91 protein-coding genes and 1 tRNA gene (1 of these 92 running past the window's edge) are annotated in these 115,343 nt (G+C 68.3%); 52 read left to right on the top strand and 40 right to left on the bottom strand.

What is annotated here, in order from left to right:
• The 6 genes in view from EV278_RS10535 to EV278_RS10510 are tightly spaced (at most 48 nt apart) and all read left to right on the top strand, a layout consistent with a single transcriptional unit that may run on beyond the window.
• A protein-coding gene (locus tag EV278_RS10535) for a baseplate J/gp47 family protein (protein ID WP_132090479.1) crosses the window boundary here: on the top strand, nucleotides 1-21 show its 3' portion. Its footprint begins 2,511 nt before the window's first position; 21 of the gene's 2,532 nt are visible here — the last part of the coding sequence; the start codon falls outside the window, past its left edge; it ends in the stop codon at nucleotides 19-21.
• Between the two features lie 2 nt (nucleotides 22-23).
• Nucleotides 24-602, top strand: a complete 579-nt coding sequence (locus EV278_RS10530; RefSeq protein WP_132090476.1) for a hypothetical protein — start codon at nucleotides 24-26, stop codon at nucleotides 600-602.
• 24 nt (nucleotides 603-626) lie between these two features.
• The gene (locus tag EV278_RS10525; protein ID WP_132090473.1) at nucleotides 627-1,829 is read left to right on the top strand and encodes a PASTA domain-containing protein; all 1,203 of its coding nucleotides are present in this window, start codon (nucleotides 627-629) and stop codon (nucleotides 1,827-1,829) included.
• A gap of 43 nt (nucleotides 1,830-1,872) precedes the next feature.
• A complete protein-coding gene (locus EV278_RS10520; protein WP_132090470.1) occupies nucleotides 1,873-2,943 on the top strand; it encodes a PASTA domain-containing protein in 1,071 nt (356 codons plus the stop codon).
• Between the two features lie 48 nt (nucleotides 2,944-2,991).
• Complete coding sequence (locus EV278_RS10515; protein ID WP_132090467.1) at nucleotides 2,992-3,969, top strand: hypothetical protein; 978 nt, start codon at nucleotides 2,992-2,994, stop codon at nucleotides 3,967-3,969.
• A 9-nt stretch (nucleotides 3,970-3,978) separates the two neighbouring features.
• Complete coding sequence (locus tag EV278_RS10510; RefSeq protein ID WP_132090464.1) at nucleotides 3,979-4,593, top strand: hypothetical protein; 615 nt, start codon at nucleotides 3,979-3,981, stop codon at nucleotides 4,591-4,593.
• On the opposite strand, the gene EV278_RS10505 is transcribed toward EV278_RS10510, so the two are convergent.
• Nucleotides 4,594-5,286 carry a hypothetical protein gene (locus EV278_RS10505; protein ID WP_132090461.1) on the bottom strand — a complete coding sequence of 231 codons (693 nt, stop codon included), beginning with the start codon at nucleotides 5,284-5,286 and terminating at the stop codon, nucleotides 4,594-4,596. It lies immediately after the preceding gene.
• Between the two features lie 360 nt (nucleotides 5,287-5,646).
• Between EV278_RS10505 and EV278_RS10500 the strand changes: the two genes are divergently transcribed.
• The 12 genes from EV278_RS10500 (at nucleotide 5,647) to egtB (ending at nucleotide 25,924) form a co-directional block, all read left to right on the top strand.
• Nucleotides 5,647-6,516 (top strand): VacJ family lipoprotein, encoded by an 870-nt coding sequence (locus EV278_RS10500; protein ID WP_132090458.1) that lies wholly within the window; start codon nucleotides 5,647-5,649, stop codon nucleotides 6,514-6,516.
• 17 nt (nucleotides 6,517-6,533) lie between these two features.
• Nucleotides 6,534-7,181 (top strand): ABC transporter substrate-binding protein, encoded by a 648-nt coding sequence (locus tag EV278_RS10495; protein ID WP_132090455.1) that lies wholly within the window; start codon nucleotides 6,534-6,536, stop codon nucleotides 7,179-7,181.
• A gap of 62 nt (nucleotides 7,182-7,243) precedes the next feature.
• A complete protein-coding gene (mlaD, locus tag EV278_RS10490; protein WP_132090452.1) occupies nucleotides 7,244-7,759 on the top strand; it encodes an outer membrane lipid asymmetry maintenance protein MlaD in 516 nt (171 codons plus the stop codon).
• A gap of 1 nt (nucleotide 7,760) precedes the next feature.
• A complete protein-coding gene (locus EV278_RS10485) occupies nucleotides 7,761-8,567 on the top strand; it encodes an ABC transporter permease (RefSeq protein WP_132090449.1) in 807 nt (268 codons plus the stop codon).
• Complete coding sequence (locus EV278_RS10480; protein ID WP_132090446.1) at nucleotides 8,564-9,328, top strand: ATP-binding cassette domain-containing protein; 765 nt, start codon at nucleotides 8,564-8,566, stop codon at nucleotides 9,326-9,328. Before EV278_RS10485 ends, EV278_RS10480 begins: the two co-directional genes overlap by 4 nt.
• A gap of 2 nt (nucleotides 9,329-9,330) precedes the next feature.
• Nucleotides 9,331-9,789, top strand: coding sequence for a hypothetical protein (locus tag EV278_RS10475; RefSeq protein WP_243692153.1), 459 nt, complete (start codon nucleotides 9,331-9,333; stop codon nucleotides 9,787-9,789).
• A gap of 198 nt (nucleotides 9,790-9,987) precedes the next feature.
• The gene (locus EV278_RS10470) at nucleotides 9,988-15,822 is read left to right on the top strand and encodes a HAMP domain-containing protein (RefSeq protein WP_132090443.1); all 5,835 of its coding nucleotides are present in this window, start codon (nucleotides 9,988-9,990) and stop codon (nucleotides 15,820-15,822) included.
• The gene (locus tag EV278_RS10465) at nucleotides 15,819-17,858 is read left to right on the top strand and encodes a response regulator (protein ID WP_132090440.1); all 2,040 of its coding nucleotides are present in this window, start codon (nucleotides 15,819-15,821) and stop codon (nucleotides 17,856-17,858) included. The genes EV278_RS10470 and EV278_RS10465 overlap by 4 nt, the downstream gene beginning before the upstream one ends.
• A gap of 102 nt (nucleotides 17,859-17,960) precedes the next feature.
• The gene (locus EV278_RS10460; RefSeq protein ID WP_132090437.1) at nucleotides 17,961-18,665 is read left to right on the top strand and encodes a glutathione S-transferase N-terminal domain-containing protein; all 705 of its coding nucleotides are present in this window, start codon (nucleotides 17,961-17,963) and stop codon (nucleotides 18,663-18,665) included.
• Nucleotides 18,666-18,810: 145 nt separating this feature from the next.
• On the top strand, nucleotides 18,811-23,160 hold the full coding sequence (locus tag EV278_RS10455) for a PAS domain S-box protein (RefSeq protein WP_132090434.1): 4,350 nt from the start codon (nucleotides 18,811-18,813) through the stop codon (nucleotides 23,158-23,160).
• A gap of 1 nt (nucleotide 23,161) precedes the next feature.
• Nucleotides 23,162-23,614 (top strand): response regulator, encoded by a 453-nt coding sequence (locus EV278_RS10450; RefSeq protein ID WP_132090431.1) that lies wholly within the window; start codon nucleotides 23,162-23,164, stop codon nucleotides 23,612-23,614.
• A gap of 138 nt (nucleotides 23,615-23,752) precedes the next feature.
• Nucleotides 23,753-25,924 (top strand): ergothioneine biosynthesis protein EgtB, encoded by a 2,172-nt coding sequence (egtB, locus tag EV278_RS10445; RefSeq protein WP_132090428.1) that lies wholly within the window; start codon nucleotides 23,753-23,755, stop codon nucleotides 25,922-25,924.
• Nucleotides 25,925-25,985: 61 nt separating this feature from the next.
• On the opposite strand, the gene EV278_RS10440 is transcribed toward egtB, so the two are convergent.
• Together EV278_RS10440 and EV278_RS10435 are read right to left on the bottom strand one after the other, a co-directional pair.
• Entirely contained in the window at nucleotides 25,986-26,195 is a 210-nt protein-coding gene (locus EV278_RS10440; RefSeq protein ID WP_018062559.1) for a general stress protein, read from the bottom strand.
• Nucleotides 26,196-26,204: 9 nt separating this feature from the next.
• Nucleotides 26,205-26,384: a hypothetical protein gene (locus tag EV278_RS10435; protein ID WP_132090425.1), complete on the bottom strand. Its 180-nt coding sequence runs from the start codon at nucleotides 26,382-26,384 to the stop codon at nucleotides 26,205-26,207.
• 103 nt (nucleotides 26,385-26,487) lie between these two features.
• Here EV278_RS10435 and EV278_RS10430 point away from each other — a divergent pair, with 103 nt between their 5' ends.
• Entirely contained in the window at nucleotides 26,488-27,162 is a 675-nt protein-coding gene (locus EV278_RS10430; protein ID WP_132090422.1) for a DUF1345 domain-containing protein, read from the top strand.
• Here EV278_RS10430 and EV278_RS10425 read toward each other — a convergent pair.
• The 3 genes from EV278_RS10425 to EV278_RS10415 all read right to left on the bottom strand — a co-directional run bounded on the left by EV278_RS10425 (nucleotide 27,159) and on the right by EV278_RS10415 (nucleotide 30,410).
• A complete protein-coding gene (locus EV278_RS10425; RefSeq protein ID WP_132090419.1) occupies nucleotides 27,159-27,929 on the bottom strand; it encodes a hypothetical protein in 771 nt (256 codons plus the stop codon). The genes EV278_RS10430 and EV278_RS10425 overlap by 4 nt on opposite strands.
• A gap of 199 nt (nucleotides 27,930-28,128) precedes the next feature.
• Complete coding sequence (locus tag EV278_RS10420) at nucleotides 28,129-29,616, bottom strand: ATP-binding protein (RefSeq protein ID WP_132090416.1); 1,488 nt, start codon at nucleotides 29,614-29,616, stop codon at nucleotides 28,129-28,131.
• Nucleotides 29,613-30,410, bottom strand: coding sequence for a response regulator (locus tag EV278_RS10415; RefSeq protein ID WP_165916599.1), 798 nt, complete (start codon nucleotides 30,408-30,410; stop codon nucleotides 29,613-29,615). The genes EV278_RS10420 and EV278_RS10415 overlap by 4 nt, the downstream gene beginning before the upstream one ends.
• A gap of 106 nt (nucleotides 30,411-30,516) precedes the next feature.
• Between EV278_RS10415 and EV278_RS10410 the strand changes: the two genes are divergently transcribed.
• Complete coding sequence (locus tag EV278_RS10410) at nucleotides 30,517-30,945, top strand: EF-hand domain-containing protein (protein ID WP_132090413.1); 429 nt, start codon at nucleotides 30,517-30,519, stop codon at nucleotides 30,943-30,945.
• Nucleotides 30,946-30,951: 6 nt separating this feature from the next.
• Here EV278_RS10410 and EV278_RS10405 read toward each other — a convergent pair whose 3' ends face one another.
• Together EV278_RS10405 and EV278_RS10400 are read right to left on the bottom strand one after the other, a co-directional pair.
• On the bottom strand, nucleotides 30,952-31,665 hold the full coding sequence (locus EV278_RS10405; RefSeq protein ID WP_132090410.1) for an MBL fold metallo-hydrolase: 714 nt from the start codon (nucleotides 31,663-31,665) through the stop codon (nucleotides 30,952-30,954).
• Between the two features lie 84 nt (nucleotides 31,666-31,749).
• Nucleotides 31,750-33,333 carry an amino acid permease gene (locus EV278_RS10400; protein WP_132090408.1) on the bottom strand — a complete coding sequence of 528 codons (1,584 nt, stop codon included), beginning with the start codon at nucleotides 33,331-33,333 and terminating at the stop codon, nucleotides 31,750-31,752.
• 273 nt (nucleotides 33,334-33,606) lie between these two features.
• Between EV278_RS10400 and hrpB the strand changes: the two genes are divergently transcribed.
• The gene (gene hrpB / locus EV278_RS10395; RefSeq protein ID WP_132090405.1) at nucleotides 33,607-36,060 is read left to right on the top strand and encodes an ATP-dependent helicase HrpB; all 2,454 of its coding nucleotides are present in this window, start codon (nucleotides 33,607-33,609) and stop codon (nucleotides 36,058-36,060) included.
• A gap of 62 nt (nucleotides 36,061-36,122) precedes the next feature.
• On the opposite strand, the gene EV278_RS10390 is transcribed toward hrpB, so the two are convergent.
• Entirely contained in the window at nucleotides 36,123-37,700 is a 1,578-nt protein-coding gene (locus tag EV278_RS10390) for an aldehyde dehydrogenase (NADP(+)) (RefSeq protein WP_132090402.1), read from the bottom strand.
• A gap of 167 nt (nucleotides 37,701-37,867) precedes the next feature.
• Between EV278_RS10390 and EV278_RS10385 the strand changes: the two genes are divergently transcribed.
• Genes EV278_RS10385 through EV278_RS10365 form a run of 5 tightly spaced genes read left to right on the top strand, consistent with a single transcriptional unit; the run spans nucleotide 37,868 to nucleotide 39,740 of the window.
• Nucleotides 37,868-38,191, top strand: a complete 324-nt coding sequence (locus EV278_RS10385; RefSeq protein ID WP_132090399.1) for a metalloregulator ArsR/SmtB family transcription factor — start codon at nucleotides 37,868-37,870, stop codon at nucleotides 38,189-38,191.
• On the top strand, nucleotides 38,188-38,619 hold the full coding sequence (locus EV278_RS10380) for an SRPBCC domain-containing protein (protein ID WP_132090396.1): 432 nt from the start codon (nucleotides 38,188-38,190) through the stop codon (nucleotides 38,617-38,619). The genes EV278_RS10385 and EV278_RS10380 overlap by 4 nt, the downstream gene beginning before the upstream one ends.
• Before the next feature lie 39 nt (nucleotides 38,620-38,658).
• Nucleotides 38,659-38,874 (top strand): hypothetical protein, encoded by a 216-nt coding sequence (locus tag EV278_RS10375; RefSeq protein ID WP_132090393.1) that lies wholly within the window; start codon nucleotides 38,659-38,661, stop codon nucleotides 38,872-38,874.
• A gap of 11 nt (nucleotides 38,875-38,885) precedes the next feature.
• Nucleotides 38,886-39,305, top strand: coding sequence for a DUF1801 domain-containing protein (locus tag EV278_RS10370; RefSeq protein ID WP_132090391.1), 420 nt, complete (start codon nucleotides 38,886-38,888; stop codon nucleotides 39,303-39,305).
• Between the two features lie 24 nt (nucleotides 39,306-39,329).
• Entirely contained in the window at nucleotides 39,330-39,740 is a 411-nt protein-coding gene (locus EV278_RS10365; RefSeq protein WP_207905474.1) for a DUF1801 domain-containing protein, read from the top strand.
• A gap of 116 nt (nucleotides 39,741-39,856) precedes the next feature.
• On the opposite strand, the gene EV278_RS10360 is transcribed toward EV278_RS10365, so the two are convergent.
• The 11 genes from EV278_RS10360 to araD1 form a co-directional block, all read right to left on the bottom strand.
• Nucleotides 39,857-41,011 carry an aldose epimerase family protein gene (locus tag EV278_RS10360; protein ID WP_132090388.1) on the bottom strand — a complete coding sequence of 385 codons (1,155 nt, stop codon included), beginning with the start codon at nucleotides 41,009-41,011 and terminating at the stop codon, nucleotides 39,857-39,859.
• Between the two features lie 146 nt (nucleotides 41,012-41,157).
• Nucleotides 41,158-42,165 (bottom strand): arabinan endo-1,5-alpha-L-arabinosidase, encoded by a 1,008-nt coding sequence (locus tag EV278_RS10355; protein WP_132090385.1) that lies wholly within the window; start codon nucleotides 42,163-42,165, stop codon nucleotides 41,158-41,160.
• Nucleotides 42,166-42,236: 71 nt separating this feature from the next.
• Entirely contained in the window at nucleotides 42,237-44,960 is a 2,724-nt protein-coding gene (locus EV278_RS10350; protein ID WP_165916598.1) for a TonB-dependent receptor, read from the bottom strand.
• Between the two features lie 398 nt (nucleotides 44,961-45,358).
• On the bottom strand, nucleotides 45,359-46,870 hold the full coding sequence (locus tag EV278_RS24620; protein WP_132090379.1) for an alpha-N-arabinofuranosidase: 1,512 nt from the start codon (nucleotides 46,868-46,870) through the stop codon (nucleotides 45,359-45,361).
• A gap of 15 nt (nucleotides 46,871-46,885) precedes the next feature.
• A complete protein-coding gene (locus tag EV278_RS10340) occupies nucleotides 46,886-48,193 on the bottom strand; it encodes an extracellular solute-binding protein (RefSeq protein WP_132090376.1) in 1,308 nt (435 codons plus the stop codon).
• Nucleotides 48,190-49,038 carry a carbohydrate ABC transporter permease gene (locus EV278_RS10335; RefSeq protein ID WP_132090373.1) on the bottom strand — a complete coding sequence of 283 codons (849 nt, stop codon included), beginning with the start codon at nucleotides 49,036-49,038 and terminating at the stop codon, nucleotides 48,190-48,192. The genes EV278_RS10340 and EV278_RS10335 overlap by 4 nt, the downstream gene beginning before the upstream one ends.
• Nucleotides 49,035-49,916: a sugar ABC transporter permease gene (locus EV278_RS10330; protein WP_132090370.1), complete on the bottom strand. Its 882-nt coding sequence runs from the start codon at nucleotides 49,914-49,916 to the stop codon at nucleotides 49,035-49,037. The genes EV278_RS10335 and EV278_RS10330 overlap by 4 nt, the downstream gene beginning before the upstream one ends.
• Nucleotides 49,913-51,019, bottom strand: coding sequence for a sn-glycerol-3-phosphate ABC transporter ATP-binding protein UgpC (gene ugpC / locus EV278_RS10325; protein WP_132090367.1), 1,107 nt, complete (start codon nucleotides 51,017-51,019; stop codon nucleotides 49,913-49,915). The genes EV278_RS10330 and ugpC overlap by 4 nt, the downstream gene beginning before the upstream one ends.
• A gap of 339 nt (nucleotides 51,020-51,358) precedes the next feature.
• Nucleotides 51,359-52,897, bottom strand: coding sequence for an aldehyde dehydrogenase (NADP(+)) (locus EV278_RS10320; protein ID WP_132090364.1), 1,539 nt, complete (start codon nucleotides 52,895-52,897; stop codon nucleotides 51,359-51,361).
• A gap of 12 nt (nucleotides 52,898-52,909) precedes the next feature.
• The gene (locus EV278_RS10315; RefSeq protein WP_132090361.1) at nucleotides 52,910-53,836 is read right to left on the bottom strand and encodes a Gfo/Idh/MocA family oxidoreductase; all 927 of its coding nucleotides are present in this window, start codon (nucleotides 53,834-53,836) and stop codon (nucleotides 52,910-52,912) included.
• Nucleotides 53,833-54,828, bottom strand: a complete 996-nt coding sequence (araD1, locus tag EV278_RS10310) for an AraD1 family protein (RefSeq protein WP_132090358.1) — start codon at nucleotides 54,826-54,828, stop codon at nucleotides 53,833-53,835. Before araD1 ends, EV278_RS10315 begins: the two co-directional genes overlap by 4 nt.
• Before the next feature lie 317 nt (nucleotides 54,829-55,145).
• On the opposite strand from araD1, the gene EV278_RS10305 reads away from it, so the two are divergent.
• The 5 genes from EV278_RS10305 (at nucleotide 55,146) to EV278_RS10285 (ending at nucleotide 61,792) form a co-directional block, all read left to right on the top strand.
• Nucleotides 55,146-55,898 (top strand): FadR/GntR family transcriptional regulator, encoded by a 753-nt coding sequence (locus tag EV278_RS10305; protein ID WP_132090355.1) that lies wholly within the window; start codon nucleotides 55,146-55,148, stop codon nucleotides 55,896-55,898.
• A 14-nt stretch (nucleotides 55,899-55,912) separates the two neighbouring features.
• Nucleotides 55,913-57,337, top strand: coding sequence for a family 43 glycosylhydrolase (locus tag EV278_RS10300; protein ID WP_243692151.1), 1,425 nt, complete (start codon nucleotides 55,913-55,915; stop codon nucleotides 57,335-57,337).
• Nucleotides 57,338-57,778: 441 nt separating this feature from the next.
• Nucleotides 57,779-59,581 (top strand): IlvD/Edd family dehydratase, encoded by a 1,803-nt coding sequence (locus EV278_RS10295; RefSeq protein WP_132090352.1) that lies wholly within the window; start codon nucleotides 57,779-57,781, stop codon nucleotides 59,579-59,581.
• A 51-nt stretch (nucleotides 59,582-59,632) separates the two neighbouring features.
• Entirely contained in the window at nucleotides 59,633-61,198 is a 1,566-nt protein-coding gene (locus tag EV278_RS10290) for an alpha-L-arabinofuranosidase C-terminal domain-containing protein (protein WP_132090349.1), read from the top strand.
• Between the two features lie 255 nt (nucleotides 61,199-61,453).
• Nucleotides 61,454-61,792 carry a YciI family protein gene (locus EV278_RS10285; protein ID WP_132090347.1) on the top strand — a complete coding sequence of 113 codons (339 nt, stop codon included), beginning with the start codon at nucleotides 61,454-61,456 and terminating at the stop codon, nucleotides 61,790-61,792.
• A 21-nt stretch (nucleotides 61,793-61,813) separates the two neighbouring features.
• Here EV278_RS10285 and EV278_RS10280 read toward each other — a convergent pair whose 3' ends face one another.
• The 8 genes from EV278_RS10280 to rhmD form a co-directional block, all read right to left on the bottom strand.
• Entirely contained in the window at nucleotides 61,814-63,409 is a 1,596-nt protein-coding gene (locus tag EV278_RS10280; RefSeq protein WP_132090344.1) for an MFS transporter, read from the bottom strand.
• 83 nt (nucleotides 63,410-63,492) lie between these two features.
• Complete coding sequence (locus EV278_RS10275; protein WP_132090341.1) at nucleotides 63,493-64,602, bottom strand: glycoside hydrolase family 88 protein; 1,110 nt, start codon at nucleotides 64,600-64,602, stop codon at nucleotides 63,493-63,495.
• 48 nt (nucleotides 64,603-64,650) lie between these two features.
• Nucleotides 64,651-68,448 (bottom strand): beta-galactosidase, encoded by a 3,798-nt coding sequence (locus EV278_RS10270; protein ID WP_132090338.1) that lies wholly within the window; start codon nucleotides 68,446-68,448, stop codon nucleotides 64,651-64,653.
• Nucleotide 68,449: 1 nt separating this feature from the next.
• Nucleotides 68,450-68,782 (bottom strand): L-rhamnose mutarotase, encoded by a 333-nt coding sequence (rhaM, locus tag EV278_RS10265; RefSeq protein WP_132090335.1) that lies wholly within the window; start codon nucleotides 68,780-68,782, stop codon nucleotides 68,450-68,452.
• 32 nt (nucleotides 68,783-68,814) lie between these two features.
• Nucleotides 68,815-69,729, bottom strand: a complete 915-nt coding sequence (locus tag EV278_RS10260; protein ID WP_132090332.1) for an amidohydrolase family protein — start codon at nucleotides 69,727-69,729, stop codon at nucleotides 68,815-68,817.
• Between the two features lie 13 nt (nucleotides 69,730-69,742).
• Nucleotides 69,743-70,507, bottom strand: a complete 765-nt coding sequence (locus tag EV278_RS10255; RefSeq protein WP_132090329.1) for an SDR family NAD(P)-dependent oxidoreductase — start codon at nucleotides 70,505-70,507, stop codon at nucleotides 69,743-69,745.
• Nucleotides 70,504-71,367 (bottom strand): fumarylacetoacetate hydrolase family protein, encoded by an 864-nt coding sequence (locus EV278_RS10250; protein WP_132090326.1) that lies wholly within the window; start codon nucleotides 71,365-71,367, stop codon nucleotides 70,504-70,506. Before EV278_RS10250 ends, EV278_RS10255 begins: the two co-directional genes overlap by 4 nt.
• A 21-nt stretch (nucleotides 71,368-71,388) precedes the next feature.
• Nucleotides 71,389-72,567, bottom strand: coding sequence for an L-rhamnonate dehydratase (rhmD, locus tag EV278_RS10245; protein WP_132090323.1), 1,179 nt, complete (start codon nucleotides 72,565-72,567; stop codon nucleotides 71,389-71,391).
• Between the two features lie 263 nt (nucleotides 72,568-72,830).
• Between rhmD and EV278_RS10240 the strand changes: the two genes are divergently transcribed.
• The 5 genes from EV278_RS10240 to EV278_RS10220 all read left to right on the top strand — a co-directional run bounded on the left by EV278_RS10240 (nucleotide 72,831) and on the right by EV278_RS10220 (nucleotide 79,739).
• Nucleotides 72,831-73,631, top strand: coding sequence for an IclR family transcriptional regulator (locus EV278_RS10240; protein WP_207905473.1), 801 nt, complete (start codon nucleotides 72,831-72,833; stop codon nucleotides 73,629-73,631).
• Between the two features lie 32 nt (nucleotides 73,632-73,663).
• Nucleotides 73,664-74,425 carry an SDR family NAD(P)-dependent oxidoreductase gene (locus EV278_RS10235; RefSeq protein WP_132090317.1) on the top strand — a complete coding sequence of 254 codons (762 nt, stop codon included), beginning with the start codon at nucleotides 73,664-73,666 and terminating at the stop codon, nucleotides 74,423-74,425.
• Nucleotides 74,426-74,443: 18 nt separating this feature from the next.
• Nucleotides 74,444-75,586: an FMN-dependent L-lactate dehydrogenase LldD gene (gene lldD / locus EV278_RS10230; protein ID WP_132090314.1), complete on the top strand. Its 1,143-nt coding sequence runs from the start codon at nucleotides 74,444-74,446 to the stop codon at nucleotides 75,584-75,586.
• Nucleotides 75,583-76,434 (top strand): rhamnogalacturonan acetylesterase, encoded by an 852-nt coding sequence (locus EV278_RS10225; RefSeq protein ID WP_132090311.1) that lies wholly within the window; start codon nucleotides 75,583-75,585, stop codon nucleotides 76,432-76,434. Before lldD ends, EV278_RS10225 begins: the two co-directional genes overlap by 4 nt.
• A gap of 251 nt (nucleotides 76,435-76,685) precedes the next feature.
• A complete protein-coding gene (locus tag EV278_RS10220) occupies nucleotides 76,686-79,739 on the top strand; it encodes a DUF4982 domain-containing protein (protein ID WP_132090308.1) in 3,054 nt (1,017 codons plus the stop codon).
• A 147-nt stretch (nucleotides 79,740-79,886) separates the two neighbouring features.
• On the opposite strand, the gene EV278_RS10215 is transcribed toward EV278_RS10220, so the two are convergent.
• Nucleotides 79,887-81,215 carry an oligogalacturonate lyase family protein gene (locus tag EV278_RS10215; protein WP_132090305.1) on the bottom strand — a complete coding sequence of 443 codons (1,329 nt, stop codon included), beginning with the start codon at nucleotides 81,213-81,215 and terminating at the stop codon, nucleotides 79,887-79,889.
• Between the two features lie 8 nt (nucleotides 81,216-81,223).
• Entirely contained in the window at nucleotides 81,224-83,194 is a 1,971-nt protein-coding gene (locus tag EV278_RS10210; protein ID WP_165916597.1) for a rhamnogalacturonan lyase, read from the bottom strand.
• 291 nt (nucleotides 83,195-83,485) lie between these two features.
• Between EV278_RS10210 and EV278_RS10205 the strand changes: the two genes are divergently transcribed.
• Complete coding sequence (locus EV278_RS10205) at nucleotides 83,486-86,605, top strand: TonB-dependent receptor (protein ID WP_132090302.1); 3,120 nt, start codon at nucleotides 83,486-83,488, stop codon at nucleotides 86,603-86,605.
• 116 nt (nucleotides 86,606-86,721) lie between these two features.
• On the opposite strand, the gene EV278_RS10200 is transcribed toward EV278_RS10205, so the two are convergent.
• The 4 genes from EV278_RS10200 to EV278_RS10185 are packed head-to-tail and all read right to left on the bottom strand — an operon-like array spanning nucleotide 86,722 to nucleotide 91,118.
• Nucleotides 86,722-87,426: a DUF6250 domain-containing protein gene (locus EV278_RS10200; RefSeq protein ID WP_207905472.1), complete on the bottom strand. Its 705-nt coding sequence runs from the start codon at nucleotides 87,424-87,426 to the stop codon at nucleotides 86,722-86,724.
• On the bottom strand, nucleotides 87,426-88,886 hold the full coding sequence (locus EV278_RS10195; RefSeq protein ID WP_132090299.1) for a right-handed parallel beta-helix repeat-containing protein: 1,461 nt from the start codon (nucleotides 88,884-88,886) through the stop codon (nucleotides 87,426-87,428). The genes EV278_RS10200 and EV278_RS10195 overlap by 1 nt, the downstream gene beginning before the upstream one ends.
• Nucleotides 88,883-89,860 carry an alpha/beta hydrolase gene (locus EV278_RS10190; protein ID WP_347812825.1) on the bottom strand — a complete coding sequence of 326 codons (978 nt, stop codon included), beginning with the start codon at nucleotides 89,858-89,860 and terminating at the stop codon, nucleotides 88,883-88,885. The genes EV278_RS10195 and EV278_RS10190 overlap by 4 nt, the downstream gene beginning before the upstream one ends.
• Nucleotides 89,850-91,118 (bottom strand): rhamnogalacturonan acetylesterase, encoded by a 1,269-nt coding sequence (locus EV278_RS10185; protein ID WP_132090296.1) that lies wholly within the window; start codon nucleotides 91,116-91,118, stop codon nucleotides 89,850-89,852. Before EV278_RS10185 ends, EV278_RS10190 begins: the two co-directional genes overlap by 11 nt.
• A gap of 349 nt (nucleotides 91,119-91,467) precedes the next feature.
• On the opposite strand from EV278_RS10185, the gene EV278_RS10180 reads away from it, so the two are divergent.
• Complete coding sequence (locus tag EV278_RS10180; RefSeq protein WP_132090293.1) at nucleotides 91,468-94,371, top strand: TonB-dependent receptor; 2,904 nt, start codon at nucleotides 91,468-91,470, stop codon at nucleotides 94,369-94,371.
• A 46-nt stretch (nucleotides 94,372-94,417) separates the two neighbouring features.
• Here the strand turns inward: EV278_RS10180 and EV278_RS10175 are convergent, their stop codons facing one another.
• The 3 genes from EV278_RS10175 to EV278_RS10160 all read right to left on the bottom strand — a co-directional run bounded on the left by EV278_RS10175 (nucleotide 94,418) and on the right by EV278_RS10160 (nucleotide 97,736).
• A complete protein-coding gene (locus EV278_RS10175) occupies nucleotides 94,418-96,112 on the bottom strand; it encodes a beta-xylosidase (protein WP_132090288.1) in 1,695 nt (564 codons plus the stop codon).
• 137 nt (nucleotides 96,113-96,249) lie between these two features.
• On the bottom strand, nucleotides 96,250-97,347 hold the full coding sequence (locus tag EV278_RS10170; RefSeq protein WP_132090285.1) for a 3-deoxy-7-phosphoheptulonate synthase: 1,098 nt from the start codon (nucleotides 97,345-97,347) through the stop codon (nucleotides 96,250-96,252).
• 314 nt (nucleotides 97,348-97,661) lie between these two features.
• Nucleotides 97,662-97,736, bottom strand: a tRNA-Thr gene (locus EV278_RS10160).
• 54 nt (nucleotides 97,737-97,790) lie between these two features.
• On the opposite strand from EV278_RS10160, the gene EV278_RS23975 reads away from it, so the two are divergent.
• The 4 genes from EV278_RS23975 to EV278_RS10145 all read left to right on the top strand — a co-directional run bounded on the left by EV278_RS23975 (nucleotide 97,791) and on the right by EV278_RS10145 (nucleotide 100,619).
• A complete protein-coding gene (locus EV278_RS23975; RefSeq protein ID WP_165916596.1) occupies nucleotides 97,791-97,982 on the top strand; it encodes a hypothetical protein in 192 nt (63 codons plus the stop codon).
• Nucleotides 97,983-98,102: 120 nt separating this feature from the next.
• On the top strand, nucleotides 98,103-99,398 hold the full coding sequence (gene murA, locus EV278_RS10155) for a UDP-N-acetylglucosamine 1-carboxyvinyltransferase (RefSeq protein ID WP_132090282.1): 1,296 nt from the start codon (nucleotides 98,103-98,105) through the stop codon (nucleotides 99,396-99,398).
• Entirely contained in the window at nucleotides 99,391-99,834 is a 444-nt protein-coding gene (locus EV278_RS10150) for a DUF2948 family protein (RefSeq protein WP_132090279.1), read from the top strand. Before murA ends, EV278_RS10150 begins: the two co-directional genes overlap by 8 nt.
• Before the next feature lie 110 nt (nucleotides 99,835-99,944).
• Complete coding sequence (locus EV278_RS10145; protein WP_132090276.1) at nucleotides 99,945-100,619, top strand: helix-turn-helix domain-containing protein; 675 nt, start codon at nucleotides 99,945-99,947, stop codon at nucleotides 100,617-100,619.
• Nucleotides 100,620-100,661: 42 nt separating this feature from the next.
• Here EV278_RS10145 and EV278_RS10140 read toward each other — a convergent pair whose 3' ends face one another.
• Complete coding sequence (locus EV278_RS10140; RefSeq protein WP_243692150.1) at nucleotides 100,662-101,777, bottom strand: epoxide hydrolase family protein; 1,116 nt, start codon at nucleotides 101,775-101,777, stop codon at nucleotides 100,662-100,664.
• Nucleotides 101,778-102,108: 331 nt separating this feature from the next.
• On the opposite strand from EV278_RS10140, the gene EV278_RS10135 reads away from it, so the two are divergent.
• The gene (locus EV278_RS10135; protein WP_132090270.1) at nucleotides 102,109-102,561 is read left to right on the top strand and encodes a MaoC family dehydratase; all 453 of its coding nucleotides are present in this window, start codon (nucleotides 102,109-102,111) and stop codon (nucleotides 102,559-102,561) included.
• A gap of 10 nt (nucleotides 102,562-102,571) precedes the next feature.
• Here EV278_RS10135 and EV278_RS10130 read toward each other — a convergent pair whose 3' ends face one another.
• Nucleotides 102,572-103,129 (bottom strand): DUF308 domain-containing protein, encoded by a 558-nt coding sequence (locus EV278_RS10130; protein WP_132090267.1) that lies wholly within the window; start codon nucleotides 103,127-103,129, stop codon nucleotides 102,572-102,574.
• Between the two features lie 140 nt (nucleotides 103,130-103,269).
• On the opposite strand from EV278_RS10130, the gene EV278_RS10125 reads away from it, so the two are divergent.
• From EV278_RS10125 to EV278_RS10100, 6 genes are all read left to right on the top strand, one after another.
• Nucleotides 103,270-103,731: a MarR family transcriptional regulator gene (locus tag EV278_RS10125; protein WP_132090264.1), complete on the top strand. Its 462-nt coding sequence runs from the start codon at nucleotides 103,270-103,272 to the stop codon at nucleotides 103,729-103,731.
• Nucleotides 103,732-103,795: 64 nt separating this feature from the next.
• Entirely contained in the window at nucleotides 103,796-104,398 is a 603-nt protein-coding gene (locus EV278_RS10120) for a hypothetical protein (protein WP_132090261.1), read from the top strand.
• 131 nt (nucleotides 104,399-104,529) lie between these two features.
• Complete coding sequence (locus EV278_RS10115; protein ID WP_132090258.1) at nucleotides 104,530-105,648, top strand: hypothetical protein; 1,119 nt, start codon at nucleotides 104,530-104,532, stop codon at nucleotides 105,646-105,648.
• Between the two features lie 80 nt (nucleotides 105,649-105,728).
• Entirely contained in the window at nucleotides 105,729-107,633 is a 1,905-nt protein-coding gene (locus EV278_RS10110) for a M1 family metallopeptidase (protein WP_132090255.1), read from the top strand.
• 169 nt (nucleotides 107,634-107,802) lie between these two features.
• Nucleotides 107,803-109,266, top strand: coding sequence for an NCS1 family nucleobase:cation symporter-1 (locus EV278_RS10105; RefSeq protein ID WP_132090252.1), 1,464 nt, complete (start codon nucleotides 107,803-107,805; stop codon nucleotides 109,264-109,266).
• A gap of 114 nt (nucleotides 109,267-109,380) precedes the next feature.
• Nucleotides 109,381-110,343, top strand: coding sequence for a glucokinase (locus EV278_RS10100; protein WP_132090249.1), 963 nt, complete (start codon nucleotides 109,381-109,383; stop codon nucleotides 110,341-110,343).
• Nucleotides 110,344-110,970: 627 nt separating this feature from the next.
• Here EV278_RS10100 and EV278_RS10095 read toward each other — a convergent pair.
• Entirely contained in the window at nucleotides 110,971-112,053 is a 1,083-nt protein-coding gene (locus tag EV278_RS10095; protein WP_132090246.1) for an ISAs1 family transposase, read from the bottom strand.
• 185 nt (nucleotides 112,054-112,238) lie between these two features.
• On the opposite strand from EV278_RS10095, the gene metG reads away from it, so the two are divergent.
• The 3 genes from metG to EV278_RS10080 form a co-directional block, all read left to right on the top strand.
• On the top strand, nucleotides 112,239-113,948 hold the full coding sequence (gene metG, locus EV278_RS10090) for a methionine--tRNA ligase (protein WP_132090243.1): 1,710 nt from the start codon (nucleotides 112,239-112,241) through the stop codon (nucleotides 113,946-113,948).
• Between the two features lie 24 nt (nucleotides 113,949-113,972).
• The gene (locus tag EV278_RS10085; protein WP_132090240.1) at nucleotides 113,973-115,148 is read left to right on the top strand and encodes an MFS transporter; all 1,176 of its coding nucleotides are present in this window, start codon (nucleotides 113,973-113,975) and stop codon (nucleotides 115,146-115,148) included.
• Nucleotides 115,149-115,343: hypothetical protein (locus tag EV278_RS10080; RefSeq protein WP_132090237.1), on the top strand; the 195-nt coding region annotated here is incomplete at its 3' end.

Raw genomic sequence — 115,343 nt, 5'->3', positions numbered from 1 at the left:
GACGACGATACGGGGGGCTGACCTTGGACCGAGCCCGCATCGCAAGGCTTCTGCCGGAAACCTACCAGGCCGCCATTCCGCCTGAGAACCCGTCGGGCGTTCCCGCCGGCGCCACTCCGAAAAAGCCTCTGGCCGCGGTGCTGGACGTGATGGAGGTTCTGCAGGCGCCGGCCGAGAACGCCCTGGCGGCCCTCGACGCCCACATCGATCCCATGCGCGCCCCGCCCAGCTTCGCCTTGATGCTGGCGCGCTGGCTGGACCTGGATCGTTACCTGGATTGGACCGGCGGACGTCCGGGCGAAGGCGCGCCCCGCTACGCCGCCGGCCTGGGCCGGCTGCGGCTGCTGTGCCTGGAAGCGGCCGAACTGGCGCGCTGGCGCGGCACGCGTCGGACTCTAGAGCGCATCCTCACCGTCGCCACGGGCCTATCAGGCTTTGCGGTGGAGGAGAACCCGCCGGGACCGAAGGGCCTCGCGCGGAGCTTCCACCTGCGCGTCGTCGCCCCGGCGGCGGCCCGTCCCTTGGCCGACCTGGTGCGTCGCATCGTCGACGAGGAGCGTCCCGCCTACACGACCTACGACATCGAATTTCTCCCAGCCTGACCGCGAAAACGAGGACGAATCCCCATGCCGAGTTTCGAAATTCCGGACGGCCCCACGACCCTGGCCCTGAAGACGGAGGCCGGTTTCCACAAGGGCAACGCCGTGTTCGGCGTGACCAACAAGACCGGGGAGGGGCTGACCGCTCGCTTCAGCGTGCAGATCCAGGGCAGCGGCAAGGCGGAATGGTATTCGATCCAGGGCGAACCGGAGCGGCCCGTCGCGGCCGGTGAGACGCAGACGGTGACGGTGGTGGCGAAGATCCCCGCCGCCACGCCCCCAGGCCAGCATCGGATCAAGCTGCGGGCGACCAATGTCAACGATCCCGACAACGACAGCACCGAGAGCGCCGTGGCGACCGTCACGATCCCCGCCGTCGCCAAGCCGCCGGCCAAGAAAAAACCGTTCCCGTGGTGGATCATCGCGGTGGCGGCCGGCGTCCTGGTGCTGGTGATCGGCATCATCGTCGCGGTGGTGCTGATGAGCGGGCCCAAGGGGACGCCGGTTCCCAAGGTCACCGGGCTGGACTACGCCGCCGCGGTGGCCGAGTTGAAGAAGGGCGGTTTCACGACGGCGCCGGCGATCAACGAGGTCGCCAAGGACCAGCCGCTGGGCCTGGTGTTCAAGCAGGAACCCGCGGCGGACACCAAGGTCGATCCCGCCAAGACCGAAGTGAAGCTGACGGTGGCGATCGGCGAAACGGTGGCTGTGCCGACGGTGACCGATAAGCCCTATCTCGGCGCCCAGGCCCTGCTGGAGGATCGCGGCTTCACGGTCGGGCCACGAGTGGTCGGGGAGGCGACAGGCAAGGAGCCCGACACGGTGCTGGCCCAGGATCCGGCCGGCGAGACTTCGGCGCCCAAGGGCAGCGCGGTCAACCTCACCGTCGATCCCGGCGTCGTCGTGCCGGATCTGGTCTCGCCCCAGCTCGACGGCATTACCGGGATCAAGGCCTTGCAATCCGCAGGCTTGGACATCGGCACGATCGGTTCGGCCTGCCGGGGCACGGTGGACAAGATCATCGAGCAGAGCGTCGAGGCCAAATCCAAGGTCGCCAAGGGGACCAAGGTCAACATCGTCCTCGGCGCGCCCTCGGTCATCCTCAATGGCCGCCAGACCTGCCGGCTGTTCATTCGGCCCGATGTCCTGGTGTTCGCCAACAAGGCCAAGCTGCCGGCGACGACCATCCCCAGACCAACTATCCCGACAAAGCCGCTCCAGGTCCAATGACCGATCGGAGCGAGGGGTTTTCCAGAGGCAAGGATCACGACATATGCCGAGTTTCGAGATTCCGGACGGGCCGACGGCCATCGCCCTGAAGAAGGAAGGCGCCTTTCACAAGGGCAGCGCCGTCTTCGGCGTGACCAACAAGACGGGGGAGGGCCTGACCGCGCGCTTCAGCGTTCAGGTCCAGGGCGACGGCAAGGCCGAGTGGTACCAGGTCCAGGGCGAAACGGAACGCGCGGTCGCGGCTGGCGAGAACCAGACCGTGACCGTGGTCGGCAAGATTCCGGCCGCGACGCCGCCAGGCCAGCACCGGATCAAGCTGCGGGCGATCAATGTCAACGATCCCGACAACGACAGCACCGACAGCGCGGCGGCGACGGTCACGGTCCCCGCCGTGGCCACCGCGACGCCGCCGCCGCCGAAGCCGTTCCCCTGGTGGATCCTGGCGGTGGTCGGCGGGGTGCTGGTGCTGGTGATCGGCGTGATCATCGCCATCGTGGCGCTGAGCGGATCCAAGGTCCCGAACGTGACGGGCCAGCCCTATGCCGAGGCCGTCAAGGTCTTGGACAAGGCCGGCTACAAGACCGTCAAGCGTACCGACAAGCAGACCGGCGACAAGCCGCCGGAGACCGTTCTGGACCAGACGCCGGCCGCCGAGACCAAGGCCAAGAAGACCGAGATCGTCCAGCTTACCGTCGCCGCGCCCCTGCCGGTGGTTGCGCCCGAGCCGCCCAAGGAGGAGCCGCCGATCGAGCAACCGGCGGAAGCCGGCTGTGATCCGGCGGTCGGCGCGTGCGTCGAGGGCTTCGTCTGGCGAGAGGCCTGGCCCGGCGATCGGGTCTGCGTCACGCCGGAGTCCCGTTACCTGGCCGCCCAGGAAAACGCCCAGGCGGCGTCGCGCCGCAGCCCGTACGGCGGCGCCTACGGCCCGGACACCTGCCTGCAGGGCTACGTCTGGCGTGACGGGTCCGCCAACGACCATGTCTGCGTGAGCGGCGAACGGCGTTCGGTCGTGGCGCAGGAGAACGCCGCAGGTCCGTCGCGGTACCGGGCATGCCGGCCGAAGATCGTCATCCCGCCGCCGACCCGGCGCCCTCGCATCCCCGACCGTCTGTAGTTCGAACCGACGGGCTCGCCGGCCGGCGAGCCCGCAAGGAGCAAGATCATGGAACGGATTTTTTCTCTGGAAGCCATCCTGGGGGCGCTGGCGTTCGGCGTGCTTGGGGCGATCGTGGCCCTGATCGTCCGACTGGCCAAGGGCGACGGCTCGTCCTCGCTCTGGCGGGCGCTCGAGACCTTTCTGACCGCGACGTTCGGGGCTTTCCTGGCGCGGACCTTCATCAGCATCATGCTCAGCGTCGGCGGCGACTCCGACGCCGCGGTCACGGTCACCAGCCTGCTGTTCTTCATCTGGCCGGGTGTGGTGAACCTGATCTCGCTAGGCTTTGGCCACCCGGTGATCGGCGTCGATGCGTTGTTGTGGATCGCCTTGGTGATCGGCGGGCTGGTCGGTCTGTTCGACGGCCTGTGGGCTACCCACAAATGGTTGGGTCTTGGCGTTCCCGCGTTCCTGCTGGACGTCACCTGGGGGCTGGGCGGCAACACCAACGGCGTGCTGATGCACCTGATCAATTTCGCCTGGGGCGAGCATGGTGACGGCCCCGCCGAGAACCGCCACGACGCCCACCGTTATGTGAAGGGCTTCGCCGTCCGCTCGGGCTTCGCGTTTACCCAAGGCGCGGTGATGAGCAACACCGACACCTGGACGCCGACCTCCGACCTGTTCAAGCACGAGACGATCCACATCTGGCAGAACCGGGTGCTGGGGCCGTTCTTCTGGTTTTCCTATGTCGGCTGGATGGCGCTGACCATTATCCCGGCGCTGATCGCCGGCCTGATCGATTCCGGCCGTCGGATCGGCGACGCGATCACCTGGTGGACCTATTTCGACAATCCTTGGGAGGTAATGGCCTACGGCATCGCCAATCCGTCGGATCGGACGGGACAGGTGTTCATGAGCGGCGGCGGCACGGTGACGGGCTGGGTCTGCTGGCCCTGGCCGCTGGCCATCGTCCTTTCGGCGATCGGCGTCGTGGGCCTGGGCGCGGCCTTCGTGGCGATCATGGTCGCCGGCTATGGCTGAGCCGCGTCGATGAAGGCCGTCATCATCATCCTGGTCCTGGTCGTCATCGGCTTTGTCGTGGCGATCGGCGTGGCGGTCTATCGGGCTGTCACGCCGCCCGCGCCCCCGGCCGCGCACGGGCCGCCGACGACCAGCAACGGCGAGATCGACGAGGACGCGCTGGCCAACTGGACGCCTCCACCGGTGGTTGGCGTTATGGGCAAGCTGTCCCGTCCGTTCGCGCCGAAACTGCTGAAGAAGGCGGTCGAACTCACGGGCCAGCCGGGCTCCGGCCTGGCCGGCGACACGCCTGGCGAACTGCCGATCAGTCCGGCTGGGAAGGACATGCGGATCGCCCGCCTGCGTCTGGTCGAGGGCAGGGGCGCTGTGGCGACCTACCAATGTGTGGCGGGGAAGGGGGAAACCTGCCCCCAGGTCGCGTGCCTGTGCCATGAGGGCGCGGTGCTGGCGGAAGATGACGTCGAGGCTTGCGAGAAGGCCTGGCGTCGCGCGCGCTCGATCGGTGACGACAAGTTCCTTTGTCGCAAGAACGACGACGACGTTTCGACCGTCGTCTATCGGCTGGGCGGCAGGATCCTGGTCGCGCCGATGGGCGAGCAGGCCGCCACGGTGTCGGTCCGATGATCAGACCCTGACGGTGCGGATCGCCGAGATCATCGCCAGCAGCGATCCGATCAGCAGGACCAGCAGCCAGATCGCGCCGACGATGGCGATGATCAACGCGCCTATGGCGTCGGTGATGCTGGCCAGGAAACCGGGCGGGAAATCGATCAGGAAGGCCAGCAGCAGGGTGGCGCCCACCGAGACCGCGCTAAGGATGACGATGCCCTTGTTCTGCAGAAACCGCTCGTGGGCGAGGATCAGCAGGATGCAGAAGACGATCTTCAGGATCAGGATCAGGCCCAGTGTGGCCGTCGCCGCCCCCGTGGGAAAATCGGCGAAGGCGACGAAATAGGCGATCGTGCCGAAGGGAACGGCCACCAGCAGGGTGATCATCAGGATCAGCAGGCCGAGGGCCGCCAGGGCCATGACGATGGCGCCCAGCAGGCCGAAGAAGGCGATCACCAGGGTGGCGATTCCCTGGATGCGTCCGATCACGCTGCGCGACAGCAGGATGCCAAGGCCCATCAGCAGGATGGTGTAGAGCAGCAGGCCATCGAGCACCGGCAGGTAGCGAATGCCCAGCCCTGGCGTCGAAGCCTCGAAACCAGCCTGATGTACGGCGTTCAACACGAAGGCTGAGGCGCATTCCACAAGCAGGGCCACCAGCAGGACGAAGCCGGCCAGCCAGAAGAACGGCGCGCGCAAACGGTCCATGGGAGGCATCCCGCGTTGATGCGCAATTCTGCCTGATCTCTACCTGGGCGACAAGAAATGTCGATTTGTTCTGCAGGGTTGTGATGGGACTGCGCTCATGAGCGCCAAGGTTGTTGTTTTTTCCGGGTGGCCAAGTCGCGTTCAACCGACCGCCAATCGGCGTCCAAAGGCCCAGCCTCCGGGGCTTGACGGAAACCGCCCGGCTTTGAACGGGGAGGACGCTTCCGTACCCGGATGACATCCAATAGGTGTTTCAGACCTTGCTTAGCTTTTGCAGGCGCCTACATGCCTGACGCCGGGACCCGGCAGGAGGCTGGAATGAACGGCGCGCCAAGCAGAACTTTGACGAAGACATCGCGCGTGCGTGCGCGGACCTTGGCCCTGATCGCCGTCGGCGGTCTGGCGGTGAGCGCGGCGAGCGCTCACGCCCAGAACGCCGCCGTCGAGCCGCCGCCGTTGGTGGCCGCGCCGGCCGCGACCGGCGATTCGGTCGATACGGCCTATGATCCGCTGCAGGGCTTCAACCGCGGCAGCTACGGCTTCAGCATGGGCCTGGACCGCGCCGTGCTCCGACCCGTCGCCCACGGCTACATGGCGGTGACGCCCAGCCCGCTGCGCCGTCGCGTCAGCGCCGTGGTCTACAATCTGGGCGAGCCCAGCACGACGGTGAACGACATCCTGCAGGGCAAGCCCAAGCGGGCCGGCCGCTCGTCCGCCCGCTTCCTGATCAATTCCACGATCGGCGTCCTGGGCATCTGGGACGTAGCGACCGGCATGGGGCTGAAGGCCCACGACGCCGACTTCGGCCAGACCTTCGGCCGCTATGGCGTCCGGCCCGGTCCCTATCTCTACGTGCCGGTGATCGGTCCGTCGAACTTCCGCGACGGCGTCGGCCGGGTGCTGGACTTCTTCACCGATCCGGTCGGCATCGTCGGCGGCGGCTATACGACCACTTTCGGCGCCACGCGCCTGGGCGTGCAGACGGTCGACACCCGCGCGAGGGCCGACACCGCCTTCCGCGCGCTGGACGACGCCACCGACCCTTACGTGACGGCCCGGTCGGCCTACGGCCAATACCGCGAGGCCTTCATCCGCGAAGCCACCGGCCAGGTGCAAGCCTTGCCGGACTTCGATGCCGTCCCGGCCGATGGCGCCGCCGTCTCGGGCGGCGCCGAGCCCGCTTCGGCGCCGCCCGAGACGGCGCCCGCGCCCTCCGAACAATCCCAATGACTTCGCCGGAAAAGCCTATGACCGACGCTCGCCCCACTCGCCGTTTCGCACAGCTGGCCCTGGTCGCCCTGATTGGCCTGGGCGCCCTGAGCCAGGCGCGTCCCGCCTTGGCCCAGGCGGCGCGGGATCCCCAGGCCGAGCAGTTCGTTCAGACCCGCGCCCAGCGGGTGATCACCGTTCTGGCCGACAAGAACCAGAGCATCGCCCAGAAGAAGGCGACCTTTCACCAGGCGATCGACCAACTGGCCGACGTGCCGAAGATCACCAATTTCGTGCTCGGCAAGTACGCCCGCACTGTCACGCCCGACCAGCGCCAGCGGTTCGCGGCGGCGTTCCGCGTCTATGCCGAAAGCGTGTACCAGAATCGGATCAGCGACTATCACGGCGAGGTCCTGAAGGTGACGGGATCGACGGTTCGCAAGCCGGGCGACGTCATCGTCAACACCACGATCTCGGGCGGCCAGATCGGTCAGCCGCTGCCGGTGGCGTGGCGGGTGCTGGGCGGCGGGACCTCGTGGAAGGTTGTCGATATCCAGTTCAAGGGCGTGTGGCTGGCGATCACCCAGCAGCAGGACTTCGTTTCGACCATCGATAACGCCGGCGGCAATATCGACGTGTTGATCAGCCAATTGCAGCGAGACGCCCAGCGTCCCGCCTCGCGGTAACACAAAGGGACGCGGCGGCCGTTTGGGCGGCGCGCCTCGCAGGACTTCGAAAGGATAAGGGCTTGCGCGAACAATGGGCCGAGACCCTGATGGGTTTCCTTGTTCTCGCCTTGGCGGCGGGTTTCCTGGTCTATTCGCTGACCGTCGGCGGCGTCGGTGGCAAGCCGGGCGGTTATGACGTCACGGCCAAGTTCGGCCAGGTCGGCTCCCTGGCGCCCGGCGCGGCGGTCAGCGTCGCAGGCGTCAAGGTCGGCGCCGTCTCGCAGATCACCCTTGATCCCAAGACCTATCTGGCGGTCGCCAAGCTCACCCTCGACCCGGACGTCAAGCTGCCGTCCGACTCCACCGCCAAGATCACCAGCGACAGCCTGCTGGGCGGCGTCCACGTGGCGATCGCTCCCGGCGGCGCGGCCGACGACATCAAGCCGGGCGGCGAGATCGACAACACCCAGGGCGCGGTCGACCTGTTCGGCCTGATCGGTTCGGTGATGCGGCCGCAGGGCGACGCCGCCGCCGCGCCGACGGCCGGCGCCGCACCAGCGGCGAACCCCGCCGCCACGGCGCCGGACAGCTACTGAGATGGCCGCGGCCGACGCGGCGCTTCCCGCGATGTTCAAGCCGGTGCGGGCCATCGGTCGCTCCACCCTGGGCGCCCTGCGCATGGTCGGCGGGGTCGGAATGTTCGCCCTGCGTGGCGTGATCTCGGTGTTCAGCCCGCCGTGGTTTCCCATCCAGCTGCTGCGCCAGCTGGTCGCCATCGGCTTCTTCTCGCTGCCGGTCGTGGGGCTGACGGCGATCTTCACCGGCGCCGCCCTGGGCTTGAACATCTATACGGGCGGCGGGCGCTTCAACGCCGAGCAGGTGATGCCGCAGATCGTGGCCTTGGGCATCACGCGGGAGCTGGGTCCCGTCCTGGCGGCCTTGATGCTGGCCGGACGGGTCTCGGCCGCCATCGCCGCCGAGATCGGGGCCATGCGCGCCACCGAGCAGATCGACGCGATGCGCACGCTGTCGACCGATCCGTTCCGTTATCTCGTCGCGCCGCGCCTGCTGGCCGCGACGCTGGTGCTGCCGCTGCTGACCCTGGTCGCCGACATCATCGGCGTGGCCGGCGGCTGGCTGGTGGCGGTGCGGATCCTCGACTTCAACTCGACGATCTATGTCCGCAACACCATGAACTTCATCCAGGGCTGGGACGTCGGCTCGGGCCTGATCAAGGCTGCCGTGTTCGGCTTCATCGTCGCCCTGATGGGCTGCTACCACGGCTATAACGCCAAGGGCGGGGCGCGCGGCGTGGGCCGGGCGACGACCCATGCGGTGGTGTCCTCGGCGATCCTGATCTTCGCCTCGGACTACTTCCTCACAACGCTGTTCACGCACGCATGACCGACATCCCCAAACTTGAATGGAAGGGCGTTCGCAAGCGCTTTGACGGGCCAGTCCTGGACGGGCTGGACCTCAGCGTCGCGGCGGGGCGGTCCCTGGTGATCATCGGCGGGTCCGGCCAGGGCAAGTCGGTGACCATCAAGATCGCCATGGGCCTGGTGCGGCCCGACGCCGGCCAGGTGCTTGTCGACGGCGAGGACCTGATCGGCGTCAGCGGCGCGTCGCGTCGCAAGCTGTTCGAACGCATCGGCGTGCTGTTCCAGGGCGCGGCGCTGTTCGACAGCCTCAGCGTCTGGGAGAACGTCGCCTTCCGTCTGATCAACGCCGACGGCGTGCCGCGCAAGGAGGCCAAGGCGCGGGCGGTCGAGGCCCTGGGGCGTGTTCACCTGGGCGCCCATGTCGCCGATTCCTATCCGTCCGAGCTGTCGGGCGGCATGCAGAAGCGGGTCGGCTTGGCCCGGGCCGTGGTGGCCAGTCCCGAAATCATCTTCTTTGACGAGCCGACCACAGGTCTGGATCCGATCACCTCGGCGGCGATCAATGAACTGATCGTCGACCAGGTGAAGGGGCTGGGCTGCACCGCCGTGTCGATCACCCACGACCTGGCGTCGGCCCGGACGATCGGCGACGAGATCGCGATGCTGCACGCCGGTAAGATCGTTTGGCGCGGCGCCCCCGCCGAGCTCGACCGCACCGACAATCCCTATGTGCGCCAGTTCGTCGATGGGCGGGCGGACGGGCCGATGGCCAGCACGGTTTAGGCGTGAAGGCGGAAAGGACGAGAGCGGCGCTGCTGGTGCTCGCGCTGGGCTGCGGCCTGGCCGGAGCGGCCCAGGCGCAGGACTATGTCCGCGCCGACTGCCGGGCCCAGCTCGATCCAGGCCCGCTGCGGTTCGACACCTCGCTGCACCAGCGCTGGTACAGGCGGTTCTGGACCGGCGATTGCGATCACCTGCCGCTCTGCATTCCCGGCTCGCCGAACTGGAACAGCATCGTCGGCAAGCTGTTGGTTCGCGGCGGTCCGACCGAGCAGGCGGCCCTGTTGCCCAAGGCCTGCCGGCTGGGTCAGATGATCGGGCTGGAATGGGCGCGCGACAAGAAGGTCCGCCGCATCGACACCCGCGACCTGCACGCCTTCAAGGGCCAGTTGGAGGTCTCCGGCGACGCCCTGCGCGGCGTCGAGCAGGTCGAGGCTTCGGCCCGGACGAAAATGGCGCGATAGAAAGCAGCGCCCTCCCACGGTGAAGAGCTTCACCATGAAAGCGGAACCAAAGAATTTTCCCCGCGTTGGACCCGTTCGGGGAGGGCATGGGGATTTGGTGCGGGTCGTCGAAGCGAGACAGCGCTTCCAAACGCCGGGACCGGCTTTCCCAATAGCGCCGCCCACGTAGATCGAACGATTTCGACGTGGAGTATTCCTATGCCGGCGGCACAGTCCAAGGCGCAGCAGCGCGGGCTCGACAACCACCAGCTTCTGGCCGCCTTGCGAGCCTTCCGGCGCGGCGACTTCTCGGTGCGGCTGCCGACCGACCTGTCCGGCCTGGACGGCGAATTGGCCGAGGCGTTCAACGACGCCGTCAATCTGAACGACCAGATGTCGAAAGAGTTCGAACGTCTCGGCGACGTGGTCGGCAAGCAGGGCAAGATCAACCACCGCGCCCGCCTGCCGGGGGCCACCGGCTCGTGGGCCGCCAGCGTCGATGCGGTCAACAATCTGATTACCGACATGGTCCACCCGACCGCCGAAATGGCTCGGGTGATCGGCGCCACCGCCAAGGGCGACCTGTCCCAGACGATGGACCTGGAGAACGAGGAACGCCCCCTTCGCGGTGAGTTCCTGCGCATCGGCAAGGTCGTCAACACCATGGTGGGGCAGCTGGGGTCGTTCGCCTCGGAAGTGACCCGGGTGGCGCGGGAAGTGGGCACCGAGGGCAAACTGGGCGGCCAGGCCCAGGTCAAGGGCGTGGCCGGCACCTGGAAGGACCTGACCGACAACGTCAACCTCATGGCCGCCAATCTGACGGGCCAGGTCCGCAACATCGCCGAGGTGACCACCGCCGTCGCCAACGGGGACTTGAGCCGCAAGATCACCGTCGACGTGAAGGGCGAGGTGCTTGAGCTGAAGAACACCATCAACACCATGGTGGACCAGCTCAACAGCTTTGCGTCGGAAGTGACCCGGGTGGCGCGGGAAGTCGGCACCGAGGGCAAGCTCGGCGGTCAGGCCAATGTCCGCGGCGTGGCCGGCACTTGGAAGGACCTCACCGACAACGTCAACCTGATGGCCGGCAACCTGACCGGCCAGGTCCGCAACATCGCCGAGGTGACCACCGCCGTGGCCCGCGGCGACCTTTCACGCAAGATCACCGTCGACGTGAAGGGCGAGGTGCTGGAGCTGAAGAACACCATCAACACCATGGTGGACCAGCTCAACAGCTTCGCCTCGGAAGTGACGCGGGTGGCGCGGGAAGTCGGCACCGAGGGCAAGCTGGGCGGCCAAGCCCGGGTGGAAGGCGTGGCCGGCACCTGGAAGGAGCTGACCGACAACGTCAACCTGATGGCCGGCAACCTGACCGGCCAGGTCCGTAACATCGCTGAGGTGACCACCGCCGTGGCCATGGGTGACCTCAGCAAGAAGATCACGGTCGACGTGAAGGGCGAGGTGCTGGAGCTGAAGAACACCATCAACGTCATGGTGGATCAGCTGAACGCCTTCGCCTCGGAAGTGACCCGCGTGGCGCGGGAAGTGGGCACGGAAGGCAAGCTGGGCGGCCAGGCCAACGTCACCGGGGTCGGCGGCACCTGGAAGGAGCTGACCGACAACGTCAACCTGATGGCCGGCAACCTGACCGGCCAGGTCCGTAACATCGCCGAGGTGACCACCGCCGTCGCCATGGGCGACCTCTCCAAGAAGATCACGGTCGACGTGCGCGGCGAGATCCTGGAGCTGAAGAACACCATCAACACCATGGTCGACCAGTTGAACTCGTTCAGCTCGGAAGTGACCCGCGTGGCGCGGGAAGTCGGCACGGAAGGCAAGCTGGGCGGCCAGGCGCAGGTCAAGGGCGTGGCCGGGACCTGGAAGGACCTGACCGACAACGTCAACTTCATGGCCGGCAACCTGACCGGCCAGGTCCGCAACATCGCCGAGGTGACCACCGCCGTCGCCAACGGCGACCTTTCCAAGAAGATCACCGTCGATGTCCGCGGCGAGATCCTGGAGCTGAAGAACACCATCAACGTCATGGTGGACCAGCTGAACGGCTTCGCCTCGGAAGTGACGCGGGTGGCGCGGGAAGTCGGCACGGAAGGCAAGTTGGGCGGCCAGGCCCAGGTGAAGGGCGTGGCCGGCACCTGGAAGGACCTGACCGACAACGTCAACCTGATGGCCGCCAACCTGACCGGCCAGGTGCGCAACATCGCCGAGGTGACCACGGCCGTGGCCATGGGCGATCTCTCCAAGAAGATCACCGTCGACGTGCGCGGCGAGATCCTGGAGCTGAAAAACACCATCAACGTCATGGTCGATCAGCTGAACTCGTTCAGCTCGGAAGTGACCCGCGTGGCGCGGGAAGTCGGCACGGAAGGCAAGCTGGGCGGCCAGGCGCAGGTGAAGGGCGTGGCCGGGACCTGGAAGGACCTGACGGACAACGTCAACTTCATGGCCGCCAACCTGACCGGCCAGGTCCGCAACATCGCCGACGTCACCACCGCCGTCGCCAAGGGCGACCTCTCCAAGAAGATCACCGTCGACGTGAAGGGCGAGATCCTGGAGCTGAAGTCGACGATCAACGTCATGGTGGACCAGCTGAACGGCTTCGCCTCGGAAGTGACCCGGGTGGCCCGGGAAGTCGGCACCGAAGGCAAGCTGGGCGGTCAGGCGCAGGTGCCGGGCGTGGCCGGCACCTGGAAGGACCTGACCGACAACGTCAACATGATGGCGGCCAACCTGACCGGCCAGGTCCGCAACATCGCCGACGTCGTCACCGCGGTGGCCCAGGGCAACCTCAAGCGCAAGCTGACCCTGGACGCCAAGGGCGAGATCGCCTCGCTGGCCGACACCATCAACGGCATGATCGAGACCCTGGCCACCTTCGCCGACCAGGTGACCAACGTCGCCCGCGAAGTGGGTTCGGAAGGCAAGCTGGGCGGTCAGGCCCGGGTGCCCGGCGCCGCCGGTCTGTGGCGCGACCTGACCGACAACGTCAACGAACTGGCCGCCAACCTGACCACCCAGGTCCGCGCCATCGCCGAGGTGTCGACCGCTGTGACCAAGGGCGACCTGACGCGGTCGATCACCGTGGAAGCCTCGGGGGAAGTCGCGGCCCTGAAGGACAACATCAACGAGATGATCCGCAACCTGAAGGATCAGACGTTGAAGAACACCGAGCAGGACTGGCTGAAGACCAACCTGGCCCGGTTCAGCCGCATGCTGCAGGGCGAGCGCGACCTGTCGACCGTGTCGAACCTGGTGCTGTCAGAGCTGGCGCCGCTGATCAACGCCCAGCATGGGGTGTTCTACGTTTCCGACCACGACGTGAACGGCGAGCCGGTGCTGAATTTGGCCGCCAGCTACGCCGCCAATCCCGGCGACCGCCCCCCGGCTCGACTGCGCCAGCGCGAGGGCCTGATCGGCCAGTGCGCGGCCGAGCGCCAGCGCATCCTGCTGACCAACGTGCCATCCGAGTACATCAAGATCAGTTCGGGCCTGGGCGAGGCCGCGCCGCAGAACATCATCGTCCTGCCCGCCCTGTTCGAAGGCGAGCTGAAGGCGGTGATCGAGCTGGCCACTTTCGGGACCTTCAACGAGACCCAGCAGGCCTTCCTCGACCAGCTGATGGAATCCATCGGCATCGTGCTGTCGACCATCGCCGCCAACATGCGGACCGAAGGCCTGCTTGAGCAGTCGCAGCTGCTGACCGCCGAACTCCAGGCGCAGCAGGAAGAACTGAAGAAGACCAACGACCGCCTGGAACAGCAGGCCGCCTCCCTGCGGCAGTCGGAAGAGCTGCTGCGCTCCAAGCAGGACGAACTGCAGCAGACCAACGCCGAGCTGGAGGACAAGGCGGTCCTGCTCTCGGCCCAGAACAAGCAGGTGGAGGCCAAGAACGCCGAGGTCGAGCAGGCCAAGGCGGCGCTTGAGGAAAAGGCCGAGCAGCTGGCCCTGACCTCCAAGTACAAGTCCGAGTTCCTGGCCAATATGAGCCACGAGCTGCGCACGCCGCTCAACAGCCTTCTGATCCTGTCCAAGATGCTCAGCGAGAACGCGCAGGGGAACCTGAGCGCCAAGCAGGTGGAGTTCGCCCGTAACATCCACAGCGCGGGCGCCGACCTGCTGGGGCTGATCAACGACATCCTGGACCTGTCGAAGATCGAAAGCGGCACGGTCACGCTCGACATCGGCGAGATGTCGTTCGCGTCCCTGCGCGATCAGACCGACCGCACCTTCTCGCAGCTGGCCCAGGACAAGAAGCTGGACTTCTTCGTCAACATCGACCCGGCCCTGCCGCGCTCGATGTACACCGATGACAAGCGTCTGCAGCAGGTGATCAAGAACCTGCTGTCCAACGCCTTCAAGTTCACCCAGACCGGTTCGGTGCGCCTGTCGATCGCCCGGGCAGACGATGGCTGGGCGCTGGGCAACGACCACCTGAACAAGGCCGGCCAGGTGCTGGCCTTCTCGGTCGAGGACACCGGCATCGGCATCCCCGAGGACAAGCAGCGGATCATCTTCGAGGCGTTCCAGCAGGCCGACGGCACCACCAGCCGCAAGTACGGCGGTACGGGCCTGGGCCTGTCGATCAGCCGCGAGATCACCCGTCTTCTGGGCGGCGAGCTGCGGGTCGTCTCGACGCCGGGGCAGGGCAGCACCTTCACCCTCTATCTGCCGCTGAACTTCAGCCCGGCCGCCCAGCCGCAATCGACCCAGCCGCTTCGTCCCGCCACCTCGCCCGTCCAGACCTTCCGTCTGTCGACGACGGAGGCTGGATCGGTCGAGCCCGCCGAGACGGTGGTCGACGACCGCGAACAGATCGAGCCCGGCGACGCGGTGGTGCTGATCGTCGAGGACGACACCCGCTTCGCCTCGATCCTGCTGTCGCTGGTGCGCGACAGCGGCTTCAAGGGCGTCGTCACCGGCGAAGGCTCGGCCGTGCCGTCGCTGGCCCGGCGCTTCAGCCCGGACGCCATCATGCTGGACATCGGCTTGCCCGACATGGACGGCTTGGCCCTGCTGGACCTGCTCAAGCGCACGCCCGACACCCGGCACATCCCGGTCCAGGTGATCTCGGCCGACGACCACGGCGGGCTGGGGCTGTCGATGGGCGCCTTCGGCTTCACCAGCAAGCCGGTGGAACGCGAGGCGGTCGCCTCCACGCTGGAGAAGGTCAAGAAGCTGGTCGCCGAGACCGGCCGCGCGCCGATCCTGGTCGGCGGATCAGGCCCGGCGGCCGACACGCTGCGCCACGCCGTCGGCGCGGTGAAGGTGGTGGCGACCTTGGCGGACCTTTCGGACGAGGCGTTCACGGACGAGGGTAACTGCCTGGTGATCGACGTCGGGACGGGACCGGTCGGGCCGTTCATCGACGCGCTCAAGCAACGCGGCGCTACGTCGGGCGTGGCGGTGCTTTACGCCTCCGAGGATTTGGATCCCGAGGAGGATCGCCGGCTGCGGCTGGCGGTGTTCTCCGGCCTGGCGCGCCTGGCCCGCACGCCCGAGCAACTGATCGACCACGTGACCATGTCGCTGCACGCGCCGCTGGATCGCCTTTCGACCCCGGCCAAGGCGATGATCGCCCACAGCCGCCATGCCGACGCCGTCCTGACGGGCCTGACCGCGGTGGTCATCGATGACGACATCCGCAACATCTTCTCGCTGGCCAGCGCGCTGGAAGAGTACGGCATCGAGCTGCGCTACGCCGAAAGCGGCCGTGAGGGCCTGGAGCTGCTCGACAGCCTCCCCGAGGTGGATATGGTGCTGGTCGACATCATGATGCCCGACATGGACGGTTACGAGACCATGCGCGAGATCCGGGCCCGACCACGCTTTTCCGACCTGCCGGTGATCGCCGTCACCGCCAAGGCGATGAAGGGCGACCGCCAGAAGTGCATCCAGGCGGGGGCGTCGGACTATGTGTCCAAGCCGGTGGACATCGACCAGCTGATCTCGGTGCTGCGCGTCTCGGTCCAGCGCACCGACGCCCAGCGTCTGGCCGGCGACAATGTCGTCACCATCCATAGCGCCGCAGCGCAATGAGCGTACCGGCGGTCAAACATCAGGCGGTCGCGCCGTCCGAAGACCGGCTGAGGACTCGGATCCTCATCGTCGACGACGATGAGCGCAACGCCTTCGCCGCCATCCAGGCCCTGGAAACCCTGGGCCAGGAGCTGGTGGTCGCCCGCTCGGGCGAGGAGGCCTTGCGTCATCTGCTGACCGACGACTTCGCGGTGATCCTGCTGGACCTGCACATGCCCGGCATGGACGGCTACGAGACGGCCGAGCTGATCCGTCAGCGCCGCCGCAACCGCGACGTGCCGATCGTCTTCCTGACAGCCGTGTTCCGCGACGAGGCCCACATCTTCAAGGCCTATTCCGCGGGGGCCGTCGACGTGGTGTTCAAACCGGTGGATCCGTTCATCCTGCGCTCCAAGGTGCAGGTGCTGGTCGATCTGCACATCAAGACCCTTGAGCTCGAGCAACAGTCAGAGAGCCGCCGCCTGCTGATCGAGGAGAACGCCCGCATCCATGCCGAGAAACTGGCGGCTGAGCGCGCCCTGCGCCGCACCCAGGAGCGCCAGGAGGCGATCCTGCGGGCCCTGCCGGTGGTCTTCCATTCGCGTACCGCCGACGCGCCCTACGAGCCGCTGTTCGTCGGCGGCAACGTCATGGAGCTGACTGGCTTTTCGGCGGAAGACTTCCTGGCTGCCGCCGACTTCGGCATCAGCCGGGTCCATCCGGACGACGTCGAAATCGTGGCGCGGGCCCAGGCCGAAGCTCGAAAGTCTGGCGCCTACGCCTGCGAATACCGATGGCGGTGCGCCGACGGCTCGTATCGGTCGCTGATCGACCAGGGCGTTCTGGCCCAAGACGAGGAGAGCGGCCGCGCGGTGGTGTTCGGCACTTTGCTCGACAACACCGAACGCCGGGGGCTGGAGGAGCAGCTGAGCCATTCCCGCAAGATGGAGGCGGTGGGCCAGCTGACGGGCGGCGTCGCCCACGACTTCAACAACCTGCTGACCGTGGTGCTGGGCAATATCGAGCTGATCAAGCGGCGCACCGGCGAGCAGCACGAACTGGCCCGGCAGATCGAGGCGGTGCGCCTGGCGGCCGAGAAGGGCGGGGCCCTGACCCGTCAGCTGCTGGCGTTCTCGCGCCGCCAGCGCCTGAACCCGCAGATCGTCGATCTCAACGGGCTGATCGCCGACTTCGCGCCGTTGCTGCGCCAGGCGGTGGGCGAGGCGGTCAGCATCGACCTGGATCTGGCCACGGAGCCGCTGCCCGCCCACCTCGACCCGGCCCAGTTCGAGAGCGCCCTGCTGAACCTGGCGGTCAACGCCCGCGACGCCATGGAGGGCGGCGGCGTGCTGTCGATCGCCACCAGAACCATCGACGGGGACGATCCCAGGATCCTGGTGACCGTTCGCGACACCGGCCAGGGCATGGACGCGGATGTCGCTTCGCGCATCTTCGAACCGTTCTTCACGACCAAGGAGATCGGCAAGGGCTCGGGGCTGGGCCTGTCGCAGGTCTACGGTTTCGTGCGGCAGTCGGGCGGTGAGGTTTCGGTGCGCAGTTCGCCAGGGCAGGGGGCTGTCTTCGAGATCTCCCTGCCGCGGAGCCTGGCGGCGCCAGGCCCGCGCGGCGCCGGCGGCGAGATTGGGGAGGCGATTGGCGGCTCCGAGCGGGTGCTGGTCGTCGAAGACGACGCGGCGGTGCTGGCTATGGCGGTCGAGACGCTGGAAGGCCTGGGCTATCAGGTCACCACGGCGGACTCGGCCGTGGCCGCGCTGAAACGCCTCAAGGGCCGCAAGGCCTTCGACCTGCTGTTCTCGGACGTGGTCATGCCCGGCGGCGTCAACGGCGTCCGGCTGGCCCACCTGGCGTTGCAGGAGCGGCCTGGGCTCAAGGTCCTGCTGACCTCCGGCTATGTCGGCGACGAGGCGGCGTCCTGGGCCAATGAGTTTCCGATGATCGACAAGCCCTATCTGGGCCCGGCCCTGGCGGCCAAGATCCGCGCCGTGCTGGACGCCGAAGCGCCGGCGACGGGCCAGGCCAAGCTACGGCAGGGCTAGGAAGAGTTTCTGTCGAGGGGCACCTTGTCGCCGCGTCCGTCGGCGCCATCTGACAGGCTGGGCCGCGCCGCCAGGGGCGGCCTTTTTCTTTCGGAGCCGTCCATGACCGATCTCTCAGCCTTCCCGATCACCCAGCGCTGGCCCGCCCAGCATCCCGACAGGCTGCAACTGTACAGCCTGCCCACCCCCAACGGGGTCAAGGTGTCGATCATGCTGGAGGAGATCGGCTTGGCTTATGAGCCGCACCTGGTCGACATCGGCCAGAACGAGTCCTGGACCCCCGAGTTCCTGTCGCTGAATCCCAACGGCAAGATCCCCGCGATCATTGATCCCGACGGTCCGGACGGAAAGCCGATAGGCCTGTTCGAGTCCGGCGCGATCCTGGTCTATCTGGCCGAAAGGACCGGCAAGTTCCTGCCCAAGGATCCCGCCCGGCGCTACGAGACCCTGGCCTGGGTGTTCTTCCAGATGGCCGCGATCGGACCGATGTTTGGCCAAGTGGGGTTCTTCCACAAGTTCGCGGGCCGCGAGTACGAGGACAAGCGTCCGCGTGATCGCTATGTCGCCGAATCCAAGCGCCTGCTGGGCGTGCTGGAGAGCCGACTGGCGGACCGCGACTGGATCATGGGCGACGACTACACGATCGCCGACATCGCCACCCTGGGCTGGGTGCGGAACCTGGTCGGCTTCTATGGCGCCGGGGATCTGGTCGACTATGCCAGCCTCAAGCACGTGCCCGCCTGGCTGGAGCGCGGCTTGGCCCGCCCGGCGGTCCAGCGCGGGCTGGAGATCCCCAAGCGCCCTTAAAAGGCGCGCTCGGCCGCCACGCCGGGTTCGGCCCCGCCCGCCGGCCCGACGTGGGCGGCCCTGATCTACCCGCGCGCGATTGTCGCGGCTCGCCTTAACCCGTTTTGCGGACCTTGCGGCCTATGCTGCCGCCTCGGAGGTCCAGATGAACGACAACGAAGCGAGGCGGATCCGGGCGTTGCGGGGCTACGGCGTCCTGGACACCTCGCCGGACGCCGCCTTCGACCGGGTGACCCAGCTGGCCGCCGACCTGTTCGATGCACCTGTCGCCCTGGTCTCGCTGATCGACGAGACCCGCCAGTGGTTCAAGTCGCGCCAGGGCCTGGACCTCTGTTCGACGGCGCGGGAAGACGCGTTCTGCAGCCATGCGATCGAGTTGGGTCCCGATGCCGTGATGGTCGTCGAGGACGCGACCCTTGACCCCAGGTTCGTCGCCAATCCCCTGGTGGTCGGTGAGCAGGGGATCCGCTTCTACGCCGGCGCGGTCCTGACCTCGCCCGAGGGTTACAATCTCGGCACGCTCTGCGTCATCGACACCAAGCCTCGTTCCCGTCCGACAGATCGCGAGCTGAACCGCCTCCGCGCCCTCGCGCGCATCGTCCAGGATGAACTGGAGCGGACCCGGCTCGACCGCGTGCGCTTGGAGCAGGCCCGCCTGCTGAAGCTGGCCGAGACCATGTCCGGTGTGGCGCACTGGCGCTATGACGTCGTCACGCGCGAGGTCTACTGGTCGGACCTGCTCTACGAAATCCGGGGCGCCGACCGTCGGACCCATGTGCCGACCTATCAGGCGGAACTGCAATCCTTCCATCCGGACGATCGCGACAGAATTCTGGACCTGCTGAACCAGGCGATCCAGACCAAGACCACGAGCAGCTTCCAGGCGCGGATGGTCCGGCCGGACGGCGAGGTTCGGGTGGTCCAGGCCAAGGCCGGCTGCGAATTGGATGAACGCGGCGAGGTCGTCGCCCTGATCGGCCTGTTCCAGGACGTGACCGATCAGGTTCGCAGTTTCGAGAATCTGAGCGCCAGCGAGGCCCGCTATCGGTTGCTGGCCGAAAACACCTCCGACGTCATCGTCCGCTGCGCCCTGGATGGTACGCTGCTCTACGTATCGCCCGCCTGCCGGGCGATGGGCTACGAGCCCGAGGAACTGGTGGGCACGCAAGCCGATCGCTTGGTGCACCCGGACGATCGCCAGCGTTTCCTCGTCAATAGTGCGCAGCTCTATGCCGGCGATACGCCCGACCCGGCCGCCAACCGGCAGCATCGCTATCGCACCGGCGACGGGCGCTGGGTCTGGTTCGAGGGCAATCCCCAGCTCGTCCGCGACGCCGAGGGCAGGGCGACCGAGATCGTCAACGTCTTCCGGGACGTCACCGAGCGGCGGGAACTGCAGGAACGCGCCGAGCGCATGGCGCGCATGACCGCCCTGGCCGAAGAGGTCGCAGGCATCGGCTATTGGCGGGTCGATATAAAGACCGGGGAGACGACCTGGTCGCCGCATGTCGCTGTCCTGTACGGCCTGGATCCCAATGTCGACCTTCGGCTGGAGCAGTTCGTCGAGGCCGTTCACCCCGACGATCGGCCGGCGCTGCGCGCGCGGCTGGAAGCGGCTCGGCGGGATGGGCTCGACTGGAAGCTGGCCATCACCCGGATCATCCTGCCGGACGGACAGCTGCGCTATCTCGAAGGCCACGGCAATTGCGAGCGCGACGAAGCCGGCCAGGTGGTCGCGCTGTTCGGCACGGTGAGGGACGTCACCGCTTCGGTCGTGGCCGAGGCCTCGCGGGCGGAGGACGAAGCCCGCTATCGCGCCATGTCGGAGCGCGTGCTCCTGGCCACCCAGGCGGGCCAGATCGGCGTCTGGGAATGGAACGTCCAGACCGGCGCGTTGGCCTGGGATGACCGGATGTACGCCCTCTACGGCCTGGCTCCCGGCGAGGCGCTGACCGCCGGGCGGTTCTACGCTTGCGTGCACCCCGACGACCGCGCGGAGGAGCAGGTCCAGGCGCGGACCACCCTGTCGGGCGACAAGCCCTATGACACTGAGTTCAGGATCGTACGCCCCGATGGAACGGTGCGGCATGTTCGCGCCCAGGCGACGGTGGTGCGCGACGCCAAGGGGGCGCCGATGCGGATGGTCGGCGTCAATTGGGACGTCACCGAGGTGCGCAATCTCGAACAGTCGCTGCGGGCCAGCGAGGACCGGGCGCGCAACGTGATCGCCAACGCCCACCAGGCCATCGTCACCGCCGATGAGGCCGGCCGGATCACCGGCTGGAACCGTCACGCCCAGCTGACCTTCGGCTGGACCGCAGAAGAGGCGATCGGCGGCCATCTGGCGATGATCCTGCCCTCGGGCCAATCCGGCGTGGCGGCGTTCCTGGGCGGCGAATTCGGTGACGACATCGACCAGCGCATCGAGACCACCGCGCGACGCAAGGATGGAATCGAAATTCCCATCGAACTGGCGGTCAGCGCGGTGCGCGACGCGGCCGGCTGGGAGCTGACTGCGCTGATGCAGGACATCAGCGCGCGCAAGGAACAGCAGGAACTGTTCGAGACCGCCTTTGCGCACGCGCCGATCGGCAAGTGCCTGGTCGGGCTCGACGGCTCGTTCCTGAAGGTCAATCCCACGCTTTGCAGGATGGTCGGCTACAGCGGCGAGGAACTGCTGGCCCTGAACTTCCAGGCGATCACCCACCCCGACGACCTGGACGCCGATCTTGGCCTGCTGGCCGATCTCTACAACGGCCGGATTTCGACCTACCGGATGGACAAGCGCTATATTCGCAAGGACGGCTCTATCGTCTGGAGCCAGCTGGCGGTGTCGCGGGTCGACAATCCCGACGGCTCGCCGCGCTATTTCATCTCGCAGATCGAGGACCTGACCGCTCGCCGGGCGGCCGAGGCCGCGCTGAAGGACAGCGAGGCCCGCTACCGGCTGATGGCCGAGAACACCACCGACATGATCCTGACCGCCGATCTGAGCGGAAGGATCACGTTCTGCGCGGCGTCGTCCCGCGCCTTGCTGGGCTACTCCCCCGACGAGATCATGGGCCGCAGCGCGCTGGAATTGGCCTATCCCGAGGATCGCCTGAGGGTCAGGCGGGTCTATCGTAACCTGACCAAGGGCAAGCGGCCCGAACGCGTGCGCTGGCGCGTGCCGCACAGGTCGGGCACGCGGGACGTCTGGCTGGAATCCAACCCCTCCCTGCTGCGCGACCCGGTGACCGAAGCGCCGGTCGGGTTCCTCGACGTGATCCGCGACGTGACCGCCCAGGTCGGTCAGGAAGAGGCCCTGGCCGCCGCCCGCGCCGAGGCCGAGGCGGCCGCGGCGGTGAAGGGCGAGTTCATGGCCAATATGAGCCACGAGATCCGTACTCCGCTGACGGCGGTGATCGGCTTCTCGGGACTGCTGGCCCAGCGTCCCGAACTGGACGAGATCTCGCAGCGCTACGTCCAGCGGGTGTCGAGCGCGGGCCAGGCGCTGCTGGCGATCGTCAACGACGTGCTGGACTTCTCCAAGCTCGAGGCCGGCCAGGTGGAGATCGCGCCCCGGCGGGCCTCGCCCCTGGCCGTGGCCCAGGACGCCCTGGCCCTGTTCGCCCCGCAGGCAGACGCCAAGGGGTTATGGCTGGAATGCCAGGCCGAGGGCGAACTGCCCGAACGCGTCATGATCGATCCGGATCGTGTCCGGCAAGTGCTGCTCAATCTGGTGGGCAATGCGATCAAGTTCACCGAGCGCGGCGCGGTGCGACTGTTCGTCGGCTACAATCCGGAGGCGGCCAGCTTGCGGATGCGGGTCGAGGACACGGGCGCGGGCATCAGCGCCGAGCAGCAGACCAAGCTGTTCCAGCGCTTCTCCCAGGTCGACGCCTCGTCGACGCGCAAGCATGGCGGAACCGGCCTGGGCCTGGCGATCTGCAAGGGCCTGACCGAAGCCATGGGCGGGGGCATCGCGGTGAGCAGCGTTCCTGGTCAGGGCACGGTGTTCAGTTTTCATATCGCGGCCAAGATCGCCGCCGGTTTGGACGGCGAGTCGCCTGCTCTTACGCCCGAAACCACCGGCCGCAGCCTGGACGGGGTCCGCGTGTTGGTGGTCGATGACAATCCCGTAAACCGGGAGCTGGCCCGCACCGTGCTGGAACAGATGGGCGCCGAAGTCGCCGAGGCTGGCGGGGGGCGTGCGGCGATCGAGACCGCCGCCGTCGCGCCGTTCGATTGCATCCTGATGGATCTGCGCATGCCCGGCGTTTCCGGAATCGAGGCCCTTGGCGAGATCCGGGATAGACCGGGGCCCAACCAGGACGTGCCGATCCTGGCCTTCACCGCCGACGCGGACCGGGGGCTGCTGGACGCCGATCATGGATTCGACGGTCTGGTGCGCAAGCCGATCATGGCGGCGGACTTGGTCGACGCTGTGGATCGCTGTACGCGCTGGGATGGCGCCGTCGACGACGGCGATCCTCTTGATCGCGCGGAGGCGTAAGGTGGGGCGGACGCGCGTCCTGGTCGTCGAGGACGATCAGATCATCCTCGACCTGATCACCACCCGTCTCGATATCGCGGGCTATGACACCTATTTCGCCCGTGACGGCTTCGAAGGCCTCAAGCGGCTGCACGAACTGCGGCCATCCGCCTTGGTGCTGGACCTCAACATGCCGCGTCTCGACGGCTTTGGCCTGCTGCGCAAGATGCGTCAGGAGGGGCTGAACGTCCCGACCATGGTTTTGACGGCTCGCAACCAGCCCGACGACGTAAGGCAGGCCATCGCCCTGGGCGCGCGCGACTTCCTGGCCAAGCCGTTCAGGGACGAACAACTGCTGCAGAGGGTCGGCCGGCTGTTGCGCCGCGCGCCGAGCCGGCTCGCCAAGGCTCCCCTCCCGGTGGAAAGCCCGGTCCCGGAACCGATCGACGACGGACCTCAACCGTTCCTGCTCTGAGGGAAGAGCGTCGGCGGTTCGCGTTCACTTTTTATTCTACCGCTCCGCTTGAACCCGACCGGAGGAACACTCAAGTTGCTTATTCGTTGAGGTCATCGGGCGGCGGCTAGCTCCCGACGCAGGGCGGCAGGAGAGCGCATGAGTCCCGACGACACCCCCGCACGGGAGGCCTCAGAGGCCCGCGCCATCGCCCTCGTCGATCGCTATCTGGCGGTCCGGCGCCGCACCGAGGCGCTGGCCAGGCCGCTTTCGCCCGAGGACCAGGGCGCGCAGTCGATGCCGGACGCCAGCCCGGTCAAATGGCACAGGGCTCATACCGCTTGGTTCTTCGAGACCTTTCTGCTGACGCCCTTCCTGCCGGGCTACCGGGTGTTCGACCCGGCCTTCGCCTATCTGTTCAACTCCTATTATGAGGCGGTCGGGCCACGCCAGCCGCGCCCTCAGCGCGGGCTGATCACCCGCCCTTCGGCCGAAGATGTCGGCGCCTATCGAGCCCATATCGACGCGGCGATGGTCCGGCTGCTGACCACCTCGCCGACCGCCGAGGTGATCGAGCGCCTGGACCTCGGCCTGGCCCACGAGGAGCAGCATCAGGAGCTGATCCTGATGGACCTGCTGCACCTGTTCGCCCAGTCGCCGCTGGAGCCGGCCTATCGCGAGACGCCGCCGCTGGACCGTCCGCCGGCGACCGATGTCCGCTACCTCGCCTTCGAAGGCGGCCTGGTCGAGATCGGCGACGACGGCCCGGGCTTCGCCTTCGACAACGAGCGGCCGCGCCACAAGGTCTATCTTGAGCCCTATCGCCTGGCCGATCGTCTGGTCACCAACGGCGAATGGCTGGCCTTCATCGACGATGGCGGCTATCGCCGCGCCGACCTGTGGCTCTCGGACGGCTGGGCCGCCGTCAACGAGCGGGGGTGGGAGGCGCCGCTCTACTGGCGTTGGGACGGCGACGGTGCCTGGACCGTCATGACCCTGTCGGGCCGGCGCCCCGTCGATCCTCATGCGCCGGTCGGCCATGTCAGCTATTACGAGGCCGCCGCCTTCGCCGCCTGGTCCGGCCGCCGGCTGCCGACCGAGGCCGAGTGGGAGGCCGCCGTCAGGGCTCCGGAAGGGCGGGGCCTGCGCCAGGCGTCCGACGAGGTCTGGCAATGGACCGCCAGTCCCTATGTCGCCTATCCGGGCTTCAAGCCCGGCGCAGGCGCGCTGGGCGAGTACAACGGCAAGTTCATGGTCAACCAGATGGTCCTGCGGGGCGGGGCTGCCGAAACGCCGCCCGGCCATACGCGTTCGTCCTATCGCAACTTCTTCCACCCGGCCCAGCGCTGGGCGTTCACGGGGGTCCGCTTGGCCGACGATATGAGCCCGCTGGATCGCGAGACGCCGACGCCGGCCGCGACCTTCCTCGACGACGCCCTGGCGGGCCTGACCGCCGATCGCAAGACCTTGCCGGCCAAGTACTTCTATGACGCGGAGGGCTCGCGACTGTTCGAGGCGATCTGCGAGCTCCCCGAATACTATCCCACCCGCACCGAGACGGCCCTGCTGCGCCGGATCGCGCCGGAGATCGCCGCCCGGGTGATGGAGGGCGCGGCCCTGGTCGAGTTCGGCAGCGGAGCCAGCACCAAGACCCGGATCCTGCTCGACGCCATGCCGCAATTGGCGGTCTATGTTCCCATCGACATCAGCCGCTCAGCGCTGGATGAGGCGAGCGAGGCGCTGCGGCGGGACTATCCCGGCCTGGTCGTCGCCCCCCTGGTCGATGACTTCACGCGTGCGGTCCGCTTGCCGGCGGCGGCGCGGGGACGGCCCGTCACTGGCTTCTTCCCCGGCTCGACGATCGGCAATTTCGCGCCCGCCGAGGCCGAGGCCTTTCTGCGCGGCGCGCATGGCCTGCTGGGCGACGGCGCGATGTTCGTGGTCGGGGTCGACATCGCCAAGAGTCCAGACGTACTGGTTCCCGCCTATGACGACGCCCAGGGCGTGACGTCGGCGTTCAACAAGAACGTCCTAGCGCGGATCAACAGCGAGCTGGGCGGCGACTTCGATCTGAACGCCTTCGACCATCGCGCCGTCTGGAACGCCGACGAAAGCCGCATGGAAATGCACTTGGTCAGCCGAGTCGACCAGGCGGCGCATCTGGCCGGACAAGAGATCCGCTTCAAGGCTGGCGAGACGATCCACACCGAGAATTCGTACAAGTACGCGCCGGAGATGTTCGTGGAACTGGCCCGCCGGGCGGGCTGGAAGGTCGCGGCGCGCTGGATCAGCGACAGCCCAAGCTTCGGCGTCTTCGCCCTGGCCGGCTAGGGCGGGCGAGTTGGATCATGGCCGAAACGCGCGCCGCCCCGCGGGGACGGCGCGCGTCGGGTCAGGCGTCGCGGCCGGGCATCCGCCCGCCGCCGCGCGACGAGGAGCCGCCCTTGCGGCCCGCATTGGCCGCGAGGTCGCGGTCCTTGGCGAAGCTGCGCTTTTCGCTGGGAACACTGGCCCCCCCTTTGCGCGCGATCTCGCGGCGGCGTTCGGGGTCCATGGCGGCGAAGCCTCGGCGGCCGCGCGGCCGTTCGGTGTCGAGGTCCATAGGTTGCTCCTAATCGGGACTGGTCACGGGGGGGAACGGCGTGGCGGAGCGGTCATAAGGCCGATCGTCGCCTGGTTGCACCGGCGGCTGGCGCATCGGCTCTTCGTCGGGCACGGAGCCCGGGTCGTAGTCGGGTTGCGTCGGCTCGATCGGCGGCGGGGCGTCGGGGTCGGTCATGGCGTCTTTCACGAGTTCCGGTGAAGTAACCAGTGAAGTCGCGTTCGGTTCACCCGACAGGGAAGACAAAATTGCAGAGTTTGGTGTTAACCCTGCTGAAGCAAGGTGAACGACCATGGCCAAGACCCACGTGAGAAAACCTGAAAGCGCAGCAATATCACGGCATTGGCGGCTGGTGGTTGCAGCCGTGGCCGGGCTTCTGGGGTGGCTGGCGGCCCGTCATTTAAATGCGCCGGTCAGCAGCCACATCCTGATCGGCTGGGACGCCTGCGCCCTGGTTTACGTCGTCACGACTTGGCGCCTCTTCCTGACGGCGGACGAGGCCGAGGTGCGTCGCCGGGCGGCGGCGGAGGATGAAAAGCCGTCGGGAATCCTGCTGCTGGTGCTGGCCGCCATCCTGTCCAGTCTGGTCGCGGTGGTGGCCGCCATGCTGAACGCGCGGGCAGCCGGGCCGGAAACCAAGGCGATCACCGCCGCCTGCGCGGGCGTCACCCTGGTGCTGTCCTGGGTGGTTCTGCATTCTGTGTTCACGTTGCACTACGCCCATCGCCACTTCGGCGACGGAACGGACAAGCCCGGCTTTCTGTTCCCGGGCGAGCCCGCCAGCAGCTATCTGGACTTCGTCTACCTGGCCTTCAGCATCGGGGCGACCTTCCAGGTCTCGGACAACAATGTCTTGACGACCAAGCTGCGCAACCTCGTCACCGCCCAGGCGGTTTGCGCCTATTTCTACAACACCGCGGTTCTCGCCCTGGGGATCAATATCATCGCCAGCCTGGTGGGCAGTTAGCGGCGGCCGTCGCGTGGGCCTTCCAGGCGGGCCTGGAGCGGGGTCTGGGGCAGCTCGGCCAAGCGCAGCTTGCCGTCGCCGTCTTTGTCGAGCAGGGCGAAGCGGGCCTTGGCGGCCTTGATCGCTTCGGCGCGGGTGATGCGACGGTCGAAGTCGCCGTCGGACGCCATGACCGGCTCGGGCTCGGCGAGCAGGCTATAGGGAACGGCGCCCTGCAACATGCCGCCCATCGGGCCGCCACCGCGTCCGCCGTGTCCGCCGCCGGGAGGACCGCCGCCGCGGCGATGGCCGCCCCCCTCGCCACGGTGGGCGCCCCGGCCCCGGGCGCTCGGGCCCTCTCCACCGCCTTGGAAGCCTTGCAGGATCTCCGGCGCGACCTGGGTTTCGTAGGTCGAGACCTCGAAGCCGTCGATGACGCCGTTATGGTCGCCGTCGATCCGGTCGAAGAAGCGAAGGGCGTCGGCGACGAACTCGTCGCGGGTCAGGGCGCCGTCGCGATCGGTGTCGGCGCCGGCGAACCAGGTCGCGACCGGGTAGGGGGCGCCGGGCTCGGCGCGGAACGGCTCGCCCGCCGGGCTGATGAACAGGCTGCGGCGCGGCTGGCGCGGCGGTCCGCCCGGCTCGCCCTCGCCGGACAGGCGGGGGCGCGGAGCCTTGCCCCAGTCGCCGCGCGAGCCGTCCTGCGGCGGGCCGGAAGCGCAGGCGCCCAGGCACAGGGCGGCGAACATCAGGATGCAGGTGGCGCGGAAGCGGCTGAAGGTTTGCATGCCTTGATCAAACCCGCCGGCATGTCGTGCGTATGGCGCAGCTTTTGCGGGTCCGCAACAAACTGGCGACTTGCTTGTCCACCGCGTATCCGAGCGCCTAGAGCATCGCGCGGAAAAGTGGACACCGGTTTTCCGCAAAAGCGATGCGAAAACAGAAATCTAGAGCAAGCCGCCCGATTCCTGTATCGCGCAACTTGCTCTAGAACGGCAGTTCGACCCGGGCGCGCAGTCCGCCTTCAGGGCGATTGTGCAGGGTGGCGTCGCCGCCGTGGGCCCGGGCCACCGAGCGGACCACGGCCAGGCCCAGCCCAATCCCGCCGGTCTCGCGGTTGCGCGACGGCTCGCTGCGAAAGAACGGCTCGAACACCCGGTCCAGCTCGGCCGGGACGATGCCGGGACCGTCGTCGTCGATCTCGATCACCGCCAGGCGGCCCTCGGCGCGGACCCGCGCCTGCACGGCGCCGCCGTACTTCAGGCCGTTCTCGACCAGGTTGGTCAGCAGGCGGCGCAGCGCGACCGGGTCGCCGTCGATGACGATCTTCTCGCCCAGCTCCACCGACGCCTGGCCGCCGGTTTCTGCCGCCTCGTCGATGATGCTTTCCAGCAGCGATGCCAGTTCCAGCCGGGTGCGTTCGGCCGGACGGGTGGTGTCGCGCACGAAGGCCATGGTGGCGGCGATCATCGCCTCCATCTGGTCGATGTCGGACGCCAGCTTGGCGCGGACGTCGTCCGGCACAGCCTCGATCCGGAAGCGCAGGCGGGTCAGCGGCGTGCGCAGGTCGTGCGCCACGGCGCCGATCATCGCCGTGCGGTCCTCGACATAGCGGCGCAGGCGCTCCTGCATCATGTTGAAGGCGTTGGCGGCGGCGATCACCTCGGCCGAGCCCTTCAGCTCCAGCGGCGCGGCGCGCGGGTCGCGGCCCAGCCGCTCAGCGGCGCCGGCGAAGGCGCTGATCGGACCCGACAGCCGGCGGGCGAACAGCCAGGCCAGGGGCGAAACACACAGCATCGACAGCACCAGAATCAGCAGGATCCGCTGCTGCCAGGTGTCGAAGCGAATGGCCGGCTTGGGCTCGACGACGGTCCAGCGACCGTTGTCCTGGTGAATGGCCAGCTTGAAGTCGCCGACGATGAACGGCTCGTCGTGCGGACCGTCGAGCCGCAGCACGCGGGGCGGCGCGCCAAAACCGTCGGGCGGTCCGCTGAGACCGCCCGGGCCGCCGGGACCGCCGGGGCGACCAGGATCGTGACCGCCAGGGCCGCCCAGTCCGTCTCGCGGCCGGCGCTCCCGCGGCAGGTCCTGGACGAAGGTGCGTTTCTGGGCGCGGACGAAGAAGCGGGGGCCGGTGTCGATATCCATCTCGATCCGGGCCGGATCGACCCCGAGTTCGCGGGCCAGGGCGGTCTTGAACTCGGCGCGGCGGCGGTTGTCGACCAGGCCCCGGATCGGGCCGGCGTGGCGGCGGATCAGCAAAGCGCGGCCATCGCGCGGCTGAACCGTGGCGCCGCCCTTCACGGCGCGAACAATCTCGCTGAGTCGGTAGATCTCGGGGGGCGGCGGCGGCAGGTTGAAGACCACGGCTATGGCGATCAGTTGCGCCGCCACCAGGGTGACGATGACCAGGCCCAGGGCTTGGACGAACAGCGGCGCGCTGCCAGGGCCCTTCACCCGCACGGGTTCGATCATGGCGTGCGGGTCACCTTCGAGGTGAACATGTAGCCTTCGCTGCGGATGGTGCGGATCAGCTCGCCGCCGCCGCCGTCATCCAGCTTGCGGCGCAGGCGGCTGATCTGGACGTCGATGGCGCGGTCGTAGGCGTCGCTTTCGCGGCCCCGGGCCAGGTCCAGCAACTGGTCGCGGGTCAGCACCCGCTGCGGCCGTTCGACGAAGGCGCGCAGCAGCGAGAACTCGCCGCTGGACAGGTTGACCACCACCGACTGCGGGGAGCGCAGTTCGCGGCGCACCAGGTCCAGGCGCCAGCCGGCGAACTCGCAGGCCGCGCCCATGCCGTCGTCCACGGTGCGGGGCTCCTGCCGGCGGCGTAGCACGGCGCGGATGCGGGCCAGCAGCTCGCGCGGATTGCACGGCTTGGGCAGGTAGTCGTCGGCGCCCAGCTCAAGGCCGACGATGCGGTCGGTCTCCTCGCCCATGGCCGACAGCATGATGATGGCCGGACCGTCGGCGGCCGACAGGCGGCGGCAGATGGCCAGGCCGTCCTCGCCCGGCAGCATGACGTCCAGAACCACCAGGTCGACCGGGCCGCGGGCCAGGGCCTGCTCCATGGTCCGGGAATCCGACGCGGTGTCGATGGTGTAGCCGTGGCGGCCCAGGAAGTCGGCCACGACGTCGCGGATGCCCGGATCGTCGTCGACGATCAGGATGCGGGCGCCGCGGGCCGGATCGGTGTTTTGGCCGTGCGCGTTCTGGCCGGCCGTGGAGGCGCCGACCGAGGTCGTTGCGGGATCTTGCGAACTTTCCATGACTTGCTCTTTCCACGCCCCTGTCTCCAGCAGATTTCACGCCTGCAACAGGGACGCAACCCGCCCATGCGACCAATCCTCGCGAATTGTCGCCTGGAGACAGCCCATGCCCCGCCTCTCGCCAACGGCCCTGGCCGCCCTTTCCTTCATCGCCGCCGCCGGCCTGGCCCATGCCCAGGGGCCGCGTGGTGGCCAGGACGCCAACGGCGACGGCGTGGTCAGCGCCCAGGAGTTCGAGGACGCCGCCAAGGCGCGGTTCCAGCGCCTGGACGCCAACCATGACGGCGTGATCGACGCCGAGGAACTGGCCGCGATTCAGCAGCGGATGGAGGCGAGGCGCGCAGAGCATCCGGAGGCGGGTAAGGGCGGCGGCGGGAGCGCGGCCTTGAGCGCCATGGACGCCGACCACGACGGCAAGATCACCGAGGCCGAGGCCCTGGCCGCCGCCAAGGCCCGCTTCGCCGCGCTCGACGCCGACAAGAACGGCGAGCTCAGCGAGGCCGAACTGCCCGCCCGGCGCGGTCCCCCCAACTAAGGACCGCTAGCCCGGCGAGCGGTTGACCGGCGCCGCGTAATCCTTGCCCTGAAGCGCCATCGCCTCGATCGCCCGGTCGCCGACGAACGGGTTGGACCGCCGCTCGGCCCCGAAGGTCGACATCGGGCCATGGCCTGGCACGAACTGGACGTCGTCGCCCAGCGGCCACAATTTGCCGGTGATGGCCTCCAGCAGGTCTTGGTGGTTGCCGCGCGGGAAGTCGGTGCGGCCGATCGAGCCCTTGAACAGCACGTCACCGACCTGGGCGAAGCGCGCCTGGCGATGGAAGAAGATCACATGGCCTGGCGTATGGCCGGGACAGTGCAGCACCTCGAACTGGGTGTCGCCCAGGGTGACCACGTCGCCGTCGTCCAGCCAGCGGTCGGTGACGAAGATTCGCGCTTCCGGGATGCCGTACATCTCGCCGCTCTCCTGGATGCGGTCGATCCAGAACTGGTCGTCCTTGTGCGGGCCCTCGATCGGGACGCCGGTCAGGCGCTTGAGCTCGGCCGCGCCGCCGGCGTGGTCCATGTGGCCGTGGGTGATCCAGATCTTCTCCAGGGTCAGGCCCTGGTCCTCGATGGCCTTGATCAGGCGCGGGATCTCGCCGCCGGGATCGATCACCGCGGCCTTTTTGGTCTTGGCGCACCAGACGATCGTGCAGTTCTGCTGCAGCGGCGTGACCGGCGCGATGACGGCGCGGATCGGCATGTCGGCCATTGCGGGCGGCTCCAAACGAAAACGGGCGGAGACCCGAGGATCCCCGCCCGTCCGAACTAAGCGTTATGGACGCTCGTTCAAGTCCTATTCCGCGCCCGGCAGGCCGGTGGGCGGCGCGTCCTTGTCCAGCTCGTGGACCTCGTCGGTGTGGCCGCGGCCGACGTGGCTCTTGCGGAAGCCGTAGGCGAAATAGATCGCCAGGCCCAGGGCGCCCCAGATCGGCAGGACCAGCATCGATTCCGTGGGCAGGTTGAAGTAGAGGCCCGCGCAGCCGACCATGGCCACCGGCGCGACCACCCAGACCAGCGGGGTCTTGAACGGACGCGGACGGTTGGGATCCTTCACCCGCAGCACCATCACCGCGATCGCCACCATGAAGAAGGCGAACAGGGTGCCGGAGTTGGAGATGTCGGCCAGCTGACCCACCGGGAAGAAGGCAGCCGCGATGGCCACGAACAGGCCCGTGGCGATGGTGACGACGTGCGGGGTCTTCCACTTGGGATGGATGGCGGCCAGACCCTCGGGCAGCAGGCCGTCGCGGGCCATGACGAAGAAGATGCGGGTCTGGCCGTAGATCATCATCAGGATGACGGAGGGCAGGGCCAGGTTGGCGGCCAGGCCCAGCAGGTTGCCGACCACCGGCCAGTTGATCTCGCGCAGCACGTGGGCCAGCGCTTCGTTCGAGCAGACCAGGCGGTCGGCGTTGGCGGCGGTGGCGCAGGCGGCCTGGAATCCGGCCGAGCCGGGCTGGACGACCGAACCGTCCAGGGCCAGCACCGGCTGGGCGCCGATGGCGCCGATCGCGCCGGCGGCGACCAGCAGGTAGAAGATGGTGCAGATCCCCAGGCTGCCGATCAGGCCGATCGGCACATTGCGCTGCGGGTTCTTGGTCTCCTCGGCGGCCGTCGAGACGGCGTCGAAGCCGACATAGGCGAAGAAGATCGAGGCGGCGGCGCCGACCACGCCCATGCCGGTGGTGCCATGCGGACCGAACCAGCCGTTGGGGGTGAAGGGCGAGAAATTGCCGGTCTTCAGGACCGGGATGGTCAGGATCACGAAGGCGGTCAAGGCCGAGACTTTGATCACCACCAGCGCCGCGTTGACCCGGGCGCTCTCGGTGGTGCCGCGCACCAGTAGGGCGGTCACGGTCAGGGCCACCAGGATGGCCGGAATGTTGACGACGCCGGCGCTGAAGTCGGCGACCGGAACGAAGCCGTTCATCGACCAGGCGGGACCGGATCGCAGGGCGTCTGGCCAATGGAAGTGCAGGGCGTTCTCGATCAGGCCGAGGAAGTAGCCCGACCATCCGACCGATACCGCGCTGGCGGCGACGGCGTATTCCAGGATCAGGGCCCAGCCGACCATCCAGGCCAGCAGTTCGCCCATCACGGCGTAGGTGTAGGTGTAGGCCGAACCCGACACCGGCACCATCGAGGCCAGTTCCGAATAGCAGAGCGCGGCGATGGCGCAGACGGCGCCGGCGATCACGAAGCTCCACATCATGCCAGGGCCCGCCTTCTGGGCGGCGGCGGCGGTCAGGACGAAGATGCCCGTGCCGATGATCGCGCCCACCCCCAGCAGGGTGAGCTGAATGGGACCGAGCGAGCGATGCAGCGACTTCTTCTCGGCCGTTGCTAGAATCGCATCCAGTGACTTAACGCGCCACATATTTCCTCCAGGGACCCGCGGCCACCCCCGGGGGCCGCGTAGATAAATTTTGCGGACCGTGGCCCGGTTAGCGGGACGCGGTCAAGGTAAAGCGGAGGGCGTGCGTAATTGTTCGCCTCGCTGTGCGCAATATGAGCCAGGGTCTGCCGGCCCGATGTTGCGTTGCAGCACGCTTCCTGGTCGCTGATGCTTGCCGCTTAGGCGGTTCCGGTAAGAGCACGCTCCGGCGGCCGACGCTTGGTGATTTCCGGCGCCGCCCTTAAACCACGCCGCGTGACCCTTCCCATCCACGAAGCCTTGCCAGCCTTGAAATCCGCGCTCGCCGGCCGCGAGGCCGCCGTGCTGGTTGCGCCGCCCGGCGCGGGCAAGACCACGGTCGTGCCCCTGGCCCTGCTGGACCAGGCGTGGGCCGCCGGCGGCAAGATCGTCATGCTGGAGCCGCGCCGCCTGGCCGCCCGCGCCGCCGCGTCGCGCATGGCCCAGAGCCTGGGCGAGGCCGTCGGCGAGACGGTGGGGTTCCGGGTGCGGCTGCAGTCGAAGGTCTCGACCAGGACCCGGATCGAGGTGGTGACCGAGGGCGTCTTCACCCGGATGATTCTCGACGACCCCGGCCTGGACGGCGTGGCGGCGGTGATTTTCGACGAGTTCCACGAGCGCAGCCTCGACGCCGATCTGGGCCTGGCCCTGGCTCGCGACGCGCAAGGGTTGGTGCGCGAGGACCTGAAGCTCCTGGTGATGTCGGCCACGCTGGACGGGGCGCGGATCTCGGCCCTGCTGGGCGAGGCGCCGATCGTCGAGAGCCAGGGACGGATGTTCCCGGTCGATACCCGCTATCTGGGCCGCGACGACCGGCAACGTCTTGAGGAGCGGGTGGTCCGCGCCGTCGAGCGGGCCTTGGCCGAGGAGGCGGGGAGCCTGCTGGTCTTCCTGCCGGGCCAGGGCGAGATCCGGCGGACCGAGTCCTTGCTGCGCGAACGGCTGCGGCGGCCGGGTGTCGATGTCGCGCCCCTCTATGGCGCGCTGGAGCCCGCCGAGCAGGACCGCGCCGTGGCCCCGGCCGCGCCTGGTCGGCGCAAGGTGGTGCTGGCGACCTCGATCGCCGAGACCAGCCTGACCATCGAGGGCGTGCGGGTGGTGATCGACTGCGGCCTGGCCCGCGTGCCGCGCTTCGATCCGGCCAGCGGCTTGACCCGGCTGGAGACCGTTCGCGTCAGTCGCGCCGCCGCCGACCAGCGCCGGGGCCGAGCCGGCCGCACCGAGCCGGGCGTCTGCTACCGCCTGTGGGACGAACCGGAGACCCGGGCCCTGCCGGCCTTCGCTCGCCCTGAGATCCTGGAGGCCGACCTGTCGCGCCTGGCCCTGGACCTGGCCCGCTGGGGCGCGCGGGACGTCGCCGACCTGGCTTTCCTCGACAAGCCGCCGTCCGCCGCCTTCGCCGAGGCGCGGACCCTGCTCAACCGCTTGCGGGCCCTGGACGGCCAGGGCGGCCTGACCGCCCACGGCCGGGCCCTGGCCGACATGCCGCTGGCCCCGCGCCTGGCCCACATGGTGGTCCGCGCCGCCGCATCGGGCCAGGCCGAGCGGGGCGCGAAGGTGGCCGCCGTGCTCAGCGAGCAGGGCCTGGGCGGCCGCGACGTCGACCTGCGCCACCGGCTGGAGGGCTTCGACCGCGACCGCTCGCCCCGGGCCCGGGATGCCCGGACCCTGTCGGAACGCTGGGCGCGCCAGGCAGGCGGGGCCGCTGGGCGGGTCCCGGGCGCCACGGCGCTGGACGACGCCCTGATGCTGGCCGAGGCCTATCCGGAGCGGGTGGCCCGGGCCCGGGGCAAGGCGGGCGAGTACCAACTGGCCAGCGGGCGCGGAGTCTATCTGGAGCCGACCGACCCCCTGGCCCGCGAGACCTGGCTGGCGGTCGGCGAACTGGGCGGCGGCGAGGCCCGCGACCGGATCCTGCTGGCCGCGCCGCTCGAAGAGGCGGCCCTGCGCGAGGCCTTCGCCGACCGACTGGTGGCCGAGGACCGGCTGGAGCCCGACGCCCGGGGCAAGGTCCGCGCCCGTCGCCTGCTGCGCCTGGGCAAGCTGGTGGTCGAGGAGCGGCTGCTGGACAAGATTGACCCGGCTCTGGTGGCCAAGGCCCTGCTGGACCAGGTCGAGCGCGAAGGGCTGTCGGCCGTGCCGCTGGGCGAGGGGGCCCAGGCCCTGCGCCGCCGGGTCGCCTTCCTGCATCGCCGCGATCCCGAGACCTGGCCGGACCTGTCGGACGCGGCCCTGCTGGGCCGCCGGGCGGAGTGGCTGGAGCCGCTGCTGGCCGGCCGCTCGGCCCTGTCGCAGCTTTCCGACCCCGCCCTGGCGGACGCCATCCGCACCCTGGTCCCCTGGGAGCTGCACCGGCGTCTCGACGCCGAAGCCCCCGCCCGGTTCACCGCTCCGACCGGTTCCAGTTTCGCCATCGACTACGCGGCCGACGGCGGTCCGCGGGTCGACGTGCGGGTGCAGGAGCTGTTCGGGCTGACGGCTCACCCGACGGTCGGCGGCGCGCCGCTGGTGCTGGCCCTGCTGTCGCCCGGCCACAAGCCGATCCAGATCACCCGCGACCTGCCGGGCTTCTGGAAGGGCTCCTGGCGCGAGGTGAAGACCGAGATGAAGGGCCGCTATCCGCGCCACGTCTGGCCGGACGACCCGGCGGCCGCCGCGCCCACGACCCGGGCCAAGCCCCGGGGAACGTGAGCCCCAGGCCGTCTCCACCTACTCCAAGTCCCCATAAGGGGCAGGTTTAGAAAGACGGGCGCCTAGGCCAGCACGACCTTCCCATCCACCCGCCGGGCGATGCCCAGCGGGTTAGCGTCCTGCAGCTCGGCCGGCAGGAGGGCCGCCGGGAGGTTCTGGTACGACACCGGCCGCAGGAAGCGGAAGATCGCCAGCGAGCCGACCGAGGTCGTGCGGCTGTCCGAGGTCGACGGGAACGGGCCGCCGTGGACCATGGCATGGCCGACCTCGACGCCGGTGCCGAAGCCGTTGACCAGCACCCGGCCGGCCTTCAGCTCCAGGGTTGGCAGCAGGGCGCGGGCCAGGTCGGTGTCGGCCTCGTCCATGTGCACGGCGATGGTCAGCTGGCCTTCCAGCGCGGTCAGAATCTGGGTCAGCTGGGCCAGATCCTTGGCGCGGACCACCAGCGAGGCGGCGCCGAACACCTCGTCCTGCAGGTGCGGTGTGGCCAGGAAGGTGGCGGCGTCGACGGAGAACAGGGTCGCGCGCCCCTGGCCGTGGCCGCCGTCCAGGCCATGGGCCACCTCGGTGACGCCCGAGGTCTCGGCCAGGGCCTTCACGCCGCCGGTATAGGCCTTGCAGATGCCGGGGGTCAGCATCTGGCCGGCCGGGGCCTTGGCGATGACCTCGGCGGTGGCCGCCAGGAAGGCGTCCAGCTCGGGGCCGTCGATGCCCAGGATCAGGCCGGGATTGGTGCAGAACTGGCCCGCGCCTTGGGTCAGGGCGGCGACGAACTCGGGCGCGATGGCTGGGCCGCGCGCCTTCAGGGCGTTCGGCAGCAGCAGGACCGGGTTGATGCTGCTCATCTCGGCGTAGAACGGGATCGGCTCGGGACGGCCTTGGGCGATGGCCGTAAGGGCGAGACCCGCGCGGCGCGAGCCGGTGAAGCCGGCGGCCTTGATGCGAGCGTCGGCGACCAGGCCCTGCGAGATCTCGATGCCGGCGTCGTGCAGCAGGGCGAAGACGCCCGACGGCAGGCCGCATTCCTTCACGGCGTCCTGGACGGCGCGGCCGACCAGTTCCGAGGCGCCCGGATGGGCCGGGTGAGCCTTGACCACCACGGGGCAGCCGGCCGCCAGGGCCGAGGCGGTGTCGCCGCCGGCCACCGAGAAGGCCAGCGGGAAGTTGCTGGCGCCGAACACCGCCACCGGACCCAGCGGCACGTTGCGCAGGCGCAGGTCCGGACGCGGCAACGGCTTGCGGTCCGGCTGGGCCGGGTCAATGCGGGCCTCCAGCCAGCCGCCGTCGCGCAACACGCCCGCGAACATCTTCAACTGGCCCATGGTGCGGCCGCGCTCGCCTTCGAGGCGGGCGCGGGGCAGGCCGGTCTCGGCCATGGCGCGGACGATCAGCGCGTCGCCGATCGCCTCGATCTTGGCGGCGATTGTCTCCAGGAACACGGCGCGCTGTTCGGGCGAGGTGGCGCGGTAGGGGCCGAAGGCGGCGGCCGCCAGGGCGGCCGCCTCGTCCAGATCGGCCTTGGTCGCGCCGCCGAAGGTCACTTCCAGCGCCTCGCCGGTGCTGGGATCGACCGCATGGATGGCGCCGCCGGTTCCGGCGCGAGCGCCGCCGTCGATCAGAAGCTCTCCGGTGATGGTCATGGCGCGATCCTCGTGTCCTCGTTGAACGGGTCTTAGATGATACCGCTCCCATCGGCGTCAAGCCGGCGGCTTCGATGCCTGCTGATTTCGAGGGTTTTCAGGGCGTCTTGACTAACTCATAACCCGCAAGTTATGAGTCACCCATAGCCAACGGGTTATCAGTTTTCATGACGGACGCACACGACCTGCTCTTCAGGACGCTTGCCGACCCCACCCGGCGTGGGATCTTCGAGCGGCTGTGCCGCGACGGCGAGCAGACGGTCGGAGCTCTGACGGCCTTGGCCGGCGTCTCGCAGCCGGCGGTCTCCAAGCACCTTGGGGTGCTCAAGCAGGCCGGTCTCGTCAGCGATCGCCATGAGGGCCGCCAGACGCACTACAGCGCCCAGCTGAACGCCCTTGCCCCGTTGGTCGACTGGACAAGCCGCATGGCCGGGTTCTGGGAGACCCGGTTCGACAGCCTCGAAGACCTGCTCAACAGGATGGACCAATGACCAGCACCGCGACGCAAACCCGTTCCGTCGTCGTCGAACGCGACATCGCTCATCCGCCGGAAAAGCTCTGGCGCGCCCTGACCCAGCCGCACCTGATGGAGGAATGGCTGATGAAGAACGACTTCAAGCCCGTCGTCGGCCACAGCTTCAATCTGCGCGGCGAGTGGGGCGGGGTGCTGGACTGCAAGGTCCTGGCCGTCGAGCCGCACAAGACCCTGTCTTACACCTGGGATTTCGCCCACGAGGACCCGGCCTACAACCTCCAGAGCGTGGTGACCTTCACTCTGACTCCGACCAGCACCGGCACGCATCTGCGCGTCGAGCAGGCGGGCTTCCACCCCGACCAGAAGCAGGCTTACGGCGGCGCCCATGCCGGCTGGAAGTCGTTCCTGGGCAATCTGGACCAGGTCCTGGATCGACTGGACTAGGCCGCGGCGTCCCGTCCCACCTTCAAAAGGAGAAGTCCCTTGAGCGCCCTCATCCGCCAGATCCACCGCTGGCTGTCCATCCTCTTCACGGCCGGCGTCGTCGGCTACATGATCGTCATGACGCAAGGCCAGCCCCCGTACTGGGTTGGCCTGTTCGCCCTGGTTCCGCTGATCCTGCTGCTGGTCAGCGGCCTGTACATGTTCGTGCTGCCCTATGTCGCCAAGGGACGCGCTCGGCGACGCGTGGAGGGATAGGAGGAGCCGCCATGGCCGAGGACGCGCCGGAGCCGAAGCTGCTGTCGGGCGGCAACCCGCAGGTCGCCAAGGGCTACGGCGACGCGCCCGTCCAGGCCTATATCGCGGCCATGCCCGGGTGGAAACGCGATGTCGGGCGCAGGCTCGACGCGCTGATCGAGAAGGCGGTCCCTGGCGTGGGCAAGGCGGTCAAGTGGAACTCGCCGTTCTATGGCGTCGGGGAGAAGAGCTGGTTTCTCGCCATTCACTGCTACGCGAAGTACGTCAGGGTGGCCTTCTTCCGCGGCGCGGCGCTGGATCCGGTTCCGCCGGTCAGCTCGAAGCAGGAGAACGTGCGGTATTTCCACATCCACGAGGACGACCCGATCGACGAGGCCCGGTTCATCGACTGGGTGAGACAGGCTAGCCAATTGCCCGGCGAACACCTGTGAGCTGTCACGACGAGGTATGAGATCATGAAGAAGAAGATGGGCGGCCCGCTGGATGGCCCGCCGTCCGAACTGATCGATAAGGCGATCGCGGCGCTGGACGACTGGCGCGGCGAGACCCTGGCTCGCATCCGCAAACTGATCCACGAGGCCGATCCCGAGGTGGTCGAGGAGTGGAAGTGGGGGATTCCAGTCTGGTCGCACGACGGCATCCTCTGCACCGGAGAGACCTATAAGGCCGCGGTGAAGACGACCTTCATCAAGGGCGCGTCGGTGGACGACCCTTCGGGCCTGTTCAATTCCAGCCTGGAGGGCGCCACCCGGCGGGCGATCGACTTTCGCCAGGGCGAGGCGATCGACGAAGAGGCGTTCAAGGCGCTGATCCGCGCCGCCGTAGCGCTGAACGTTTCGACGCGAAAGGCGAAGAAGCCCGCCTGACGCGTACCTGACCCGCCCAAGCGCGGGCGCGCCACGACGACTGTCGGAGCTCAAAGGCAAAACGCCGCGACGGCCGGTCAGCCGTCGCGGCGTTCTCGTTCTTATGCGAGCTGTCGTTATTTCTTGTCGGTGGTCAGCTTGAAGACCATGACGTTGCGGTACTTCTGGCCCGGATCCAGTCGAACCGGCGCGAAGGCCGGCTTGTTGGGGGCGTCGGGGAAGTGCTGCGGCTCCAGGGCGATGCCGTCGCCCTGGCGATAGATCTTGCCGCTCTTGCTCACGGTCGTGCCGTCGATGAAGTTGCCGGTGTAGAACTGGATGCCCGGCTGATCGCTGAGGATCTCCAGCACCCGGCCGCTCTTGGGATCGGCCAGACGCGCGGCCAGACGCGGGGCGCCGCCGGCCTTGCCGGTCAGCACCATGTTGTGGTCGTAGCCGCGGCCGATGACCATCTGCGGGTCGCGAGCGTCCCGGACCCGCTCGCCCACCACGTGCGGCTTGCGGAAGTCGAACGGCGTGCCGGCCACCGGCGTGATCGGACCCGTGGGGATCAGCTCGGCGTCGACCGGCGTATAGCCGTCGGACGCAAGGGTCAGGACATTGCCCATAGCCCCCTCGGCCGAGCCTTCGCCGGCCAGGTTGAACAGCGCGTGGTTGGTCATATTGACGATGGTCGGCTTGTCGGTGGTCGCGCCGTACGTAATGGTCAGCTGGTTCTGCTCATCCAGGGCGTAGGTCGCCGTGGCGGTCAGGGTTCCGGGATAGCCTTCCTCGCCGTCGGGGCTGACATAGGTGAAGGTGACCGAAGCGACCGGGCCGCGCTTGACGTCGGCGACCTTCCAGACCTGCTTGTCGAAGCCCTTGACCCCGCCGTGCAGGGCGGCGACGCCGTTGTTATTCAGGGCCAGCTGGTAGGTCTTGCCGTCCAGGGTGAAGCGGCCCTTGCCGATGCGGTTGGCGAACCGGCCGACAGAAGACCCGAAATAGCTGGCGTTCTTGGCGTAGGCCTCGGCGTCCTTGAAGCCCAGGGCGATGTCGGCCTTGGTTCCGTCGCGGCCGGGCGCGATCAGCGACTGCAGCGTGGCGCCGTAGGTGATCACCGTGGCGCTGACGCCCTTGCCATTGGTCAGGGTGATGGCCTCGACCTCGACGCCGTCGGGCGTCTTGCCGAACGGGGCGCGGGCATAGTCGGCCGCGAAGGCTCCCGCCGGGAGGGCGATGGCGGTGGCGGCCAGGAGGGCGCCGGTCAGTTTGCGGCCTGAAGTCTTCATGGGGTTCCTCGTTCCAACGATCGCGAGCGGCTCTGGATGGCGCTTGGCGATCATATAGTCCGACAATTGGAGCCTGCGCAATCGAAGCTGGGCGGAAAGAGCGGGGGCGCGTCGTCGAGCGAGCCGAACCCATGCCTGAGAAGGGTTCAGAGAGCCACGGGCCATCCGTCGGCGGTCCAGCCCAGGGGCTGAATGCGCAGGGTGGGAACCCCGCCCTTCCGGGCGTCGTAGGCGTGGTAGACGATGTGGTCGCGCCCGTCGTCGCGCAGCACGGCCACGTGACCTGGTCCCTTGAAACGCCTGGTCGGATCCAGGTCGGCGTGCAGCACGATGAAGCCGCCGCCCTTCATCATCGCCTTGCCGTCGCGATCGACATAGGGCCCGGCCACGGCCTTCGAGCGGCCGACCACGGTGTAGTAGGTGCTGTCGGCGCCGCGGCAGCAGAAGTCGAACGAGGCAAACAGATAGAACCAGCCGTCGCGCTCGACGATGCAGGGGGCTTCGACGGCGCTGGGCCTGGGGCGGGCGGCGATCGCGGCCAGAGGCGCGCCGGGCCTGGGCTTGCCGGTCGTCGGGTCGATCTCAACCAGCTTGAGGCCCGACCAGAAGCTGCCGAAGCTCATCCAGACGCGGCCGTCCGACGTGGTGACGATGTTGGGGTCGATGGCGTTGAAGTCGTCGCTGGGCCTGGAGGCCAGCACCACGCCCTCGTCGCGCCAGCCGAAGGCGGGGTCGGACCGGTCCAGGGTCGCGGTGGTCTGGAGAGCGATGGCCGAACGGTTCTTCCCGAACGTCGAGAGGGCGTAATAGAGGTGGTAGCGGCCGTTGATCAGGCTGATGTCCGGGGCCCAGGCTCCGCGCACGCCGGGGACCTCTCCCTGCGCCCAGTCGGGCAGGGCGGGCATGACAGCGCCGATCAGGGTCCAGCGCACCAGGTCCGGCGAGGTGCGCCAAGGGATCAGGCCGGGCTTTTGGTTGGCCTGGCTGGTGCAGAACAGGTGATAGGTGCCGCCCTGCCGGATGATGCAGGGGTCGTGCACGGGCGACAGGTCGCCCGTCATCCGGTCGTTGAGGCTGGCCTCGGCCAGGGCCGGCGCGGCGACCAGGCTCGCCGTCGAGAGGCCGCCGGCCAGGGCGTATCTGCGGGTCAGCATCAAGACCTCCGGCGCCGGAAAGCGAGAGACGAGAGGAACGCTCGGCCGAGAGCTCGGCCGGGCGCGGGGTTCTACATCTTCCAGCGGAAACCGATCAGGACCTGGCGGTCGTAGCGACGGGTGTCGCGCGGATACAGGTGCTTGTCGGTGAAGTAGTCCTTGAACTCGGTGTCGAGCAGATTGACGCCTTCCAGGGTCAGGGTGAGCTTGTCGCCCACCTTGTAGGAGAGGCTGCCGTCCATCTGGGCGGTGTTGTCGGCGATCAGGTCGAAGCCGCTGTTCTCGAAGTTGGGCGTGTCGAGGAAGTGCTGGCGCCAGTTATAGGCCAGGCGACCGGAGATCGGGCCTTTCTCGTAGAGGACGGCCACGTTGTAGGACCACTTCGACAGACCGCGGAACTCGGTCTTCACGCCGGTGACGGCGTTCTTCATCGAGCCGTCCATGAAGGTGAGGTTGGCCTGCAGGCCCAAGCCGCTCAGCGGGCCGGGCAGGAAGTCGTAGAACTGCTGGTAGCCGACCTCGACGCCGTCCAGCTTGTCCTTCCCCGAGTTGCTCGGCCGGGTCATGATGTAGGTAGTGCCGTTGATCACCTCGTTGGCCGAAGTGGTCTCGACATAGCCGTCGATGTTGCGGTGGAAGTAGGCCAGCGTCAGGAAGCCGTCCGCGGCGAAGTACCATTCCAGCGAGGTGTCGAGGCTGTCGGAGGTCACCGGCTTCAGGTTCGGATTGCCGCCGGAGCCGGACAGGAAGGTGGTGTTTGACGCCACGGTCGACAGCGACACGCCCGGATTGAGCTGGGCGAAGTCGGGGCGGGTGACCGTGCGCCCCAGTGAGATGCGGCCGATCAGGTCGGGACGCAGGTTGAACTTCAGGTTCGCGCTGGGCAGCAGGTCGACGGACGAGTTCTTCTTGCTGGTCGGCGTATAGGCCAGGATGGGGCTGGCGGTGTCGACGTTGTTGCCGCCCAGGGTCTGTTCGGTGCGGACCAGGCGCAGGCCCACCACGCCGCTCCACGGCACGCTGCCCAAGTCGCCGCCGATCTTGGACTGGACGTAGCCGGCATAGGTCTTCTCGACGTCCGAGAAGAACATGCCCGGGTCGATCCGCCGCTTGCCGGTGACGGGGTCGTTGCGCAAGGCGAACAGGGCGGCGCTGGTGGCGTTGCGATCGTAGAGCAGCGCGGTCTGGGCCCGCACCTTGTCGGTGTTGTTCAGCAGGTACGAGGCGCTGGGGGTATACCACTGGGTGGTGATGTAATCGGGACCGCCGCCGGCCATGGGCTCGGACACGCCGTTCAGGCCGGGCAGGGTGCTGACTGAGGTGTGAGTGAACGGATAGGCCGCACCGCCGTACGACTGGTTGGATTCGGCGCTGCGGTCGGCGTAGCGGAAGCCGGCGCTGATCTCGCGGATGAACTCGTCGGCGGGGGCGGTGTAGACGACGTCGGCGCGCCAGTCGACCGACGTCCCGGTCTGCTTGCCGTAGTTGTCGAACCAGTTCTCGATCGTATAGGCGGCCGGATTGGTGATGTCGTAGCCAGGGCTGTTGTAGTTCAGCTGGGCCGTGCCGTCGTGGCTGGTGTCGACCTGTACCAGCGGCACGATCGTCGAGGTGTCCATGATCGGGTTCTCGTACCGGAAGAACGAGTTGGTCACCGACAGGTCGGTCGACAGCTTGAAGCTGCCCAGTTCCTTGTAGCCGCCAGCCGAGAACTGGTTGGTGTTGGAGTGCTGGTCGTTGGCCTGGGTCGACATGATCGTGAAGACGTTGTGGTTGGTCAGCGTCTTCAGCTGGTTGGTGCCGGGGAACACGGTGGCGGACAGGTTGCCGTCGCCAAGCCAGGGCAGGCCCACCAGGAAGTCCAGTTCGAACACGTTCTTGTAGTCGGTGACGAAGCCCTCAAGGTAGAGTTCGCTGGTGTCGTCCGGGCGCCATTGCAGGGCGAAGTTGGCCGCCTTGCGCTTGCGCTCGCCGGCGATCGGGATGTAGCCCATCACGAAGGGGCCGTTGATCGAGGTGACCCCCGCCGGCAGCGGGTGGGCCGCGCTGAACGAGCCGGTGTGATCGTCTGAGCGCACGTTGAACGCTCGCTCCTCATGATAGTCGCGGTCGACGAACGACACGCCGAGCAGGGCGCCGAACTCGCCGGCGCTGGTGTCCCAGCGGTTCGAGGCGGTGGCCCCGAAGTCCGGGTTCCATTCCTTGGCCTTGTCGGAATAGACCCCATGGCCGAAGGCGTTGAACTGGGCGCCCGAGAAGTCGAACGGCCGGCGGGTGCGCACGTCGATCGCGCCGGCGATGCCGCCTTCGATCTGGTCGGCCGCGGCGCTCTTATAGACATCGACCCGTTGCAGCATGTTGGCGGGGATGTCGGCCAAGGCGATGTAGCGGCCGGTGGTGGTGAACACCTCGCGGCCGTTCAGCAGCGTCACCAGGTTGGGCAGGCCGCGGATCAGCACCGAATTGGCCTCGCCGGAGTCGCGGCGGACCTGGATGCCGGTGACCCGCGCCAGGGCGTCGGCGACGTTGTTGTCGGGCAGCTTGCCGACGTCCTCGGCGACGATCGAGTCGACGACCAAGTCGTTGTTCTTCTTGATCTGCTGGGCGCTCTGGGCGGCCTTGCGCTGGCCGGTGACGACGATCTCGTCGACCGTCTGGTCGTCCTTGGCCGTCGCCGTCTGGGCCAGGGCGGGCGCGGCGGCCAGCAAGGTCGCGGCCGACGCGGCCGAAATCAGTAGGACTCGCCGCGCGACACGCGCGGCCGATCGGATAGGCGTCTGGATGCCGGTGGTCATGAATTCCCTCCCATGTGTCATCGTCTCCCCATCTGCGCGGGGCGTTTCTCGATGAGCTTCATCTTGTCCGACAAATAGCGAACGCGCAAGTGTGTTGCGCTGGTGCCGGAAATCAAAAGAACGAGGTTCGTTTATATTTTCGATGCGGAGGTGGCTAAGCCGGCGACGATCTATTGTTATGATAAATGAAAATATGTGTTACTTATCAACCTATTGATCGCAATCGGGTCGAAGCTGATATCGGCTTATTGGTCCGAGCGCGCCGTTGCGGTGGTTCGAGCTCCTGGGGTGCGGTGAGTGAAAATCTTGGTCCGACAAATGGCTTGACACCGCGAGGACCGGCAGGCCGGGCCACGTAACTGACAGCGCTGGCCCGCGACAGACGCCGTGGCGAGGAGTCATCCCCGCGCCAGGCTGACGACGTTCCAGGACTGAGACCTCAGCGTCACGGTCAAGCGGCCGTCTTCCAGCCTGGCGGTTGGGTTGGCGGCCGGAGAAACGGCGTCCGGCGCTGCCCTGGTGTTGGTCTTCTTCAGGTCTGGATCGTGCAGTTGAGTCGAACTGGCGACCACCAGGTCGTCGGCCAGGCCGCGCAGGTCGACCGACAGCGCCATGTCGTCGGTGACGTTGCGGTTCAGGGCGAACAGGGTGGCCGCGCCGCTCTGCGGATCGCGGACGATCGTGGCCAGTAGGTTGGGAACCTCGCCGTGAGCCTTGGTCGGGAACGTGCCGGTCTCGACCTTCAGCCTCAGCACCTCGCCCCGGCCGTGGCGGGCGCAGTCGGCGAACGGATGGAAGATGGTCTGGCGCCAGGCCGGGCCGCCGGTCTCGGTCATGATCGGGCCGATCACATTGACCAGCTGGGCCAGGCACCCGGCCTTCACCCGGTCGGCGTTGTTCATCATCACGATCAGGCAGCCGCCCACCACCAGGGCGTCTTCGTGATTGTAGACTTCCTCGATCAACGGCGGGGCTTCCGGCCAGCCGGGCTTCTTCAGGTCGTCCGGGCCGCTGGCCTTGTACCAGACGTTCCATTCGTCCAGCGACAGCATGATGCGCTTCTTGGAGCGGCGCTTGGCCGCCACGGCGTCGGCGATAGAGGCGACCTCTCGGATGAAGTGGTCCAGGTCGTCGATCGTGGCCAGGAACTCGTGGATGTCGTCGGAATCATTGCGGCAATAGTGGTGCAGCGAGATGTAGTCGACCTGGTCGAAGCACTGGTCCAGCACCTCGTACTCCCACTTGCCGTAGGTGGGCATGGCCCGCTGGGACGAGCCGCAGGCGGTCAGCTCGATGGTGGGGTCGACCCACTTCATCACCTTGCCGGTCTCCTGGGCGATGCGGCCGTACTCGGCCGAGGTCTTGGCGCAGATCTGCCAGGGGCCGTCCATCTCGTTGCCGATGCACCAGAACTTGATCCCATGCGGCTGCTCGTAGCCGTGCGACCGGCGTAGGTCGGAATAGTAGGTTCCGCCCGGATGATTGCAGTATTCCAGGAAGTGGCGGGCCTCGTCGGCGCCGCGCGTGCCGACGTTGACCGCGAACATCGGCTCCAGCTCAGCCTTGCGGCACCAGGTGATGAACTCGTTGGTCCCGAACTGGTTGGTCTCGGTCGAGTGCCAGGCCAGGTCCAGGCGGACGGGGCGGTCCTCCTTGGGCCCGACGCCGTCCTCCCAGTTGTAGCCCGACAGGAAGTTGCCGCCGGGATAGCGGACCAGGGTGACGCCCAGCTCCCTGGTCAGGTCCAGCACGTCCTGGCGAAAGCCTTCCGGCGTGGCTGTGGGATGGCCGGGCTCGTAGATGCCGCCATAGACGCAGCGGCCCATGTGCTCGACGAAGGTGCCGAAGATCCGGCGGTCCAGCGGCGCCACCACGAAGTCGGCGTCGGCGATGATCTTGGCGGTCAGCATGGCGGGCTCGTCCGGCTACAGAAGGTGGAACAGCAGGTCGTTGACGCGTCGCTCGGCGTCGGCGAGGGCGGTGTCGATCGGCTTGCGGCCGGTGATGGCGCTGGCCATCTCGTCGCCGATGATGTCCTGGATGGCGAACTGGCGCTGCACTTGCGGCGGCAGGGTCTGGCCGATGGTCGCCAGCGGGGCGATGGCTTGGCGGTGGGGCAAGGCCTTGAAGCGCGGGCTGTCGATCACCGCCTGCATGGCCGGCAGGTGACCGGTGCGCGACCAGTCGTAGTCGTGGTCGGCCAGGAATTTGACCAGCCTGTAGACAGCGGCGCGCTGGGCCGGCGTGCGCTCGCGGCTGGGGACCACCCAGGCGTGGCCGTCAACGAAGGCGGCGTCGCGGGTCCCGAACAGGCGCGGATAGGGAACGACGGCGTAGCCGCCCGACAGCGGCCGGCCCGGCGTATGCGCCTCCGCCTCGAACGTGCCGATCATCCAGGTGCCGACCAGATAGACCCCGCCGTCGCCGTTCATGAAGCCGCTGGTGGCGGCCGGATAATCCTGGTCCTTGGTCGTCAGGTTCTCGTCGTACATCTGCTTGAACAGGGCCACGATCCGATGCGCCTCGGGCGTTGTCAGCTTGATGTGCTTGGGATCGGGGAAGAACGCCGCGTCCTGGGTCATCAGCCAGGTGTAGAGGTTGCGGGTGTAGCTGGCCGTCTCGTTGGCCATGGCCTGGACCAGATACGGCTTGCCGGTGGCCGCCCTGAATTGGCGAGCCTGGGCCAGCAGGTCGTCGGCGCTGGTCGGCAGGATCGGCTGGCCGTTCTTGACCAGTCCCGCCTGACGAAACTGGTTCAGGTTGATGTGCCAGAGCGGCGCCCAGTTGTCGAAGGGTAGGCCCCAGACCTGGCCGTTCTTGGTCACCCCTTCGCGGGCGGCGCGGGTGAAGGCGGCGGGATCGACGCCGACGCTTTCCAGTCCAGGCCCCATCGGCTCGATCAGGCCGCGCGACTGGTAGTCCGAGATCGCCGACATGTGCATGGTCACCAGGTCGGGCGGATCGCCGGCCGCGAACTGGGCCGACAGCTGGTCGTAGCCGGGCCAGGCGGCGATGTTGACCTTCAGCCGGATGTCGGGGTTCTCGCGCTGGAACTGGTCCAGCAGGCCGGTGATGATCTCGCATTCGCCGTCGGGGTTGCGCGCTCCGGTTCCGGCCGAGCGGCATTCGCCGAAGATGCGCTGGACGGTGATCTGGGTGACGTCGTCGCGTTTGGCGCAGCTGGCCAGGACCAGGGCGACGGCGGCCAGGGCCACGGCGCGCAGACGCCTCATCGCACCGCCGCCCCGGACACCGCCCGCACGATGTACTTTTGGAAGAACACGTAGACGACTAGGATTGGCGCGCTGGCGAACACCGCCTGGGCCATCAGGAAGCCCAGGCCGCTGGTCTGGGCGAAGTTGATCTGCGAGCTGGCGACACCGACGGTCAGGGTGAACATCTCGCTGCGCGTCGCCGAGATCAGAGGCCACCAGTAGTCGTTCCACGACGACAGGAAGGTGAAGATGCCCAGGGTCGCCTGGGCCGGCAGGGTCAGGGGCAGCAAAACCTTCCAGAACACCTGCCGGCGGCTGGCGCCGTCCAGCATCGCCGCCTCGTCCAGTTCGGCGGGGATGGCCTTGAAGTACTGGGTCATCAGGAACACGCCGAACGGCGCGGCCAGGCCGGGCAGGACCAGGCCAGGATAGGTGTTGTGCAGGTGCAGGGCGGAAAACAGTTGGTGGCGTGTGATGATCACCGACTGCTCGGGCACGGCCAGGCCGAACAGCACCAGGGCGAACAGCCACTTGCGGCCCGGGAATTCCAGCCGCGCGAAGCCGTAGCCGGCCAGGGACGACAGCACCAGGACCCCGGCGGTCGTGCACAGCGAGACCACCAGACTGTTGGCCAGCCAGCGGAAGACCGCGGGACGGGCCAGGATCGAGCCGTAGTTCTCCAGCGTGTAGGGCATGCGAAACACCGAGGCGGTGTCACGCAGCAGCTCGCCGTTGGCCTTCAGCGACAGGCCCACCGTCCAGAGCAGCGGCAGGACCATCACCACGGCCGCCAGGGTCAGGGCGGCCCAGCCCAGGCGGTCGATCCAGCGATTGCGTCCGGCGGCGCGGTCCAGGGCGCTCATCGGCTCGCCGCCTTGTCGCGTGTGGTGACGTACTGGAGGATCGTGGCGACCAGGATCAGGCCGAACAGGATTTCCGAGGCGGCGGCGGCGTAACCGATGTCCCAGCGCCGGAAGCCGACCTCGTAGATGAACAGCACGATCGGCCGCGAGGCGCCGTTGGGGCCGCCCTGGGTCAGCAGTTGGGCCTGGCCGAACAGCTGGAACTGCAGCACGCACTGGATGATGACCACCAGCACGATGGTCCGGCGGATCGAGGGCAGGGTGATCCGGGTCAGGGTCTTCCACGGGCCGGCGCGGTCGAGGGCGGCGGCCTCGTAGAGCTCGGCCGGCACCTGCTGCAGGGCGGCCAGGTACAGCATCATCGGCAGGCCCAGGCACCACCAGACGGTGGTCAGGGCGATGGCGGGCAGCACCAGGTTCGGGTGGCTGAGCAGCGGAAGCGGCGGCTGGCCGACCGCGTGCAGCAGGTTGGCGATCAGACCGCCGTCGGGGATCAGGACCAACCGCCAGATCAGGGTGACGATGGTCACCGACAGCACCGACGAGCTGAAAAACACGCCCCGGAAGACGGCCGCCGCGCGGGTCGGGCGGTTCAGGGCGATGGCCAGGCCCAGGGCGATCACCGCCAGCGGCGGCACGGTCAGCAGCACGAAAAGGAAGGTGTTGCGCACCGCCTGCAGGAACACCGTGTCGCGCAGCAGCCGGCTGAAGTTCTCGATCCCGACGAACGCCTCGCCGCCGAACAGGTCGGCCTTGTGCAGGCTCAGCCAGACGCCGGCCAGCAGCGGGTAGAGCAGCAGGGCCAGATAGACCAGCAGGTAGGGCCCGACGAACAGGCCGTTGGTCCAGCGGCTCTTGCGGGGCGAGGCGGCGGTCACGGCTGCCCCTCCGCCGGCGCCGGGCCGTAGTGCGCCCGGTCCTCGGCGTCGAACAGGTGCACGGCGCCGTCCAGGGTGAGGCCGACCCGGTCGCCCATGGCCGCGCGACTGGTCCCGGCGTCCTCGGCGGTGATCGCGGAACCATCGGCCAGGCGCAGATAGACCAGGGTGCGGTCGCCCAGGCGCTCGACGAACTCGACCTGGGCGTTGATCAGGCCGGAGCCTGGCGCCACGACCTTCACGCCCTCGGCCCGTAGGCCCAGGCGCCAGGTCGGGCTGGTCGGCAGGACGGCCAGGGGAACGTCGGTGTTGAAGCTCGCGCCCCCGGGCAGGGTTGCGCGGGCCAGACCGCCGGCGCCAGCGTCCAGGGTCACGTCCAGGAAGCTCATCGGCGGCGAGCCGACGAAGGTGGCCACGAAGCGGTTTGCGGGCCGGGCGTAGATTTCCATCGGCGTTCCGACCTGCTGGATCCGGCGCTCGCTCATCACCACGATGCGGTCGGCCAGGGTCATGGCCTCGACCTGGTCGTGGGTGACCAGGATCATCGTCGCCTGGACCCGGCGGCGCAGCTGGGCCAGCTCCAGCCGGGTGCGCATGCGCAGGGCGGCGTCGAGATTGGAGAGCGGCTCGTCGAACAGGAAAAGGTCGGGCTTCTTGACGATCGCTCGGCCAATGGCGACGCGCTGGCGCTGGCCGCCCGACAGCTGGCCGGGCTTGGACTGCAGCAACCGCTCGATCTCCAGGATCCGCGCCGCCTCGGCCACGCGCGCCTCGATCTCGGCTTTCGGGACCTTCGCATTGCGCAGGCCGAACGCCATGTTCTCGAAGATCGTCATGTGCGGATAGAGGGCGTAGTGCTGGAACACCATGGCCACGCCGCGGTCGCCCGGCGGGAGCGGATCGACGCGCCGTTCGCCGATGTGGATCTGGCCGGTCTCCACGGTCTCAAGCCCAGCGATCATTCGCAACAGGGTGGACTTGCCGCAGCCCGACGGGCCGAGGAAGGCGATGAACTCGCCAGGCGCGATGTCGAGGCGAATGTTGTCGAGCACGGCCGCGGAACCGAAGCTTTTGCTCAGATGGTCAAGCCGTACGCACGCCACGCATCCCCTCCCCGGAGAGCCCGGCGCGCAAGGCGGAAGGATGGCGTCAAGCCGTCGTCTTCCTCCCCCTCGCGCGACGCCGAGCGCCCTTGTTTCCGCCCGCCTTGGTGGAGGGCTGGTGGTCTAGGTTATTAACTCAGACAAAAGGAGGATGGCGCTAAATTCGGGAGGGCGCAAGCTCAAAAGTCGATGAGCTTTGAAAGCCAGGATCCGGTTCTGGCGAGGAAAATGTGAAACTGAAAATTGTCTGACTATAGCGTTCGCACAGGGGCGATCGAACGTGCTTGCAGCTGACGGGGACAGGCGCATAAGCCTGTCCCCATTCCGCGGAGACGGAGCCTACAGCACCCCGTCGATGGCCCGCTGCACGCCCAGCGGATTGTCGGCCTTCAGCGCGGCCGGCAGCAGGGTGTCGGGGATGTCCTGGTAGCAGACCGGACGCAGGAACCGCTCGATGGCGCGCGTGCCGACCGAGGTGCTGCGCGGATCCGAGGTGGCCGGGAACGGGCCGCCGTGGACCATGGCGTGCGAGACCTCTACGCCGGTGGGCCAGCCGTTGGCCAGGACGCGGCCGGCCTTGCGTTCCAGGATCGGCAGCAGCGGCCGGGCGGCCTCGACGTCAGCCGGGTCCATCTGCAGGGTGGCGGTCAGCTGGCCCTCCAGGCTTTCCAGGACCGTCGCCAGCTGGGCGGCGTCCTTGACCCGAACGATCAGCGACGACGAACCGAACACCTCGTGGCTCAGCACCTCGTCGTGCTGGAAGGTCTCGGCGTCGACGCTGAACAGGGCGCCAACGGCTTGGTTGACGCCGTCGCCGACGCAACCGCGGGTCAGCAGCTTGACGCCGTCGCGGTCGAGCAGCTGGTTCACGCCCTGCTCATAGGCGCCGAAGATGCCCGGGGTCAGCATGACCTGCGGCGGGGCGGCGGTCAGGGCGGCGGTCGCGGCGGCCTCGAAGCGGTCGAGGTCGGGACCGTCCAGCGCGAAGACCAGGCCGGGATTGGTGCAGAACTGGCCCGCGCCCATGGTCAGCGAGCCGATGAACGCCGTTCCCAGGGCCTCGGCCCGGGCGGCCAGGGCGGCGGGCATCAGCACCACCGGATTGATGCTGCTCATCTCGGCGAAGACCGGGATCGGCTCGCGGCGCTCGGCCGCGATCCGCATGAAGGCCACGCCGCCGGCCCGCGAGCCGGTGAAGCCCACGGCCTTGATGCGCGGATCGGCGACCAGGCCGGCGCCCAGGGTGCGCTGCTGGCCGATCAGGATGGAGAACACCCCGGCGGGCAGGCCGGCGGCCTTGACCGCCTTGTCGATCGCGCTGCCGACCATCGCCCCGGTGTTGGGGTGGGCCGAGTGGCCCTTGACGATGACCGGGCAGCCGGCCGCCAGGGCCGAGGCGGTGTCGCCGCCGCCCGTCGAGAAGGCCAGGGGGAAGTTGCTGGCCCCGAACACCACGACCGGGCCCAGCGGGATGAAGCGTTGGCGCAGGTCGGCGCGGGGCAGGGGCGTGCGCTCGGGCATGGCCGGGTCGATTCGCGCGCCGATCCAGTCGCCGCGCCGCACGACCTGGGCGAACAGGCGCAACTGGCCGCAGGTGCGGCCGCGCTCGCCGGTGATCCGGGCCTGGGGCAGGCCGGTCTCGGCCATGGCCGTCTGGATCAGCTCGTCGCCCAGCGCCTCGATCTCGGTGGCGATCGCCTCAAGGAAAGCCGCGCGGGTCTCAAGATCCGTCTCGCGATAAATGTCGAACGCGGCGGCAGCGGCGGCGCAGGCGGCCTCGATCTGGGCGGCGCTGGGCTCCGGGAAGCTGGGACCGAAATGTTCGTTGGTGGCGGGGTTGAGGGCCCGCAGATCAGCTTTCGGAGCGGCTTCGGCCATGTCGTTCTTTCTCTACTCGATGAACGCCGGAGCGACGACCCGTCGGCCCAGCAGGAAGGCGTCGGCGACGTGACGCAGCGGACTGACATCGACGTCGCTGGCGGCGCCGGCCACCAGACGCGCGAAGGCGTCGTAGAGGCCGGCATATTCAGCGTCCGGGCCCTCATGGAGCAGTTCGCCGTCGATGAACAGCTTGGCGCCGCCATGCGACAGCTTCAACACGCCGGCGTCGGTTTCGACGGCGATGTCCCAGCTCTGCGGGCCCGTCTGCAGGAAGTCGAACGCGGCCCGGACCGGAGCGCCGGCGGCGTCCACGAAATCCAGCTCGGCCTGGATCGGCGACTGGCAGTTCTCGGGCACGTGCAGCACAGCGCCGGTCAGGAAGAACGGCCGCGGCAGGATGGCGGTGGCGATCGACAGGGCGTTGATGCCCGGGTCGAACACGCCCAGGCCGCCGGCCTCCCAGATCCAGGTCTGGCCTGGATGCCAGACGCGGACGTCCTCGCGCCAGTCGATCCGCACGGCCTTGATGATCTTGTCGGCCAGCCAGGTTCGGGCCGGCGCCACGCCCTGGGCGTAGCGCGAGTGCCAGGTGGTCTGCAGGGTCAGGCCGCGAGCGGCGGCGGTCAGGCGCAGGTCCTCGACCTCGCTCAGCGTCGCGCCCGGAGGCTTTTCCAGCATCACGTGCTTGCCGGCCGCCAGGGCCAGGTGGGCCAGGGCGTGGCGCGGCTGGGGCGGGGTGCACAGCGACACCGCGTCGACCGCCACGTCGCTGGCCAGCAGGTCGGCCAGGGTCGTGAAGTGGGCGACGCCGTCGAGATCGGCGTTGCGGCTGACGATGGCGACCAGCTCGAAGCGGTCGTCGGCGGCGATGGCGGGCAGGTGCTGGTCGCGGGCGATCTTGCCCAGACCGACCAGGGCGAGGCGGATCTTGCTCACAGGCTGCGCACCGTCACCGGCTTGTCCTGCGCCTGGGCCAGGGCGTTGCTCGTCGGGTAGAGGAACGGCGCGGCGCCGATCTCGAACACGTCGCCGACCTTCGTCTGGAAGCCTTCCGAGAACGACAGGGTGGTCGTGCCGAAGAAGTGCACATGCACGTCGCCCGGCTTGCGGAAGATGTCGTACTTGAAGTGGTGGTGCTCGAGATTGGCGATCGTGTGGGACATGTTCGCCTCGCCCGACAGGAAGGGCTTTTCCCAGACCACCTTGCCGTCGCGCAGGATCTTGCTGGCGCCGCGCACGTCGGCCGGCAGGTCGCCGGTCAGCAGCTCGGGGCCCAGGGCCGCCTGGCGCAGCTTGGAGTGGGCCAGCCACAGATAGTTGCCGCGTTCGATGACGTGGTCGGAGAACTCGTTGGCCAGGCAGAAGCCCAGGCGATAGGGCGTGCCGTCGGCGCCGATCAGGTAGACGCCGGCGATTTCCGGCTCCTCGCCGCCGTCCTGGGCGAAGGCGGGCGAGGTGAGGGGGGCGCCATGGCCGACGACGTGCGAGCCGTCGCCCTTGTAGAACCACTCCGGCTGGGCCCCGACCTGGCCGTCGGCGGGCTTGCCGCCCTCGACGCCCATCAGGAACATCCGCATGGAGTCGGTGAGCTGTTCCCCAGCTTGAGCAGCCTTGTGCATCTTGTCGCGGCCCTCGGCCGAGCCCAGGTGGGTCAGGCCGGTGCCGGTCAGCACCAGGTGGGCGGGATCGGGATGGTCGATCGGGGCCAGCACCCGGCCTTCGGCCAGGGCGGCGGGGATGTCGACCTCGGCGCCGAGCGGGTGGGCCTGGGCGGCCTCGGCGAGGGTGGCGCCGGCCGCCAGGGCCGCTTGCGCCAGGGCCAGCAGGGTATCGGCCACTTCGACCTTGCGGGCCAGGCCCGAATCGTTGACCGCCGCGAGGATTCGCGCCCCGTCCTTTTCCTTCAGTTGCACGAACCGCAGCACCATGGCTGTCGTTACCTCCCAGCGGGTTTGGCTATTTAGTCAGACAAATAGCGATCTGTTCGACGGTGTCAAACCCGGATCGACGGGGCCGTTGCGAGGGGCATCGCCAGCCTGGACGCTGTGATAACACGGAAACTGGCGCAAACCCACGCGGCGCCGGGGTTTGGCAATCATCGTACTTTTGAGCGAAAAATCTGAAGGCGCGATCGGCGACCGCCTGCGAAATCCCTTGTCGGCGCATGAACAGTCTCGTTAGTCTCCGCTGCGCCGGATAGACGGACGGGGGCTCCGTCCGTCGACGGGCTGGGAGTGAAGCGCGCGTGCGGAAGAAGAAGGACAAGGCCGGGGAAGGGGAGTTCGCGCGCGACGGGCTGGCCAACAGCCGGATCCACGGCTCGATCGCCCGCACCCTGGGCGTGGCCATCGTCTCGGGCCAGTACGCGCCGGGCGACATCCTCAACAACGAAATCGATTCCAGCGAGCAGCTGCACGTCTCGCGCAGCGCCTATCGCGAGGCCATTCGCATCCTGGCCGCCAAGGGGCTGGTCGAGAGCCGTCCCAAGACCGGCACCCGGGTCACCGAGCGCAGCCGCTGGAGCCTGCTGGACCCCGAGGTCCTGGCCTGGTTCTTCGAGTCCGAGCCCAGCGAGGAGTTCCTCAAGGGCTTGTACGAACTGCGAATGATTGTCGAGCCGGCCGCCGCGGCCCTGGCCGCCGAGCGCCGCAACGACACCCAGCTGGAGCGCATGCGCAAGGCGCTGATCCAGATGGAGAGCCAGACCCTGGCCACCGAGGCCGGCCAGGCCGCCGACCGCGACTTCCACGACACCGTGCTGGAGGCCACCGGCAATCCGCCGCTGTTCACCCTGTCCAGCAGCATCGGCGCCGCGGTGCGCTGGACCACGATCTTCAAGCAGCGCAAGCGCGAGCTGCCGCGCGACCCCATGCCCGACCACTGGAAGGTGTTCGACGCCATCGCCGCAGCCCGGCCCGACCAGGCGCGACAGGCCATGGAGAAGCTGGTCGGCCTGGCCCTGGAAGATACCCGGGCGGCGATCGAGCCGAAGGACTGAGCCGGAGACCTCCGATGAGTTTCGATTTTCCGTCGTCGCGGCGCGCGGTGATGGCCGGCGCCGGCGCGGCCGTGCTGGGCGGCGTCGCCGCGCCGTTCGCCGCCCGGGCGAAGAACTCCGGCGCCGTCGCCCGCAACCCGCTGGTGCGGCAGCGGGCCGACGCCCAGGTGTTCCGCCACCACGATGGCGACTACTACATGACCGCCTCGGTTCCCGAGTATGACCGGCTGGTCCTGCGTCGCGCGCGCACCCTGGCCGGCCTGGCGGCGGCGCCCGAGACGGTGATCTGGCGACGGCCCGCGCAGGGCAAGCTGGGCGGCTATATCTGGGCGCCGGAACTGCACCAGATCGACGGGCGCTGGCACATGTATTTCGCCGCCGGCGACGCGGGCGAGCCGTTCCACATCCGCACCTACGTCCTGCGCTGCCTGGACCGCGACGCCCTGACCGGGCGTTGGGAGGTGCTGGGCCAACTGCAGACGCCGTGGGACACCTTCACGCTGGACTCCACCGTCTTCAGCCACCGCGGCGTGCGCTATCTGTGCTGGGCGCAGCAGGAGCCGGGGATCGCCACGAACAGCAACCTCTACCTGGCGCCCCTGGCCACCCCGACCACCCTGGCCCGCCCACCGGTCCGTCTGACTGTGCCGACCCTGCCGTGGGAGATCGAGGGCTACAAGGTCAACGAGGCGCCGGCCTTCCTGGCGCGCGATGGCCACGTGTTCATCAGCTATTCCGCCAGCGCCACCGACGCGCGCTACTGCCTGGGCCTGCTGACCGCCAAGGCCGACGCCGACTTGATGTCGGCGGAGGCCTGGAGCAAGTCGCAGGTTCCGGTCTTCGTCTCGTCGGAGGAAACCGGCGTCTACGGGCCGGGCCACAACTCGTTCACCATCGACGAGCAGGGTCGCGACGTGCTGGTCTTCCACGGTCGCGACTACAAGACCATTCAGGGCGACCCGCTGTTCGACCCGAACCGGCACACGCGGGTGCAGCGGCTCTACTATCGTCCCGACGGGACGCCGGACTTCGGCGTGCCGGTCGGGGCCGGTGAGGTTCCCGACCGATTCGCGCCGCTGGACCGTCCTGGCGCCTATCTTCGCCTGGACGGGACGCGGCTGACGGTTGGTGACGGCCCCCTGGCGACCACGCAGTTCCGCCAGAAGGTGGGGACCGCAGGCGCGGTGGTTCTGGAGCCGATCCTGAAGCCGGGCCAGGTGCTTCAGGCCGCGGCGAATGGCGGCGTGGTGCTGGCCGCCGCGGCCGGCGATCCCGCGCGGAGCGGCTTTCGCAGGGTTGATGGGCTGGCCGGGCGAGGGGTCTCGTTCGCGGCCCTGGCGCCGGGCGGCGGCCATCTGCGTCACCGCGACGGCGCGGTCGTGGTCGGGCCGGTCAAGGACGCGGCCGACAGGGCCAGCGCGACCTTCATCGTCAGCTGAAGAGACGTCAGCTCGGCGCTCTCTCCAGCGCCACCGCGGCGTGAGGCGGGGAATCGGCGTTCGGCTATACCTCAAGCCTGAAGCGCTGCGGCCAAACGTCGCCGCAAGGCGCTGTATGCGGCGCGGATCGGTTCGTGACGGATGGATTTTTCGTATCCGCCAGGCTTCTGCTCAGCCTATCGTCCGACAACTGCCGACGACTGATTTCCTTATCCGTTCAATTAGAAGGCCAGGTTTGTTGCACCCGCCGAGCGGTGCAGCTCTCACATTGACGCCGCGTCCTGAGCGGTATAGTCAGACAAATGAACAGGAGTGAAACGAGCGGGATGTCGATCGCTCCGCCCGGTGGCGGACAATCCTCGTGATGTCCCGCCAAGCCCTCCCGCCGTCGCCGACCCAAGGCCCCCTCTCCCAGCAGGGGCCGCCTTATCAAGGACTGTCATGAGCTCTGCCGCCGTTCCGCCCCGCGCCCTTCGTTCGCGCGCCTGGTTCGACAATCCCGACAACGCGGACATGACGGCGCTGTACCTGGAGCGCTACCTGAACTTCGGCCTGTCGCTGGAAGAGCTGCAGTCGGGCAAGCCGATCATCGGCATCGCCCAGACCGGCAGCGATCTGTCGCCCTGCAACCGTCACCATCTGGTGCTGGCCGAGCGCATCCGCGAAGGTATTCGCACCGCCGGCGGCATCGCCCTGGAGTTCCCGGTTCACCCGATCCAGGAAACCGGCAAGCGCCCGACCGCTGGTCTCGACCGCAACCTGTCCTATCTCGGGCTGGTCGAGACCCTGTACGGCTACCCGATCGACGGCGTGGTCCTGACCATCGGCTGCGACAAGACCACTCCGGCCTGCCTGATGGCCGCCGCGACGGTCAATATCCCGGCCATCGCCCTATCGGTGGGGCCGATGCTGAACGGCTGGCACAAGGGCCAGCGCACCGGCTCGGGCACCATCGTCTGGAAGGCCCGCGAGATGCTGGCGGCCGGCGAGATCGACCGCGCCGGCTTCATCAAGCTGGTGGCCAGCTCGGCCCCGTCGACCGGCTACTGCAACACCATGGGCACGGCCACGACCATGAACTCGCTGACCGAAGCGCTGGGAATGTCGCTGACCGGCTCGGCGGCCATTCCCGCGCCTTATCGCGACCGGCAGCAGAACGCCTACGAGACCGGCCTGCGGATCGTCGAGCTGGTGGAGCAGGACATCAAGCCGTCCGACATCCTGACCCGCGACGCGTTCCTGAACGCCATCGTCGTCAATTCGGCGATCGGCGGCTCGACCAACGCCCCGATCCACTTGAACGGCCTGGCCCGCCACATGGGCGTGGAGCTGACCGTCGACGACTGGCAGACCTACGGCGAGGAGGTGCCGCTGCTGGTCAACCTGCAGCCGGCCGGCGAATATCTCGGCGAGGACTACTACCACGCCGGCGGCGTGCCCGCCGTCGTCAACCAGCTGATGGGCCAGGGGCTGATCCGCGAGGACGCCCTGACCGTCTCGGGCAAGACCATCGGCGAAGCCTGCCGCAACGCCACGATCGAGGACGAGGCGGTGATCCGTCCGTTCGACAAGCCGCTGGTCGAGCGCGCCGGCTTCGTGGTCATGCGCGGCAACCTGTTCAATTCGGCGATCATGAAGACCAGCGTGATCACCAAGGAGTTCCGCGACCGCTACCTGTCGGACCCGAACGATCCCGACGCCTTCGAGGGCGAGGCCGTGGTGTTCGACGGACCCGAGGACTACCACCACCGGATCGACGATCCGGCCGTCGGCATCACCGAGCGCAGCGTGCTGTTCATGCGAGGGGCGGGGCCGATCGGCTACCCCGGCGCGGCCGAGGTCGTGAACATGCGGGCCCCCGACTACCTGATCAAGAAGGGGATCCACCAGCTGCCGTGCATCGGCGACGGGCGCCAGTCGGGCACCTCCGGCTCGCCCTCGATCCTCAACGCCTCGCCCGAGGCGGCGGCCGGCGGCGGCCTGGCCCTGCTGCAGACCGGCGACCGGGTGCGGGTCGACCTGCGCAAGTCGCGGGTCGACGTGCTGGTCACGCCCGAAGAGATCGTCGCGCGGCGCAAGGCGCTCGAGGCGGCCGGCGGCTACGCCTATCCGGAAAGCCAGACGCCCTGGCAGGAGATCCAGCGGAGCATCGTGGGCCAGATGGAGACCGGGGCGGTGCTGGAGCCAGCGGTCAAGTATCAGCGCATCGCCCAGACCAAGGGCCTGCCCCGCGACAACCACTGATCCAATCCACCGAAGACAACGCCGATCAACGGCGACCGTAGGGAGAATATCGTGAAGCTGACCACGCTGAAGCACGCGCTCGTCGCGGGCCTTGCTGTCGCCGCCCTGGCGACGGCCGGGGCCGCCGTCGCCCAGACCGCCGTGACCGCCACCCTGCGCGCTGACCAGCCCGGCGCGGTGATCCAGCCGGAAGTCTACGGCCAGTTCGCCGAGCACCTGGGCCGGGGCATCTATGAAGGCGTCTGGGTCGGGGAGGACAGCAAGATCCCCAACACCAAGGGCTATCGCAACGACGTGGTCGCCGCCCTGAAACAGATCCACGTGCCCGTGGTGCGCTGGCCCGGCGGCTGCTTCGCCGACGACTATCACTGGCGCGAGGGGATCGGCCCGCGCGACAAGCGCCCGACCAAGGTCAATGTGCTCTGGGGCGGCGTCGAGGAGCCGAACAGCTTCGGCACCAACGAGTTCATGGACTTCGCCGAGCTGATCGGCGCCAAGACCTATGTCGCCGGCAATGTCGGCAGCGGCACGCCGCAGGAAATGGCCGAGTGGGTCGAGTACATGACCTCGCCGACCAAGTCGACGATCGCCAACATGCGCCGGACCAACGGCCGCGAAAAGCCGTGGAAGCTCGACTTCTTCGGGGTGGGCAACGAGAACTGGGGCTGCGGCGGCCAGATGACGGCGGCCCACTACACCAACCTCTATCGCAACTTCGCCGAATTCGTGCGGGTGCCGCCGGGGACCAACACCGTGAAGGTGGCCAGCGGCCCCAACGCCGAGGACTACGCCTGGACCGAGACCCTGATGGCCGGCGCGGCCAGGAACATGAACGCGCTGAGCCTGCACTACTACACGATCCCGACGGGCGACTGGAAGGACAAGGGCTCGGCGACGGAGTTCAACGAGCAGCTGTGGGCCGACACCATGGCCCAGACCCTGAAGATGGAAGAGCTTGTCACCAAGCACAGCGCCATCATGGACAAGTACGATCCCGAGAAGAAGGTCGGGCTCTATGTCGATGAATGGGGGATCTGGCACAATGTCGAGCCGGGCACCAATCCGGGCTTCCTGTACCAGCAGAACACCATGCGCGACGCGGTGGTGGCCGGGGTGAACCTGAACATCTTCCACCGGCACGCCGACCGGGTGCGGCTGACCGCCATCGCCCAGATGATCAACGTGCTGCAGGCGATGATTCTGACCGACAAGGACAAGATGGTCCTGACCCCGACCTACTGGGTCTACGACCTCTACAAGCCGTTCCAGGGTGCGACCTCGCTGCCGCTGGAGGTCAGCAGCCCGAACTATACGCTGGGCAAGTCAAGCGTTCCGGCGGTCAGCGCCTCGGCGGCGCGGGACACGGCGGGCGTGGTGCATCTGGCGCTGGTCAACGTGGATCCGAACAAGTCGGCGACCGTGACGATCAAGCTCACGGGCGCGGCCGGCAAGACGGCCAGGGGCCGGGTGCTGACGGCCTCGACCATGGCGGCCCACAACACCTTCGACGCGCCCAACGTCGTCAAGCCGGCGGCCTTCACCAGCGCCTCGATCAAGGGCGATGTGCTGACCGCGACCCTGCCGAGCAAGTCGGTGGTGGTGCTGGACCTGAACTAGGCTGAAGACGGGGACGTGCCGGCCGGCACGTCCCCGGACGAAGGTTCCAATTCCGCCCGTCCTGGCGCGCGCCAGGGTGGGCGATTTTATGGGTAGGCCATCGAACGCCTCCATCTCGATCAGCCGGACGTTCGCCTGGCGGAGAGACCCCGCTGCTTCCTGACGACGTCAGTCGAGGAAGAATGGGCTATGGTCGCCGGACCAGGGCGGGCCTCCCGGCGGGAGGACCCGCGAAGACCCGAGGAGGAAGCGGCGATGAAGACGTTCCTGGCCCTCTACATGGGCTCTGACAAGCCGGTGGATCCGAGCTCGCTGGATCCGTCCACCATGGACGAGGGCATGGCCGCCTGGAGCCGATGGATGGCCGATCATGCCGGCCAGGTGGTCGTAAGCGGCGGTCCGCTGGGCAAGACGAAGAAGGTCGGCAGGGACGGTGTGAGCGACATCCGCAACAGGATCGCCGGCTATGTCGTCGTGCAGGCGGAGTCGCACGAGGCGGCGGCGAAGCTGTTCGAGAACCATCCCCACTTCGCGATCTTCCCGGGGGACTCGGTGGAGATCATGGAACAGCTGCCGATCCCGGTGCAGGGGTAGGACCAGGGCGACCAGCGCCCTCTAACCCCGCCCCCACAACCGCTCGAACTTCCACCCGGTCAGGTTTTCGACGATGGCCTTCGACTCCGGGCTCTCGGCCTGGGTTTCGCCGGCCCGCAGGCGCTCGACCTCGTGGAGCAGCACCTCGTGGGTGCGGGCGTTGAGGCGGAACGACCAGGAAACCACCAGGCCCCACAGCATGACCAGGATCGGGCCGCCGACCATCACCAGCACCACGGCGCGTATGGCCTCGGGGGGCTGGACGATCGCGGCGCCGGGATGGGCCTTGTCGGCCGAGACGTAGCCCCCCAGGCCGATCAGCGAGGTGGTGACGACGATGGCCCCCGACTGGGCGATCTTGCGCACGAAGGTCATGACCCCGGCGAAGATGCCCTCGCGGCGCTGGCCGGTCACGGCCTCATCCACGTCGGGCAGGTAGTTGTAGACGCTCCAGGGCACGAAGTTCAGCGTCCCGCGGCCCAGGCCGGCCAGGATGATCGGCACGAACAGCCAGAACGCCACCATCGGATTGAAGGCCGAGCTGGTCGGGACAAAGGCCGCGAAGGTGTCGCCGTCCAGGGCCGCCAGACCCTCGGCGAAGCCGGCTGGGCGGATCAGGTAGAAGGCCAGGAACAGCAGCAGGGCCGCGCCGACGAAGCTGATGGCCATGCGATAGGCGGCGGTCGGCCCAGTGCGGATGACCACGTTGATGGCGATCATCACCGAGACCAGCTGGGCGAGATACATCGTCGTCATCAGTTGGGAGATCACCAGGGTGGCTCCCATCATCACCGTGGCCACGAACAGCGGGAAGGCGGTGTTGAAGATGTCCTGCGAGATGTAGCCGCCCAGATAGAGGGAAAGGTGCTGGCGGAAGGCCTTGATGCGCAGGGTCGAGAACAGGTCGCGGAACATGTTGACCGGGATCATCGCCGCCCGCGTCCAGTCCATCGGCTCGGGCTGAATCTGCTTCTCCGCCTCGGTATAGGGCCGCTCCCAGGTCAGCAGCACGACCAGCAGCACGACCAGGCTGAACAGGACGCCGAAGATCGCGGCCATGATCAGGAAGGTGCCGGGCGAGTCCTTGCCGCCGAAATGGCTGATGATCAGGGTCGGCAGGTACGAGGCCAGGATCGCCGAGCTTTGGGCGACCAGCATTCGCGCGCCCGCGAACTTGGCCTTCTTGCTGTAATCCTTGGTCATCTCCGCCGCGAGGGTTTCCCACGGGATCAGGAACATCGTGTACAGGAACTCGAAGAAGACGAAGGTCGTCAGGTAGTAGGCGAAGGTCTGGCCGGTGACGAAGATCAGGGCGAAGCTGGGCAGCAGCGGAATGGTCAGGATCAGGAAGATCTTGCGCCGGCCGATCTTCCGCCCGATCCAGGTGTGGCGCAGATTGTCGGAGATGTAGCCGATCAGCGGGCAGGTGATCGCCTCGAGCAGACGCGGCAGGCCCAGGATCAGGCCGGTCTCGACGGGCGACAGGCCGCAGAAGGTGATGAAGAAATAGGCCAGCCAGCCGGTGATCACCGCCTGGGCCCCAGCCCCCAGCATGTCGCCGGAACCCCAGCCCCAGTAGTTGATCCAGGTGGGTGTGCGGATTTCCGGCGTCGCCATCTGTCTGTCATTCCCGAATGAAGAGGGGTCTTGTCGCCCCATCCGATCCGGTCTCGCGACCGGATCGGGTAAGTCCGCCGAAGCTAGATGAACGCCCGCTGGAACTCGCCCAGGGCCAGGATGGCCAGGGACTGGCCGTAGGGCATCGAGGTCAGGGGGATGTCCTTGTAGCCCTGCAGGGTGTCGAACACGGGGGTGCCGAACGACACCTGCTGCAGCTCGCCCTTGTCGTCGATGTTGGCCAGCACGCCCTTCAGCGCCCTGATCCCCATCTCCTGATATTGGCGGCCGACATAGCGCTTGCGCACCGCCTTCAGCACGCCATAGGCGAAGCCGGCCGTGGCCGACGCCTCCAGGTACGAGGTCTTGTCGTCGACCAGCGTATGCCACAGGCCCGTCTCGGCGTCCTGGTAGCGGGCCAGGGCCTTGATCTGGGCCTCCAGGGTGTCGATCAGGAAATCGCGCAGGGCGTCGCCGGGTTTCAGGTCCAGCAGCTCGATGAACTCGGGGATGGCGATCGTCACCCAGCAGTTGCCGCGCGCCCAAAGGGCGTCGGCGAAGTTATGCCGGCCCTCGAAGGTCCAGCCGTGGAACCACAGGCCGGTCTTGCGGTCGGCCAGGTACTTGATATGGACCATGAACTGCCGCTTGGCCTCCTCGACGAAGTCGGGGCGGTCGAGCAGCAGGCCGATCTTGGCCAGCGGCAGGACGCTCATCATCAGCGTGTCGTCCCACAGCTGCTGCGGGTTCTCGCTGTTGAAGACGATATGCTGGAAGCCGCCTTCCTCGGTGCGCGGGCCCTCATACATCACGTAGTCGGCCCAGGTCTCCAGATAGGGCAGGTAGGTGTGGTCGCCGGTGGCTTCGTAGAGGTAGGCCAGGGTCAGGAACGGCGAGACGGTGTTGATGTTCTTGGTCGGGGTGCCGGCCTCGAAGCGGTCGGCGAACCACTGGGTCATGATCTCGAAGGCCCGGGGGTCGGCGGTCATCTTGTACTGCTTCCACAGGCCGTACAGGCCCACGCCGTGGGTCCATTCCCAGTCGTTCCAGCCCTTGGTGTCGATCACCCGGCCGTCGTCCAGCCGCAGCAGGAACTCGCCGGTCTCGTCCTGGATGTCGACCAGGTTGCTGATCAGCAGGGCGATCTTGGCCTTGATGTCCTTGGCCTCGAGGCCGTGGGCGAGATTGGGCACGGTAGTCTCCTTGGAAGTCTTTCAGGCGCGGACGGAGGGAGCGTCCGGTCAGGGTTTGAAGTCGGGCGCGGCCACGCGGGCGACGGGGAGGCCGCCGCGCACGGTGCGCAGGTTGACGAGTTTCACGGTCTCCAGGGCGTCGCCGGGCGCGCCGTCGCTGGTTACCGCCAGGGCGAGGGTGTTCTGGCCGTGCAGGTCGATGACGCCCGTCGGCAGGACGAAGGTCCGCTGTGGGCCGACATTGGCGATGAACTGGCCCATGTTCCAGCCATTGACGAAGATCAGCACCCGGTAGCGGCCCGATGAGCGCGGGACGTTCGGATCGCCGATGGTCAGGCCCAGGGTGGTGTCTTGGTCCTTGGGCAGGTCCAGGTCGAAGCGGGTGCGATACCAGGTCGTGCCGGCGTAGGGCCTGGTCGCCGCCATGTCGGCCCTGGTCCATGAGGCGTCCGGGAAGCCGGGCAGGTGCCAGCCTTCGCGCTCGCCGTACTGGCCGCCGTTGTTGGCGTTGCCGCGCACGGGATCCTGGATGTCTTCGCCGCCCTTGTTCCCCTGGATCTTCCAGGCGATCGGCACGGCGAAGCTGTAGCTGCCGGGCCCCGACAGCGAAGCCGAGACCAAGCCGCGAGCCTCCTTGTGGAAGTCGTCGGCGTCGAGATCCCAGTTGTGGCCGTTGTTGCGGACCATCACCGAGATCACGTGCTCGCCGCCGCCGCGCAGGTCTTCCGGCAGCTTGAACGTCGCCACGCCCATGGTGATCGGGCGCGGCAGGCCGCCATCCAGTTCATGCTGGCCCAGGAAGCGGCCGTCCAGCCAGACCTGCAGCATGCCAGCGCCGCCGCCGCCGTAGTGCAGGGTCAGGGTGTCGATGTCGGGCTCGCCCTGGTAACGGCCGCGGTACCAGACGTCGCCCTGGTGGAAGCCGTAGGCGCTCATGTCCAGGACGGGCTGGCCCGTGGGGCCGCGCACGGTCGAGCCGCCGCGCCGCCCCTCGGTCTTCAGCCAGGCGCTGTCGTCGAACTTCGGATCGGCCTCCGGCGAGCCGGGCGCGGTCTTCCAGTCCAGCCTGGCCAGGTCGGGCAGGGTGATCGCCGCTGGTCCGGCCAGCGGCCGCTCGGCCAAGAGGCTGCCGGATGCCGTGGCCTTGACCGCGATCTTGGCGCCGTTCCAGCGGAGGGCGGTCACGGCCTTGGGCGCGAACACCTCCAACGGGCTGTCGGTCTCGGTGTCACCGGTCAGGCTGAGCACGCCGCCCTTGGTCGCGTCGCCGCGCACCAGACCCGGGCCGCGGATCAGCAGGGAGTCGCGCCGCCAGAAGGTCTGGCCCGTCTCGGCGTCGGCCAGCAGCAGGGTCAGGGGCGGGCGGCCGCCGCCAGTGATCCGCACGCGGGCCAGGCCCTTGTGGGCATAGGTCAGCTTCAGGTCGCCCTTGGCGGGGTCGAAGGTCGATTGAACCTCGCCCTCGATCACCTCGACCTTCGGCGCCGAAGCGTAGCGCAGCACCGTCTCGCCCGCCTCGCCGGCGCGGCCGTACAGCAGGGCCAGGTCGCCGTCGTTCCACTTCAGGTGCGTCTGGATTTCGGACGTCGAATAGACCAGACGCTGGCCGCCCAGGTCGTAGCTGGCCATCAGCATCTTGCTGTCCTGGCCATTGATCCGTGACGGGACCTCATATTCACCATCGCGGGTCTTGACCTTGAAGGCGAAGGCCTCGTCGCCGGTGGCGCTGCTGGGATTGTGGACCACCACGTAGAGGTGGCTTCCGGTCTTGGCGTTGACGTTGTGGTAGACGCGGACCTTGTCGTTCGATGGGACGACGGCCTCACCCTTGTCCATGCGGCGCAGGTCGGGCACGGCGGCGATGAACTGGCCCATCTGCTTCATCACGCGGGCTTTGTCGCGCAGGCCCCGGGCCTCGTCGATCGCCGCGCCGTAGTCGTAGGAGGTGAACACCACCGGGGCCGGCAGCCAGCCCCAGCTGGCCCCGCCATAGGTCATGTAGAAGCTCTGGATCGTCAGACCGTTGGCGATGTTGGCCGCATAGAACACCCGCTGGTAGCCGACGCCGCGGTGGATGGCTGTGCAGTCGTAGTCGCCGTTGCTGCCCCAGTAGTCGAACCAGCCGCCGCCGAACTCGGCCGCGAAGCCGGGGGTGTTGGGACTGGCCGAGGCCCCGCCCTTGGCCCCGCCGGGTCCATACAGCCCCCAGTCGGGCGCGACGCCGGGGCTGGACGGCGTGGAGTCGACCTTGCAGCTGCCGCCAGGATAGCCGTCGAAGGCGTAGAGGTCGTTGGGCCCTTCCACCGTGCCCGGCACGTTGGCGCCCTTGGGGACCCAGTAGCCGTTGCGGCCCTTGTCGTTGTGGAAGATCGGGACGGTGATCCCGTCGGCCTTGGCCTTGTCGTCCAGCCACTTCATGTAGCGCTGCTGCGGGGCACCGACGACGTCGAGTTCGTTCTCGATCTGGTGGGCGATCACCGTGCCCTGGCCGGTGGTCAGCTGGTGGCGGGCGATGACGGCGTTGATCTGGGTCAGCCACTCGTCGGCGGCGGCGATATATTCCGGCGCGTCGGTGCGGGCCCGGGCCTGCTGGTTGACCAGCCATCCTGGAAAGCCGCCACGCGTCAGCTCGGCGTTCACATAGGGCCCCGCGCGGGTGATGACGTAGAGGCCTTCCTCCTGGGCCATGGTCAGCACGCGGTCCATGTCGCGCACGCCCTGGAAGTCGTAGACCCCCTGTTTCGGCGAGTGGTAGCCCCAGTCGAAATAGATGGCGACGGTGTTGTAGCCGCTGGCCTTCATCTTCTGCAGGATGTCGCGCCACAAGTCCGGGCTGGGCACGCGGAAGGGGTGGAACTCGCCGCCCCACGAGAAGACCCGTTGGCCATCGACCTTCAGCGAGTACTTGTCCCAGGTGATCTGGTGCGCTTGCGCGGGTTTGGCCGCGACCGCCTGGTCGCCGCCTTCCTTCAGCACCGTGAAGTGGCGCACCGTGCCCGACAGGTCCGGCAGCTCGGCCTTCGGCGTCCAGGTGCGGAAGCCGTCCTTGCTGTCGCTGAACCAGTAGCGCTTGGCCGAGTACTCGTCGAAATAGATCCGCCAGCCGCCGGCGGGCGTGCGCACCATGGCCGGGCCTTCGACGCCCTTGCCCCAGCCGGCCCAGTCTCCGGTCCCCTTGGCCTGCCAAGGGCCGTCCAGCGAAGGGGCGGTCCACAGCTCGATGAACTTGCTGGTCTCGTTCTTGGCGAAGGCGTTGTAGAGCCCGCCCTCCCGCACCACGAAGGTGTCGATGAAGTTGGGACCCAGGCCGCTCAGGGCCTTGGGCGCGGACCAGGTCGCCAGCGAGGCGTCGGTCGCGGTGATCCGATAGGGCTGGAATTGGCCGGCGATGCCGGTGGTCGAGACCGACAGGATCAGGTTGATCGCGCCGTCCTGGTCGACGAACCATTCGGGCGCCCAACTGTTGGTCGCGCCGGGAATGTCGATCGTCACGTCGCGCAGGAAGGTCCAGTCGGTCAGGTTCCGGCTGCGGGCCAGGCCGATGGTGTTTCCGGTCCAGCCGGTGGTGTAGGCGACATAGTACCAGCCGTCCGTATGGCGCATCACGCTGGGGTCGCGGATCAGGCCCTGGGGCGGCGTGTAGGCCAGCGGCTTCTTCAGCATGAAGCGCGTCCCGTCGGCCGAGTCGTAGACGCTCATGTTCGACTGGCTGGCGTTGGTGAACGCCGTCATCGTGTAGCGCAGGGGCTCGGCCCCAAACGACTGGACGGGGGCGGTGGTCGCCAGCAAGGCCGCAGCCAGCGACCCAAGGCCCAGAAGGCCGGCGCGGAGGACCGAGTGTCTCATCCTAGCCCTCGAAATAGAAGACGGGCTTCAGCGGCCATTCGACGGGTCTGTTGTCCGGGTGGACCTCCATCAGGTCGGCCATGTAGTCCCACCAGCGCTTCATCACCGGCTCCAGCGGCAGGGCGTCCTTGGCGTTGTCGGGCCTCAGGCGCAGCACGGCGAACAGGCTCATGGTCTGCTTGTCGAGAAAGATCGAATAGTCGTGGATCCCCGCCTCGCGCAGGGCCTCGGCCAGGTCGGGCCACAGGTCGTCGTGGCGGCGTTCGTATTCGGCGGCGACGCCGGGCTTGAGCTGCATGCGGAAGGCGAGGGGCCGGTCCTGGTGGTTGCTCATCATGTCCTCCCGTTTCTTGCTCTTGTCGTTGGTCAGGTCGTCGGCGGCAGGCGGTAGATCCGACGGGCCGTTCCGGCGAACATCTGGTCCCGCTCGGCCTGGCCGAAATCGACGGTGATCGCGTCATAGGCGGCGTAGAAGCCGCCGAACGACCCGTGTACCTTCTCGACCGGGAAGTTGCTGGCGAACATGCAGCGGGCCGGGCCAAAGGTCTCGATGACCCGCAGCACGAAGGGGCGTAGGCTGTCGATCGTCCAGGCGCGGTCGATCATGGCCAGGCCCGAGATCTTGCAACTGACGTTCGGCAGCTGGGCCAGCAGGGCCAGGCCCTCACGCCAGGCGGCCACGCCGGCCTCGTCGCGGTCGGTGGGCATGCCGGCGTGGTTGACGATCACCGGGATGTCCGGATGGGCGGCGGCCAGCGAGGCGGCGGTCGCCATCTGCGAGGGATAGAGCTGCAAGTCGAACGACAGGCCGTACTTCGCCAGCAGGGCGTAGCCGGCGCGCCATTGCGGATCCAGCAGCAGGTCGCGCGGGCCGTAGGTCTTGGCCGGGTCGGCGTGCCAGTTGACGATCTGGCGCACGCCCCGGACGCAGGCGCGCGCCGCCTGGGCTTCCAGCAGCGGCTCGACGCCGGGATCGTCCAGGTTGGCGCCCGCCACGATTCCACCGATCACCCCCTGGGTGTCGGCCAGCCCCTGCAGCCAGTCGGTCTCCGACAGCTGGTCCTTGGGCGGCAGGCCGCATTCGACGTGGATGGTCTGGACGACGTTCCAGCCGGCGGTATCGGCCAGATAGTCGTCCAGTCCATAGGAGCGATAGGCGATCGGCGACATGTCGCCGGCCGGGTTGTTCGGCAGCGGCCTGTCCTGGAGCCAGCCGTAATAGTGCCGGTCCAGGTCCCACAGATGCATGTGCGGGTCGATGATCGGGCCGAGATAGGTCATCGCTCCGCCTTCCCTAGAACGTGGTGCGGCCGCCGGAGGTGTCGAAGGTGGCGCCGGTGGTGAAGCTGCATTCCTCCGAGGCCATGAAGCAGACCATGGCGGCGCTTTCATGCACTTCGCCCAGACGGCCCATGGGGATCTTCGAGCGCATGTAGTCGACCTGGCTCTGGGGCAGCTGCTCCAGGATCGGGCTCTCGAAGGTGGCTGGGGTCAGGCTGTTGGCGATGACGCCCTTGGTGGCCAGTTCCTTGCCCAGCGACTTCGTCAGGCCGATCACCGCCGCCTTGGACGCCGAATAGGCGCCGGCGTTGGGATTGCCTTCCTTGCCCGCCACCGAGGCGACGTTGACGATGCGGCCGTAGCCGTTCGCCAGCATGAACGGCACGACCGCCTTGCAGCAGTAGAAGACGCCGTTGACGTTGATGTCGAACACGCGCTTCCAGCTGTCGGTCGGATAGTCGTGGACCGGAGCGGTGGCGCCGGTGATGCCGGCCGAGGCGACCAGGATGTCCAGGCGGCCCAGGGCCTGGTGGGCGGCCTGGCCGGCGGCCAGGACGGCGGCCTCGTCCGAGACGTCCAGGGCCACGGTGTGCGAAGCTCCGACCTCGGCGGCGGCGGCCTTCAGGCCGTCGGCGTCCAGGTCCCACAGCGACACCTGGCCGCCCTCGGCGACGATTCGCGCGGCCACGGCCTTGCCCAGGCCCGAGGCCCCGCCGGTGACCACCGCCGTGCGGCCGGAGAAACGGCCAAGATAAGGATTGGCGTAGGGAGTGCTCACGCGACGCCTTCCTGGGTCCAGGCGATTACGGTCTGGCGCTGGCTGCCCAGCTTCTCGACGCCCAGCTCCATCACGTCGCCGGCCTTCAGGAAGATCTTCTCGGGCTTTTGGCCCTCGCCGACGCCGGGCGGGGTGCCGGTGGTCAGGATGTCGCCCGGCTCCAGGGTCACGAAGCGGCTCATATAGGCGATCAGCTCGGCGACGCCGAAGATCATGGTCCTGGTGTTGCCGGTCTGCATGCGCTTGCCGTTCAGATCCAGCCACATGTCCAGGTCCTGGCAGTCGCCGACCTCGTCCGAAGTGACCAGCCAGGGGCCGACCGGACCGAAGGTGTCGCAGCCCTTGCCCTTGTCCCACTGCGAGCCCAGTTCCTTCTGGAAGGCGCGCTCCGAGACGTCGTTGACCAGCACGTAGCCGGCGACATGGTCGAGAGCTTCGGACTGCTCGACATAGCGGGCGCGCTTGCCGATCACCACGCCCAGCTCGACCTCCCAGTCGCCCTTCAGGGCGTCCTTGGGCAGCATCACGTCGTCGTTGGGGCCGTTCAGGCAGCTGATGGCCTTGGTGAAGAAGATCGGCTCGGGCGGCGGCTCCAGGCCGGCTTCCTTGGCGTGGTCGGCGAAGTTCAGGCCGATGGCCAGGAACTTGCCGACATTGCCGATCGGCACGCCATAGCGTGGCGAGCCCTCGACCAGCGGCAGGGTGGCTGGGTCGATGGCGGCCAGCTTGGCCAGGCCCTCGGGCGACAGTTGCGCGCCGGTAATGTCGGCCACGTGGCCCGACAGGTCGCGGATCTTGCCCTCGGCGTCGAGGAGACCGGGCTTTTCGGCGCCGCGCGGGCCGTAACGCAGGAGTTTCATGGCTCTGGTCTTTCGGGAGGATCAGCGGGCGTAAGGCCGGTGCAGACCGACCTCGCGATTGAGTTGGACGCCGAAGCCGGGGGCGTCGGAGAGCTTCAGCTTGCCGTTGACCGGCACGGGCTCGCCGATCAGCTGCGGGTGGAACATCGGCGCCACCTCGTCGGCCTTGGGGGCCATCATCAGGAACTCGGCGAACGGGCTGTTATGGCGGGTGACCACGAAGTGGTAGCTGTAGACGCTCGACCCGTGCGGGATGCACAGCACGCCGCGGCTGTCGGCCAGATTCGAGATCTTGACCAGCTCGGTCATGCCGCCGCACCAGCCGACGTCGGGCTGGATGATGTCGCAGCACTCCATCTCCAGCAGCATGCGGAAGCCCCAGCGAGTGGCCTCGTGCTCGCCGGTGGTGACCAGCATGCCCTTGGGGGCGTTCTTCTTCAGGTCGCGATAGCCCCAGTAATCGTCGGGACTCAGGGCTTCCTCGATCCATTTCAGGCCATACTCATGGGCCTTGTGGGCCAACTTGGTGGCGTAGTTCAGGTCCAGCGCCATCCAGCAGTCGAACATCAGCCAGAAGTCCTCGCCCGTGCGCTCGCGCATCGTGGCCAATTCTTCCAGGTTCTTGCGCAGGCCTTCCTCGCCTTCGGCCGGGCCGTGGTGCAGGGGCATCTTGCCGCCGATGAAGCCCATCTGCTTGGCGAGATCCGGGCGCGCCCCCGTGGCGTAGAAGGTCAGCTCGTCGCGAACCTTGCCGCCCAGCAGATGGTAGACCGGCTCGCCCCGCAGCTTGCCCAGCAGGTCCCACAGCGCCAGGTCAACACCCGAGAGGGCGTTCACCACCAGGCCCTTGCGGCCGTAGTACTGGGTGGAAAAGTACATCTGGTCCCAGATCTTCTCGATCTGCGTCGGGTCGCGCCCTTCCAGGAAGCGGGCCAAGTGCTTTTCGACGATGTAGGCGGCCGGTTCGCCGCCCGTGGTTACCGCGAAGCCGATCGTGCCGTCGGCGGCCTCGATCTCGACGACCAGCGTGCCCAGCACGTTGATGCCGAAGCTCTGGCGGCTCTGGCGGTACTCGGGATAGCGCGACATCGGCGTGGCGATGTGGTCGTCGATCCAGTGACCTTCGCCCTGGTCGTGATAATCGGCGCCGCCGCCGCGCACGACATAGGCCCGAACCTGCCGGATAAGGGGAAACGGCATGGGAAAAACCAGCTCCAGCCCAAGCACTTCCTGAAAGGAAGCGGTCAACTTAAAGGAAGAGAAGGGCGTATCGTGAGGCAAAGGCCTTCGACATGCTTGGCGAGACTTGCAAAGGTCGCGCCTACCTCCCCGGGACGTCGTATGACACGGTGGCGCGCCCTGACTTTCGGAGACCGGATCGTCGCCTTCGCCGCTTGCGCTAGGTACCATATTATGAGAGAGAGTGCTACAAAATGAAACGTGACGCGTCAAGGGGAGCCGCAGTGGCAGTCAAGGAAGACAGGTCCGGCGCCAAGTCGCCCAGCGGCAGCCAGACGCTGTTCCGGGGCCTGGACCTGCTGGACGTGGTCGCAGACTCAGGCACCATCGGCTTGCCCGCCCTCGCTCAGCGCCTGGGCCTGACCCGCAGCACGACTCACCGTCTGGCGACCGCCCTGGTCGAGCGCCGGCTGCTGGCCCAGACGCCGCGCGAAGGCTACAGCCTGGGCTCCAAGCTGCTGGAACTGGGCTACCTGGCCGGCCAGCAGATGGACCTGCCGCGTCTGGCTCGCCCCCACCTCGAGAAGCTGTGGGAAGAGCTGGAGGACACCGTCCATCTGGGCGTGCTGGAGGACGACCGCGCGCACTATCTGGACAAGCTGACCGGCCGCCGGCGGATCAACATCAGCTCGCGCGTCGGCGACCGCCAGCCGATCCGCTCGACCGGTCTGGGCAAGGCCCTGGTGCTGGACGACACCGAGGAGCGCTGGCGCGAGCTCTATCGCAAGGAAGGCCCGCGCTCGGAGCACGGTCCGGACGAAGAGCAGTGGATCGCCTGGATGCGCGACTACGCCAAGCGCGGCGTGGCCTTCGACCTGGAAGAGAATGAAGACCGTATCCGCTGCGTCGCCGCCCCGATCCGCGGACCCAGCGGCCAGATCGTCGCGGCGATCAGCGTCTCGGGCGCGGCGCAATACATGGACGACGCGCGCATGGCCGATCTGACCGGCACGGTGCGCGACTGCGCCAACGCCATCGGCGTCGAGCTGGGATGGAACGAAAAGCGGACGGCCGCCAAGCGATAGGCGGTCTGTCCAAGCGTGAGAGTGGAGGAACGATGCTTCTGAAGGACAAGGTGGTGCTGGTGACCGGCGCCTCCCAGGGGATTGGCAAGGCCGCCGCGATCGGTTGCGCCCAGCACGGCGCCGACGTGGCGATCAACTACCACTCCGACGAGGCCGGCGCGGCCGACGCCGTGCGCGAGATCGAGGCCCTGGGCCGCCGCGCCATCGCCGTGAAGGGCGACGTGGCCCAGGTGGAGACCGCTTCGTCCTTCGTCCAGGCCGCCGTGGACGCGTTCGGCAAGGTCGACGTGTTCGTCAACAACGCCGGCATCTGCCCCTTCCACGCCTTCCTCGACATGCCGCCGCAGGTCATGGAGCGGACGATGAAGGTCAACCTGTTCGGCGCCTACTACATGGTGCAGGCGGCGGCCAACCAGATGGTCAAGCAGGGTAACGGCGGGGCGATCATCGCCGTCAGCTCGATCAGCGCCCTGGTCGGCGGCGGCATGCAGACCCACTACACCCCGACCAAGGCCGGGGTGCACAGCCTGATGCAGTCCACGGCCATCGCGCTCGGCAAGCATGGCATCCGCTGCAACTCGGTGCTGCCCGGCACGATCGAGACGGCGATCAACAAGGAAGACCTGGCGGACGTGAAGAAGCGCGAATATATGGCCGGCCGCATCCCGCTGGGGCGCCTCGGCGAGCCCGACGACCTGGCGGGGCCGATCGTCTTCCTGGCTTCGGACCTGGCCAAGTACGTCACCGGCGCGGCCCTGCTGGTCGACGGCGGCGCCTTCGTGAATCTGCAGTAGTTCCGTGCCGGTTCTCCAATGATCGTCTCCTCCACCACCGACTTTCGCGAGGCGGCGCGGCGCAAGTTGCCCCGCTTCCTGTTCGACTACATCGACGGCGGCGCCTATGCCGAGCGGACCCTGGCCCGCAATGTCTCGGACCTGGCCGACCTGTCCCTGCGCCAGCGGGTGCTGAAGGACGTTTCCCAGGCCGACCTGTCGACCACCCTGTTCGGCCACTATCAGGCCCTGCCGGTCGCCCTGGCCCCGGTGGGGCTGACGGGCATGTATGCTCGGCGCGGCGAGTGCCAGGCGGCCAAGGCCGCCGCCGCCAAGGGCGTGCCGTTCTGCCTGTCGACGGTCTCGGTCTGCGACCTGGCCGAAGTGTCCAAGGCCAGCCCCGCGCCGATCTGGTTCCAGCTCTACGTGCTGCGCGACCGGGCCTTCATGCGCGACCTGCTGGCCCGGGCGGCCGACGCCGGGGCCACGGCCCTGGTGTTTACCGTCGACATGCCCGTGCCGGGGGCTCGCTACCGCGACGCCCATTCGGGGATGAGCGGCCCCAACGCCGCGGCGCGGCGCCTGATGCAGGCGGTGTTCAAGCCCAGTTGGGCCTGGGACGTCGGCATCATGGGTCGCCCCCACACCCTGGGCAATGTCGCCCCGGTGCTGGGCGCCAATTCGGGCCTGGAGGACTTCATGGGCTGGCTGGGGGCCAATTTCGATCCCTCGATCCAGTGGAAGGACCTCGACTGGATCCGCGACCAGTGGAAGGGCCCGCTGATCATCAAGGGCGTGCTGGATCCCGAGGACGCCAAGGCCGCGGCCGACATCGGGGCCGACGGCATCGTGGTCTCCAACCATGGCGGCCGTCAGCTGGACGGGGTGCTGTCCTCCGCCCGCGCCTTGCCCGACATCGCCGAGGCGGTGGGCGACAAGCTGACCGTGCTGGCCGACAGCGGCGTACGCTCGGGCCTGGACGTGGTGCGGATGCTGGCCCTGGGCGCCAAGGGCGTCTTGCTGGGACGGGCCTTCATCTACGCCTTGGCGGCGCGCGGCGGGCCGGGGGTCAGCCAACTGCTGGACCTGATCGAGAAAGAGATGCGGGTGGCCATGGCCCTCACCGGCGTCAATACCCTGAACCAGATCGACCGGTCGATCCTGGCGAAGGTGGATCGATGAGCCTGCTCGCCCTGGTCGCGGCCGTGGCGCTGGGGCAGGCCGCGTCTCAGACGGCCGCGCCGGGCGCGCCGAAGCCCGACCTGACCGATGTGCCGCCGCCGCCGGCCATGGCCGCGCCGCTCGCCCGGATCCTGATCGCCAGCGACTCCACCGCCGCCAACTACGGTGCCTCGGCCTATCCGCAGATGGGTTGGGGCATGGTGCTGAAGTGCTCGCTGGACACCCGCGTCGAGGTGGTGAACCTGGCGCGCGGCGGCCGCTCGACCAAGACCTTCATCGAGGAAGGCCTGTGGGACGGTCTGCTGGCCAAGCTCCAGCCCGGCGACACGGTGCTGATCCAGTTCGGCCACAACGACGCCGACCGCGTGAAGATCGTCCGCTTCACCGACCCCGAGGGCGCCTATACCGATAACCTGACCCGCTTCGTCGCCGATGTCCGGGCCAAGGGCGGCCAGCCGGTGCTGTTGACGCCCATCGCCAAGCACGTGTTCGTCGGCGACCAGGTGCAGGAAACCCACGGCCCCTATGCCCAGGCGGTCCGCGCCGTGGCCAAGGCCACCGGCGCGCCGCTGATCGACCTGGACGCCGACATGATGGGCGCCCAGCAAGCGCGGGGCGAGGCGGGGTCTCGGGGCTTCTATCTGATCTACACGCCACAGGACGGCGTGGCCCGCTATCCGAACGGCAATACCGACACGACCCACATCAACGAGGGCGGGGCGCGGCTGGCGGCGTCGCTGGTGGCCGCCCGCCTGGCGTTCCTGAAGCTGCCCGTCTCGGCCTATGTGCATCCGGCCTCGACCGGCAACCAGCCGATCCTCGGCGGACCGCGCTGCCCGGGGCGGTAGGCGCGCTACGTCCATCCCTGGAACGGGCGAAAAGAAAGAGCGGAGCGCCGAGCGGGCGCTCCGCTGGCCCGGATGGGGGAAGAACGGGCGAGTGCGTGTGAGGAGGAATGGACAGGAGTCCGAGACCTACGGTCAATGTCCCATAATATGGAATATTATCCGACATAATGAGAATGCCTTGACAGGCATCCGGATGTCAAGCCACAGGTGGCGAAAGGCCTGAAGTGGTCTGGCCAGTTTCGGAGGCGACGATGCGGGGCATCCTTTCGGGTTCGGTCCTGGGCTGGCTGTGCGCCGCCCTCTTCCTGTCCCCGGGGCTGACGAGCCCGGCCGCCGCCAGCTCCCGGATCGACCGCCCCTTCAACGACGGCTGGCGCATGGCCACGGGGGAGATCGCCGGAGCCGAGAAGCCCGACTTCGACGACGCGGCGTGGAAGCCCGTCACCCTGCCGCGAGCCTGGAACGAGGACGAGGCGTTCAAGGTCGACATCCATGACCTGAAGGGCGGGATCACCTGGTATCGCAAGCGCTTCGTCCTGCTGTCCGAGGCCGGACCGGCCGTCGGCGGCAGGGCCTTCATCACCTTCGAAGGCGTGCGCCAGGCTGGAGACGTCTATGTCAACGGCGTCCTGGTCGGCGGCCATGAGAACGGCGTCACGGCCTTCGGCGTCGACGCCACCCAGGCGCTGAAGCCCGCGCCGTTCGTCAATGTGGTGGCCGTGCGGGTCGACAGCGACTGGAAGTACAAGGAGCGCGCCACCGGCAGCGGCTTTCAGTGGAACAACGACAATTTCAACGTCAATTACGGCGGAATCCACCGGGCGGTGCGGCTGGTGCTGACGGACGGGCTGCACCAGACCCTGCCGCTGTATTCCAGCCTGGGCACGACCGGCGTCTACGTCTGGGCCGATGGGTTCGACATCAAGGGCGGGGCGGCGACCGTCCACGCCGAGTCGCAGGTGCGCAACGCGTCCGACCGGCCGCGCACCTTCCGCTACCGCGTGACCCTGCGCGACGTCGATGGCCAGCCGGCCGGCGCTTTCGATGGTCCTACGATCACCCTGGCCGCTGGCGAGACCCGTGCCGTCTCGGCCCAGGCACCGCTGAAGGGTCTGAGGTTCTGGAGCTGGGGCTACGGCTATCTCTATGCGGTGACCACCGAGCTGGTGGAGAACGGCGTCAGCGTTGACGCGGTGGTCACCCGCACGGGGTTCCGCAAGACGGCGTTCCGCAAAGGCATGATCTTCCTCAACGACCGGGTCATGCAGGTGCACGGCTACGCCCAGCGCACCAGCAACGAGTGGCCGGCCCTGGGGACCGACATTCCGCCGTGGATCAGCGACTTTTCCAACGCCTTGATGGTCGAGAGCGGCGGCAATCTGGTGCGTTGGATGCACATCGCGCCGGCCGCCCAGGACGTCGAGTCGGCCGACCGCGTGGGCCTGCTCCAGGCCATGCCGGCCGGCGACGCCGAGAGCGACGTCACCGGCCGTCGCTGGGAGCAGCGGGTCGAGGTGATGCGCGACGCTATCGTCCGCTTCCGCAACAACCCCTCGATCCTGTTCTACGAGGGCGGCAACGAGAACATCAGCGACCAACACATGGCCGAGCTCAAGGCTGTCCGCGACCAGTTCGACCCGCATGGCGGCCGGGCCATCGGCTCGCGCGAGATGCTGGCCAGCAAGGTCGCCGAGTACGGCGGCGAGATGCTGTACATCAACAAGAGCGGGACCAAGCCGGTCTGGGCCATGGAATATTCCCGCGATGAGGCGGCGCGGAAGTTCCAGGACAATTTCACCCCGCCTTTCCATATCGACAGTCCCGACTACAACCGCAACCAGGACAGTCACGCCGCCGAGGACGTGCGCCGCTGGTTCGACTACTGGCGCGAGCGGCCCGGCGGCGGCGACCGGGTCAGCTCGGGCGGGGTCAACATCATCTTCTCCGACACCAACACCCACTTCCGCGGCGACAACAACTATCGGCGCAGCGGAGAGGTCGACGCCATGCGCCTGCCCAAGGCGGGCTTTTACGCCCACCAGGTGATGTGGGACGGCTGGGTCGATGTCGAGCACCCGCGCAGTCATATCGTCGGCCACTGGAACTACGCCCCGGGCGTGACCAAGGACGTGCTGGTGGTCTCCAGCGCCGACAGCGTCGAGCTTCTGCTGAACGGTCGCTCGCTGGGGCGGGGCGTGAAGTCGGACGGCTTCCTGTTCACCTTCAAGGCCGTGGCGTGGACGCCGGGAACCCTGCGGGCGGTGGGCCGCGACGCCGCCGGCAAGGTGGTGTCCGCCGACGAGCGCGTCACCACCGGCCCGGCCCTCGCCCTGCGCCTGACGCCGCACGTGGGTCCGTTCGGCTGGCGGGCCGACGCCGCCGACCTCGCCCTGGTCGATGTCGAGGCGGTGGACGCCCAGGGCCGCCGCGTACCGACCGCCCTGGACCTCGTGAAGTTCGACCTCGAGGGCCCCGCCGAGTGGCGCGGCGGCATCGCCCAGGGCGACTCCAGGGGCGGCGCCAAGCCGACCGAGGCGCCGGCCTCGGCCAAGGGCGATGTCGTCACCGGGGCCCATACGGTCGACGGCGTGACCTCCTATGCCGGAGCCTCGCGCGGCGACGACAACTACATCCTGTCGCGGACGCTGCCCGTCGAGGCCGGGATCAACCGCATCGCCCTGCGGTCCACGCTCGACGCGGGCAAGGTCACCGTGACGGCCCGGGCCGAGGGCCTGAAGCCGGCGACCGTGACGCTGGACGTCGCGCCGCCGCCGGCTGAAGACGCCTTGCTCCCCGTCAGCCTCGTCCGGGGCCCGACGCCTGCCACGCCGTCGTTCAAGGTCCGCCGCGTGGCCATCAAGCCAGTGGCCACCATAGCCGGCTCGAATCCGGCGACGGTCGACCTGGCGCGCGACGACGACGAGACCACCCACTGGGCCAGCGACGGCCAACTGGCCAACGCCTGGATCGAGTACCAGCTGGACAAGCCCCAGGTGGTCGACGAAGTGGTGCTCAAGCTGATCGGCTGGCGCCTGCGCTCCTATCCGCTGCGCATCACCGTGGACGGCGTCACGGTCTATGAAGGCGCGCCGCCCAAGAGCCTGGGCTACGTCACCCTGCCGCTGAAGCCGGTAAGGGGCCGCAAGCTGCGGATCGCCCTGACCGGCCCGACCATCGACCGCGACGCCTTCGGCAAGATCGTCGAGATCACCGGCGCCAAGGCCGGCCTCGACACCGGCGCGGAGAAGGTGGCGGCCGGCGGAGGATTGGGGATCATCGAGGCGGAGCTGTATCGGAAGCCGTGATCGGCGAGTGATCCAGACTTGCCCCCACCTGACCGCTTCGCGGTCTGTCCGCCCCCAGAGGGGGCGGAGCCTTCGCGCTCAAGGCTCTTCCCCCTGGGGGAAGACGGCCGAAGGCCAGCAGGGGCAAGTGATAGCCGAAAGAGCCTCTTACGGCGCCGCCTTGGCCACCTCCACCGCATAGACGTGGTTGGCCCCGTGCATGTTGGAGCGGAAGACGATCCACTTGGCGTCGGGGGTGAAGTTGACGTTCGGCTCCAGGCGGTAGTCGTGACCCTTCATGTTCACCAGTCGCTCGGTGTCCATCACGCCCGCCTGGATCAGGGTTTCGGAGCCCGGGGCATGGATCCCCGCGACGTCCGGAATGGCGCGGGGCCGCATCAGGTAAAGCCACTTGCCGTCGGGCGCGTGGGCGACCATCTCGCTGTCGCCGCCGTCGCCGGCGAACAGCTTGCCGTCCGGCGAGGAGTTGAAGTGCACCGACCAGGCGTTGCGGTCCAGGTGCAGCCAGGTGCGCTTGCCGGTGGCGATCTCGTAGCCGGCCACCCAGAAGTCCTCGCCGCGCGGGGTCTGCAGGTCGTACCAGACGGTCTTGCCGTCGGCGCTGAACCATTCGTGGCCGGCGATCTCCATGTTCATGGTCCGGGTGTGGATCTTGACCGGCGCCGCGCCCGGCTGGTCGGTTCGCGTCAGCCACAGGCGATCGACCTTGTGCCAGGGACCCTCGTGGCAGAACATCAGCAGGTGCGGGTCGGTGGGCGAGAACTGCAGGTGGTTGAGCCAATCGGTGGCCTGGTGGACGACCTTGCGCTCGCCGGTGGCGGTGTTGATCGTAAAGATCTCCATCGGGATGCGGCTGTCCAGGCGGGCGTTCAGCTGCACCTCGCGGCCCTCGGCATAGGACAGCTCGCGGCCGTCCGGACCCTTCACGTCGTCGGGATTGCGGGGCAGGGCGTCGGCCAGATTGGGCGGGATGGGCGCGTCGGTGCGGTTGGCCACCCCGGCCAGCAGGGTCTCGTCAGCGTTGATCGTCTGGATGCCGACGCCCTTGGCCAGCCTGGCGACCTGGCGCACCTTCGCGGTCTTGGGATCGACGGCCTCGACCACACCGGTCCCGTCCTCGGCAAGGCGCTGGTAATAGACCTGGCCGGTCTTGCGGCCGACGAACAACAGCCGGACCTTGCCCTGGACCAGCGGGCGCAGGGCGTGGGTCTTCAGATCGACGCCCGAGATCCCGTCGGGCGTGCTGATGGCCAGGGTCGTCCCGTCGGGCGTGTAGCCGTTGAAATTGAAATAGAGGCTGCCGCTGCCGGGCTTGTCAGACAGGCGGATCACCCGGTGACCGGTGTCCTTGTCGATCCATTCGCGCGGCGGCTCGGCCGCGCCGGGCTTGGGCTGGGTGACGACGTCCTGGGTCCGGGCGGACGGGGCCATCGCCATCAAGGTCAGGGCCAGGGCGCAGAGGAGGGGAGCTTTCATCGGCGGTCTCACGGGGTCCGGATGGCGGGACGGGGCGGGGCCTTCATGCCCTCGCCGAGATAGAAGCTGGTATGTGGCGGCTGGTTGTAGGCGGTGTTCTGCCAGGCGATCGACACCCGATACTGCGGGTCGTGCATCAGGGTGACCAGGCGGCGCTGGGTGACGTAGGGCGTGGCGTAGATCCGCAGGGAACGGTTGTCCTCGGCCCGCCAGATCACCTCCTCGCGCCAGTCGCCCAGGATGTCGGCCGACAGGGCCGGGGTCGCCTTGGTGCCGTTGTTGGAGGCGACCCCCTCGGCCGTGAGCAGGGGAACCGCCTGGCCGGTCTTCCAGTCCCACTTGCTGATCTGGTTCCTGTCGAGCAGTTCGCGCAGGTCGTCGCCGTCCCACCAGATCGCGAAATTGGTCTGGCGCGGGTGCTTGACCCCGTCGATCGGCTTGCCCTGGGCGGTGTAGAGCGCGTCGCTGTTGCTGCCCCAGGCCTCGGCGCCGGGGAAGCGCGGATCGATGTCGGCGGCCAGGCCCCGGCCGGTGTCGCGGTCGGTGGGCGTGCTCCACAGCACCTTGCCGGTGCGGGCGTCGAGCATGGCCGCGCCGACGCCGCCGTTCTTGCCGGGGCTCTCGTGCACGCCGAACTTTTCCAGGCCCGGACGGATGGGATCGAGATCGAAGACGTGCATGGCGTCGCCGTGGAACAACTCGGCGCTCCACAGGCCCTTGCCGTCGTCGTCCACCGCCATCGAGCCGTAGACGATCTCGTCGCGACCGTCGCCGTCGACGTCGGCGACGCTCAGCTGGTGGTTGCCCTGGCCGCCGAACCGTTCGTTGCCGGGCGCGGCGCTGTCGAACAGCCAGCGCTGGGTCAGCTTGCCGTTCCGGAAATCCCAGGCCGCCAGGGTGGTGCGTCCGTAATAGCCCCGGGCGAAGACCAGGCTGGGATGCTGGCCGTCAAGATAAGCCGTGCCCGCCAGGAAACGGTCGGAGCGGTTGCCGTAGCCGTCGCCCCAGACCTCGGTCATCTGCTCGACGGTCGGGGCGTCGGTGCGCGGATCGCGCGGCGGCGAATAGGGCGCGCTGGCCAGGGCCTTGCCCGTCAGGCCGTCGAACACCGTCAGGTATTCGGGACCCTTGAGGATGCGGCCCTGCACCCTGGCCACCTTCGCGCCATCGGGCAGGACCGTGGCGCCGGTCTTGTCGGCCTGGGGCCGCTCGCCGCCGGTCTCGCGCCAGTCGGCCTTGGGGTCGCCGAGCACGCGCCCAGTGCCGTCCACCGTCCCGTCGCTGGTGCGCATGGCGATCTCGGCCCTGCCGTCGCCGTCGTAGTCGAAGACTTGGAACTGGGTGTAGTGGGCGCCGGCCCGGATGTTGCGGCCCAGGTCGATCCGCCAAAGGCGCTGGCCCTCCAGCGTGTAGGCGTCGAGGAAGACGTCCCCGGTATAGCCGCCGAAGGCGTTGTCCTTGGAATTGGTCGGGTCCCACTTGAGGATGATCTCGTAGCGCCCGTCGCCGTCCAGGTCGCCGACGCTGGCGTCGTTGGCGGTGTAGGCATAGGCCTCGCCGGCCGGCGTGACGCCGTCGGCGGGCGGCTGGATCGGGACGGTCAGATAGCCGTCGGCCCAGACCTTGGCGGGCCTGCTAGCTGGAGCCTCCCGGCCGTCGATCACGGCGCGCACGGTGTAGGTCGCGATGGAAGCGCCGGCCTTGTCGACGAAGTCGGTGGGACCGGCCAGGGGGACGGCGTTCAGCTTCGCGCCGTCGCGATAGAGGTTGAAGGCGGTCCGGGCCGGCTCGTCGCCTAGCAGGCGCCAACTGACCAGCACGCCGCCGTCGAGAGCGGGCACGGCGACCAGACCGCGATCCAAGGCTTCCATCTGGCGTTGGGCGGCCAGGGCCGACTCGCTGGTCGACGATAGCGCCGTCGCGCACAGTAGGAGCGCCGCCACGGCCCGTGCGCCCCGGTTCCCACCACGCTGGCTCATGCGTCGAAGTCCTTTGGTTTCCCCGTTTTCCGGCTCGTGACGGCCGTCTTCGCGGCCTGCGGATCGGCGTCTGAGCCGCCTCGCGAGCGTTGCAAAGAGCTTACATCACGGAACCCGAGTTCTGTCTTCCCACAAATTGCATTGACATCTCAATATATGGAATTATTCCTTTTGTACGAGAAATGCGCCGCCGAGCGCCGCGAGCTGACCGACCAAGGTAGCCGCAGGGGTCGGTAAGGCGTCCGGGACCTTCGTCGGGATGTCCCAGGCCAGTTAGAGGGAGGGAACTCAATGCTTGCATCCACCGGCAGCCGTCGCGCGGCCATCGCCACCACGTCCTTGCTGGCCCTGGCGGCCAGCCTGGCCCTCACCACCGGCGCGCACGCCCAGAGCACTGGCTCCCAGGTCGAGGACAAGGTCAGCACCGTCGACGAGGTGGTCGTGGTCGGCACCCGGGCCAGCCTGCAGTCGGCCATGAACCGCAAGAAGCGCAACGGTACGATCTCCGATTCGATCGTCGCCGAGGACATCAGCCAGTTCCCCGACAAGAACGTCGGCGAGGCCCTGGGCCGCATCACCGGCGTGCAGCTGGCCCGCGACTTCGGCGAAGGCAACGCGGTCTCGATCCGCGGCGTCGAGCCCGACCTGAACCGCGTCGAGATCAACGGCATGAGCACGCTGTCGACGGCCGGCAACCTGCAGGTCTATGGCGGCGGCGGCCGGTCCAACGATTTCCGCGAACTGGCCTCGGAACTGGTCCAGTCGATCGACGTGTTCAAGGGCTTCACCGCCGACATGACCGAAGGCGGCGTCGGCGGCACGGTCTCGGTCAAGACCCGCAAGCCGCTGGACTTCAAGAAGCCGGTCCTGTCGCTGACCGCCTCGGCCCAGAACCTCGACACGGAGGACACCTGGAAGCCGCGCGGCAACGTGTTCGCCGCCACCACCCTGTTCGACGGCCGGCTGGGCCTGATGGCCAACGTCACCTATGACGACGTCGACACCCGCGGCGACTATGTCCGCAACACCTCCTGGGGCCGGTTCGCCGACTTCGACGCCTCGGCCGACAAAACAGTTCCGTACTACAGCAGCGCCTACAGTTCTCAGATCAACGATCTGGCGCGCAATGTCACGACCGCCGCGGGCTGCTCGGGTCTGACCACGCCCGACGCGACCCAGATCTCGACCACCAACCTGCGCAACGCCTGCCTGTCCCAGTGGTACGACTACGCTCCGCGTACGGCCCGCTACGGCGTCTGGACCCGCAACGATGAGCGCATCTCGGCCGAGTTCACGGCCCAGTATCGCTTCACCGACAAGATCGACGCCTGGGTCAGCTACAACCGCAACGACCGCACCCAGACCCTCAACGACATCAACTACGGCACCGACTTCACCTCGGCGACCCGGCTGCGCAACACGGCCAACGCCACCAGCTGCTCGTCGACGAACACCACGGCCGGCGCGGTCAAGGTCGACGCCAATCACAACGTCATCGGCTACACCCTCGGCAACTGCGTGAACACCACGGGGGCAGGCGGCAACAACGGCTTTGGCATCAGCGCCCGCGACTTCAAGTACGACACGACCAGCAACTACTACAACTTCGGCGCCAACTACCGCGGCGACCGGCTGCAGATCGAGTTCCAGGGTTCGAAGGCCGACACCAGCACCGTGTCGCAGACCAACAATGTCAGTGTCAGCTTCGACACGCCCGGCATGACGGTCACGCTGGACCCGACCACCGGCAACCCGTCTTTCGCCTTCGCCAGCGGCTACAGCCCCAGCGACGCCGCGGCGATCCGCCAGTGGCAGATCCAGTATCGCCCGTCGAACAACGGATCGAAGGAAGAGCAGTACAAGCTCGACTTCGACTACGAGACCAACCTGCCGTTCATCAAGAAGATCGAGTTCGGCGGCCGCGCCACCGACTTCTCGACCAAGGGCTACGGCTACGGCGGGTTCATCCTCAGCGGCGGCTCCAACCCGTCTTCGGTCACCGACGACACGGTGATCTACTCCAACTCGATCAACTCGACCGCGGTGGTTTCCAGCACCCAGACGGCGGACCAAACCGATCCGGCCTATGGTGCGACCTACGGTACGGGCTACTGGACTACCACGGAAAGCTGGTCGCGAGGCTTTTCCAACGCCCTGTTCGGCTCGGCGATGACGCCGCTGTCCAGCGATTTCTACTGGGGCGGCGGCTCGATCCCGTCGACCTGGAACTATCCGGACTTCAACAAGGTCTCCCAGTACCTCGACACCTCGCACTTCAACCTGAACAACCTGGAGAACACCGTCGGCAGCGACGGCAAGCCCTACAGGCAGTTCCCGTACATTATCTCGGAAAAGACCGACGCCCTGTACCTGAAGTTCGACTACAACTTCCCGCTGGGCAGCTACGAGGTGGACGGCAACTTCGGTTGGCGCCGCGTCCACACCCAGACGACGGGCGAGGGCGTGTCGAGCCGCAGCGCCACCTATGGGACGACCACCTATGTGCTCAGCAACTCGCTGGGCAAGATGACCAAGGACTACACGGTCTGGCTGCCCAGCTTCAACATCGGCCTGTGGTTCATTCCCAACAAGCTGTCCGCCCGCGCCGGCTTCGCCAACCTGATGGCCCGTCCGCGCATGGACTTCCTGATGCCGACGGTGGCCTGCACCACCGACGCCTCGCCGGACGCCAACGGCGAGTTCGACGAACCCAGCTGCAACGCCGGCAACCCCGACCTGAAGCCCTATCGCGCCAACCAGTACGACCTCAGCTTCGAATACTATCCCAACCAGGACACCCAGGTGTCGGTTGGCCTGTTCAAGAAGGACATCGAGTCGTTCTACGTCTCGTCGCGCACCCTCGTCGGCAAGCGCGACGTCTATGGGGACGGCGTGGAGTACAACTACAACACCTACATCAACGGCCAGGGCGCCAAGATCTCGGGCGTTGAAATCACCGCCAAGACCGCCTTCACCTTCCTGCCCGGCTTCCTCTCGGGCTTCGGGGTCGACGTCAACTATACCTACCAGAAGGCCAAGAACGTCCGGCTCTTCTCGCAACTGGACGGTTCGCCGCTGCCGTTCCCGGGCCTGTCCTCGGACAGCGCCAACCTGACCCTGTGGTACGACAAGGGCCCGTTCAACGCCCGCCTGGCCTACAACTATCGCTCCAGGTACCTGGTCTCGGCCGCCGACAACTCGCTCCAGCCCGTCTATCGCGACTCGACCGGCTACCTGGACGGCAAGATCACCGTGAAGCCCGGCTTCAGCTGGGCGCCCAACCTGTCGTTCTTCGTCGAAGGCAAGAACCTGACCAAGGAAGACGAGCGCTCGACGGCCGGCGACATTCGCCTGACCGAACTGGGCTACTTCGGCCGCCGCTTCTTCGTCGGCATGACGGCGAAGTTCTGACCCTTGAAGGCGGCCAGCGTCCCGGTGTTGAGCCCGGGCGCCGGTCGCCGTTTCAAGACCGCGATCTAGGATGACTTCGAGGCCGCGCCGGCATGGCGCGGCCTTTTTCTTGCGCTCTACCGCGCCAGGGCGAACACCCGGAACCGCCGCACCCGCAGGTGGCTGAACGTCGTGCGCAGGCCGAACCAGCCGCGCGTGTAGGGTTCGGCGTCGTCCAGCTCGAACAGATTGCGGCCGTCGTTCCAGTATTGGATCCTGTGGCCATCGGCGATCAGCCGCACGGTTTGCCAGCGGTTGGGAGCCAGCATCTCGTCGGCCGCCGCATGGTCGTGCTCGGGCAGCAGCGGCCGCTCGCCCGGGCGGCCGACATAGCGGCGAAAGCGCGTCGAGCTGTTCCGGTTGCCGCCCTGGCCGACATAGTAGGTCTTCAGGGTGTCGTACTCGGCGAAGGCGCCGGTGCGGGGATGGGCCAGGGGGCTGCCGCCATCGGCGTCGCGGGCCATCCAGAAGGCGTTCAAGTCGCTGACCTGGTCGTTGGGGCCGCCGGCCGAGACCGCCTGGGCTTCGTACTGGATCATCACCGGGCCGACCAGTTCGGGCCGGAACCACAGGGTCAGGCCGGCCGACGCGTCGATGTCGAGCACGCCGTCGCGAACGCCGACCCTGGCGGGCTTTTCGGCCTCGAGCGCCCATTGACCCAGGCCGTGACGAAAGTCGTCGGCGTGCAGGCGGCGTCCTGGCCGGGGCGAGGGGTGCGGGGCGGCGAGGGCGGGGCCGGCGGCCAGGGCGGCCAGGCCGGCGAGCACGGCGCGGCGGGTCATCAGGCTTCCTCCACCGCATCCAGCCCGCCCAGCGCCACCCGCCGCGCCGACTGCAGCAGGATCGGCGGGCGGGGGTCGGGCCTCAGGGTCTCGATGCGGACATTGTCGAGGACCAGCCCGTCCACGTGCCGGGCCCAGAGGCCGTGGGCGGGGGTGGGGCCGAACATGCTGGGTTCGGGATAGGCCTGGGCCATGTCGTCCGGACGCCGCTGCGCCCACGCCGCCTCGCCGCCGCCGGCATAGACCAGGCGGATGTCGGTTAGCGCGACATCCGCGATCGGATCGCCCTCCAGGCCGGCGATCGTCGCCGCGTAGTTGGGGAGGATATTGTGGGCGGTCAGGTTGTGGACGCGGATCCGCCGCATCGCCCCGCGCCGCGTGCCTTCCGGCCCCCGCGCCCGGTCGCCCAGGCGCAGGAACAGTGGAGCGGTGGTCACCTCGTCCATCACGACGTCGCGGATCGTCACGTCCTCGATGGTCCCGCCGTCGACGGTTTCCAGCGCCAGGCCGCGCGAGCGGGTGAACCGGCAATCGCTGATGACGATGTCGCGGAAGTCGCCGTTTGACTCGGTGCCCAGCTTGATCCTGCCCGTCACGCGGTCCTGGTCGGGCGCCAGCCGTTGCGTGCGCCCCTCGGTCCTGTCCAGCATCGTCCCCAGGTCGAAGCCGCTGACGTGGCAGCGGGTGATCTCGACCCGCTCGGTGGACCGGATCTCGCCCAGGGCCAGCGAGCTTTTCAGCACGATGGCGTCGTCGTTGGGCGTATTGACCCGGCAGTCGGCGATGGTCACGTCGCGGCAGCCGTCGATGTCGATCCCGTCGCGGTTGGTGTCGATCCGCAGCCGCTCGATCGCCAGGTGGTCGCAGCCGGTGGCCAGCACCGCGAAATGGCCGCCGCGCCAGATCGTCAAGCCTTCCAGCCGGACCCGTCGGGCGTTCTTCAGGGCGATGGCCTTGTTGCCCTGGCCGGCCATGGCTTCGAGGTCCGGCACGAGGATCGCCATCTCCTCGGCCGACAGCCCCGCCATGCTGACCGGAAACTCGCCGGCCTGGCGTCGCCAGCGCGAGCCGGGGCCTTCGCGGGTCAGGCCAAGGCCGTCGATCAGGCCGGGGCCGAGGATGGCGACGTCCTCGACGCCGTCGCCCCAGATCAGGCTGTTGCGCCAGTGGCTGTGGCCGAAGTCCTGGTAGAGGTCGAACGGATTGGGCTCGGCGGCGTCGTAGGCCCCCGCGTGGTGGGTCGGGTCGGCGGCCTCCAGCACGCAGCCCTCGTTCAGCCGCAGGGTGACGCCGCTCAGCAGGCGGATCGAGAACGACAGCCAGCGGCCCGCCGACAGCACGACCTCACCGCCGCCCGCCGCGTGGGCGACCCGGATCGCGGCGTTGATCGCCTCGGTGTCCAGGGTCGCGCCGCCGCCCCTCGCGCCGAACGCCCGGACATCGAGGGGCGCGCGGGTCATGCGTAGAGGCCGTGCCGCTTCAGGAAGGCGTCCAGCAGCGCAGGCCAGGGCATGGCGACGCCGGCCGGACCGGTGAGGCCGAAGCCGTGACCGCCGGACTCGAAGACGTGCAGCTCGCTGGCGATCTTCTTGGCGCGCAGGGCCTGGAACATCATCAGGCTGTTCTCCATCGCCACCACCTTGTCGTCGGCGGCCGCGGCGATGAAGGTCGGCGGGGCGTCGGCGGGGATGTCGTGCTCGGCCGACACCGCCAGGCGCTGGGCCTCGGTGGGGGCGGCGCCCAGCAGCGACTTCAGCGAGCTGCCGTGGGCGTGGGGCGCGGTCATGGTGATGACGGGATAGAACAAACCCGCCGCCGCCGGCCGGGTCGACAGCCGGTCGGCCGCGTCGATCGGGGCGTAGGTCTCGACGCCGAACCGGGTGGCCAGCCGCGCGGCGACGTGGCCGCCGGCCGAGAAGCCGGTCACAGCGATGCGCTCGGGGTCCAGGCCCCACTTGGCGGCATTGGCGCGGATCAGGCGGATGGCGCGCTGGGCGTCCTGCAGCGCGACGTCCGGACCCGCCGCCCAGCCGTCCGCCGGCAGGCGGTAGTCCATGACGAAGGCGGTGACGCCCCGGTCGGCGATCCAGGCGTCGATCGGCCCGCCCGCCTTGCTGACCGCCACGCGGATATAGCCGCCGCCCGGGATCATCAGGATCGCCGCGCCGTTCGGCTTGGCCGGCCGGCGCATCATCAGCCAGGGCTTGGTGACGTTCAGGAAGGCGGTGTCGTTGGGATTGCCGCCCGGCCTGCGCAGGATGACCTGCTCGGTGACCGTGACCTTCTCGCCGCCAGGCGGCTTGCCGGGCCACAGGTCCATGACCTCGAACGGGGAGGCCGCCGGAGCCTGGGCGCGGGCTAGCGTGGGCGCGGCCATCGCCATGGCGCCCAGGCCGAGCAGGGCGCGACGGTCGAGCGCGGGATCAGTTGCCACGGGGAGCCTCCGTGCTGTGGGCGGCGCTGGGCGCCAGGACGAAGCCGTCCGGCGAGGGCGGACGGGCCGGGTCGAACGGCGGCAGGCCGTCGATGAGATGAGCCGCCAGGTCCGGAACCTGGGCGCGGATTCCGCTCGCGACGCATTCGGCCAGCACATAGGCGCCATAGTTGTTGTGATGGGTGGCGTCCTTGCCGCCGTCGGCGAAGGCCTTCCAGGCGTTGTCGGGGCCCAGAGCCTCGTAGAGGGCGGCGCTCATGTCCAGCAGGTCGATGACGGGCACGCCGGTCTCGCGGCCCACGGCCCGGACCGCCTCGGGATAGTCGCCGTGGGTGTTGATGATCTTGCCGGCCGCGTCGAACTTGCGGCGGTGCATCGAGGTCACCAGCACCGGCCTGGCCCCGCGTCGCCGGGCCTCGCCGATATAGGCCTTCAGATAGTCGCGATAGGTGGTGGCGGCCTCGACATAGGTCTGGGGCCACTGGATCTTCTGATCGTTGTGGCCGAACTGGATCAGCAGCCAGTCGCCGGGCTTCATCCGGCTGAGCAGCTTGTCCAGGCGATGCTCGAACAGGAACGACTTCAGGGTTTCGCCGGACTCCGCATGGTTGGCGACCGCGACCTCGGGCTTGAAGAGCCGGGGCAGCATCTGACCCCAGCTGGCGCCGGGCTCCCAGCGCTGGTCGGTCACGGTCGAGTCGCCGGCCAGATAGACGACCGGAACGGTGACGGGTTCGATCCGCAGGCGGCGCAGGGCGGGGGCCGGTCCGCAGAACTCCAGGGTCAGCTTGTCGTCCCAGTCATAGGCGCCTTCCTCGCCCCGATTGAGCAGCACCCGCACGCCGCCGGGCGCGTTGGCCGGCGGGGGCTTCAGGGCGGCGGTGCGGACATTGACGATGAATTCGGCGGTTGCGGTCTTGCCGGCCCTGGCGACGATGCGCTCGGCCATCAGGCGGCGGGACTCGGCCTTGATCGTAGTGTCGGACGCGGCCTTGCCGCCGAGTTCCGCCACCACCCGGTAGTCGCCCTCGGGGACGGCCAGCGAGAACAAGAACGGGCCGCCGGCGGGGGAGGGTTCGAAACCGTGGCCGACGGCGGGGTCATAGGCCGCGTCGCGGGCGACCCGGACATAGCCGGGGGACAGCTTGTCGTCGCCGAAATCGAAGGCCCAGGTCTGCATCGGTGTCGCCGGCTCCGCCGCCCAACTGGTAGCCGGCGTGACGGCGAGGGCGGCCAGGACCGCGCGTCTATGCCACATCAAGGCCCGGCCTCCCTTTGCGATCTGTGTCGCGCTGCCTTGATCGCACAAATATCGGCCGTTCGACGGCTAGGCAACGGATTTCACATTACGAGACTGAGTCCCGTAAAATGAAATTCGCTGAGGGGACCCGCCTTCGGGAAACAGCTCGGCCGAGGCCGTCGATCGTCGCCGACCGCTGAATCAATATTTCAAAACGGTTGCAATTCGACCTGCCGGATCTATCGTATCGACAAAATGAGAGTGCGTCCCAGTAAATGGGATTTCTTTCGCAATCAGGCTCGGACGAACCGGCCCTGGGGGAAACACGAGAGGCCGGCATGGGCCGGGCCTTCACGAGGAGGGATTGATGTCTGACCGTCGCATTCAGCGCTGGAGCACGGGTTGCTCGGCGCTCGCCCTGGCCTTCGCCGGCGTCCTGGCCGCCGGAGCCGCCAGCGCCCAGACCGCCACGTCGACAGCCGCCTCGCCGGACAACACTGTCGAGGAAGTGGTGGTCACGGGCTTCCGCGAAAGTCTCAAGAGCGCCCTCAACGTCAAGCGCCAGTCCTCGGGCGTGGTCGACGCCATCAAGGCCGAGGACATCGCCGACTTCCCCGACGCCAACCTGGCCGAATCGATCCAGCGGGTGCCCGGCGTGTCGATCACCCGCGTGGCCGGCGAGGGGCGCACGATCACCGTCCGCGGCCTGCCGCCGACCTTCACCCGGGTTCGCATCAACGGCATGGAGGCCCAGTCGACCAGCGGCGCCACCACCAGCGACCGCGGCGCCAACCTGGGCCGGGGCTTCGACTTCAACACCTTCGCCTCGGAGCTGTTCAGCGGCATCACGGTGCGCAAGACGGCCCAGGCCGAGGTGATCGAGGGCTCGCTGGGCGCGACCGTCGACCTGGAGACCGCCAAGCCGCTGGATCATCGCGGCCTGACCTTCGTGCTGGGCGCCTCGGCCGGATACAATGACCTGGCCAAGAGCGTCGATCCCAAGTTCACGGCGGTGGTCGGCAACAGCTGGGACACCCGCTGGGGCGAGTTCGGGGCCCAGGCCTCGCTGGCCTACAGCAAGCGTAAGTTCCTCGAGGACCAGTGGGGTTCGGGCGGCTGGAACCCGGCCACGGTCGACGGCGGCTTCTGCACCCCCGTCGGGGTCACGCCGCAGAACCCGGCCAACAACGCCACGAACGGCACGGACGCGGCCAACTGCGCCACCGGCGTGGTCCGACCGCCGGCCGGCGACCCGGTCTACGCCCAGGCCAACCGCTCGACCGTGTTCTTCCCGCGCCTGCCGCGCTATGGTCGCTTCCACCACAACCAGGAGCGCACCGGCGCCACCCTGGCCCTGCAGTGGAAGCCCACCTCGCGCACCTCGCTGACCTTCGACGCCCTCTATTCGGACTATGACGTCAAGCGCGAGGAGAATTGGCTGGAGGGCTTCTCGTTCGCCCGCGCCATCAGCCAGAACGGCAAGCCGCAGACCGCCGTGCGCGAGCTGATCCTGCGCAACGCCGGGACCAGCCACACCGCGGGCGTCAATCTGGGCCAGACCGTTTACGACGTCGATTATGCCCGCTTCGACGGGGTCGACATCCGCTCCGACACCCAGCACGACGAGTTCGAAAACGTCTTCCAGCAATATACCCTGGCCGGCACGCACGAGCTTACCGACCGCCTGAAGGTGACCGGGCTGGTCGGCTATTCGAAGTCGGACTACGACCAGCCGATGACCACGACGATCATGTTCCAGCGTCCCAACGCCGGCATGACCATCGACTTTCGCAACAACCGCGACCAGCCGATCATCAAGCACGATTTCGACGTGACCAACGCCGGGCTCTACAGCTTCGGCGCGCCGAACGCCGAGGTGCGGCTGCAGCAGATCTACACCACCAACATCTACAAGACCGCCGAGGTCAACCTGGCCTGGGCTTATGACGACGACCTGACGCTCAAGGTCGGCGGCCACTATGACGAGTTCTCGTTCGACACCTCAGCCAAGCAGCGGTCGAACAACTTCCTGGTCCCGACCCTGAGCACGGCCGAACTGCAGGCGGTGACCAAGGTGGTGTCGGGATTCGGCGGTCACGGCATCGACGACGGTGTGTTCCCCAGCAGCTGGGCGACGATCGACTACGACAAGTTCGTCGCCAGCCAGAACCTCTACAGCGAGACCGGGATGTACGCCCTGGTCCCCAACTATGGAGGCATCCGCCGCGTCGACGAGAAGGTGGCCTCGGCCTACTTCCAGGCCGACCTGAAGACCGTGATCGGCGGCCTGCCGGTGCGCGGCGACATCGGCTTCCGCTTCGCCCAGACCGAGCTGCAGTCGCGCGGCTACCAGATCGGGCTGACACCGCAGCGGGTGACGGCCGAGAACAAGTACCACGACGTCCTGCCGTCGTTTAACGTCGCGGTCGACGTGCGTGAGAACCTGGTCCTGCGCTTCTCCGGGGCCAAGGTGGTCTCGCGGCCGGATCTGGGCTTCCTGACCCCCGGCGGCAGCCTGAACCTGACGGGCACGCCGTCGATCACCTCGGGCAATCCGGATCTCGACCCGATCCGCGCCACGACGGCCGACCTCGGCGCGGAATGGTACTTCGCCCCGGGCGCGCTGCTGGGAGTCGGCGTCTTCTACAAGGACATCGCCACCTATGTTCAGAACCAGTCCCAGCAAATGACCTTCCGCCAGACCGGCCTGCCGATGTCGCTGCTGGGCACTTCGGGCGTCGATCCGGACAACACCCCCATCACCGTCACCAGGCCGGTCAACACCCCCGGCGGTCCGCTCAAGGGCTTTGAGATCAACTACCAGCAGAACTTCACGTTCCTGCCGGGTCTGCTGCGCCACACCGGCGCGCTGGTCAACTACACCTATGTCGACTCGCAGATCGACTACTTCCTGGCGGCCGGCGGCGTGACGACCAACGACCTGGTGGGCCTGTCCAAGCACGCCTACAACGCCACGCTGTTCTACGAGGACGAGAAGTTCAGCGCCCGGATCTCGGCCGCCTATCGCGACAAGTCGATCGTCGCCCTGCCGGCCAACAATCCGCTGCAAGACCTGGAAGGCTACGACAAGAACCTGACCTTCGACCTGGCGGCCTCCTACCAGATCAACGACAACTTCAAGCTCTCGCTGGAGGGGCTGAACATCTTCGACCGGTTCAATCGCCAGTTCATCGATTCCGACCGCGACAGCACGTTCGTCTACACCCACACCGGACGGCAGTGGAATCTGGGGCTGCAGTATAAGTTCTAGACCCAACGGGAAGGCCGGCCGCGACAGCAACGCGGCCGGCCGTCTCCTACTGCGGTTTGGCCTTCTCCAGCACCAGCAGGGACACGCCCTGCCGCGGGAGCTGGAAGCTCAGGGTCAGGCCGTCCTTGCCGCGCACCGGCGGCGGGCCGTCGATCGCGGCCAGGGCGCTGGCCTGCTCCAGGGCGTCGTACTGGGCCTTGCTGGGCGCCATGGGCGAGCCCATCCGCCGCCACGCCCCGTAGACATTGCCGTGGGTCTCGTCGACCCGGTAGTGGACCAGCCTGGCGCTGGCGAAGGCGCGAGGCAGGTTCTTGAGCGTCAGACGGACGTCGGCGGCCGGGCCCGGCACGTCGTCGTCGTGATAGTTCCAGACCATGATCGCCAGGCGATCGGGGCCCTGGCTGGCCAGGGTTCCGACATCGGGACGTCCGCGCACGCCGCTGGCGACGATCTCGTCCAGCGGGATCTGTCCCGAGCTGGCCGCCTGAAGCCGATCGGGGCCCATCAGGCTGAACATCCGGAACACGTTCAGCACCGCCAGGTCCAGGCCGTTGCTCGACAGCTGGCGGAAGCCGGCGAAATAGGGCTGGTCCTCGAATTCGAACGCCCAGGTCAGGGCCCCGTCCAGGGTCACGCCCCGTCGCGCCGCCAGGTCGTGCACCCGGGCGAAGCTGGCGGCGGTGTAGCTGGAATAGACCGTGCCGTTGCGATAGCCGAAGCTGGGACCCTGACAGGCGGCGCAGCCTTCCGGATCGGACTCGCCGATCACGATGGGCTTGTCCTTCAGGGCCGGCCGCGCGGCGATCATCGAAAAGCCCTTGTCGATGCCGGCCAGCTGGGTGGCGATGCCCATGCGGATGTGGCCGTCGACAAAGGTGGGCGAGCCCTTGGCGTGGAAGGCCAGGAAGTCGGTCGGCGTGCCCTTCTGGCCGGTCGCGTAGTTGGTCCCGTCGGTCAGGTGTGTGAGGAAGTCCTCCATGAACTGGCCGCCGCTGCCGGCCACGTCCGGTCCGCCGACCCGGGCGGTGGGCAGGGCCCGCCGGACGCCGGCGACGGCGTAGTCGTGCAGCTTGTGGAACTCCTGCGGCGTGCCTTTCCAGTAGGCGGGGCCGTTGGGTTCGTTCCAGACCTCGAAATACCAGGTCTCGACCTCGGCCTGGCCGTAGCGTTCGACGCAGTGGCGGACCCACTGGTAGGCCAGCTCGGACCACTTGTCGTAGTCCTTGGGCGGATAGCCCCAGCCGCCGCTGATCAGGTTGTAGTCGAAGCCCGGCCGCCAGGCGTGCTGGTAGGGCTCGGGATGGGTCGAGAGCGCCTGAGGCATGAAGCCGATCTGGACATAGGGCCGCACGCCGTTGGCCAGGTAGGTGTCGAACAGATGGTCCAGGATGGTCCAGTCATAGACCGGCCGCCCCTGGGCGTCCTCGGTGTAGACGTTGGTGCTGCCCCATTTCAGGGCTGGCGTTCCGTCGCCGGTGTTCAGCAGGTTGTGGGTGCGGAAATAGACGTTCCTGGGCTTCAGCGCGCCCAGGTGGCCCAGCAGCTTGCGGCCGTCCTTCATGGTCGCGTAGTTCGGCTCGTCGGCGCCGAAAAACCGCCAGATCGGCCGAAGTTCGCCGACCGGCTTGGCCGCGTCGACGGTGATCGAGACCGGGATGTCGGCGGGCGGCGCCTGGGCCAGGGCTGACGATCCCGCGAGCCAGAAGGCAGCGAACAAGCCCGCGCCGACACCGTTCCGCATGACGTCATCCCCAATCGTCAGCGCTGCTGCGCGCCGTTGAGCCATGGGTAACATGGATCGCGGAACGGGCCAGACGAATTGTAGGACAATAGCACTGCGAGCGGCGGGACGCCCCGGTGCGTCCCGCCGCTCTCGGCTTAGGCCTTCACGGCTTGCCGCCCGGCGCGCACCGCCGCGGCCAGGTCGTCGAGCATTCGCACCGAGGTGTCCCAGTCGACGCAGGCGTCGGTGACCGACTGGCCGTAGGTGAGGGGGCGACCCGGGACGATATCCTGGCGGCCGGCGACCAGGTTGCTCTCGATCATCACCCCCATGATTGGCGCGTGTCCGGTCGCGACCTGGGCGCAGAGGTCGGCCACGACGGCCGGCTGGTTCTCGTGGTTCTTGCCGCTGTTGGCGTGGCTGGCGTCGACCATGATCCGCGGCGGCAGGCCGGCCTTGACCAGGGCCTGCGCCACCGCCGCGACGCTGGCGGCGTCGTAGTTGGGCGTCTTGCCGCCGCGCAGCACCACATGGCTGTCGGCGTTGCCGGTGGTGGTGGCGATGGCGGCGCGACCCTCCTTGGTCACCGCCAGGAAGTGGTGCGGCTGGGCGGCGGCCAGCACCGCGTCGATGGCCACCTTGACGTCGCCATTGGTGCCGTTCTTGAAGCCGACCGGGCAGGAAAGGCCCGAGGCCATCTCGCGGTGAATCTGGCTTTCGGTGGTGCGCGCGCCGATCGCGCCCCAGGCCACCAGGTCGGCGATGTACTGCGGGGTGGTGACGTCGAGGAACTCGCAGGCCGCCGGCAAGCCCTGGGCGCTGACGTCCAGCAGCACCCGCCGCGCCAGCCGCAGGCCCTCGTTGATCCGGAAGCCGCCGTCCAGGTCGGGGTCGTTGATCAGCCCCTTCCAGCCGACCGTGGTGCGCGGCTTCTCGAAATAGACCCGCATGACCACTTCCAGCTCGCCGGCGTGGCGTTCGCGCTCGACGGCCAGGCGGCGGGCGTAGTCCAGGGCGGCCTTGGGGTCGTGGATCGAACACGGCCCGATCACCACCACCAGGCGGTCATCGCGGCCATGCAGGATCTGGTGCACCGCGTGGCGGGCGTCGCCGACGACCTCGGCGATCGACGAGGTGGCCGGGGCCTCGCCGATCACCTGAGCAGGCGGACTGAGAGTCTGGAGTTTCTGGATCCGCAGATCGTCGGTGGGGACGGGGATCGAGGCGAGATGGGCGGCGGTCGAGGCGGGCATGGCGTACTCCGGGAAATTGGCGGGTCCGGAGCGGCCATCAAAAAAGCCGCCCGGGGGACCCCTGGCGGCTGGTGAAGACATTCGGCGGCGCTGAATTCAGGCCGAACGATCCCCTCCCAACGCCAGAGGCGTCGGATAGCTAAAGTACCAAAACAGCTGTTGGCTGGCGGCGAGGATCATGGGGCCACCCTAGAGCCAAGTTCGCCGCCTGTCACGCCCCTACCGCGCGAGAGCGCAAGGGAACTTCCACGCGGGGCGATATCGATGTCTGGGGAAATGGTCGGGACCCAAAGCCAAGTCGCTTTGGGTCCCGATGGTGCCGCCGGGCAGGATTGAACTGCCGACCTCAGCCTTACCAAGGATGCGCTCTACCACTGAGCTACGGCGGCGAAGAGGAGGGGGCGTATAGCGAACCAAACGCCGTTGGCAAAGACAAAATCGTCTTGACCGATCGTCGCGGCGCTTTCACCTGTGGAAAGATGAGCCAGAACCCCAAGCCCCACAACGAAAAAGCCGAGCGCGAAGCGCGGCTGGCCCAGGCGCTGCGCACCAATCTTCGCCGCAGGAAAGCCGCGCCCGCCGTCGCGGCCAAGCCGGAATCACCCCGTTCGGACGACGGAACCCGATCCGACTGAGCAGCAGCCTTGAGGAATCCGTGCAGCCCCTTGCGCGGGCCCTTGCAACCGGTAGAACCGCCTCTTCACATGTGACCGCGCGGCGACATCCCCGACGGGCCGCGCGACGAGGGACTTCATTTGGATCGCATCGCCATCACCGGCGGCGCGCAGCTGAACGGGATCATCCCGGTGAGCGGCGCCAAGAACTCGGCCATCAAGCTGATGGCGGCCAGCCTGCTGACCGACCAGCCGCTGCGCCTGACCAACATGCCGCGCCTGGCCGACACCCGGTTCCTGGGCAAGCTGCTGACGCGCCTGGGCGCGCAGGTCGACGAGCGCGAAGGGCCGGACGGCTCGGAGACGGTGCTGCACGCGCCGGAGATCACCAGCGGCTTCGCGCCCTATGACCTGGTCCGCCAGATGCGGGCCTCGTTCAACGTGCTGGGCCCGCTGATCGCCCGCACCGGCCAGGCCAAGGTCAGCCTGCCCGGCGGCTGCACGATCGGCGCGCGGCCCGTGGACCTGCACCTGCAGGCCCTGGAGGCCCTGGGCGCCAAGATCGACCTGCACGAGGGCTATGTCTACGCCCAGGCCCCGCGTGGGCTGAAGGGGGCGGAGATCGAATTCCCGTTCGTCTCGGTCGGCGCCACCGAGCACGCCATGCTGGCCGCGGTGCTGGCCGACGGCGTCACGGTGATCAGGAACGCCGCCTGCGAGCCCGAACTTCTGGACCTGCAGATCTGCCTGAACGCCATGGGCGCCAAGGTGGAAGGTGCGGGGACCCCGACCATCACCATCACCGGCGTGGCCAAGCTGCACGGCGCGACCCATTCGGTGATCCCCGACCGGATCGAGATGGGCACCTACGCCGTGGCCGCGGCCATGGCCGGCGGCGAGGTCCAACTGACCCGGGCCCGGCCCGAGCTGATCGACAGCCTGCTGGTCAAGCTGGAGGAGGCCGGCTGCGGCGTCGTCCGCACCGAAGACGGCGTGGTGATCCGGCGGAACGGCCAGCGCCTGGAGGCCGTCAATGTCGAGACCCAGCCCTATCCGGGCTTCGCCACCGACCTGCAGGCCCAGTTCATGGCCCTGATGACCACGGCCAAGGGCGAGAGCCACATCCGCGAGACCATCTTCGAGAACCGCTTCATGCACGCGCCGGAGCTGCGGCGCCTGGGCGCCGACATCTCGGTGTCGGGCGGCGAGGCCCGGGTGCGCGGCGTCGAACGGCTGGAAGGCGCCGAGGTCATGGCCACCGACCTGCGCGCCTCGGTCAGCCTGGTGATCGCCGGCCTGGTCGCGCGCGGCGAGACCACCGTCAGCCGCATCTATCACCTGGACCGCGGCTTCGAGCGGCTAGAAGAGAAGCTGGGCGCCTGTGGGGCCCAGGTGCGCCGCATCAAGGGCGACGGCGAGGGCGACCTGGATGGCTGACCTGGCCCCCCTGAAGCTGCTGGCCCAGGACGCCGATGACCTGGCGGTGATCTCGGCCGCCCTGCAGGACGCCGTGGCCAAGATCGGCGACATCCGCTGGGACGCCTCGGCCCGCACCCTGACCCTGGCCTGCAACCGCTTCCGCTGGGAAGCGGGCGGCCAGAAGGGAAGCAAGAAGGGCGAGAGGGTCCGCTCGGCCCTGCAACTGGGCGACGTCACCGGCGTCCAGGCCCGCAAGCTGCGTCGCGACGCCAAGGGCGCGGTGGTCGAGTTGCTGTCGGTGGCCTTCGAGCCGGCCGAGGCGCCGGGCGGCGCGGTGCTGCTGACCTTCGCCGGCGGCGGCGACCTGAAGGTCACCGTCGACTGCCTGGACGTGATCCTGGCCGATGTCTCCGAAGCCTGGGCCACCCCGCGCCGACCGGGGCACGCGGACTAGGGACGCCGAAAGCCGCCCCACCCAGATCGGCGGGCGGAGCATGGAAGCGTTCCATCGACGCCGGAACTGACGCACGATGGCTTGTCTCAAGCTGCGGAAGGCCGACGACCATGGTCCAGCAACACACGAGCCGGCGATCCTCGCACCCCTGGATCGATACGGTCTGGCAGACGATCTGCCTCAGTGACGGCGTGTATCTGGCCACGCCCGACGGCTCGTGGGACCTGATCCGCAGCATCGCGCCGGACGGCGGATCCATGGTGTTCCTGAGCGGGCAGGCGACCGAACCCGTCGAGGTTCCGTATCGCGACGGCGAGAGCTCGATCGTCATCTCGTTCTCCGCCCATGTCTATCTCGCCCAGGACCGGGAGCCGCGGGTCGGTCCCGAAATCCGGATGCTGCCGGTGCTCGGCGAGACGTTCGTGCTGGACGGGGTGGAGTTGCCGTTGCCGACCTTCGAGAACGTCGAGCCCTTGGTCGACGCGATGATCGCAGCCGGCCTGCTTGCGTCCAACGACCTGGTGGCCCGGGCGTTCAGCGAGGCCCCGAAGGCCGCCTCGGCGCGCTCGGTGCAGCAGCATTTCAAGCAGACCACGGGAATCACCCAGAAGAGCTTCCAGATGATCCGCCGGGCCCAGGAAGCCGTGCGACGGCTGAAGGCTGGCGAAGCGCCGGCCGGGGTAGCGGTCGACCTGGGCTATGCGGACCAGCCGCACATGATCAAGTCGATCAAGAAGATCATGGGCGCTCTGCCTTCCAACCTCGACGCGGTCCACAAGATCTGACCGCTGGGCGCGGGCGCGCCCGGCGGCCGTCACGCGACCCTCCTAAGCCAGCAGGGCTGCGAAGCTCTTGAGATCCTGGACGTAGAACCGGGGATCTTCCCAGGCCGCAAAGTGGCCGACACCTTCCATGTCGTGGAACTGCACGACATTGCCGGCGGTCTGGCGGTCGGCCCATTCGCGGGGCAGGCGCACGCCGCCGGGGATCGGCGCCTCGGTGGCCACCGCGACCGGAACCTTGGTGTTCCGGCCCTTGACCGTCGGGGGCTGCAGGGCGTTGGCGTTGTAGAGCCGGAACGAGGACGCCGCCGTCTCCGTCAGCCAGTAGATCATGATGTTGGTCAGAAGCTCGTCGCGGCCAAAACGGGCGTCCGCCCCGTCCCCGACGCCCATGCCGGCCATGAAGCTCATGATCCAGGCGGCCAGTCCGACCGGCGAGTCGTTCATGGCGAACGCCAGGCTTTGCGGCTTGGTCGCCTGCACCAGGTTGAACGCGCCGTGGGCGAAGAACCATTGCTGGATGGCGCCGGCATAGGCCTGCTCGGACCCGCTGAGGATGCTGAAGTCGGTGGTCTGGTCGGGATAGCCGACGTCGGTGACGTGGACGCCGATCACCTTTTCCGGATGGCGCTGGGTCAGCGACATGGCGATGACCGAGCCCAGGTCGCCGCCGGCGGCGATGAAGCGTTCATATCCCAGCACCTCCCCCATGAGCTGGGCGAAGAGGTCGGCGGTCTTGTCGGCCGAGAGCGCCGTGCGGCCCGAGAAGCCCGTTCCAGGGATGGAGGGCGCGACGACGTGGAAGTCCTCGGCCAGGGCGTCGATCACCTTGTGATAGCGGTAGAAGCTATCGGGCCAGCCGTGCAGCAGGAGCAGCGCGGGAGCGTCGGGCTTCCTGGACGGCTTGTGGACGAAGTGCAGGTCGATCTGGTCGATCTGGACCTTGTAGTTCGGCAGGGCGTTCAGGCGGGCCTCGGCACGGCGCCAGTCGTACTGGTTCAGCCAGTAGTCGGTCAGCGACTTCATGTAGCCGAGGTCGGTCCCGAACATCCAGGCCGCGTCGGCTGGCTCGTCCGGCCAGCGGGTGTGGCGCAGGCGCGATTTCAGGTCGGCCAGCTGGTCGTCCGGGACGGCGATCGTGAAGGGCGTCGGCTGTTGCATGGCGCGGCTTTCCTTTGAACGTGCGGGTTGGCTGACAAGGCCGCTCAGGAGGCTCGCCGCGAGGATGGTCTTGCCAAATTCGCGCCGGTTCATGGTCTGGCTCCTTGTCTTGATTGACGAGGATCAGGCTATCGGCACGGCCTTGGCGCGAATTGTAAGAAAGCGAAAATCGCCCTGGGCGGCGGCCAGGGGGTGTACGGACGACGGCTTCGTGCCGCGCCGCTAGCCAGGCGCGGCCTCGACGCGCTCTGGGCGCGGGCGAGGCGGCTTGCCCTGGGGATCTCGTGCATTTTTGCTGGCCACGGCGCGGCATCGCGGCTAACGGCCGGGGATGATCGAACCTCATCCCACCGGCGGCTACATCCTGGAAGAGCTGGCCGTCGGCATGGTCGCCGAAAAGCGGGTCGCCGTCACCGAAGGGCGCATCGGCCAGTTCGCCGAGGCTTCGGACGACTTCAATCCCGTGCACATGGACGAGGCCTTCGCCTCCAAGACCGCCTATCGCGGCCGTATCGCGCATGGCCTGTTGTCGGCCTCGTTCGGCTCGGCGGTGGTCGGCACCATCCTGCCGGGCGCCGGCGCGATCTACCTGACCCAGAGCCTGGCCTTCCACCGGCCGGTGCGGATCGGCGACGTCGTGACGGCCCGGGTCACCGTCTCGGCCATCGACGAGGCCAGCGCGCGGGTCACCCTGCGCTGCGAAGGCCTGGTCGGCGACGACCTGATCATGGACGGCGAGGCCGTCGTCCGCGTCCCTCGTCGACGCCGGTCCGCCAAGGCCTGACGGACGCCGATCAGGCGCGGCGCGTCCTGACCGCCAGCCAGATCGCCGAAACCAGGAAGTAGAAGGCTCCGAACGCCGCATAGGGGGCGATCGTCGCGATCGACGGCGTCACCGGTCCGGCCGCCTGCTTGAGGAAGAAGGCGCCGGCCAGGGCCGACTGGGCGCCGCTCAGGACCATCGCCCACTGGGCGCCGTAACTGCACCACCGCCGCACCCCGGTCGCCAGTTGCAGTAGACCAGCCAGAACGGCCCAGACGCCGAACACCGCCAAGACGGCGTGCATGCCGCCGTGCAGGGCCAGCAGCACCGCCAGGGCGGTGACGGCGCTGACCGCCAGGTTCAGCGCCTGGGAAGGGTTGGCCCGCAAGCCGCCGTTGGCCTGGGCGTCGCGGGCGTTGGCGAGCGCGTCCCAGGCCGGATACAGCACCAGCAGGACGGCGGCGACGGCGGCATGGCTCCTCCCCGCGGTGAAGGCCGCGGCGACCCACGCGGCGGCGACGCCGGCCCGCACGAAGTAATAGCGCGTCAGTGCGCCGGCGTTGGAGGAGGCGGCGAAATCCTGGGTCATGATGGTCCCTTAAATGTTGATAACGACATTATATGTCGCGACATTTAATGTCGTTAGTCTGAGCGACGGGTTCGTGTCCAGCGATAAAGCTGTCGCGACATATATTTTCGCTCTAAAGATTGATCCGACAGGAGGCCGCCGTGTCTGATCCCGCCTACGTGCCCACGCTCGATGAACAGCTGTGCTTCTCGCTCTACGGAGCCAGCATGGCGATCAACCGCGCCTACAAGCCGCTGCTCGACGCGCTGGAGATCACCTATCCGCAGTATCTGGTGCTCGGCGCCCTCTGGGAGAGCGACGGGCTGAGCGTCGGCGCGATCGCCGAGCGCCTGGGGCTGGACTCCAGCAACATCACGCCGCTGGTCAAGCGCATGGAGGCCGGCGGACTGGTCTCGCGCCAGCGCAATCCCGCCGACGAACGCCAGGTGGTGGTCAGCCTGACGCCGCTGGGCCGCGACATGCAGGTCCGCAGCGCTTGCCTGGGCCAGACCCTGTTCGCCGCCGCCAATCTCAGCGTCGAGAAGCTGGTCCAGCTTAACAAGGACGTTCAGGCCTTCCGGGATTCGGTCTCGCGGTTCGTGGCCGACCAGCCGAGGTCCTGAGGCGGCTTCACGGCGGCGCGCGCCGGCTCTACCGTCGGCGCCTGTCGCATCCGCCGGAGGCCCGATGACTGAAGAGACGTCCCCCAAGCGCCTGCCGATCCGCTGGCTGACCCTGGCCGAGATCGTGGCGGTGGCGGCGCTGGTGATCACCGGCCTCAGTTTCTGGGACAGTCACCGCGAGCGGGTCCGCGAGGATCGCGAACGCGCGGCGGCGGCGAGCGAGCGCCAGGCCCAGGCCCAGGCGGCGGCTCGCAAGATGACCTTCGTCATGACCGGCCAGCGCGAGGACGGCGGGGCCCGGGTGCGCCTGACCTCGGTCAATGAGGGCCAGGTGATCCAGACCCAGACCGTCTGGTTCCCGGCCGCGCTGCGCAGCGACAGCGTCGAGACCACCGGCAATCCGCGCCTGGAGGCCGAATGGATCGAGGGCGGCCTGCGCAAGCACGCGGGCAAGGCCCAGACCGGCCGCGTGCCGGTCGGGGTGCTGACCGTGTTCATCGAGGACGGCCAGACCAAGACCGACCGGGCGATCTATCAGCTGGGCTACAGCATCCATCCCCGGACCCTGCGGGCCGACAAGGTCGAACTGGAGGGACTGTCCCTGGCTCAGCGCGCCGTCTCGGGCGACCTGCAGGCGGCGGCCGGAAACCTATGGTCGGCGCGGTGACGGTCGTGGCGGGATCTCCGCCGCGTCCCGCGATCATGGTTAATGCGCCCTTAACCCTGTTCGCGCCTTGTGCTCCGGTGTTTCAGGCCTGTCGCGATTCGTAATGTCGCGGCGATCCAGTCGAGGGCGTCATGGTCGGCAGCGTTACGAACGGCTATGCAGCGAACCCCTATCTGACCACCACCGCGGCCCCGACGACCCCGACGACCGCGACTGCGGGCGACGCCTCTAGCGCCGCCGCCAAGACCAGCGGCTCCAGCGTCACCGTCACCCTGTCGCCTCAGGCCCAGGCCGCGCTGGCCGCCCAGACCGACAACCGCACCACCGACCAGGTCGTGGCCTCTGCTCGCACCGCGCTGGACAAGCTGCTGGCGGGGGCCAAGGCGACCAGCGCCCTGAAGGACGGCAAGGCGACGATCGACGTCTCCGGCCTGGACCGCCGCAGCCTCTACGCCATCGCCAGCAACAAGGGCGGCAAGTTCCCGATCGAGGAGCAGGTGGTCGCCTCGCTGCAGCTGAAGGCCAACCGCGACGCGGCCCTGTCCGCCCCGGCCTCGGCCATGCGGGTGACCGGCGACTATGCGGGGCTCTACAAGGCGGCCCTGGCCAACCTCGAGGCCGCGGGGCCTGAGGAGAAGGCCGCCGGGCAATGGGCCAAGGACAAGGCCGCCCTGACCGAAGGCCTCAAGCAGGCGCAGGCCAAGCCCGGCGTAGCCCCCAGCGGCATCGACGACGACCCCGCCGCGGCCTATCTCAAGGACGTCGGCGGGGTGGTGGCCAACCCCCGCACCCGCGACATCGGCAAGGTGGCCTCGGACGTCCGCTCGGTGCTCGACAAGCAGTACGCCGCGGCGACCAGGGACGGCATGGCGACCGGCCCTGACGGCGGCCAGATCGACTTCTCCAAGTTCGACGACCGCTCGCTGGCCGCGGTCGCCCTGAACAAGGGCGACCAGTTCTCCGGGCACGAGGTGGCCCAGGCCGCCGCCGAGGTGAAGGCCCGCAACCGCGACAGCGTCTCCAGCGCTTACAAGAACACGCAAGGCTCCGACGCCTCGGCCTTCGGCAAGAGCCTGATCACCCATTACGCGGCCATGAGCGACGAGGAGCGCCAGGCGGCGGGCTGGACCCCGGCGCTCTACGACAAGATGGTCCAACTGCAGAACCTCTCCGACAAGCTGGCCTCGCTGTTCAACAGCGACGGCAGCGTCAATACGGGCGGGACCAGCCTGCTCGACTATCTGAGCTAGGGTTCGACCGCGGTTGAGGGAAGGCGGAGCGAGGGGCTAAGACGGATCCAACGCCTTCGCGAACACGGAACCCGCCTTCCATGCCCTCGTTCAAGTTCACCGCCCGCGCCGCCCTGCTGGCGCTCCTGCTCTGCGGAGCCGCGATGCCCGTTCTGGCCCAGACCCAGCCGCCGCTCCCCGCGATCCTGGCCACGCCTGAAGCTCGCGACATCCACTCCTACGCCCAGCCCCTGGTGGCGCGCGTCACCCATATCGACCTGGACCTGACCGCCGACTTCGCCGGCCAGAAGATGACGGGGACGGCCGCCCTCGACATCGCCGCCGCGCCGGACGCGAAGGCGGTGGTGCTCGACAGCAAGGGTCTGGTGATCCACGGCGTCACCGACGACAAGGGCGCGGCCCTGCCGTGGGCCCTGGGCAAGGCCGACCCGATCCTGGGCGCGCCGCTGACGGTCACGCTCAATGGGGCCCGCCGCATCGTCGTCCGCTACGACAGCGCCCCCGGCGGCGCGGCCCTGCAATGGCTCACCCCGGCCCAGACGGCGGGCAAGAAGAAGCCCTACCTGTTCAGCCAGGGCGAGGCGATCCTCAACCGCACCTGGATCCCCACCCAGGACAGCCCCGGGATCCGCCAGACCTGGACCGCCCGCATCGTCGCGCCCGAGGGCCTGAAGGCGGTGATGAGCGCCGAGATGCTGACCCCGGACGGCGAACCCGCGCCCGGCGGCGGCCGAGCCTACCGGTTCCGGATGGACAAGCCGGTCGCCTCCTACCTGATCGCCATCGCCGTCGGCGACATCGCCTTCACGCCCCTGGGCCAGCGGACCGGCGTCTATACCGAGCCGTCGGTGATGAAGAAGACCGCCAACGAGCTGCTCGACGTCGAGAAGATGGTCGAGGCGGCCGAGAGCCTCTACGGCCCCTACGCCTGGGGTCGCTACGACCTGCTGGTGCTGCCGCCCTCATTCCCGTTCGGCGGCATGGAGAACCCGCGCCTGACCTTCGCCACGCCCACGATCATCGCCGGCGACCGTTCGCTGGTCAGCCTGGTGGCCCACGAGCTGGCCCACTCGTGGTCGGGCAATCTGGTCAACAACGCCACCTGGTCGGACTTCTGGCTGAACGAGGGCTTCACCGTCTATTTCGAGAACCGGATCATGGAGAAGCTGTACGGCAAGGCGCGCGCCGACATGCTGGCGGACCTGGGCTGGAGCGATCTGCAGGCCGCGATCAGGGACGCCGGCGGCCCCACGGGCGCCGACACCCGGCTGCACCTGGACCTGGCCGGCCGTGATCCCGACGACGGCATGACCGACATCGCCTACGAGAAGGGCGCGACCTTCCTGCGCACCATCGAGAAGGCGGTCGGCCGCGAACGCTGGGACGCCTACCTCAAGGACTACTTCGCCCGTCACGCCTTCCAGAGCCAGACCACGGCGGGCTTCGTCGCCGACCTGCGGGCCAACCTGATCAAGGGCGACTCCAAGCTGGAAGCGGCCATCGGCGTCGACAAGTGGGTCTATGACGTGGGCCTGCCGGACAACGCCGTGCACATCAAGTCGGCGGCCTTTCCGGCGGTGGACGCCCTGGCCGCCGCCTACGCCGAGGGCGGGCCGGCTCCCGCCGCCAAGTGGAAGGCCTGGAGCACGCCCGAGCGCACGCGCTTCGTCGCCAGCCTGCCGCGCGCGCTGACGAAGGAGCGCCTGGCCACGCTCGACAAGGCCTTCGGCCTGTCGGCCCAGGGCAATAGCGAGATCCGCTTCGCCTGGCTGGAGCTGGCCGTGGCCAATCGCTACGACCCCGCCGTGCCGTCGCTGGAAGCCTTCCTGACCGACCAGGGTCGCCGCAAGTTCGTCGCGCCGCTCTTCAAGGACCTGATGGGAGAGGGCGACTGGGGCCAGCCGATCGCCAAGCGCCTCTACGCCAGGACCCGGCCGCTGTACCACGCGGTCACGCGCCAGACCGTCGACGGGATCGTGAAGTAGAGCTTCAAACCCCCAGCCCTAGAGCGCTGTCATCCGGACAAGCGCTGCGCGCTTCCCGGATGACAGTCTTTGGGGGAAAAGGTGTCGCTGGCCGGTGAGGCGCACTTTTCCCGTGACGCCCGTCGCACCCTGACTCATGCTCCGCCCACGACGCGATCGCGGGGGCGACATGGATCACGACCAAGCCGGCAACACGCTGTGGAATCCGGATCTGGCGCCGACCGCGCCGGCCCAGCGCACCTGGCGCTGGTGGCACTTCGCGGCCCTGTGGCTGGGCATGGTCATCGCCGTGCCGGGCTACATGCTGGCCGGCGGGCTGATCGACCAGGGCCTGTCGGCCGGTCAAGCGGTGTGGGCCGTGCTGCTGGGCAACCTGATCGTCCTGGTCCCGATGCTGCTGATCGGCCACGCCGGGGCGCGCTGGGGCGTGCCCTATGCGGTGCTGGCCCGAGCCGCGTTCGGCTGGCGCGGGGCCCGGCTCCCGGCCCTGGCCCGGGCGATCGTGGCCTGCGGCTGGTACGGCATCCAGACCTGGATCGGCGGCGGAGCGCTGCTGACCCTGCTGGGCGTGATGGTCGGCAAGAGCCTGGTCGGGCCGATGGTTCCGGGGCTGGGGATCGGCGTCGGCCAACTGCTGGCCTTCGCCGCCTTCTGGGCGATGCAGCTGCTGTTCGTCACCAAGGGCCTGGAGGCGGTGCGCAAGCTCGAGACCTGGACCGCGCCGGTCAAGATCGTGGTCTGCGGCCTGCTGGTCTGGTGGGCGCTGAACAAGGCCGGCGGCCTGGGGCCGATCCTGCACGCGCCCAGCGCTTATGACCCCGGCGGCGCCAAGGCCGGCCGGTTCTGGCGCGACTACGGGCCGATCGTCACCGCCATGAGCGGCTACTGGGGCACCCTGGCCCTGAACATTCCCGACTTCACCCGCTTCGCCCGCAGCCAGAAAGACCAGATCGTCGGCCAGGTCGCCGGCCTGCCGGGCCCGATGGCCCTGATGGCGACCCTGAGCGTGATCACCACCTCGGCGACGGTGCTGATCTTCGGCAAGGCGATCTGGGACCCGGTGGCCCTGGCCGGAAACATCGGCGGCGTCGGCGTGCTGGTCGGTCTGCTGATCATCAGCCTCGACACCGTCTCCTGCAACATCGCCGCCAATCTGGTCGGGCCGGCCTATGACTTCTCGACGCTGTGGCCCAGCCGGATCAGCTACCGGACCGGCGGCTACATCACCGCCGCCCTGGGCGCGCTGATCATGCCGTGGAAGCTGCTGGAGAGCACGCAGGGCTACATCTTCGTCTGGCTCACCGGCTACGGCGCCCTGCTGGGGCCGGTGGCCGGGATCCTGATCGCCGACTACTGGCTGCTGCGCCGCGCCCGCCTGGACGTCGGGGCGCTGTACGACCGCGCGGGATGCTATACCTACCTCAAGGGCTGGAACCCGGCGGCCGTGGCGGCCTTCGCCGTCGGCGTCGCCCCCAGCCTGCCGGGCTTCCTGAAGGCGGCCGGCCTGCCGGCGGCGGCGGGGATCGGCGCGCCCTGGACGGGACTCTACGACTATGCCTGGTTTGTGGGCGCAGGGATCGCGGCGGCGGTCTATGCGGCGGCGATGAAGGCCGGCGGCGAGGGGCGAGCCTAGGCGGCGGAACAGGACGCGTCCGCTGACGTTTCCGAGGCGGTTGCGACGCTTTCCCGCATTGGTCAAGGATGCGACTTCGGCGACCGTCCCCGTACGTTCCAGGAGATCGACCGTATGGCATTGCCGCGTGACCAGGCCCCGCATGTCCTTCTGGCGGATGTGGATGGCGTCAGCGCCAGGGTCGCGCTGGTTGAACGGGGAAGCCTGCCCACGGCGATGACGACGACGCCCTGCGTCAACCAGGATCAGCTGATCGACCTGCTGGCGGCGGCGGGCTCCGCATGCGAGGGGCTGATCCTTGGCGCGGCCATCGCCGCCCCAGGCCCATGCCTCGACGGCGTGATCCAGCTGACCCATTCTCCCATGCGCCTGGAAGCCGAGGTGATCGCCGAGCGGCTGGCCCTGCACCGCCTGCACCTGGTCAACAACTTCACGGCCCGGGCCCTGGCCGTGCCGCTGCTCGAGCCCGACGCGATGGAGCCGATCGGCGGCGGGGTCCCGCATCGTGACGCGCCCGCCGCCGCCATCGGACCGTCCGCGGCCGGCCTGGGCATGTCGATCCTCAACCCGGACGGCTTTGTCGGCTGGATGGCCGCCGCCGCCGAGGGCGGGCACGCCGACCTGGCCGCCGCCACCGACCGGGAAGCCGACGTCATCCGCGTGCTGCGCGGCCTGCACGGTCACGTCTCGGCCGAGCATGTGCTGTCGGGCGAGGGCGTGCTCGACGTCGCCCTGGCCGTGTCGACCCTGGCCGGGAAGCCCGAGCGTCCCGCCGACCTGGGCGTGCTGCTGGCCGCCGCCCGCGGCGGCGACGCCCAGGCCCGCGAGGTCTTCGCCCTGGTCTCCGGATGGCTGGGAGCGGTGGCGGGCAACCTGGTCCTGACCGCCGGTGCGCGCAGTGGGATCTACGTTATCAGCGCCACGGTGCTGTCGTGGGGCGAGATGCTCGACCGCGCGCTGGTCCGCGAGCGTTTCGAGGCCAAGGGCCGAATGGCCGCCTATCTCCGCGACGTGCCGTTCTACCTGGTCAACGCGCCGAACTGCGGCCTGCTGGGCCTGACGACCCTGTTCAACTAGGCGGGCGCAAGGGCCTTGTCGATCTGTTCCCGTCACATCCGCCGGCAAGGGGCTGATATTGCTGCGCTAAAACTTTATGCCCCTCACCCTGTCCGGGCGCCCGTATCCTGGTCTCACCTCGACGCATGGAAAGGGCGCATGGCCAGCGACCGATGCGGCGGCGGGGGGCGATCGAGCGGGACTGGGCTGGAGGGGGTTACTCCAGCGTGTCCGGGGCCTTCCATCGTTGGGAAGCCCGCCCGCCGTCGGCGTCGAACGGGGACAAAGCGCGTGATTTGCCCATAGGCCCGCGCCCCTGGCGTCTGGTTTCTCCCGAAAGGGATCGAGACCGGGTCCGGCTAAGCCTCAATAGGGCTGCCCACCGGACGCTGGCGAAAACGAGCGCGCGGAGCGATCGGCTTCGTCGAAACGGTACACATACTCAAACACACCGGACGGTGTCCGGCGCTCCGCGTCCGTTTCCATAGCCTCAGCCAAAAGCGTGAGGATGAGAGACCGTGCCCGTGAAAGACCCCCTCAGTCGGCGGAGTTTATCCTGCGGCCGGCCAGAGGCCGGTCCGGAGGGCCGACAGCTCCCCCGGAGGGGGAGCCGCTCGTACAGCGTGGCTCCTCCCCCTCTGGGCAGGGCTATCGCATATGGCTCAGGAGTGAGGCGAGGAAGGTGTCGTCCCATCCTGCGCGTTTGATCTTGGTCTTGATAGATCCCTTGTCGGGATGCTGTCGCAAGGCGTTGAGAGCCATTTTGCGGATGATGGCGAGGTTTTGCGGGGCGTTGTCCTTGCGGCTGCGCGAGGCGTCTTCGAGCAGGGCCACGTCGAGCACCCAATGCAGCTGGTTCTCGATGGTCCAGTGGGTGCGGGCGACCTGCAGCATCTTCTGGGCCGACAGGGGGGTGGACAGCAGGAAGAAGCGGACGATGACCGGCTCGGGCGTCCCTGCGCGCTTGCAATGGGTCTCCACGCGGGCGACGGCGGCCAGGCCGGGAAAGTCCAGGTCGTCATCCTGGGTGGCGACGACCAGAGCCGCGCGGCCTTCCATCCGGTCATGGGCCTTTGCGGGGCCCTGGATGGCCTCGCCGGCCGGATCGGCGGCCTCGATGAGCGCCTGGGCCTTGGCCAGCAAGGTCGGCTGGTTGGCCTTCAAGGCCAGGACGTAGTCGGCGCCGACATCCAGTATGGCCTGGGCGGTGTCGGCTCGGCAGTGCAGGGCGTCGGCAGTGACGATGCAGCCGTCCAGGCTCAGCAGGGCCAGGGCCTGCTGCGCGCCCAGCACCTCGTTGCGGCCCGGCGCCAGTCGCTGGCCGATCACCAGCCTGGTCTCGGCGGCCCAGACATTGACCAGATGCAGGGGTGAACTCTTGCAGCCGCGTTCGTAAGCCCCGCGCAAGGCCTTGCCATCGATCGCCACCACCCCTTCCAGCGCGCCGGCGAAGCTGGCGGTGAATTTGGCGAAGGCCGCTTCGAACGGCTCGGGCGACAGCCGGCGAAACACCCGGCTGAAGGTGTCGTGACTTGGCGCACCGTGCTCCAGCTTCACCACCTGGCGCAGGAAATCCAGCTTGGCCCGCGCGAAGGCGGCCATGTCGGTGCAGTCCTCCGCCCCGCACAGCACCGCCGCCAGCGCCACGAACATCAGCTCCAGCAGGTCATGCCGGCTATTCCTCGACCGTGGATCTTCCACCGCCGAAAAGCACGATGCGAACGTCTCCATCCCAGCGCTCCCTCACAAAAGGAGACACCGTCAGAATCCTGTTCGACCCGAAAATCCATATGCGATTCCCCTGCCCCTCTGGGGGAGGTGGCCCGAAGGGCCGGAGGGGGCAGGGCAGCGCGGCGCTTCCGTTTCCTAGCCTCACCTTCTATATCCAACCGCTCCTCGACTCCCCCGGAAGACCCATGGCCCGCATCCTGATCACCTCCGCCCTGCCGTACATCAACGGCATCAAGCACCTGGGCAATCTGGCGGGATCGATGCTGCCGGCCGACGTCTATGCCCGCTTCCAGCGCGCCCGGGGGAACGACACCCTCTATATCTGCGCCACCGACGAGCACGGCACCCCGGCCGAGCTGGCCGCCGCCGCCGCCGGCCAGGACGTGGCCACCTACTGCGCCGAGCAGCACGTGCTGCAGCACGATGTCGGCCGGGCGTTCGGCCTGTCATGGGACCATTTCGGCCGTTCGTCCTCGCCGCAGAACCATCGCCTGACCCAGCACTTCTGCGAGGTGCTGGAGGACCGCGGCCTGATTGAGGAGCGCGTCGACCAGATGGTCTATTCCATCGACGACAAGCGCTTCCTGCCCGACCGCTACATCGAGGGCACGTGCCCGCACTGCGGCTTCGAAAAGGCGCGCGGCGACCAGTGCGACAACTGCGGCAACCTGCTGGACCCGACCGAGCTGAAGAACCCCTATTCGGTGATCTCCGGCTCGCGGAACCTGGAGGTGCGCGACACCCGCCACCTCTACCTGCTGCAGACGAAGATGGCCGACAGGATCCGGACCTGGGTCGATGGCCACGCCGACTGGCCGCTGCTGGCCCGGTCGATCGCCTATAAGCACCTGGACGAAGGCCTGATCGACCGGGGCATCACCCGCGACCTCAGCTGGGGCGTGCCGGTGACGAAGGGCGAGTTCCCGCGCCCGGGCTTCGAGGACAAGGTCTTCTACGTCTGGTTCGACGCGCCGATCGAATACATCGCCGCCACCCAGGAATGGGCGGAAGCCGGCGCCGGGCGTGACTGGACGTCCTGGTGGCGCACCGACGAGGGCGCGGACGACGTCCGCTACGTCCAGTTCATGGGCAAGGACAACGTCGCCTTCCACACGGTCAGCTTCCCGGCCACCATCCTCGGCTCGGAAGAGCCTTGGAAGAGCGTCGACATGCTCAAGGCCTTCAACTGGCTCAACTGGTACGGCGGCAAGTTCTCGACCAGCAACAAGCGCGGCGTGTTCATGGACGCCGCCCTGGAGATCCTGCCGCCGGATCTCTGGCGCTGGTACCTGACCTCGAACGCGCCCGAGAGCAGCGACACCGCCTTCACCTGGGAGCAGTTCGCCAGCGCCGTGAACCGCGACCTGGCCGACGTGCTGGGCAACTTCGTCAACCGCATCCTGAAGTTCACCGAGAGCAAGTTCGACGGCGTGATCCCCGACGGCGGCGCCCCCGGCCCGCTGGAGGAGAAGCTCTACGCCGACGTCGCCGCGCGCCTGGCCGACCTGACCGAGCAGATGGACGCCATCGAGGTGCGCAAGAGCGCCCAGGCCCTGCGCGCCCTGTGGGTGGTCGGCAACGAGTACCTGCAGGAGGCCGCGCCCTGGACGGCGATCAAGACCGACCGCGACCGCGCCGCCGTGATCGTCCGCACCGCCCTGAACCTGGCGGCGCTGTACGCCCGCATCTCCGCCCCGTTCATCCCGTTCGCCGCCGAGAAGATCGCCGAGGCGTTCTCGTTGTCGTGGCCGCCGGCCTGGCCGACCACCGACGCCGCCGCCGAGCTATCCAGCCTGCCGGCCGGCCTGACAGTCCGCGCGCCCGAGGTGTTGTTCAAGAAGATCGAGGACGAACAGATCGCCGAATGGACCGCGCGCTTCGGCGGGGCGGAGTAGGGAAGGACAGGGGAGGGAGCATTCGTGAGGTTCTCCCCCCGCTTCACCTCCGCCCAGGCCCGCCTGGGCCTGTTCTATGTCGTCTCCTATCTCGGCACCGGCGTCAGCCTGCCGTACATCGCCACCTATTTCCGCTCGCGCGGCCTGACCGGGGCCGAGATCGGGGTGATCCTGGCCGCGCCGCTGCTGGCCAGGCCCTTCCTGGGGCCGGGCCTGGCGGTGTGGGCCGACGGCTTCACCCTGCGCCGCACGCCCCTGGCCCTGCTGGCCCTGGGCGCGGCGGCCGGCTATCTCGCCATGGCGTTCACCTCGGGCTTCTGGGGGCTGCTGGTCTGCTGGCTGGTGGGCATGACCTGCCTGACCACCCTGACGCCGCTGATCGACGTGATCACCCTGCGGCGCTCGCGCGTGGACGGCTTCAACTACGGCGTACCGCGCGGCGCGGGCTCGGCGGCCTTCATCGTCGCCAACCTGGCCATGGGGGCGATCCTGGCGGTGGCCGCGCCCGGCCTCATCGCCGCCTGGATCACCACGGCGGCGATCGGCGTGGCCGTGGTCTCGATCCTGGTCCTGCCGCCCGATCGCGTGCAAGAGGCTGGAACCCCCCCGCTCGGCCGCGCCGAGCGTTGGAAAGGCCTGGGCGGCCTGCTGCGCGACCGGGCCTTCGTGCTGGCGGTGGCTACCGCGGGCCTGATCCAGGGCGCGCACGCCTTCTATTACGGCTTCTCGGCCCTGCTCTGGCGCAAGCAGGGGATCACCGATCCGATGATCGGCGTGCTGTGGGGCGTCGGGGTGGCGGTCGAGGTCGGCTTCATGTGGTTCGCCGAGCCGTGGCGCCGCAAGATGGGGCCGGAGAAGCTGCTGGTGCTGGGCGGCGGCGCGGCCCTGCTGCGCTGGACCGCCTACGCCTTCGCCCCGCCGTTATGGCTGCTGTTCCCGCTGCAGGCCCTGCACGCCCTGACCTTCGCGGCCAGCTTCATGGCCTCGCTGCGGCTGATCGAGCGGCTGGCCCCGCCGGGCAGCGCCTCGGCGGCCCAGGCGATCAACTCGGCCCTGTCGGCCGGCTTGATGCTGGGCGTCGGCACCCTGGCTTCGGGCCCGCTGTTCGACGCCTTCGGGACCCGGGGCTATCTGGTCATGGCGGCGATGGGCGGGCTGGGACTGGTTGGGGCGCTAAACCTTTTGAAGCGGACGCGCTGAGTGGTCGTCCTCGTCCTTCGACAAGCTCAGGATGAGGACGACTTCAACGGCGGCGAATTGGAAATCCTCATCCTGAGCCTGTCGAAGGACGAGGATTTCACCGCCTCAGATCTCGTAATCGATCTCGCCTTCGAGCCATGCGACGATGCGCTGTGCGGCCTGGACGGGGTCGAGCTTGGTGGTGTCGATGCGCAG

Origin of the sequence: Caulobacter sp. BK020, assembly GCF_004342605.1 — a bacterium.
In the GTDB taxonomy this organism is placed as follows: Bacteria; Pseudomonadota; Alphaproteobacteria; order Caulobacterales; family Caulobacteraceae; genus Caulobacter.
Note: the sequence above shows the minus strand (reverse complement) of the source record. Positions and strands in the feature narration are given on the sequence as shown.

Excerpts from the sequence above, each read along its gene's own strand:
- EV278_RS10460 (WP_132090437.1), top strand. The coding sequence starts at position 17,961 with ATGACCGATCTCTCAGCCTTCCCGATCACCCAGCGCTGGCCCGCCCAG.
- EV278_RS10505 (WP_132090461.1), bottom strand. The coding sequence starts at position 5,286 with ATGGACCGTTTGCGCGCGCCGTTCTTCTGGCTGGCCGGCTTCGTCCTG.
- EV278_RS10235 (WP_132090317.1), top strand. The coding sequence starts at position 73,664 with ATGCTTCTGAAGGACAAGGTGGTGCTGGTGACCGGCGCCTCCCAGGGG.
- rhaM (WP_132090335.1), bottom strand. The coding sequence starts at position 68,782 with ATGAGCAACCACCAGGACCGGCCCCTCGCCTTCCGCATGCAGCTCAAG.
- rhmD (WP_132090323.1), bottom strand. The coding sequence starts at position 72,567 with ATGCCGTTTCCCCTTATCCGGCAGGTTCGGGCCTATGTCGTGCGCGGC.
- EV278_RS10135 (WP_132090270.1), top strand. The coding sequence starts at position 102,109 with ATGATCGAACCTCATCCCACCGGCGGCTACATCCTGGAAGAGCTGGCC.
- lldD (WP_132090314.1), top strand. The coding sequence starts at position 74,444 with ATGATCGTCTCCTCCACCACCGACTTTCGCGAGGCGGCGCGGCGCAAG.
- EV278_RS10180 (WP_132090293.1), top strand. The coding sequence starts at position 91,468 with ATGTCTGACCGTCGCATTCAGCGCTGGAGCACGGGTTGCTCGGCGCTC.
- EV278_RS10455 (WP_132090434.1), top strand. The coding sequence starts at position 18,811 with ATGAACGACAACGAAGCGAGGCGGATCCGGGCGTTGCGGGGCTACGGC.
- EV278_RS10285 (WP_132090347.1), top strand. The coding sequence starts at position 61,454 with ATGAAGACGTTCCTGGCCCTCTACATGGGCTCTGACAAGCCGGTGGAT.
- EV278_RS10130 (WP_132090267.1), bottom strand. The coding sequence starts at position 103,129 with ATGACCCAGGATTTCGCCGCCTCCTCCAACGCCGGCGCACTGACGCGC.
- EV278_RS10415 (WP_165916599.1), bottom strand. The coding sequence starts at position 30,410 with ATGGAAAGTTCGCAAGATCCCGCAACGACCTCGGTCGGCGCCTCCACG.
- EV278_RS10210 (WP_165916597.1), bottom strand. The coding sequence starts at position 83,194 with ATGAGCCAGCGTGGTGGGAACCGGGGCGCACGGGCCGTGGCGGCGCTC.
- EV278_RS10350 (WP_165916598.1), bottom strand. The coding sequence starts at position 44,960 with ATGACCACCGGCATCCAGACGCCTATCCGATCGGCCGCGCGTGTCGCG.
- EV278_RS10320 (WP_132090364.1), bottom strand. The coding sequence starts at position 52,897 with ATGGCCGAAGCCGCTCCGAAAGCTGATCTGCGGGCCCTCAACCCCGCC.
- EV278_RS10215 (WP_132090305.1), bottom strand. The coding sequence starts at position 81,215 with ATGAAAGCTCCCCTCCTCTGCGCCCTGGCCCTGACCTTGATGGCGATG.
- EV278_RS10140 (WP_243692150.1), bottom strand. The coding sequence starts at position 101,777 with ATGCAACAGCCGACGCCCTTCACGATCGCCGTCCCGGACGACCAGCTG.
- araD1 (WP_132090358.1), bottom strand. The coding sequence starts at position 54,828 with ATGGTGCTGCGGTTCGTGCAACTGAAGGAAAAGGACGGGGCGCGAATC.
- EV278_RS10145 (WP_132090276.1), top strand. The coding sequence starts at position 99,945 with ATGGTCCAGCAACACACGAGCCGGCGATCCTCGCACCCCTGGATCGAT.
- EV278_RS10150 (WP_132090279.1), top strand. The coding sequence starts at position 99,391 with ATGGCTGACCTGGCCCCCCTGAAGCTGCTGGCCCAGGACGCCGATGAC.
- EV278_RS10280 (WP_132090344.1), bottom strand. The coding sequence starts at position 63,409 with ATGGCGACGCCGGAAATCCGCACACCCACCTGGATCAACTACTGGGGC.
- EV278_RS10355 (WP_132090385.1), bottom strand. The coding sequence starts at position 42,165 with ATGCTGACCCGCAGATACGCCCTGGCCGGCGGCCTCTCGACGGCGAGC.
- EV278_RS10120 (WP_132090261.1), top strand. The coding sequence starts at position 103,796 with ATGACTGAAGAGACGTCCCCCAAGCGCCTGCCGATCCGCTGGCTGACC.
- EV278_RS10380 (WP_132090396.1), top strand. The coding sequence starts at position 38,188 with ATGACCAGCACCGCGACGCAAACCCGTTCCGTCGTCGTCGAACGCGAC.
- EV278_RS10110 (WP_132090255.1), top strand. The coding sequence starts at position 105,729 with ATGCCCTCGTTCAAGTTCACCGCCCGCGCCGCCCTGCTGGCGCTCCTG.
- metG (WP_132090243.1), top strand. The coding sequence starts at position 112,239 with ATGGCCCGCATCCTGATCACCTCCGCCCTGCCGTACATCAACGGCATC.
- EV278_RS10400 (WP_132090408.1), bottom strand. The coding sequence starts at position 33,333 with ATGTGGCGCGTTAAGTCACTGGATGCGATTCTAGCAACGGCCGAGAAG.
- EV278_RS10520 (WP_132090470.1), top strand. The coding sequence starts at position 1,873 with ATGCCGAGTTTCGAGATTCCGGACGGGCCGACGGCCATCGCCCTGAAG.
- EV278_RS10105 (WP_132090252.1), top strand. The coding sequence starts at position 107,803 with ATGGATCACGACCAAGCCGGCAACACGCTGTGGAATCCGGATCTGGCG.
- EV278_RS10340 (WP_132090376.1), bottom strand. The coding sequence starts at position 48,193 with ATGAGGCGTCTGCGCGCCGTGGCCCTGGCCGCCGTCGCCCTGGTCCTG.
- EV278_RS10405 (WP_132090410.1), bottom strand. The coding sequence starts at position 31,665 with ATGGCCGACATGCCGATCCGCGCCGTCATCGCGCCGGTCACGCCGCTG.
- EV278_RS10440 (WP_018062559.1), bottom strand. The coding sequence starts at position 26,195 with ATGGACCTCGACACCGAACGGCCGCGCGGCCGCCGAGGCTTCGCCGCC.
- EV278_RS10485 (WP_132090449.1), top strand. The coding sequence starts at position 7,761 with ATGGCCGCGGCCGACGCGGCGCTTCCCGCGATGTTCAAGCCGGTGCGG.
- EV278_RS10430 (WP_132090422.1), top strand. The coding sequence starts at position 26,488 with ATGGCCAAGACCCACGTGAGAAAACCTGAAAGCGCAGCAATATCACGG.
- EV278_RS10420 (WP_132090416.1), bottom strand. The coding sequence starts at position 29,616 with ATGATCGAACCCGTGCGGGTGAAGGGCCCTGGCAGCGCGCCGCTGTTC.
- EV278_RS10200 (WP_207905472.1), bottom strand. The coding sequence starts at position 87,426 with ATGACCCGCCGCGCCGTGCTCGCCGGCCTGGCCGCCCTGGCCGCCGGC.
- EV278_RS10360 (WP_132090388.1), bottom strand. The coding sequence starts at position 41,011 with ATGAAGACTTCAGGCCGCAAACTGACCGGCGCCCTCCTGGCCGCCACC.
- egtB (WP_132090428.1), top strand. The coding sequence starts at position 23,753 with ATGAGTCCCGACGACACCCCCGCACGGGAGGCCTCAGAGGCCCGCGCC.
- EV278_RS10495 (WP_132090455.1), top strand. The coding sequence starts at position 6,534 with ATGACCGACGCTCGCCCCACTCGCCGTTTCGCACAGCTGGCCCTGGTC.
- EV278_RS10525 (WP_132090473.1), top strand. The coding sequence starts at position 627 with ATGCCGAGTTTCGAAATTCCGGACGGCCCCACGACCCTGGCCCTGAAG.
- EV278_RS10390 (WP_132090402.1), bottom strand. The coding sequence starts at position 37,700 with ATGACCATCACCGGAGAGCTTCTGATCGACGGCGGCGCTCGCGCCGGA.
- EV278_RS10370 (WP_132090391.1), top strand. The coding sequence starts at position 38,886 with ATGGCCGAGGACGCGCCGGAGCCGAAGCTGCTGTCGGGCGGCAACCCG.
- EV278_RS10095 (WP_132090246.1), bottom strand. The coding sequence starts at position 112,053 with ATGGAGACGTTCGCATCGTGCTTTTCGGCGGTGGAAGATCCACGGTCG.
- EV278_RS10510 (WP_132090464.1), top strand. The coding sequence starts at position 3,979 with ATGAAGGCCGTCATCATCATCCTGGTCCTGGTCGTCATCGGCTTTGTC.
- EV278_RS10410 (WP_132090413.1), top strand. The coding sequence starts at position 30,517 with ATGCCCCGCCTCTCGCCAACGGCCCTGGCCGCCCTTTCCTTCATCGCC.
- EV278_RS10170 (WP_132090285.1), bottom strand. The coding sequence starts at position 97,347 with ATGCCCGCCTCGACCGCCGCCCATCTCGCCTCGATCCCCGTCCCCACC.
- EV278_RS10300 (WP_243692151.1), top strand. The coding sequence starts at position 55,913 with ATGAGTTTCGATTTTCCGTCGTCGCGGCGCGCGGTGATGGCCGGCGCC.
- EV278_RS10465 (WP_132090440.1), top strand. The coding sequence starts at position 15,819 with ATGAGCGTACCGGCGGTCAAACATCAGGCGGTCGCGCCGTCCGAAGAC.
- EV278_RS10220 (WP_132090308.1), top strand. The coding sequence starts at position 76,686 with ATGCGGGGCATCCTTTCGGGTTCGGTCCTGGGCTGGCTGTGCGCCGCC.
- EV278_RS10100 (WP_132090249.1), top strand. The coding sequence starts at position 109,381 with ATGGCATTGCCGCGTGACCAGGCCCCGCATGTCCTTCTGGCGGATGTG.
- EV278_RS10260 (WP_132090332.1), bottom strand. The coding sequence starts at position 69,729 with ATGACCTATCTCGGCCCGATCATCGACCCGCACATGCATCTGTGGGAC.
- EV278_RS10425 (WP_132090419.1), bottom strand. The coding sequence starts at position 27,929 with ATGCAAACCTTCAGCCGCTTCCGCGCCACCTGCATCCTGATGTTCGCC.
- EV278_RS10175 (WP_132090288.1), bottom strand. The coding sequence starts at position 96,112 with ATGCGGAACGGTGTCGGCGCGGGCTTGTTCGCTGCCTTCTGGCTCGCG.
- EV278_RS10195 (WP_132090299.1), bottom strand. The coding sequence starts at position 88,886 with ATGACCCGCGCGCCCCTCGATGTCCGGGCGTTCGGCGCGAGGGGCGGC.
- EV278_RS10115 (WP_132090258.1), top strand. The coding sequence starts at position 104,530 with ATGGTCGGCAGCGTTACGAACGGCTATGCAGCGAACCCCTATCTGACC.
- EV278_RS24620 (WP_132090379.1), bottom strand. The coding sequence starts at position 46,870 with ATGCTGACCGCCAAGATCATCGCCGACGCCGACTTCGTGGTGGCGCCG.
- EV278_RS10295 (WP_132090352.1), top strand. The coding sequence starts at position 57,779 with ATGAGCTCTGCCGCCGTTCCGCCCCGCGCCCTTCGTTCGCGCGCCTGG.
- EV278_RS10185 (WP_132090296.1), bottom strand. The coding sequence starts at position 91,118 with ATGTGGCATAGACGCGCGGTCCTGGCCGCCCTCGCCGTCACGCCGGCT.
- EV278_RS10225 (WP_132090311.1), top strand. The coding sequence starts at position 75,583 with ATGAGCCTGCTCGCCCTGGTCGCGGCCGTGGCGCTGGGGCAGGCCGCG.
- EV278_RS10470 (WP_132090443.1), top strand. The coding sequence starts at position 9,988 with ATGCCGGCGGCACAGTCCAAGGCGCAGCAGCGCGGGCTCGACAACCAC.
- EV278_RS10480 (WP_132090446.1), top strand. The coding sequence starts at position 8,564 with ATGACCGACATCCCCAAACTTGAATGGAAGGGCGTTCGCAAGCGCTTT.
- EV278_RS10250 (WP_132090326.1), bottom strand. The coding sequence starts at position 71,367 with ATGAAACTCCTGCGTTACGGCCCGCGCGGCGCCGAAAAGCCCGGTCTC.
- EV278_RS10515 (WP_132090467.1), top strand. The coding sequence starts at position 2,992 with ATGGAACGGATTTTTTCTCTGGAAGCCATCCTGGGGGCGCTGGCGTTC.
- EV278_RS10385 (WP_132090399.1), top strand. The coding sequence starts at position 37,868 with ATGACGGACGCACACGACCTGCTCTTCAGGACGCTTGCCGACCCCACC.
- EV278_RS10205 (WP_132090302.1), top strand. The coding sequence starts at position 83,486 with ATGCTTGCATCCACCGGCAGCCGTCGCGCGGCCATCGCCACCACGTCC.
- EV278_RS10365 (WP_207905474.1), top strand. The coding sequence starts at position 39,330 with ATGAAGAAGAAGATGGGCGGCCCGCTGGATGGCCCGCCGTCCGAACTG.
- EV278_RS10270 (WP_132090338.1), bottom strand. The coding sequence starts at position 68,448 with ATGAGACACTCGGTCCTCCGCGCCGGCCTTCTGGGCCTTGGGTCGCTG.
- EV278_RS10335 (WP_132090373.1), bottom strand. The coding sequence starts at position 49,038 with ATGAGCGCCCTGGACCGCGCCGCCGGACGCAATCGCTGGATCGACCGC.